This window comes from Gordonia malaquae NBRC 108250, from assembly GCF_000344135.1.
GTDB classification, from domain to species: Bacteria; Actinomycetota; Actinomycetes; order Mycobacteriales; family Mycobacteriaceae; genus Gordonia; species Gordonia malaquae.
Genome location: NZ_BAOP01000012.1, coordinates 1 through 115,343, shown reverse-complemented (window position 1 = coordinate 115,343; position 115,343 = coordinate 1). Strand labels below are relative to the sequence as shown.

The window sequence follows — 115,343 nt, the reverse complement described above, 5'->3', positions numbered from 1 at the left end:
ATCGGACCTCGTGCGAGGTCCCCGGAGAGAGAGTGTCGCCGTCGGAACTGACTGACCTTCGACCATCACAACGCCGCCCGAACTGTCGATGAATGTCCGCACGGCACCGAATACGGCGTCGTCGATCTCTACTTCCTTCACTGAACCGGATTCGTCGGCCGGATGCAGGCTCATGAGGTCGACCGTACATCGACCTTCCGACACTGAAGCAATGAAGGCCTCGCGACAAAAGACGAGTGAGACCCCGCACCGGCCGGTACGGGGTCTCACTCGCTATCCGCAGATCATTCGATCCACGGCGATGAAGTCAGCGGTCAGCGAAGTTTCAGCGCTTTTCCTTGATCTTGGCCTTCTTGCCGCGCAGGTCGCGGAGGTAGTACAGCTTGGCGCGACGGACGTCACCACGGCTGAGGACGTCGATCTTCGCGATGTTCGGGCTGTGAACCGGGAAAGTACGCTCCACACCGACACCGAACGACACCTTGCGGACGGTGAAGGTCTCACCGATGCCGCCGCCCTGACGACGGATCACGGCGCCCTTGAACACCTGGATGCGCTCCTTCGAGCCCTCGATGACCTTGACGTGAACGTCGAGGGTGTCGCCGGGGCCGAATTCGGGGATGTCGTCGCGCAGCGACTGCTTGTCGAGGAAGTCGAGGGTGTTCATTGTGGAGTCCATTCGTTCAGCAGGACAGAGGAACCTGGTGGCCCGCTCCGCAGCGAGTGCGAAAGGATCGACCGGTTCGTGCCCGAATCATTGGTCTTCGTGCGCTGCGCATCCGAGAGATCCTCGGCGTCGACAGGCAACCTGACACATTCTGCCAGATGACGACCGTTGAACGAAATCGACCCACGGTCACGACAGTCAGGGGTCGTCCGTCGAATCGGGCTCGTCGTCGACCGGTGGCGGCATGGGCGGTGCAAGGACGGCAGGCGTGACCAACCGCTGGTCCCCCAAGAGGAGTTCCCCCTCCGACGTCGACCGTAGATAGTCCGCAGGTTTCCGAGTCTGCTCGTCACGCGACCGAGTCGCTCCCGGCCCCATCGGCTGGGCCCCGCCGGGGGCGGGACGCGCCTGATTGCCTGCCGCCGGTCCCGGCTGAGTCGGAGGCGTCGCCGCAAGGGGCGGAACGACCCGTGTCACTGGCGAACCAGGCGACGAGACCGTTCCCGCCGGAACAGCCGGCGTCGAGGGGAGCGAGACTCTCAACGGCACAGAAGTGCCCAGAGTGACTGCAGATGGTCGCAGCGTCGATGTGACGCCGGGCGCGACACCGGCCGGGGACGCAGGCCCCGGACCGTCCCGAGGGCCCCCACGGGTGACGGTGGGATCAGGCGGCGCAGTTCCCGGTGGCACAGCCGGAGCGCGAGTCGGTGTCGGCGCCGCGTTCGGGGTCGCCTCTCGCGGCGAACTCGCGGGCGCCGGACCACCGCGCGGACCGCCCCCGTCCGCCACGACGCCGACAGGGCCGGGAGGGTACGACGGATCGGGCCCGGCGGGCCGGAGCGCAACCGGCTGATCACCCGCCGCGGCACTCGGCATTCCGAGTGTCGCAGTGGCGCTTGTCGCCGTCTCCGGCGCACCCGCCGGCATGATCTCCATACCCCGCGACACCGTCATGGGCTCGTTGTAGGTCCCGACCATCAGCGAGTTGACGGCGCCGACGACGGATCCCCGCAGACCCGGGATGCTCATGATCGGGGCCATCGCCGCGATCCTCCCCCGTACCCCTTCACTCGCCGCCAACACACCTGAGACATCGGAGAGGACTGAAGCCGCAGGTTCGAGCTCGGCGGCCGAGGTGCTGATCCGTGCGGCCAGCGATTGCCCGGCGTCGGAGGCGCCGTCCGTGGCTACGCCCAAGAGACCCGCCGCCGGCGCGAAGGCAGCACGTAGACCCACCGCGACGCTTTCGACTGCCGCCACGATCCTGGCGAGTTCGGCGGCGTCAGCGGCCGCCGAAGCGGAGCTCATCGTGTCGATGCGCGCGAGGGTCGTCGCGATGTCGGTCCACACAGTTCCCACACAAGGTCAGACGCACCACGCCGACGTTCGGTTCCGCGACACACCGATCGATGGGGAGAGTCAGCCTTCGTCGGGAAGGAGATCTGGCCGTCGACGTCTCGTGCGCTCCATCGACTGCTCGCGTCGCCACGCGGCGACCTTGCCGTGATCACCGGACAGCAGAACCGGCGGGACCTCGAGGTCACGCCACACTTTGGGACGGGTGTAGCTGGGCCCTTCGAGCAGCCCGTCGGAGAAGGAGTCCTCCTGATGCGACTGCGGATTTCCGAGGACTCCCGGCATCAGGCGAGTGGTCGCCTCGACCATCGCGAGGACGGCGACCTCGCCGCCGATCAGGACGAAGTCGCCGAGCGACACCTCTTCGACGCGGACACGGCGTTCCGCGTCGTCGAACACCCGCTGGTCGATGCCCTCGTATCGGCCGCACGCGAACACCAGATGCGTCTCTGCGCTCCACCGGTGCGCTGTCGCTTGAGTGAACGGCACACCTGCTGGTGTCGGCACCACGAGAAGTGCGTCGTCGGGGCACACAGCGTCGAGCGCCTCGCCCCAGACCTGCGGTTTCATGACCATGCCAGGCCCACCGCCGTACGGCGCGTCGTCGACGCTGTGGTGGACGTCGTACGTCCATCGCCGGAGGTCATGGACACCGAACTCGAGTAGTCCCGCGTCGACGGCTTTGCCGAGCAGAGCGGCCTTCAGCGGTTCGAGGTACTCGGGGAAGATGGTGACGACATCGATTCTCATGGTCGACTCGCCGTCAATCCCTCTCCGACACCGCGGTGTCGAGGTCGATCAGGCCTTCCGGCGGATCGATCTCGATGCGCTCGCGCGTGACGGTCGGGACCATCTGGCGTACGAACGGAACCAGAACCTCACGGCCGTCCTCCGTTCGAATCGCGAGTACGTCGCCTCCCGGCAGGTGCAGGATCGAGGTCAATGTGCCGACCGGATCGCCCGCGACGGTCGAGACGGCGACGCCTTCGAGTTCGTGGTCGTAGAACTCGTCGGGATCGTCTCCTGAGTCGACGTCAGCAGCATCGATCACGAACAGGGTTCCGCGCAGCGCGTCGGCTGCGGTTCGATCGGCGACACCTTTCAGGGATAGCAACAGCCGCCCGGAGTGATTCCGGGCGGCTGTCACCACGTATTCGGTGTCGCCTGCGCCCTTCGGCGCCCGCCCGACCAGGCGTGCGCCTACGGCGAAGCGCGTCTGTGGGTCGTCGGTGCGGACATCGACGACGAGTTCACCGCGAACGCCATGCGTCTTGACGACGCGACCGACGACGAGATCCATGTATGCGGACTCGTCAGCGGTCGGTGTCGACGATGTCGACACGCATGCCGCGGCCGCCGATTCCGGCGACCAGGGTGCGCAGAGCGGTGGCGGTGCGGCCGTTGCGGCCGATCACCTTGCCGAGGTCTTCGGGGCTCACGTGGACCTCGACCATGCGGCCACGACGGCCGGTGATCAGGTCGACGCGAACGTCGTCCGGGTTGGAGACGATCCCGCGGACCAGGTGCTCGACTGCGTCAGCGACGACAGTGCTCACGCGTCGGCCTTGTCCTCGCCTGCGTCAGCAGCTGCAGCCTCGGCCGGCGCCTCGTCGGCCTTCTTGGCCTTCTTCTTGGCGGTGGTGGCGGCAGCGACCGGCTCGTTCTCGGCAGCAGCGAGTGCAGCGTTGAACAGGTCCTGCTTGCTGGGCTTCGGCTCAGCGACCTTGAGGGTGCCCTCGGCGCCCGGCAGGCCCTTGAACTTCTGCCAGTCACCGGTGACCTTCAGGAGTGCTGCGACCGGCTCGGTCGGCTGTGCGCCGACGCTCAGCCAGTGCTGCGCGCGATCGGAGTCGATCTCGATCAGCGACGGCTCTTCCTTCGGGTGGTACTTGCCGATGGTCTCGATGACGCGACCGTTGCGACGGGTGCGAGCGTCAGCGACGACGATGCGGTACTGCGGGTTGCGGATCTTGCCGAGCCGCGTGAGCTTGATCTTGACAGCCATGGTTGGCTCTCCATTCGTCACAGCGCAATTCAGCGACCCACCACGTCGATGGGCCCGGTTTTGCGATCTCTTCTGGGGTGACCGCCGGTCGGCCGTGGCCGGCTCCGGCGAACCAGCTGTCCATTGTGCCAGATCCCGTGTCACGCACCCAAACCGGTGGCCAAGGTGCTTCTCCAGGTACCGTTTCAGACACACATCGACGGCCGACCGGGCTGCCGAACGACCGCCGGAGACTCGCCTCAACCATGCTGCATGCACTGTCGCTCGCGTTCGTCGACTCGGTCAACGTCCTCCTGATCGGCGTGCTCGTGACGCTCGCGATGATGCTCGCGCCAGGCAGCTACCGGCGTATCGTCCCCCTGCTGCTGATCGGCGACTGGCTCGGCGTGTTTGTGCTGTCAGTGTTGGTGATGCTGGTCTTCGACGGCCTGAAACCACTGGTTGACGCCGTGTTGAACTCGCCGACCTTCGGCATTCTGCTGATCCTGACCGGTGTGCTGACCGCATACTTGACGTGGCGTGGCGGCGATTCGTCCGGCCTGATGGAGAAGATCCTCACTCCCCTGCGATCGCCGTCGCCGCTGACTCTGGTGGTCGGTTTCGTCCTCGGCGTGGTGCAGTCGGCTACATCCGCCCCGTTTTACGCGGGTCTCGCGGTGCTGTCTGCCGCAGATTTCCCGACCGGCGAGCGCTACATCGGGGTGTTCCTGTACGCGACGGTGGCGTTGAGTCTGCCGTTCCTCACCGGCCTTGCACTCGTCACCGTCCGCGCACGCCCACACTGGTGGATCGGCCGTGTGTTCGCCTACGGTCGCCGGAACCAGGAGTCCGTGGCCCGCGCCGCCGGCTGGTTTGTGACCGTGCTGCTGATCGTGATCGGCATCGCGCAGATCGTGCAGCAAGCCTAGGGCGTGTCTCCTGATTCGCCGCTCGGGATCGGCGGATCAGGTGTGCGCCCCGCAAGGCGGAGGAGAGAGGGATACCGGTAGGTATCACGACCGACGACAACGCCGCGGGGAGTGCACCTGGCCGTCGAGACCGCGCGAAGCGAATTAGGAGACACGCCCTAGGCGGGTATCTTCTCGCCGCCGCAGACGATGTGGAGCGGACGGCGGAGGGTCGAGAGATCCTCTGCCGGATCGGAGTCGAGCACCAGGAAGTCGGCACGCGCACCGTGGACGATCCCCGGAGCGCCGAGCCAGTCGCGCGGAGCTGTTGATGCGGCGGCGAGAGCCTGGAGAGGGCTGAAACCGATGGTCGTCAGCGCCTCGACCTCGTCGACGATTCGACCGTGCTTGATGGTTCCGCCCGCATCGGTGCCTGCATAGATCCGGACACCGGCCTCGCGAGCCCGAGCGAAGACCTCGTGGCGACCAGCATGCAGGGACAGCATGTTCTGCTTGTACTTGGGGAAACGGTCGGCGCCCGCGGCGATCTCGGGGAAGGTCTCCAGCTGGATCAGCGTCGGAACCAGAGCGATGTCCCGTTCCACCAGTTGATCGATCAAGTCCTCATCCAGGCCGGTGCCGTGCTCGATGGAATCGAAGCCCGCGGCGATGATGTCCGGGAGCGCTTCGGCGCCGAAGACGTGCGCGGTGATGCGTGCGCCGTTGGCGTGCGCGGCCTCGACCGCGGCCACGAGCTGTTCCCGCGACCACAGCGGTGCGAGGTCGCCGACCTCGCGGTCGATCCAGTCGCCGACGAGCTTCACCCAGCCATCGCCCGCCCGCGCCTGTACGGCCACTTCGGCGGCCAGCTGGTCGGGATCGTCCAGCTCCACCCCGTAGTCGCGCAGGTACCGCTTGGGTCGGGCGATGTGTTTGCCCGAGCGAAGGAACCGCGGACCGTGGGCGTCGGCGTCGAGCGGATGGGTGTCCACGGGCGAGCCGACCTCACGAATCAGCATGGTGCCCGCGCGCAGGTCCTGCGCGGCGAGCTCGCGCGCGCGTTCGATGGTGACCCCGAGCCCGGGCGCGATCCCCACGTGGTTGTGAGCGTCTACCAGACCGGGAACGATCCAGCCGCGCGCGACCGCCACGTTGGCGCCCGCGATCGGTTCGGTCGACACGACGCCGTCGTGCATCCAGAACCGAATCGGTTCACCGGTGAACGGATCTGTGCCGTTGAACTCGAGGGGCGCATTCATGGGCTGCGTGAACCTACTTCTTCGGGAACTTCAGGTTGTTGAGATCGAAGCCCTCCAGGCCCGGGGGCAGTTCGTCGAGCCCGGGCGGCATGTTCGACAGATCGAGGCCGGGCGGCATCCCCATGCCCGGGGGCATGCCGGGGAAACCTCCACCGCGCATCGCCTTCGGCGGCGTGGGTCCGCGTCCGCCCTTGCCCTTGCGTCCCTTGGCGCCCTTCTTGCCCTTGCGCTGATTCTTGCGCATGCCGCCGCCCATCATGCGGCCGGACATCTGAGACATCATCTTGCGGGCCGCGAAGAAGCGGTCCACGAGCTGGTTCACGTCGGTGACGGTGACACCCGAACCCTTGGCGATGCGGATGCGGCGCGAGGCGTTGATGATCTTCGGGTTGTCACGCTCGGCGGGCGTCATGCCGCGGATGATCGCCTGAATCTTGTCGAGCTGCTTGTCGTCGACCTGAGACAGTGCGTCTTTCATGTCGCCGGCGCCGGGCAGCATGCCCAGGAGATTGCCGATCGGACCCATCTTCCGGATCATCAGCATCTGCTGGAGGAAGTCGTCGAGGGTGAGTTCACCCTGGCTGATCTTCTCCGCGGTGCGCTGCGCCTCAGCCTCGTCGAAGTGCTGTTCAGCCTGCTCGATGAGCGAGAGGACGTCGCCCATGCCGAGGATTCGGCTGGCCATGCGATCCGGGTGGAAGACGTCGAAGTCTTCGAGCTTCTCACCGGTCGACGCGAACATGATCGGGCGTCCGGTGATCTCACGAACGGAGAGCGCCGCACCGCCTCGGGCGTCGCCGTCGAGTTTGGTGAGGACCACGCCGGTGAAGTCGACGCCTTCGGCGAAGGCCTGCGCCGTGCTGACGGCATCCTGACCGATCATCGAGTCGAGCACGAACAGAACTTCGTCCGGGTTCGTGGCGTCGCGGATGTCGGACGCCTGGCGCATCAGCTCCGCGTCGATGCCGAGACGACCCGCGGTGTCGATGATGACCACGTCGTGCTGTTTGGTCTTGGCTTCCGCGACACCGGCCTGCGCCACCTGCACGGGGTCGCCGGAGCTGACGCCGAGCGTGCCTTCGCCGCCGACGGCGGTGCCGGGATGCGGAGCGAACACCGGCACACCGGCGCGCTCGCCCACGATCTGGAGCTGCTGGACGGCACCGGGACGCTGCAGGTCACAGGCGACGAGCATCGGGGTGTGGCCCTGGCCCGACAGCCATTTGGCCAGCTTGCCCGCGAGCGTCGTCTTACCGGCGCCCTGCAGGCCCGCCAGCATGATGACCGTCGGCGGAGTCTTCGCCAGCTGGACACGGCGGGTCTCCCCGCCGAGGATGGCGACGAGCTCCTCGTTGACGATCTTGACGATCTGCTGCGCGGGATTCAGCGCCGCGGACACCTCGGAGCCCTTGGCGCGCTCCTTCACGTTCGCGATGAACGTGCGGACCACTGGCAGCGAGACGTCGGCCTCGAGAAGTGCCAGACGGATCTCGCGTGCCGTCGCATCGATGTCGGAGTCGGTGAGACGACCCTTGCCGCGCAGGTCCTTCAGGGCGCCTGTCAACCGGTCGGAGAGGGATTCGAACATTCTTCTATCTTTCCATGCCGAGCCGAGCGGCCGCCTCCCGGATCAGATCAGCCACCGCTGCGGCGACCCACAAACGAGGTGTTCAACGACAGACGAGGCATACCTGCATGCTTCGTTTGTCGCTGAACACCTCGTTTGCGGCCCCGACTTACGATCGGCCCCCGCAGACCGCCAGGACCGCGGCGGCGACGCGTTCGCGGGTCGCGGGACTGTCGTCCGGCAGGACGACGCAGAACGTGTCGACCGCGGTGGCGCCCATGGTCGCGACCGTCGCCCAGACGACGTCGACACCACAACGATCGAGTTCCGCGCTCACCCGGGCGAGCAGGCCCTCGTCGTCCTGGGCTCGGAGTTCGAGGAGCTGACGCTCCTTCTCCGGGCTCCGGAGCCACGCGACGCGCGGGGGCGGCGTGATCCGAGCGGTCGGCACAGCAGCAGAGCCGACGCCGACCGCAGGCTTCCGATCCGCGATCCTCTTGGCCAGCGCGTCATGCACATCGAGGCTTCCGGACACTGCGGCGACGAGCCTTTGCCGAAGCAACTGCGCGTCCGGGGCGCTGCCGAACGTCGGCATCACCACAAACGAGTCCACTGCCGCACCGGCATGTGTGCGAACCGACGCCGAATGCGCCTGCAGCCCCGCCAGTGCGAGCACACCCGCCATCGTCGACAGCATTCCCGGCCCGTCGGGCGCGACCATCGTCACGACGGTCATGTTCGGCCCGTCCCCGGGCGCCGTGTGGACGCGGACGCCGCCCTGCTCGGCGAGAGCTCGGACATCGTCGGCGATGGGTTCGGGAGTCGGAACCGGCCGGCCGCCGAGATGATCGACCACCCGCTCCACCAGTCCCCCGATGAGCGACGCCTTCCATTCGTTCCAGACGCCCGGTCCGGTGGCCCGAGAGTCGGCCTCGGCCAGGGCGCCGAGAAGTTCGATGAGCACCCGATCACCTCCGACCTGGTCGGCGACCCATGCGATCGTCGCGGGCTCGGTGACGTCACGGCGCGTCACGACCGAGGGAAGCAGGAGGTGCAGCCGCACCATCTCGACGAGCAGATCCCGGTCGTCTGGCCACAGGCCCATTCGGTCGGCGATCGGGCCGATGAGCTCGGCTCCGACCACGCTGTGGTCCCCGCCGCGTCCCTTGCCGATGTCGTGGAAGAGCGCACCTAGGATCAGGAGGTCCGGACGCGACACGCTCGTTGTCAGGGCTCCGGCGTAGGCGGCGGTCTCCAACAGGTGACGGTCGACGGTCCACGTGTGGATCGCGTCCCGCGGAGGCAGGTCGCGGACGACAGGCCATTCGGGCACGATCCTCTCCCACAGCCCCGTGGCGTCGAGCGCCTCGACCGGTGCGATCAACTCGTGCCCCGATGCGAGCAGTACGAGCAGATCCGACAGATTCTCGCTCGACCACGGCTCGGGAATCGGGGAGGCGAAGTTCGCGAGACGCTCGAGGACGGCGCCGTTCATCGGCAGCTGATTCCGGGCGGACGCACTGGCGACACGCAAGACCAGTCCGGGGTCCGAACTGGGCGTGGCGGTCTTCGCCAGGACCACTTCGCCGTCGTGTTCGACGACTCCCTCGTCGAGCGGCTTGCGGATCGGATTCCGGCGAAAGCGCGACAGCCCACGTCGTCCCACCGCGTTGGTGGCGGTCCGGAAGCCTGTGTCGACGGCATACGAGGTGGTTCTGGCCGCCCGGCTGATTATTCGCGCCAGGTCGAACCTGTCTCCTGCGCCGAGTGCGGCGGCGATGTCGTCGGCGTCCTGCGCTCGCACCTGGTCGCGCGCTCGGCCCGCCACTACGTGCAGTTCGGTTCGAACCGCGAGGAGATCTCCGTACGCGGTCCGCAGCGGCGACTCCGCCCGGCCGGGGTCGAGACGACCGAGTCCGTCGGTGAGATGTGCGAATGCGAGGGCGTCGAGCAGTTGGACGTCGCGCAGTCCTCCCCTACCGTTCTTCAGATCCGGCTCGGCCCGGTGCGCGATCTCACCGGTCCGCTCCCACCGTGCCTTCGCGGCGTCGATCACCTCGGGCAGACGCATTCTCGCCTCGGCGCGCCACAGGTTCCGGACCGAGGAGATCAGCAACGCAGCGAGATCGGAGTCGCCTGCGATGAACCGGGCGTCGAGCAACCCGAGGGCTGCCGTCACATCTTCGCGCGCCACTTTCATGGCCTCGGGAACCGATCGGACACTGTGATCGAGTTTGATCCCGGCGTCCCAGATCGGATACCAGAGCCCGTCCGCGACGTCGGCGAGACGATCTCGGTGCCGGTCGTCGTGGACCAGGATCAGGTCCAGGTCGGAGTATCCGACCATCTCTCGGCGCCCGAGGCTGCCGACGGCGACAACGGCGAAGCCGCTCCCCTCGACGACGCCGAGTTCCGCTGCACGCGCGGCGATCCATTCCTCGGCCCGGTCTGCGAGAGCGTCCCGCAGAGCTTGCCCGTGGAGATCGCCGGCGCGCAGCAGCACTCGACGTGCCGCGGCGAACGACTCCGCACTAGATCGCGTCGGGTCCGCGTTCACCGGTGCGCACCCGGATGATCGACTCGACGGGAGTCACCCACACTTTGCCGTCGCCGATCTTGCCCGTCCGGGCCGCTTCGACGATGGTCTCGGTGACCTGATCGAGCACGTCGTCGTCGACGATGACCTCGACGCGGACCTTCGGCACGAAGTCGACGGCGTACTCGGCGCCGCGGTAGACCTCGGTGTGCCCCTTCTGACGTCCGTAGCCCTGGACTTCACTGACCGTCATGCCGACGATGCCGATCTGTTCCAGTGCGGCCTTCACGTCTTCCAAGGTGAACGGCTTGACGATTGCGGTGACCAGCTTCATGAATAGACCTTTCCCTGAGATTTCGAGCCTACGGCGCAACGTTCCGGCCGTGACGGCCTGTTCGGTCGACTACGTCGTCTCATATGCACTCTCCGCGTGCTCTGCAGAGTCGATTCCGACGAACTCCGCCTCGTCGTCCACGCGCCAGCCGAGCGGCTTGAGGGCGTAGCCGATCACGGCGGTGAGCACTGCAGTGAACAGTAGCGCCACAAGCGCCACAACGGTCTGGACGGCGATCTGCTTGAATCCGTTGCCGTAGAACAGTCCGGTGTCCTTGGCCAGCAGGCCGATGCCGATGGTTCCCCACAGGCCTGCCACCAGGTGGACGCCGACGACGTCGAGTGAATCGTCGAAGCCGAACTTGTACTTCAGGCCGATCGCTACCGCGGCGAGTGCACCTGCGACCAGGCCGAGAGCGATGGAGCCGACCGGGGTGAGCGCGGCGCATGCCGGGGTGATGGCGACCAGACCTGCGACGATGCCCGAAGCCGCGCCGACGCTGGTCGCGTGTCCGTCACGGAACCACTCGACGAGAAGCCATCCGATCATGGCGGCGGCTGTCGCGACGGTCGTGTTGACCCACACCAGTCCGGCAGTCGCGTCGGCGCCGAGTTCGGAACCGGCGTTGAATCCGAACCAGCCGAACCACAGGAGCGCAGCACCGAGCATCACGAACGGAATGTTGTGAGGACGGTAGGCGGTCTTGCCGAAGCCCTTGCGCTTACCGACGATCAACGCGAGCACCAGGCCCGCCATACCGGCGTTGATGTGGACGACTGTGCCGCCCGCGAAGTCGATCGGCGCGACGGTCGCTGCGCCGTCGGTGACTCCGAACATCTTCGCCGCGATACCGTCCTCGGCACCCGAGAGGATGCCGCCGCCCCACACCATGTGAGCGAGCGGGAAGTAAACGATCGTCGCGAACAACCCGCTGAAGACCAGCCAGGTGATGAACTTGACGCGTTCGGCGATGGCACCGCTGATCAGGGCGACGGTGATCACCGCGAATGTCAGCTGGAACGCCAGGAAGACGATGGCTGGGATGCCGTAGTCGCCCCAGACGACCACCTGAGTGGTGCCGCCGACTTCCTTGGACTGCATCAGCTGGTCGGATCCGAAGAGTTCGAACGGATTCGAGAAGATGCCGAGGATGTCTTTCGAACCCGTCAACGAGTTGCCGAACGACATCGAGAATCCCCACAGGACGTAGATGACAGTCACGACGCCGAGGGCGCCGAACGACATCATCATCATGTTGAGGACCGATTTGGCCCGGGTGAGTCCTCCGTAGAAGAACGCCAGGGCCGGGGTCATCAGGAGTACGAGTCCCGCACTCGCGATCACCCAGGCGGTGTTTCCGCTGTCGATGGTTCCGAACACTGTGTCCGGCAGTGCCACATTCACTGTTGCAGGCCTCCTCACCCGTCGTCTGTCGACGTGTGAGGTAACTGTGTCGCCCGCAGGTTGCCGCACAGCCGCGCTCGTGTTTCGTGCGCGTCACGTGCGGACGGTCCACGTTTCGGGCGGGTTACATCACACGGTGACGCGATCGCGAAGGACGTGCTTGACGATCTTTCCGCTCGGATTGCGCGGAAGCGCGTCCACCATGACGACCTCCCTGGGGATCTTGTAGCGCGCGAGGCGATCGGCGAGGAAGTCGCGGACCTCGTCGACGGTGACGTCGACGCCGTCCGTGGACACGCACGCCGCCACCACGGTCTCGCCCCATTCCTGGTGCGGACGACCGATGACCGCGACGTCCGCCACCCGCGGATGCCCGCGCAGGACTTCCTCCACCTCCTGTGAGTGGACGTTCTCGCCACCGACGATGATGACGTCCTTGAGCCGGTCCACGATGTACAGGTAGCCGTCGTCGTCGATGCGCGCGACGTCGCCCGTCCGGAACCACGGTCCCGCGAACGCGGCAGCAGTCGCTTCCGGGTTGTCGAGATAGCCGACCATGCGGGAGTCGGCGCGCAGCCAGATCTCGCCTGTCCCGCCTGCTGCCTGGTCCACGCCGCCGGCATCCACAACCCGCAGATCCACGCCGTACATCCCACCGCGACCGATCGATCCGGCTTTTGTGGTCTGTTCGTGCGGGTACAGAGCGGTGCCGACGGGGCCGGTCTCACTCATGCCGTAGACCTGGAAGAAGCGGTCGCTCCGGTAGGCCTCGATCAGTCGGCGGGCGGTGTGTTCGCCGAGCGATGCACCGCCGTACAGCCATGCGCGGACACTGGACAGGTTGTATTCCGCGAGGTCGAGGCGCCCTGCGTCAGCGAGTTGCACTGGCAACAGGTACGCGATCGGCGAGCCGAAGAACGCGGTGATCCGGTGCCGCTCCACAGTCGGGAGGAAGGCTGCGGGGTCGTACTCGCGCATCAGCACGGTGGTAGCAGTCAACGAGATCATCGTGAGCAGCCAATCGTTCAGCGGCGCGGCGTGCCAGATGGGCATCGCGAGAAGGAAACGCTCGTCAGGCGTGAAGCCGAGAGTGGTCGCGATCAGAGGAGCCACCGTCGACAGCCCCCGATGAGTGTGCACGCATCCCTTCGGCGAACTCGTGGTCCCGGACGTGTAGAGGATCTGTGCCGGCGTGTCCACATCCTCGTCGACGGGTCCGGAGACCGCGGTCGCAGCAGCGACGAGCGCATCGAAGTCGCCGAAGCCTGCAGCTGTCGAGTCGGTGGTCAGCCACGCGATGCCGGTTCCGAGTGTGGTCGACACCAGCGTCCCGTCGACCACTCCGAGACTCGCTCGGCTGTGCCCGATCGTGTACTCGACCTCGGGTGCGGCGAACTTGTGGTTCACCGGCACCAGGGTCGCTCCCGCGAACCAGGCGCCGAAAGCCGCGACCACGAACCCCGGTGTGTTGAAAGCCATAACGGCGACCCGATCCCCCGGGCGGACGCCCGCGTCGATGAAGACCGCGGCCGCACGCTTCGACCGGTCGAGGAGCTGCCCGAAAGTGATCTCGTGGTCGTCTGAGATCAGTGCCGGCTTGTCGGCCGCGATTCGCGCCGCGCGTTCGAGGACTGCTGTCAGATGCATGTCTCAGGCCCGTCCGGCGATCGCGGCCAGGTCGAGCTTGGAGTCGAGAACGCCGTACATCTGGCCCGGTTCGGCGATCCGACCTGCGACGAACGCGTCCGCGACGAACGACGGCGCCTGTCGGATGACGATCGATCCCTGAAGGGCAATCGCCAGCGACTCCGTCAGACGACGCGCGATGGCGGGCGCGTTCAACGGATCAGCGGCGGCCTGCGCCACGAGTTTGCGTGTGTTCTCGACATGCAGGTCGTACGCGCGGTGCTGACCGAGTGCGAGTTCGAACTCGGCGTCGAGCGCCTCGACCGACAGCGGATCACGCACCATCGCACGCAAGACGTCGAGCGCTATGACATTCCCCGACCCCTCCCACACTGCCATCACCGGCTGCTCGCGGAAGCGACGGGCCAGCGGGAACGCCTCGGTGTATCCGTTGCCGCCGAGACACTCGAGTGCCTCGTATGCGTGGTTCGGGCCTCGTTTGCACACCCAGTACTTGCCGACAGCGGTGGCGAGTCTCCGGAACGCCTGCGACTGCTCCGAGTCGTCGTCGTACGCGGACGCCAGACGCATCGCGGTCCACATCGCGGCCTCGGCCTCCACCTGAAGATCGGCGATCACCGCGGTCATCGCGGGCTGGTCGATCAGGGTCGCGCCGAACGCGGAGCGGTGGCGCACATGCCATGCGGCTTCCGCGACCGACTGCCGCATGCCCGCGGCACTGCCCAACGCGCAGTCGAGGCGAGTCTGGTTGACCATCTCGATGATCGTGCGCACGCCCGAACCCTCGTCACCGAGACGCCAGCCGACGGTGTCGGAGAACTCGATCTCACTCGACGCGTTCGACTTGTTTCCGAGCTTGTCTTTGAGGCGCTGGATGTTGAAGGTGTTGCGCGAGCCGTCCGGCAGCGTGCGCGGGACCACGAAGCAGGTCACCCCCGGCTCGGTCTTCGCCAGGACGAGGAACGCGTCAGACTGCGGCGCGGAGCAGAACCATTTGTGCCCGGTGATCCGGTAGGTCCCGTCCCCGTTGTCGACCGCGCGTGTGGTGTTGGCGCGAATGTCGGATCCACCCTGCTTCTCGGTCATCGCCATGCCGAAGATCGCGGAGCTCTTCGCCGGATCGGCCAGTGACGGATCGTAGTCGCGCGACAGGGTCCGCGGGATCCACTGATCCGCGAGCGTCTGATCCACGCGCAATGACGGGACCACCGCGTGCGTCATGCTCACCGGACACGCGTGGCCGGGCTCCACCTGCCCGAACTGCATGAACATCGCCGCGCGGGCGACGTGCGCCCCCTCGCGCGGATCGTCCCAGCAGCTCGTGTGCGCGCCGTGTGCGATGGCGTCGCCGATGATCCGGTGGTAGGCGGGATGGAACTCGATCTCGTCGACGCGATGTCCCCATCGGTCGTGAGTGTGGAGCTTCGGAGTGATCGTGTTGGCGAGTTCCGCGTCACGCTGGAAGTCCGCACGTCCGACGAGTGCACCCGCTTCGGTGAGCTCGTCGGTGGCCCAGGACGCGCCGTACGCCTCCACTGCTTCCACGAGCGGCAGGTCGGTCAGATACTCGTTGACGTCGACGCGGGGCGCGGCCTGGTTGAACACATCGTGGGTGGCGGTCATGGAGTCTCCTTCGGTGGTGCGCCGAGCGCACGTAGGCAGAATGCTCGGATGGTTCCGAGCAGTTGATCGGGGTCGGTGGCCAGCGGCGATGTGTCGGGATTGAGGGCCCCGACGAGCGCTTCGGAGATCGCGCCCATGACGGCAGAAGCGGTCACGCGCACGTCCTGGTCGACGAAGGCCGACGACGCCACGCCCGCAGCGATCACGGCCTCGCCCAGGTCGCGATACCACTGGCGCAGCCGGAGGCGTTCAGCGTCGACGGCGGGGATGACGGGCTCGAAGAGCAGCGACCACGCCATCCGCCGACCGCGCAGCGCACGGTCGGCGAAGGTGACGATCAGTGCGTCGAGTTGCGCGAGAGGGTCGCCGCCTGCGGCCTCGACCGCCGCTGCCACCTGGGCGAACTCGTACTCCGCCGCGGTGCGGAACACTTCGGCGAGCAGCGTCTCACGGTTGTCGAAGTACGAGTAGACCGATCCGACGCTCACGTCGGCGCCCTCGGCGATGGCCGCAACCGTCGCCCCGGAGAATCCGGCGTCTGCGACCAGACCGCGCGCGGCGGCGAGCATCGCTGCGCGCTTCTCCTGCGCCGCGCGACGCGTCGCCTCGGTCGGTCGGTATGCCACTGCCCACCCCTTCTGAATCTCAATTCAATTCTTCGTTCGGAAAGTATTGAACCATGATTCAGAAGTTGCTTTCAAGGGATCCGGCCCTCACACGACCCAGAACGCAAAGATCCCCACCCGGCACGGCCGGATGGGGATCTCGTCGAGGTGCGCTTACAGCAGTGCGTCGACGAATGCGCCGGGTTCGAAGGGAGCGAGATCGTCTGCGCCTTCTCCGAGACCGACGAGTTTCACCGGCACACCGAGCTCTTCCTGGATGCGGAAGACGATGCCGCCCTTGGCCGTTCCGTCGAGTTTGGTCAGCACCACGCCGGTCAGGTCGACGACCTCGGCGAACACCTTCGCCTGCATGAGTCCGTTCTGTCCAACGGTCGCATCGAGGACGAGCAGGACCTCGTCGACGGGAACCTTCTTCTCCACCACGCGCTTCACCTTCCCGAGCTCGTCCATGAGCCCGGTCTTGGTGTGCAGTCGACCGGCGGTGTCGATGAGGACGACGTCCACCCCGTCGTCGATACCCTTGCTGACGGCGTCGAACGCGACCGACGCCGGGTCGGCGCCTTCCTTGCCCCGGACGATGCCCGCACCGACGCGCTCGCCCCAGGTCTGCAGTTGGTCGGCGGCCGCGGCGCGGAAGGTGTCCGCGGCTCCGAGTGTCACGCGTCGTCCGTCTGCGACGAGCACTCGCGCGAGCTTCCCGGTGGTGGTGGTCTTGCCGACACCGTTCACGCCGACCACCAGCACCACTGCCGGTCCGTCGGCGTGCGGAAGCGCCTTCACCGAGCGATCAAGCTTCGGATGGAGCTGCTCGATGAGGATCCGACGAAGTGCCGAACGCGCGTCGTCGGCCGTGCGGACCTTGCCGGTCGCCAACTCCTCGCGCAGCCGTTCGACGACAGTGGCGGTAGCCGCAGTGCCGAGGTCGGCCATGACCAGGGTGTCTTCGATCTCTTCCCACGAGTCTTCATCGAGATCACCCGCACCGAGCAGGCCCAGGACGCTGGCGCCGATGGCGCCTTGCGAACGAGAGAGTCGTCCACGCAGACGGGACAGGCGTCCGGCCGTGGGTTCGATGTCGTCGAGGGCCGGCGCCGGAGCGTCTTCGACGATCGGCTCCGGTTCGGGCTCGGCCGCTTCTGGTTCGGCGGAAGCAGGCTCAGCGGCGGTCGACTCCGAGACCTCCGGCTGTGCCTCGACTTCCGGAGCGTCGACCGGCTCAGGCTCGGGCTCGGGCGCGGGTGCGGGCGCGTCAACGGTCGCCGTCCCGCCCTGACTGAAGTTGAAACCCGAGCCGGCCTGGTAGCCCCCCGATCGGTCCACTTGGCGTGTGGTGCCGTCGGTGACATCCATCTGTTCGGGCTTGTCGGAGATCGAGATCTGCCGCTTGCGGCTGATCAGATAGCCGGTCAGGCCGACCAGAGCGATCAGCAGGATCACTCCGACGATGATTCCGATGAGGACTTCTGTAGTCACGAAGACTGTGCCTTTCCTTGTGGCGATGAGCCTGCCGTGGCGAGGTCGACGCCGCGGAGTCGTTGGGAGATGACTTGGGTGATGCCGTCGCCGCGCATGCTGACGCCGTACAGGGCGTCGGCGATCTCCATCGTCGGTTTCTGGTGTGTGATGACGATGAGCTGCGATTTTTCGCGAAGCTGCTCGAACAGGCTGATGAGACGCCGGAGGTTCGCGTCGTCGAGGGCGGCCTCCACTTCGTCCATCACATAGAACGGTGACGGCCGGGCGCGGAAGATCGCGACGAGCATGGCGACCGCGGTCAACGACTTCTCGCCGCCGGAGAGCAGCGACAGCCGTTTGACTTTCTTGCCGGGCGGGCGCGCCTCCACCTCGACGCCGGTGGTCAACATGTCGGACGGATCGGTCAAGACGAGTCGGCCTTCGCCGCCGGGGAAGAGTGTCGCGAACACCTGGGTGAACTCGGCTTCGACGTCGGCGTACGCCTCGGTGAAGACCTGCAGGATTCTCGCGTCGACATCAGCCACCACGTCGAGGAGGTCGTCACGCGCCTTCTTGACGTCTTCGAGTTGTGTCGACAGGAACGAGTAGCGCTCCTCGAGCGCGGCGAACTCCTCGAGCGCGAGCGGGTTCACCTTGCCGAGTGTGGTGAGGTCCTTCTGCGCCCGCTTCGCGCGGATCTCCTGTGTCTTGCGGTCGTATGGCATCGGCGCCGGAGCGACCACCTGCTCGCCGCGGGCTTTGGCGTCCTCGTATTCGCGCATCTCTAGATCAGACGGCGGCATCGGAACGTCGGGACCGTATTCGGCGACGAGGTCGTCCGGTGCCATAGCGAACTGTTCGAGCACCTGTTCTTCGAGCTGCTCGATCCGCAGTTCGGCCTGCGCCTTGGCGATCTCGTCGCGGTGCACGGCGTCACGGAGTTGATTCATGGTGGCGGTGAGTTCGTCGACCAGTCGACGCAGTTCGTCGGTCTCCGTGGTCCGTGCGGCACGGACGGCCTCGAGTTCGTCACGTCCGCGGGCGGCGTCGGAGGCTGCGGTCGACACCGCATCGGCGAGCTTCCGTCCTGCGTCGACGACGACGTTCGCGACGCCCGCCGCGTACCGACGGCTGGCGTCCTGCCGCTTGAGTCGCTCACGGTTGGCTCGCTCGTTGACTGCCGCACGGCGCAGACTCTCGGCTTTGCCGCGTACCGATCCGAGACGCTCCTCGGCCGTCCGAAGGGTCAGTCGGGTCTCGACTTCCATCGATCGCGCGGACGCGACCTCTGCCGCGGCCGCCTCTCGCATTCCGCTGTCGAGGTCTCCCGCCGTCGGGTCGTCGTGCTCGTCGAGGGCCCGGGCGAGCCTCTCCTCGACCTCGGTGAGGGCCGCGAGATTGTCGGCTCTCCCCTCTTCGACGAAACGCCGCTGCCGGGTGAGTCGGTCGGCTTCATCACGAGCGGAACGGACGTCGGAACCGAGGCGGCCCAGTTGTTCGTATGCGGCGCCGACGTTGGCATCGGACTCATTCAGCGCTGCCAGTGCACCCTCAGCGGCCTCCCTGGCTTGAGCCTCGGCGGCCTGAGCCTCGCTCAGTTCGCCGAGCACGCGGTCGACGGTCGCCCGTGCCTTTGCGAGGTCGTCAGTCGCGGTGTCGACGGCCGACTGGACTTCGAGCGTCGACGGACGCTTGGACGAACCGCCTTCCACCGACGCTGCCGACACCCGGTCACCGTCTCCGGTGACGGCCACCAATCCGTGCTCGGCGGCCAGCCGCAGTCCGAGTGCCGCATCGTCGACGATCACGGTGCCGGCCAGAAGAATGTCGACGGCACCGCTGATCGTGTCCGGTGCGCTGACCACGTCACGCGCCCACACGACGCCTGCCGGCAGTTGCGGGCGGGTGGGCTCGGCCGTCTGCGGAAGGCCGCCGACTATCAGTGCCGCCCGTCCCCCGTCCCCGCCTCGGAGAGCGTCGAGCGCCCGCACCGCGGCGAGTCCGTCTACAGTGGCGATGGCGTCGGCGGCGGGCCCGAGGGCCAGCGAGACCGCGGTCTCGTATCCCGGTTCCACGGTCAGCAGGTCCGACAGCGGAGCGAGAAGTCCGTCACCAGCGTGTTCTTGGAGCCATGCGCCACCGTCGCCGCGTTCGAGGCCGACGGCGAGCGCTTCGATGCGTGCGGTGAGCGAGGCGATCGCCTGCTCGGCCTCGCGTTCGGTCTTCTGCAATGCGACGACGGTCGCGGAAGCAGTCTCGAGTGCGGCGACACATCGTTCGTGATGCTCGTCGAGACTCGCCTCGCGCGACTCCAGCTCCGCGGTCGCGGCGGCCTGCTCGTCGATGAGGGCCTGCGCGGCGTCGGCACGCTGGTGGGCGGCCTCGATGCCCTCGGCCAGACGCGACGTCTCAGCGTCCACCGACTCCACCTTGGTCCGTAGGTTCGCGGCCTGGCCTTCGAGACGGGCGAGGCCTTCACGGCGATCGGCGACTGCCTGCACCGCAGCCATGTGCGCCTTCTCAGCGGCCGATGCGGCCTGTTCTGCGGCCTGGAGTGCGGCGGTCGCGTACTCGAGGCGTTCTGCGCCCTCTTCGACGGCGAACGCGTGTTCCGCCTCGGTCATCGCCGCTTCTTCGGCCTGGCGCTCCAACGTCTCAGGGTCTGGGCCGGTGGGCGCGGACGCAGGTTGCGACAGGTGCGCCGCGCGTTCGGACGCGACCCGGCGGGTCCCGTCGACACGCTCGGCCAGCGTCGAAAGCTGGTGGTAGACGCGTCCGGCCTCGGTGGCCGCGGGCGTGATCTGCGCGAGGTGCTCCTGCGCCGCAGTCAGCGCGGCTGTCGCCTCGTCTAATTGGGCGGCCACCTCGTTCTGCCGTTCGCGGATCTCGTGTTCGAGGCTCGTGTGCTGCGCCATCTCCTCACGGCGGGTCACGAGGTCGTCAGCCGCCAGCCGCAGTCGAGCGTCACGCAGGTCTGCCTGCACCGTCGCCGCGCGGCGCGCCACCTCCGCTTGTCGTCCGAGGGGTTTGAGCTGTCGGCGCAGCTCTGCTGTCAGGTCCGTCAGGCGGGCGAGGTTCGCGGCCATCGCGTCGAGCTTGCGGACCGCCTTCTCTCTGCGCCGACGATGTTTGAGGACGCCCGCCGCCTCTTCGATGAACGCTCGGCGATCTTCCGGCTTCGATTCGAGAATCGCGGAGAGCCGACCCTGACCGACGATGACGTGCATCTCGCGGCCGATGCCGGAGTCGGAGAGGAGTTCCTGCACATCCATGAGACGACACGAGTTCCCGTTGATCTCGTACTCCCCCGCGCCGTCGCGGAACATGCGCCGCGTGACCGACACTTCGGAGTACTCGATCGGCAGCGCGCCGTCGGAGTTGTCGATGGTCAGCGTCACTTCCGCACGGCCGAGCGGTGCCCGACCGGACGTTCCGGCGAAGATGACGTCGGCCATCTTTCCGCCGCGCAACGCCTTCGCGCCCTGCTCACCCATCACCCAGGTGAGGGCGTCCACGACGTTCGACTTGCCCGACCCGTTCGGCCCCACCACACACGTGATGCCGGGCTCGAATCGCAGCGTCGTCGACGACGCGAACGATTTGAAGCCCTTGAGGGTGAGGCTCTTGAGGTGCACGGCTGTCCAGTTTACCCGTGCGACCTCAGCGTTCGACGAACGAGTGCAGGTCCGAGCGCGCCGCGAGGAAGTCCTCGACCACCAGATCCACGCGTCCGGGCGTCTCGCCGGACCGCAGTGCATTCAGCAGGGCGTCCAACTGCGGACGTGGCCCTTCGGCCACCACGTGGACCCGACCGTCGGCGTGATTGGACGCATAACCGACCAGGCCGAGCTCCAACGCTCGCGATCGAGTCCACCAGCGGAAACCGACGCCTTGGACGTTTCCGTGCACCCATGCCGACAGCCGTTCCATGTGTCAGTCCGTTTCGATCGCCAGCTCGACCTGCGCACCTGCCTTGATGGTGCGCCCCACGGTGCACACCTTGTCGACTGCGCGTTCGACGACCACGAGCAGCCGCTGAGCGGCCTCGGGATCGAGATCGGACAGGTCCACTTCGAGGGTCTCCGACAGCACCGGGTACACCTCGTTCTCGCGGTCGGCCTCGCCTGACACGCGGACGGTCGCGTCGTAGTCGTCGCCGAGGCGACGCGACAGCGGCTTGTCCGACGACATGCCGGTGCACGCCGCGAGAGCGATCTTCAACAGCTCGCCGGGCGTAAACACACCCTCGACGTCGGCGGAACCGATCAGCACCTCCGCACCGCGCGAGCTCTGGCCCGTGTACCGCCGGGTTCCGGTGCGCTGCACCCACAGATCAGTCATGTCGTGAAGACTCCTTCGTCGTTGTGTGGGTGGCAACACGAGCGGCGCGAAAATGCTTCCCCGTGTGCTCCTGCCTCGTCACCAGCGTAGTGACCGCCATGTTCACGTTGCCGACCGACGTCGCCGAATCCGGCCGCCGTTTAATGTTCACCGATTCCGCGAGTTCTGAGCGCCGAGCCGGCCGTGGGCCACACATCGGTGAACCTAAGACGGCGCACACCCCTGGTGGCCCATCAGGCCGCTCGTCACGGCGAGAAGCCTTCACCCACCACGCGGACGCCGATCGATGCTGACGCGGACCAGAAGACAACAGTCGCCCGGACCAGATGGAGACGGTCACGGGCGACTGTTTTGAAGCGAGCGACTAGGAGCCGCTGCCGAGGATGCTCAGCAGGCTCAGGACGTCGCCCATCGCCATGCCGGATTCCATTGCAGCGCTACCGAAGTCCAGTACCGAGCCGATGCTGCCGACGCCACTGGGCACGATCACCGGCAGCAAGGCGACGCCGACGTTGCCCGGCTCCAGCGACTTGATGCCGCCACAGGTGCCGAGGTAGATGTAGACGCCGTCAGCGGCACTGACCTCGCGCGACGCACTGTTCGGGCCGGGGCTGATCAGGTTGTTGCTGACGACCGGCCCGACCTTGCTGTTGGAGGTCGCAATGATCTTGAGAAGGTTGATGTAGTCCTTGTTGTTGAATGCGACGAACGCCTGCAGGGCCTCGGTTCCGTGGAGCAGGCTGGACGAGCAGGTGCTTTCGGCGAAGAGACCGCTGGAGACATTGGTGTTGGTGATCGTCAGCTTGACGTTCTTGTCGCCGGCGAACGCCCCCTGCTCAGCCTTGAGAGTCGGGGCCGCGTAGCGGGTGGCGGCGGCGGCCTCGCCAGGCGTGACGACGGCTGCGCCGGCGACCAGCGCCATCGACGCTGCGACGACGACGGCGACACGACGGAAATTACGGAACATTCGAACCCCCAGATCGGGTGAGATGAGACCCGTCGATCATAGTGAGGAAATCCTTCGCAAACCCCCGAGACCGGTTCCTGTGGCACAGATCGTCCATTGGCTCGTCATAACAGTGACACCCAGGGGCCGCCCGCCACGATCGTGTCCAGGCGGCCGGGATGGCTACCGTCGAACGTGTAGCCAGGTAAGCAATTCCAGCAATGCGCGCAGAGTCGTCCGAGCCTCCGGCCGTTCAGCTCTGGAGGCGATCACAATGACGATGAAACACTTCGTAACCATCAGATACGGCTGCTTTTCTCGTCATTGAAAATGAGCGAATCATGGCCGTGTACCGGAGCGACAGACAACTCTCGGAGTTTGGGGAGCACGTGCGCGGTTGGCGCATGGTGCTCGGATTGACCGCACAGCAGGAGGCTGAACGAGCGACACTCTACGCAAGATCGAGACCGGCGACCCCGGAGTGAACTTTCGCAGCGTCGCCCAGGTCCTTCGCGCGATCGGCATGCTGGACCAGGTAGTCGACGCGACCGATCCGCTCAGCACCGACATCGGTTGACTGCGCGCAGCCGATCGTCTGGCGAAGAAGCGCGCACACGGTGACCACCGTCGAAGTCCGGACCGGTCCGTGCCTTCGCCGACAGCGCCCCGACCGTTGGGAATGGCCGCCCTGTAGCCGGCAGGCAAGCCCGTCTCGGCCGCACAGGAAGTCAACTGGCATCAGTCACCGAACGAGGCGAACAGTCCAGTCATCAGCGCGTCGAGACTCTCCTCGAAATCCTCACCGGTGGACGGTTGCAGGTCCAATAAGACACTCGCGCGCAGGTTCGGCAGCGAGCCGCCGGAGACCGAACCCATGAGTTCGTCCATCCGGTCGTGCGACAGCGGCGTCCCCTCTGCGCGCTGCCGCAGATGCGAGAGCACACTGCCGAGCGTGAGGCTCCACAGCGCTCGATACGCTGCGAGCGCGGCGGCCCGATCACCGGTGATGTCGAATGCCGCACCGATCACCGCATCGGCCAGCAACAGAGCGCCGCGTCCGATCCGCTGGGGTCGGATGAGCGCTTCCGGCACCCACGGATGTGCGGTCAGCGTGGTGTAGAGGGTCGTCATCGCGAGCCGAATGCATGCATGCGGCTCATCTGGATACGTGATTGTCGCGAACGGGTCTGCGATCGCGTCGAGGGCCAGCGCGACCAGCGTCTCCTTGTCGCCCACGTGGCGGTACAGCGCCATGGTCGTCACACCCAAGTCGCCTGCCAAAGCCTTCATCGTGAGCTCGTCGACACCGGCTTCATCGAGCCGATGAAGCGCCCTTTCAACGATCTGGTCCCGCGTGATGCTCGGCGGACGACCCCGGCGGGGCGTGCTCTGACGCATGCCCGCATTCTGCCAGAGCCTCTTGCATTCACAGCACAAGTAAGTTTAGCCTAACTAATTATGTTACGTGCTACACAAACTACTGCGGTCCGGACCTCGCTTGTCCTCGCCGGCCTCTCTCAGTTCCTCGTCACCTTCGACGCCTCGGTCACCAACGTCGCGCTTCGAGCGATCCGGGACGACGTCCACTTCAGCCCGCAAGGGTTGTCGTGGGTCGTCAATGCGTACGCGATCGTCTTCGGAGGGCTGCTCCTCTTGTCCGGGCGACTCTCCGACAGGTTCGGAGCCAGATCACTGCTCAGGTTCGGATTCGCCCTGTTCACCATCGCGTCACTGGCCGCGTACCTGTGCAGTGAGCCGTGGCAGGTGATCGCCGTGCGGATCCTGCAGGGCGTTGGCGCCGCAGCCGTTGCACCCGCAGCGATCACTTCGGTGGCGCTGACCTTCCGCGAACCAACTGAACGCGCCAAAGGATTTGCAGCCATCGCGATCGGCGCGTCTCTCGGCGGTGCGGTGGGTGTCGTGCTCTCGGGCGTGCTGACCGACGCGTTCGGCTGGCGCACGGTGATCGCGTGCGGTGCACTGGTGTCGGCGGCGGGGCTCGCCCTGTCGTTCGCAGCACCCGGTCCGATCGCGAGTGCGGACCGCCGTACCGATTGGGCGGGCGGCGTGCTCGCCACCTCCGGACTCACAGTGCTGACCTACGGGATCGTCACCGCGACCGACAACGGCTGGGGCAGCGTTCGTACACTCGTCTGGTTCGCTCTGGCCGTCGTCCTGCTGGGCGCGTTCGTCGCGGCCGAGCGGCGAACCGCTGTCCCGCTTGTCGACTTCCGCGTTCTCGGTCGTCGCGACGTCCTCGTCCCGTGCTTGGTTTTCGCTTTCATCGTCGCGGGACAGTTCGGCGCCTTCTATTTCGTGTCTCTGTACCTGCAGATGGGGCTCGGCTATTCCGCCACGAAGACCGGACTCGTGTTCCTCCCCTTCTGCTTCGGCACCATCGCCGCGGTGCAGATCGCATCACGTCTCGTGCCGAGATTCGGTGCCCGCCGAGTGGTCGCCGGTGGCGCGGCGCTCGCGACTGTCGGGTTCCTCTTGTTCGCGCCTCTCCCCACTGACGGCCCGTTCATCACCGCGATCCTCATCCCGTCACTCGTGACCTCGGTCGGAATCGGAATGGTCTTCCTCCCGCTCCCGAACGTCGCTACTGCCGCCGTCGCACCGTCGGCCGCAGGCATGGTCTCCGGGCTGCTCAACACCTTCCGTCAGGTCGGCGGCGCACTCGGGCTCGCGATTCTGGTGACCGTCTCCGCTGCCGTGAACACCGGTGCCGACGTCCTCCCGGGTTACCGAAGCGCACTGTTCGTGAGCGCAGGCCTGGTCGGCGCGGCGTTTGTCATCGCGCTACTTCTGCCGGCAAAGGTGCGAACCGACTGATCTCCGGCAGACTCCATCACTTTGATCGTCGACGCGACGACCGTGCGTGGCGCTATCTTGCTCGAGGCGGCCGCTGGCACCGCGGGCAGAAGAACGAACTGCGGTTCATGAACTGCTCGCGGTGCATCAGCGTTTCGCAACGCCTGCACGGAAGTCCTTCTCGGCCGTACGCGTTCAACGACCGCTCGAAGTACCCCGACTGCCCGTTGACGTTCACGTAGAGATCGTCGAACGATGTGCCGCCGACTTTGATCGCCTCGCCCATCACGTCCGACGCCGCACTGAGCAGTTCGCCGAGTGCGGCCCTGGTGATGCCACGTGTACGTCGACGTCCGTGAAGCTGTGCGCGCCACAGCGATTCATCTGCGTAGATGTTGCCGATCCCGGAGACGACGGTCTGGTCCAGGATCGCGCGTTTGACCTCCGTGTCGCGCTTGCGGAGCACAGACACCACGCGGTCGGGATCGTAGGCGGGCTCGAACGGGTCCGGCGCGATGTGTGCCACCGACTCCGGGAGCGCCCGCTCCCCGACCGTCACCAGCTCGTCGACGTGCCAGCCGCCGAAGGTGCGCTGGTCGACGAACCTCAGTTGCCGACCGTCGTCGAGCTGGACGCGAATACGCAGGTGCACTGGATCGGGAGCATCGGCTTCGCTGATCAGCAGTTGACCGCTCATGCCGAGATGGACGACGACCGCCACTTCGTCGGTGGCGTCGGCTCCGGTGATCCACAGGTACTTGCCTCGCCGATCGACCGACTCGAACCGCTTGCCGCGCAACCGATTCTCCAGATCGGACGGTCCACCGACGTGGCGACGCGCAGCGCGCGGATGAGCCACCTCGACCGACGTCGCAGTTCGACCCGCGAGGTACGGAGCGAGGCCGGACCGAATCGTCTCGACCTCGGGAAGTTCAGGCACCCGTCAGTTCCCGGACGTCGACTGTCCGACAGTCGGATCGCCGTCGAGTTCGCGCCACGCGATCGCAGCGGCGTTCTGTTCGGCTTCCTTCTTGGTCCGTCCGACGCCTTCGCCGAGCGAACGACCGGCGACCACGGCCGTGGCGGTGAACTCCTTGTCGTGATCGGGTCCCGTCGACGTCACCTGATAATGCGGCTGCCCCGTCCCACGTTCGGCTGACAGCTCCTGCAGGGACGTCTTCCAGTCAAGACCGGCGCCGAGCTCTCCGGCGCGAGCGATGATCGGCTCGAACAGTCCCATGACCACACGCTTGGCGACCTCGATGCCGTGATCGAGGAAGATGGCGCCGAACAACGACTCGAGACCGTCCGCGAGGATGCTCGCCTTGTCCCGTCCGCCTGTCAGCTCCTCACCCCGACCGAGGTGGATGTGCGCTCCGAGCCCACCGTCGCCGAGACCACGGGCGATGTCTGCGAGTGCGTTCATGTTGACCACACTCGCGCGGATCTTCGCCAGTTCGCCTTCGGGACGATCGGGGAAACCTACGTAGAGCCGTTCGGTGACGACAACGCCGAGCACTGCGTCGCCGAGGAACTCGAGACGCTCGTTCGTCGGCAGCCCACCGTTCTCGTACGCGTACGAGCGGTGCGTCAACGCCAACGTGAGGATCTCGTCACTGATCGTGACCCCGAGAGCCTCGAGGAGCTCAGTCTGGTCGGTACGACGACTCACTCGGCGTCGTCCTTGAACGCAGCCAGCTTCGCCCAACGAGGATCGATGACGTCGTGTCCGTGGTCGGGCTCGGCGTCGGCGAGCTTCACACCGCACACCTGGCACAAGCCGGGACAGTCGGGCGTGCAGACCGGCGTCAAGGGAAGCTCCGTGCCGATGGCGTCGATGATCGTCTGCTCGAGGTTGATCTCCTCGTCGACGATGCGCTCGACGTCCTCGTCGTCGGACGTCTTGTCGGTCTCACTATCCGGATAGGCGAACAGCTCGGTCAGGTACACCGACACCGAATCCTCGATCGGATCGAGGCATCGACCGCACTGCCCGTCGAGCGGACCGTCGACAGTGCCGCTGACCAGCACACCCTCGGTGACCGACTCCAACCGCAGATCGAGGTGAACGTCCGCACCGGCGGGGATCCCGACCATCTGTGCACCGATTCGGTCGGGCGCCGCAACCGTGCGGTCGACCTCGACCATCGAACCTGCGCGACGGGGGACGCTCCGAACGTCGATTACGAAGGGATTGACACTCACGCAGTGATTTTAGCGCTTGTGTCGAATCGGATCGTCAGCCCGCCATCTCGTGCTCGTCGTAATCCTCGCGACGCGAGTCCTCGACGCTGCGCGGGTACTCGACGTAGTCGTGCATGCCCGCTCCGGTGCGAAGCTGCTGACGACCGCGGTTCACCGACCGCAGCGTGTTCGTCAACAGGTCCTCGAACCCGGCGAGCTTGTCGTCGACGTAGATGTCACAGTCTCCCCGAAGGCGGTCGGACTCTGCGTGCGCTGCATCGACGATCCGCTCGGCCTCGCTCTTGGCTGCGGCGACGACCTCCGAATCCGACACCAACCGCTGCTGCTCGGCGATCCCGTCCGCCACCGACTTGTGGTAACTGGCGTCGCCCGCCTCGACCACCCGTGCGGCTTCGGCGCGTGCGCGACCGGTGACCGCCTCGAACTCGCGGTTGGCGCTCGCCTCGAGGCGCTGAGCCTCCTCGTCTGCCGAGTCGATCGTCTGCTGGGCGTGCACCCCGGCCTCACTGACGAGTCGATCAGCCCTGGCCTGCGCCTCGGCGACGATCCGCTCGGCTTCTGCCTTCGCGTGAGCGAGCATCGCCTCCGAGTCGCTCTCGGCGCCGGTGATCAGCTTGTCCGACGTGTCGCGGGCGTTGCCGACGATGGTGTCGCGCTCGTCGAGCACGTCCTGGGCGTCGTCGAGCTCTCCGGGGAGCGCGTCGCGCAGGTCGTCGAGCAGCTCCAGGACGTCACCGCGGGGCACGAGGCAGCCGGCGGTCATCGGGACGGTGCGCGCCTCTTCGACGAGTGCGACGAGTTCGTCCAGCGCTTCGAATACGCGGTACACGGTTACTCCGATCCGGCACAAGGCCTTGATGTTCTTGTGGCCATTGTGCCGAATGTTGCGACTGTGACTCAGGAGGCGAGGTCGGCGTGTCGTGGCTCGTCAGATGGAGCGGGCACCGGCGAGCTTGTCGGCGAGCGCACGGTGGATGTGTGGAGCGAGGTAGGGCGTGACGTCGCCGCCGAGCTTGGCGACCTCCTTCACCAACGAGCTGGAGACGTGCGCAAAACGGGGGTCGGTGAGCATGAAGAAGGTCTCGGCATCGGCGAGTTCACGATTCATCTGCGCCATGGGCGTCTCGTATGCGAAGTCGGTCTCCGACCGCAGGCCCTTGACGATGGTCGGAAGATCGTCGTCGCGCACGAGATCCACCAACAACCCCGACCAGCTGCGGACTTCGACGTTCGGCAGATCGGCGCAGTCCTCACGGATCAGCTCGATCCGCTCGTCGATCGAGAACATCCCCTGCTTGTTGGGATTGACCACAACAGCGACGACTACTCGATCGAAACGGGCGGCGGTGCGCTCGACGACGAATCGGTGACCGAGAGTGAAGGGATCGTACGAACCGGGGCAGACAGCGGCGCTCATGCCGCCGAATCTACCGGGCGCAGGCTCGCCGACGGCATCATCGTGCCGCGAGATGCACCACCGAGTCGCCGTACTTCTTCGTCGAGACCTCGTCGAGCCCGTCCGGCCAGGTGATCAGATCCGTGCGAGCCCCGCGCTCCACCAGAACCCATGCGTCGTCGGCCAACGCCGGAAGCAACAAAGCCAAGACCGCGTCGACGTCGGCCGTCGTCACGTCGTACGGGGGATCGAGGAAGACGAGATCGAACGGCCCGGCGGCAGCCGAGAGGAATGATTCAACGGTTCGGTCGACGACCCGCGCCCGCCCACCGGCACGGCACGTGGCGATGTTGTCGCGGACGATCTTCGCCGCGCGACGGTCGGCCTCCACCAGCACCGCAGACGCCGCTCCCCGCGAGACCGCCTCGAGCCCGAGCGCACCGGTGCCTGCGTAGAGGTCGGCCACTCGCAGCCCGTCGAGGTCGAGACGCGCGCCGAGCATGGAGAACACGGCCTCGCGCACCCTGTCGGACGTGGGCCTGGTGGTGTCGGCGGGAACACTGAGTCGGCGGCCGCGGAACTCTCCGGCGATGATCCTGGTCATATCGGTTAACCATCGTATCGTCGTGGCATGCGTACGCGCGTCAACGCCTGGTCGCCGGCCCCGCCGACCACAGCAGACCCAGATCCTCATGCCGCTGCAGTTCATGCCGCTCAGATCCTCGATGGACGCCGCACTGTTGTCCTCACCGGCGCCGGGATCTCCACCCCGTCCGGAATCCCCGACTACCGAAGCCCCGGGTCGCCGGTCCGGAATCCGATGACGATCGGCCAGTTCCTCTCCTCCCCCGACTTCCGCAGGCACTACTGGGCGCGTAACCATCTCGGCTGGCGCCACATGGACGCCGCACGGCCGAACTCTGCCCATCATGCGATCGCCCGGATGCAGCGTGACGGATCCATGACGGGAGTGATCACCCAGAACGTCGACATGCTGCACCTCAAAGCCGGGAGCGTTCCGACTCTCGACCTTCACGGCTCGTACGGCCGAGTGATCTGCTTGGACTGCGGGAACCTGCTGTCGAGATACACGCTGGCAGACAGGCTCGACGCCGTGAATCCCGACTTCGCCGACAGGGTCCGCAGTCGTGGCGCGATCGAAGTGGCGCCCGATGCGGACGCCGTCCTGCACGACACCGCCGACTTCGTGATGGTCGACTGCGAGAACTGTGGCGGCGTCCTCAAGCCCGACATCGTCTACTTCGGAGAGACAGTCCCCCGGCCGGTCACCGATCGCGCATTCGCGATGGTCGACGCCGCCGAGGCGATGCTGGTGGCCGGGTCGTCCCTCACCGTCATGTCCGGACTCCGGTTTGTACGCCACGCCGCGCAGTCCGGGATTCCGGTGGTGATCGTGAACCGCGGAGGCACCCGCGGGGACCGTTTTGCGACACTCAAGATCGATCACCGATGCGAGGTGATTCTGCCGTCACTGACGGCCACCACGACGTTACTGTGATTTATCCCACAGCAAAGCTGTGAACTGCACAAAGGCCCGACATATCGGCGTCGCGTGGCCTGATCGGGTGACATCGCCAAGGCCCCTCGTTAGCCTCGGTCACGTCATGAACCCGGAACTCAGCGCGATCCAAATCAATGAGCGCGGCGGTGTCGCCTACCGGCGGCCCCGGGCCACCGACGGCCTGCGGATGTGGCAGATAGCCCGCGACTCGCAGGTCCTCGACGTGAACTCGAGCTACGCCTACGTCTTGTGGGCCGTCGATTTCGCCGACACGTCGATCATCGCCGAAGTCGACGGAAGGCCCGTCGGCTTCATCACCGGATATCGCAGGCCAGACGCCTCCGATGTCCTCATGGTGTGGCAGGTGGCGGTAGACGCCGATCAACGCGGCAAGCAGATCGCGGGCACGATGCTCCGCGAACTGTTCAGCCGATCAGGGGTCTCCGCGATCCACACCACGATCAGCCCCGACAACGACGCTTCTCAGCGCTTGTTCTCCGGGGTCGCCCGATCGCTGGGCTTGCAGTTCACACGCGAGCCCTTTCTCGAGGCCGAACTCTTCGGCGACTCGCACGAGCCGGAAGACCTGTACCGGCTCTCGCCGGCATGACGCCGACAAATCCGTAAGGAACCTAAACAAATGACGACGATGCACACAGCACGCGGCGACGACACTTTCACCAAGCACGAATCTCAAGTCCGCTCTTACTGCCGTGATTGGCCTGCCCTCTTCGACACCGCCGTCGGCTCTCGACTCGTAGACGTCGACGGACGCAGCTACCTCGACTTCTTCGCAGGCGCAGGCGCCCTGAACTACGGGCACAACAACCCGCTCCTCAAGTCCGCGCTGCTCGACTACATCGAGCGCGACGGCATCACACATGCACTCGACATGAACACGCGCGCCAAGGGTGCGTTCCTGTCGACGTTCGCGGAGAAGATCCTCAAGCCCCGCGGACTGGACTACGTGGTCCAGTTCCCCGGCCCGACCGGCACCAACGCCGTCGAGTCGGCGCTCAAGCTCGCCCGCAAGGTGACGGGGCGCGAAGCGATCGTCAACTTCACCAACGCCTTCCACGGCATGACGCTCGGCTCGCTGTCGGTCACTGGCAACGCGATGAAGCGCGCAGGCGCGGGCATCCCGCTCGTTCATTCCACCCCGATGCCGTTCGACAACTACATGGGTGGCGCCACTGAAGACTTCGCATGGTTCGAGCGAGTCCTCAACGACGAGGGCAGCGGACTGAACAAGCCTGCCGCCGTCATCGTCGAGACCGTCCAGGGCGAGGGCGGCGTGAACGTCGCACGCGCCGAGTGGCTGCGAGGCCTCGCCGACCTCTGCAAGCGCCAGGACATGCTCCTCATCGTCGACGACGTCCAGATGGGTTGTGGTCGTACCGGCGAGTTCTTCTCCTTCGAGGAAGCCGGCATCGTCCCCGACATCGTCACGCTGTCGAAGTCGATCGGCGGCTACGGACTGCCGATGGCGCTCACCCTGATCCGCCCCGAGCTCGACGTGTGGGAGCCCGGTGAGCACAACGGAACGTTCCGCGGCAACAACCCGGCGTTCGTCACGGCGAAGGCTGCGATCGATCACTACTGGTCGGACGACAAGCTGACGATCGCCACCAAAGCGAAGGGCATCGCGATCTCCGAGCATTTCGACGATCTGTGCGAGCGCTTCGACGGCCTCAGCCACCGTGGACGCGGCATGGTTCAAGGTCTCGTGTTCGCCGACGCACCGAAGGCAGATGAGGTGTGCGCCAAGGCATTCGAACGCGGACTGCTCGCCGAGACGTCCGGCCCGTCCAGTGAAGTCGTCAAGCTGCTTCCGGCGTTGACGATCACCGACGCCGAACTGAGCGAAGGTCTCACCATTCTGTCCGCAGCAGTCGAGGAGGTACTCGGATGATCGTCCGCACCACCGCTGAAATCACCGGCACCGACCGCGAAGTCGCCGACCCGAAGGGCAACTGGGTCTCCAAGCGCATCGTCCTCGGCGGCGACATGGTGGGGTTCTCGTTCCACGAGACGACCATCAAGGCCGGGTCGATCAACGAGTTCCATTACGCGAACCACGTGGAGGCCGTCTGGCTCATCGAGGGGTCGGGCACACTTCTCGATCGGGAGACCGGCAAGACGTACCCGCTCGGCCCCGGCAGCATGTATCTGCTGAACGGCAACGAGCGGCACACCGTGTCCGTTGACGAGCAGATGCGGATGCTGTGCGTGTTCAACCCGCCCGTCGTGGGCACCGAGGTGCACGACGAGAACGGCGTCTACCCGCTCGTCGAGGTGCCCGCGCCCGCGCCCGAAGGTGAGCTCGCGGGTCGTCAACGCGCTTAGGCGACGACGACGCTTCGACTCGCTCCGCGGGTCTTGAGCGAGCCTGCGAGTCGAAAGGCGCTCAACGAGCAGTAGTTTTCTGCTCCTTGAGCGAGCTTGCGAGTCGAAAGGTCAAGCAGGAACCAGATCGTCCGCGTGGATGATCGGACGTTGAAGGTCACCGGGCAACTCGTCCGTCGACCGTCCGATCATCCGCGCGACGTCGTCTGCGTCGTACGCCACCACTCCCCGACCTCGAACGGCGCCCGTGAGGTCGACGAGGTCGACGACGTCGCCGCTGGAGAAGTTCCCGTGCGCCTCGGTGACCCCGGCGGCCAGCAGTGAACGTCGCCGCAGGCACACAGCCTGAACGGCGCCGTCGTCGAGCACGAGTCGGCCATGCGACTCCGCCGCGTGACGCACCCAGAAGCGTCGCGCGGAAAGTCGTTCGGGCCGTGCGGCGAACACTGTTCCGACAGACGCGTCGCGAAGGGCGCCCGCCGCGTCGGCGGCGGATGCGAGGAGAACCGGTACACCCGAGTCCGAGGCCAGACGTGCGGCCGCCAACTTCGAGGCCATGCCGCCGGTTCCGAGGGCACCACCCGACCCGGCGATCACCCCGTCGAGGTCGTCGGGACCGTCCACCTGCTCGATGAGACGCGCGGGCAGTCCGTCAGGCCCTGGTTTGCGGGGGTCCCCCGTGTACAGGCCGTCGACGTCCGACAGCAGCACAAGCGCGTCGGCGGACACCAGGTGTGCCACGAGCGCGGCCAGACGGTCGTTGTCACCGAAGCGGATCTCGTTCGTCGCGACGGTGTCGTTCTCATTGACCACCGCCACCGCATGCAGTGACCGCAGGCGATCGAGCGTCCGCTGGGCGTTCGCATGGTGCGCACGGTTGGAGATGTCGTCCGCGGTGAGCAGCACCTGCCCCACCACGCGTTCGTATCGCGCGAACGACGTCCCCCAGGCATGCGCCAACGCGAGTTGGCCGACACTGGCAGCTGCCTGTTTGGTCGCGAGATCAGTCGGTCGTTTGCGCAGACCGAGCGGAGCGATGCCCGCCCCGATCGCTCCGGACGAGACGACGATCACGTCGGACCCCGCTCGCATCCGTGCTTCCAGAGCGTCGACGAGGACGTCCAGACGACCGCGGTCGAGACCACTCTCCAGATCGGTCAGGGCCGACGACCCGATCTTGACGACGATGCTCCGGGCCGCGGCGATCCCGGCCCGAACGTCACTCATCGTCGAGGTCGTCCGAATCCCAGCCGAGAGCCTGCTCGCTGTCTGCGTCGGAGTGCGCACGGCGAGCCTTCCTGGCGACCTTGCGCTCAGCGGCGCCGACACGGTCGTTCCGCTCGAGACGGATGTCGGTGCCACGACCGGTGATCGGGACAGCGTCTCCGGTCGGCGTGGTCGGCTCCCAGTCGAAGGTCATACCGGCGATCGTGACCGCCGCTCCCGGCTTGGCGCCGCGCTTGACCAAGGCGTCCTCGACACCGAGGCGATTGAGCCGGTCCGCGAGGTAGCCGACGGCCTCGTCGTTCTCGAACTGGGTCTGGATGATCCACCGCTCCGGGCGGGCGCCGCGGACGATGAAGCCGCCTTCGATCGACGGATCCGCCTCGAGGGTGAACTCGCCCTGGTCGACGGCCTTGGGCCGGATGATCGCACGGCGCGCAACGGGCTTGGCGTTCTTCGCCCGGTAGTCCGAGACCATCTCCGCCAGCGCGAACGTCAGCTCCGACAGCCCCTGGTGCGCCACAGCCGAGATCCGATAGACGGGCCAGCCGCGCTCGGCGATGTCGGCTTCGACGAGGTCCGCGAGCTCCGCCGCCTCGGGGATGTCGACCTTGTTCAGGACGACGATGCGCGGACGGCTCGCGAGGTCGCCGAGCGAATGGTCGGCGTCCAGGGCGGGTCGGTACGCGGCGAGTTCGGCTTCGAGCGCGTCGATGTCCGACAAAGGGTCGCGCCCCGGGTCGAGGGTCGCGCAGTCGACGACGTGCGCCAGGACGGCGCAGCGCTCGAGGTGCCGGAGGAACTCCAGACCGAGACCGCGTCCCTCCGACGCTCCGGGGATCAGACCGGGGACGTCGGCGACGGTGAACACGTCGGCGCCCGCGGTGACGACTCCGAGGTTCGGGGTGAGAGTGGTGAACGGGTAGTCCGCGATCTTCGGCTTCGCTGCGGACAGCACCGAGACCAGCGACGACTTGCCGGCCGACGGGAAGCCGACGAGGCCGACGTCGGCCACCGACTTCAGTTCGAGGATCAGCTCGCGTTCCTCGCCGGGCTCGCCCAGCAGAGCAAAACCAGGCGCCTTGCGCGCCTTCGACGCCAGAGCGGCGTTGCCCAGTCCGCCGCGGCCGCCCTGTGCGGCGATGAACTCGGTGCCCTCCCCGACCATGTCCGCGAGGATATTGCCTTTGTCGTCGAGTACGACGGTGCCGTCGGGGACCGGCAGCACGAGTTCGTCGCCGTTGGCGCCGCTGCGGTTGTCACCGTGACCGGGTCGGCCGTTGGTGCCGCGTGCGTGCGGTCGGAAGTGGAAGTCGAGGAGCGTGTGCACCTGAGGGTCGACGACGAGGCGGACGTCGCCGCCGTTGCCACCGTTACCGCCGTCGGGACCACCGAGCGGCTTGAACTTCTCGCGGTGCACAGACGAACATCCGTGTCCGCCGTTGCCTGCTACCACGTCGATCTTGACGCGGTCGACGAAACGCGACACGTTCGTCTCCTTCCTCACCGAATGACACAAGGCGGGTCAGGGTTCTGAAGTGACCCCAACCCGCCCTGTGTAGAGCTTTGTTACCAGAACACCTGGTGTCAGACCGAGGCCGACTCCGGGACGATGTTCACGGTCTTGCGGCCGCGCTTGGTACCGAACTGCACAGCGCCCGCCTCGAGAGCGAACAGCGTGTCGTCGCCACCGCGACCCACGTTGACGCCGGGGTGGAACTTGGTGCCGCGCTGGCGGATCAGGATCTCGCCTGCGCTGACCTGCTGGCCGCCGAAGCGCTTCACACCGAGTCGCTGGGCATTCGAATCGCGACCGTTGCGCGAGCTGGATGCACCCTTCTTATGTGCCATGGTTCATTCCTCCTGAAAGAAAAGTGCGTTGCTTACTTGATACCGGTGACCTTGAGGACCGTCAGGTTCTGACGGTGACCCTGGCGCTTGTGGTAGCCGGTCTTGTTCTTGAACTTGTGGATACGGATCTTCGGACCCTTGACGTGCTCGAGGATCTCGGCTGCGACCGACACCTTGGCGAGCTTGTCCGCATCGGTGGTGAGGTTCGCACCATCGACGACCAGCGCCACCGGCAGATCAACACTGCTGCCCTGAGCGGCGTCGATCTTCTCAACCTTCACAATGTCGCCTTCGGCGACCTTGTACTGCTTACCGCCGGTCTTGACGATCGCGTACGTAGCCATTCCCGCTGTCCTCTAACTTGTCTCATCGGGCCGAAGTCGCAGGCCATTCCTGCGCTCCAGCGAATCTGTGGTGCTGCACGCTCCGGGGATCCGTCCTCGGAGCATTTCCTCTCCAGCGCACGCGTCAGCGCGCGTCTGGGGGATGCGACCTGTCAAGGTTACGGTAGCGCTCCCTATCAGGTCAAACTCATCCCGTCGGCGTGTCAGTCGCCGCTCGGCGGAGGCCCCGCCGCACGTCGACCGGTACGCCTGCGTGGGGTCCGGGTGACCGACACGACAGGCTCGGAGGCCTGAGGCGCGACGGTGGTGACCGGCGTTTCCTCGCTGCTCACGGTGATCGCCTCCGGTGCGACCGCGGTGGGCGCCGACGGACGGCGGACCGCACGGCGACGACGCCTGACGACGCCGACGGCCGGAGCCGTGTCGGCGACAGGGGCCTCGTCGACGACGGGCGCAGCTTCCGGAGTCGCCTCGACAGCCGTCTCGGCCGCCACAACCTCGACGGCGGCCTCGGCCTTCTCTTCGACCGCAGCCGGAGCGACGTCCACCGGCTGATCGACGACGGCGTGGTCGTCGCCGTGATCGTGAGCGTGCTCGTCGTCGTGGTGAGCCATGGTCCGGAACAACGGATGCTCCGCAGCCGGCTTGTGCGGCGCCTTGGGCTGCTGCGTCGGCGCGGCCGATTCCGGCTTCATCTCCGGAGCGGCGTCGGCGCGGCCCTTCTTACGACGCGACCGTCGGCTGCTCGAATCGCCGCGCGACGCGTCGTCGGACGACGCCGGACGCACCTCGACCGGGTTGGCGTGAACGATCACTCCTCGACCGGCACACGCGGTGCAGGTGGTGGAGAACGCCTCGAGCAGACCGGTTCCGAGACGCTTGCGGGTCATCTGCACCAGCCCCAGGGACGTCACTTCCGACACCTGGTGACGCGTGCGGTCACGAGCCAGCGCCTCGGTGAGACGCCGCAGCACGAGATCGCGGTTCGACTCGAGGACCATGTCGATGAAGTCGACGATGATCATCCCGCCGATGTCGCGCAGACGCATCTGCCGGACGATCTCCTCGGCCGCCTCCAGGTTGTTCCTGGTGACGGTCTCCTCGAGGTTGCCGCCCGAACCGGTGAACTTGCCGGTGTTGACGTCGACGACGGTCATCGCCTCGGTGTGCTCGATGATCAGCGTGCCGCCCGAGGGCAACCACACCTTGCGGTCGAGCGCCTTCGCGAGTTGTTCGTCGATGCGGTGCACCGCGAACGAGTCCGGTGCGTCGGCATGCGCCTTGGTGAACTCCTCGACACGCTCGGACAGGTCGGCCGCGACGTCGTTGACGTACCCGGACACCAGGTTCCATGCCTTGTCGCCTTCGACGACGAGCTTGCTGAAGTCTTCATTGAAGAGGTCACGGACCACGCGGACCAGCAGGTCGGGCTCCTCATAGAGCGCACGAGGAGTGCCGGACGCCTTCTCCGAGTGCTCCGCGGCGGCTGCTTCGATGCCCTTCCACTGCGATTCCAGCCGCGCGACGTCGGCCGCGAGCTCCTCGGCGCTGACGCCTTCGGACGCGGTGCGAATGATCACGCCCGCCTCGTCGGGAACGAGCTTGGAGAGGATCTGCTTGAGACGCTTGCGCTCGGTGTCGGGCAGCTTGCGGCTGATACCGGTCGAGGTCCCGCCCGGCACGTACACCAGGTAGCGACCCGCCAGCGAGATCTGCGTCGTCAGGCGAGCGCCCTTGTGTCCGATCGGATCCTTGCTGACCTGGACCAGGACGTAGTCGCCGGGCTTGAGAGCCTGCTCGATCTTGCGCGACCGGCCGTCGAGGCCCGCCGCTTCCCAGTTGACTTCACCCGCGTACAGGACACCGTTGCGGCCACGACCGATGTCGACGAATGCCGCCTCCATCCCGGGCAGTACGTTCTGAACGCGGCCGAGGTAGATGTTGCCGACCATCGACTGCGACGTCTCGGTGGTGACGAAGTGCTCGACCAGAACGCCGTCTTCGAGCACTGCGACCTGCGTGTAGTCCTCGGTGGTGGCGTTGGCGCCGCGCTCGCGGATCACCATGACCCGCTCCACCGACTCACGGCGAGCGAGGAACTCCGACTCGGTCAGGATCGGCGGACGACGACGTCCCGCATCCCGTCCGTCACGCCGACGCTGGCGCTTGGCCTCCAGTCGAGTGGACCCGGAGATGCCCTGGACTTCGTCGCGGACCCGCTTGGTGCGCGGCTCACGCTCGTGGACGACGGTGTTCGGCGGGTCGTCGGACGACGTCGCCTCCTCACCCTCACCGGCACCGCGACGGCGGCGGCGACGACGGCGACGCTTGCTGGTGGGCGTCGTGTCATCGGAGGCGTCGTCGTCGGAGTCGGCCTCGGAGGTCTCCGTGTCGTCGGACGTGTCCGCGGACTCCGACTCGGTGTCTGCGGGAGCGTCAGGCGCGGCCTGCTCCTCGTCGTCGCCTGCACCGTCTGTGTCGGCGGCCTCCGCGTTGTCGTTCTGCTCGTCGGCGGGCTGATCGCCGCGTCCACGGCCACGTCCGCGGCGACCACGACGACGGCGGCGCGACCGCGACTCGCCGTCGGCATCGATCTCCTGGGCGGTGTCGGCATTCGTCGTGTCGTCGGCGGCGGACTCGTCGGCGTCCTCCGCGTCGCCGGTCGAAGTGTCGGCGACCGCCGGAGCGTCGCCCTTCTCCTCCGCCGGCTCGTCGATCGGCGGCTGTTCCGCGATCTCGGCGACCGGCGCATCAGCGGCGTCGTCGGAGTCTGCGGCCTTGGCCTTCTTGCCGGACTTCTTGGCGCTCTTCTTCTTCGCAGGCGCGGCCTCTGCGTCGTCGGCCTTCTTCGCAGCCTTGCGGGTCGACTTCTTCTCGTCGGACTTCTTGTCGTCAGACTTCTCATCGGCCGCCGGATCGTCAGCTGGACGGTCGTCGGCGACGGACTCTGCGTCGGCTTTCTTGGTCTTACGGGCGGCGGCCTTGCGTGCAGGCGACTTCTTGGCAGGCTTGTCGCCCGCAGGTGTGTCTGCCGACAGGAACAACGGAGCTCCGGCGTCGCCGGCGGCGGCGGGCGCGGTCGGCTCGACGACCTCGACTGCAGAGAACAGTGAGGCTGACGGCTCTGCCGCGGGAGCTGCGGAATCGCTGGAGGCGTCGGGCGCGGTGGCGCCCAGACGCTGTGCGACGGCGTACGCGTCGTCGCGTGAGATGGACGACTGCGCGGTGCGCGCCGTCACCCCCAACTCACCCAAGTGCGCGAGCACGTCCCGGCTGGTGGATTCCAGCATCCGGGCGAGTGCGTGCACGCGGAGTCGAAGGGGAAAATGTTCCGCCGTGAAATCCGCCTTGTCGGCGTTCACCGGCGACCCGTTGTCGGTCACGTGGTCTCCTCGAGACCCCCGGGCGCGTCGGGCGTGTGGACTTCTCACGACGCGGCCACGCGAGGGCCTTCCCAATGTGTGCCGGTCGATGCGACCGGGTGTTGTGTGGTCTTCGCGTCGTTCTCGACGCCTTGCTGTGGCGGTGCATCCGCCGAGCCCTCGGCGTCAAAGTGTGACGCCGTGAACTACAACAAGTATCCCACACGTGCCGGGCAGAACCCGCACAGCCTGGAAAAGTGCCCCCGCGCGCCGCAGCGCGAGGGTGTCAGATCAGGAGTTGAGCGACGGGAACCAGAGACCGATCTCACGTGCGGCAGACTCGGGCGAGTCGGAGCCGTGAACCAGGTTGAACTGGGTTTCGAGGCCGAAGTCGCCGCGGATGGTACCCGGTGTGGCCTTCTCGACGGGATCCGTTCCGCCCGCGAGCTGACGGAATGCCGCGATGGCGCGGGGGCCTTCCACGACGAGTGCGACCACGGGGCCGGAGGTGATGAATTCGAGCAGCGAACCGAAGAACGGGCGTTCGGCGTGCTCTGCGTAGTGCTCGCTGGCGATCTCGGTGGTGACGGTGCGCAGTTCGAGCGCGGCCAGGGTCAGGCCTTTGCGTTCGATGCGGGAGATCACTTCACCGATGACACCGCGCTGCACGCCGTCGGGCTTGATGAGGACGAGAGTCTGTTCAGTCACCAGCACACTGTAACGACCACTGGGCGGATACGCCGCGTCAGCTGGGACAGTACTCGGGCTCGACCGCGAAGAATCCGTAGCTGAACAGGCCCGACTTGGAGTGCGGCGTGACGATGATCTGGACGCAGGCGCCCGGCTTAGCCATCGCCGCGTCGAGCTCGGCGTCGATGATCTTGCCCATCGCACTGTTCGCCTCGCGGAAAGCGGGCGGCACCGGAAGACTGCGAACGAGCGCACCCGGCTGACGATCATCCATCCACTTGGTGGCACCACGCGTCGCGATGTAACCGAAGGAGCCCTCGGGCACGGGCATCGGCAGACCAGGCTTCACCATCGACGGGTCGAAGCCGTCCGACGGAGGCGTCGTCGGCGACGGAACAGTCGACGAGGGCCCCGCATGAGCGAGCGGCGCGATGAACACCGGGACCGCGACCGCAGCGATCAGTGCCGACACGAGATGAGACGAACGCATGCAATCCTTCCGGTCGATCTCGGAGTGATCGACGCTACTGCCTAGGAGTGTAACGGACGGATTCGCTCGATCGGACTACGCGCGTTGGCTGGGCAGCAGGCCTCGTTCGATACGCAGTGCCACGTCACGCCGGATGTAGGCGATGTACACCCACACACAGAGGAAGATCACTCCGATCACAGCGATCGACCAGTGAAACAGTCCGCCTGCGATGAGAGCCACCTGGAGCACCAGGATCGCCGGGAGTGCCCACGACCGCGCGCACATGCCCGACATCAGCACGTGAGCGAGGGACATCGCACCTAGGTACAGGCCCGAGCCCCACCCGAGACCACCGCCGATCTTGGCGATGATCGGGAACGCGAGCAGAATCACGATCACTTCGAGGATCAGCGTTCCGGCCATCACGCCGCGGAATCCCTTCCACGGATCGGTGGCGGGCGGGTTGACCGCCGGAGTGTTCTCGTCGGTCATGACGGGTCCTTCGCAAACAGTGTGCGACCGGCGCCCGCAGTGACGACCGATCCGGTGATGATGACGCCCGCACCGGAAACGGTCCCGGTCTCACCGTCCTCCGCGAGGGCGATCGCCGCCTCGACGGCGTCGGGCAAGAACGGTTCCACGCTCAGTCGTTCGTCTCCGAAGATGGGCAGCGCGAGGTCGTAGAGGGAGTCGGTGTCGAGGGCTCGCGGTGAACCGTTGTTGGTGAGGACGACGGCATCGAGCACCGGTTCCAGTTCGGTGAGCAGTCCGCGCGCGTCCTTGTCGCCGAGCACGCCGATCACGCCTACGAGGCGGCGGAAGTCGAACTCCGACACCAGTGCTTGGGCCAGTGCGCGTGCACCGTGTGGGTTGTGTGCGGCGTCGACGAAGACGCTCGGCGCGTTGCGCAGCCGTTCGAGCCGTCCGGGGGTCCGGACTTCGGCGAATGCTTCGCGCACGGTGTCGACGTCGAGTTGACGGTCGGCTCCAGCACCGAAGAACGCCTCGACTGCGGCCAGCGCGAGGGCGGCGTTCTGCGCCTGGTGGGCACCGTGCAGCGGGAGGAACACCTCGTCGTACACGCCGCCGAGACCTTGGATCCGCAGCAGCTGGCCGCCGACGGCGGTCGCCGAGTCGAGCACCGCGAATTCTGAGTTCTGCCGCGCGACGATGGTCCCGGCCTCCACACTCGCCCGCAGCAACACGTCGGCCACCTCGGGTTCCTGCGGTCCGATGACCGTGACCGGATCGCTCGGGACCACGGCGTCGGTCGGGCCGGGTTTGATGATCCCCGCCTTCTCCCCCGCGATGGCCGTGAGCGTGTCACCGAGGTAGTCGGCGTGGTCCATCGCGATCGGCGTGATCACCGCGACTTTGGAGTCGATCACGTTGGTGGCGTCCCAGCGTCCACCCATGCCCGTCTCGACGACGGCCACCTCGATCGGAGCCTCGGCGAATGCGGCGTAGGCCATCGCGGTGAGGACTTCGAACTTGCTCATGCGCGGGCCGCCCTGCGCGGTCGACGAGTCGTCGACCATCGTGATGAACGGCTCCAGTTCGCGGTAGGTGTCCACGTAGAGCCGCGGCGAGATCGGCGTGCCGTCGATCGCGATCCGCTCGGTCACCAGTTGCAGGTGCGGGCTGGTGATCCGACCGGTGCGGCGATGGAACGCCTGCAGCAGAGAGTCGATCATCCGCGTGACCGACGTCTTCCCGTTGGTTCCCGCGATGTGGATCGCCGGGTAGGCGTGCTGCGGGTTCCCGAGCAACTCGAGCAGCAGGTTGATCCGCGTGAGCGACGGCTCGATCTTGGTCTCGGGCCACCGGGTGTCGAGTTCGGCCTCGACCGCCGCGAGTTCGGCGAGGTCCTCCGGGCTGGGAGCCATCAGGCGCCCAGCGCCTCGAGCTTGGCCTTCAGACGCGCGATGTCCTCCTGTGCGAGGGCCTGGCGGGCCTTGATCTTGTCGACGACGGCGTCGGGCGCCTTGGACAGGAATTGCTCGTTGCCGAGCTTCCCGGTTGTGCCCGCGAGTTCCTTCTCGGCCGCGGCGAGGTCCTTCGCCGCGCGCTTGCGCTCGGCCTCGATGTCGACTGTCCCGGAGGTGTCGATCGCGACGGTGGCGGTGCCGCCCGAGAGGCGGACTTCAACGGTCGCTGTCGCCGCGAAGTCGTCACCCGCGGTCTCGAGCCGTGCGAGCGAGTCGAGTTGTCCGCGCAGGGTGTCCAATCCGAGTGCGTCGAGGCCGTCGACGGTGGCGGCGACTCGCTGTCCCGGGTTGAGCCCCTGATCGCTGCGGAACCGTCGCACTTCGGTGATGAGCTTCTGGAGGTCGTCGATCTGCTGTGCCGCGGTCGGGTCCGCGGGCGCCCCCGACGGTGTGGGCCATTCGGCGATCACGACGGACTCGCCGCCGGTCAGCGTGGTCCAGAGGACTTCGGTGACGAACGGCATCACCGGGTGCAGCGCACGCAGCAGCTTGTCGAGGATGGTCCCGAGGACAAGCGCGGTGGCGTCGGCGCGGGCGCCGCCTTCGGCGACCTGAACCTTCGACAGCTCGAGGTACCAGTCGCAGACCTCGTCCCACGCGAAGTGGTAGAGCGCCTCACAGGCCTTCGAGAACTCGTACGTCTCGAAGCCTGCGTCGACGTCGGCCAGCACCTGGTCGAGTCGGCCGAGGATCCAGCGGTCGGCGACGGTGAGGTCGTCTGCGGCCGGCAGATCACCCAGGCGTGCACCGTTCATCATGGCGAACTTGGTGGCGTTGAACAGTTTGGTGGCGAAGTTGCGTGAGCTCTGCGCATGCGACTCGCCGACCGAGATGTCGCTGCCCGGGTTCGCGCCGCGCGCGAGTGTGAAGCGCAGGGCGTCGGCGCCGAAGCGGTCGATCCAGTCGAGCGGGTCGATGCCGTTGCCCTTCGACTTGCTCATCTTCTGACCGCGTTCGTCACGGACGAGTCCGTGCAGGAAGACGTCGCGGAACGGAACTGCAGCGGTGCGCCCCTGCAGGCCGCCGAGGTCGAGGTTCGAGACGTAGGTTCCGAACATCATCATGCGGGCGACCCAGAAGAACAGGATGTCGTAGCCGGTGACCAGGACCGATGTCGGGTAGAACTTGTCGAGATCGGCAGTCTGCTCGGGCCAGCCCATCGTCGAGAACGGCCACAGTCCGGAGCTGAACCAGGTGTCGAGGACGTCGGGGTCCTGCTCCCAGCCTTCGGGTGCGGTCTCGTCGGGGCCGAAGCACTCGACTTCGCCGTTCGGGCCGTACCAGATCGGGATGCGGTGGCCCCACCAGAGCTGACGGGAGATGGTCCAGTCGTGCATGTCGTCGACCCAGTCGAACCAGCGCGGTTCCTGGCTCTTGGGGTGGATCACGGTGTCACCGTCACGGACTGCGTCACCCGCGGCCTTGGCCAGTGACGACACGTCGACCCACCACTGCATCGACAGGCGAGGTTCGATCGGCTCGCCGGCGCGTTCGGAATGGCCGACGCTGTGCGAGTACGGGCGCACCTCCTTGACGATGCGTCCCTGCTCGGCGAGGGCCTCCCGGACGGCGACGCGCGCCGCGAAACGGTCGAGACCGTCGAACTGCGTGCCGGTGCCCTCGACGACGGCGGTCTTGTCCATGATCGTGATCATCGGCAGGTTGTGGCGCTGCCCGATCGCGAAGTCGTTCGGGTCGTGGGCAGGGGTGATCTTGACTGCGCCGGAACCGAATTCAGGATCGACGTAGTCGTCGGCGATCACCGGGATCTTGCGGTCGAGGAACGGGTGGTCGAGCTCGACACCGATCAGTGCCTTGTACCGCTCGTCGTCGGGATGGACGGCGATCGCCGTGTCGCCGAGCATCGTCTCCATACGGGTGGTGGCGACGACGATGTGCGGCTCTGCGTCGTCGAGCGAACCGTAGCGGAATGAGACGAGCTCACCGTCGACGTCCTTGTACTTGACCTCGATGTCGGAGATGGCGGTCTGCTGTGCGGGCGACCAGTTGACCAGACGCTCGGCGCGGTAGATCAGACCGTCGTCGTAGAGCTTCTTGAAGATCGTCTGGACGGCGCGGGACAGACCCTCGTCCATGGTGAACCGGTCACGGTTCCAGTCGACGCCCTCGCCGAGTCGACGCATCTGGCCCTGGATCATGCCGCCCGATTCGGCCTTCCACTTCCAGACGCGCTCGATGAAGGCCTCGCGCCCGAGCTCCTCGCGGGAGGTGCCTTCGGCCGCCAGCTGCTTCTCGACGATGGTCTGTGTCGCGATGCCCGCATGATCCATGCCGGGCAGCCACAGCACCTCGAAACCCTGCATGCGCTTGCGGCGCGTCAGAGTGTCCATCAGGGTGTGGTCGAGTGCGTGGCCCATGTGCAGCGAGCCGGTCACATTCGGCGGAGGCAGGACGATCGAGTAGCCGGGCTTGTCGCTCGACGCGTCGGCTTCGAAGTATCCGGCGTCTACCCACCGCTCGTACAGGCCCGCTTCATGCTCGGAAGGGTCCCATGACTTGGGCAGGCTGGCGCTCTGGTCGGAGTTCGTCACGGTTCGATTCTAGAAGCGACACAGCTCGTGGGACGAACCGGCCCAGTCAGGCTCCCACTCGGAGTCGGTGCAGGTCTTCGGGCGCGTCGACGTTGGTGAGCCAGTTCGGGTCGCTGACACCGACCCGGCGCGTGCTGATCGCGTCCAACGCCGCCAGCATGCGCAGTTCTCCTGCGTCGACGAGGGCGGCCAGCGCGTCGGCCGCACTCGTCCGGTAGACCCCTGCCATCGGGTGGTCGCGCTGGGCGTCGTGGGCGATCACTGCGTCGGTCGACGGCGTGAGTCCGGCGAGCAGTTCGTCGACGAGATCGGCCTTCACGAGCGGCATGTCCGTGGCGCACACGAATGCGACGTCGGCCCCGGCCGCCGCGGCGGCTCGCAGGGCTGCCACAAGCCCTCCGAGCGGGCCGCTTCCGTCCTTCTCGTCGGTGACCCACTGCAGATCCGACTCGGCTGACAGTTCCCGATAGGCCTGCGACGCCTCCGGTGCGGCGACCAGGACCGGCGCGCACCGCTCCCCGATCGCCTCCGTGATCCGAGTGAGCATGGTGACTCCCTCGTACTCGAGTGCTGCCTTGTCCTGCCCCATGCGCCGCGACCGTCCCCCAGCGAGAACGATTCCGGCAACTGTGTTGTGCGTCATACCGACCACCGTAGCGGCGACGCCACCTTCCCGCCGCCGCTTGGCGTTTACGCATGATGCGTTGGCTCCCGCTAATTGTCTGACAATTAGCGGGAGCGGTCGCCTGCCGCGCGAGCGGACCTGTGGACAACGCAGGTGACGGATTCGACGATCCAGGTTCCAATCTGGCGATGTGGCCGACAGACGAACACGGGATCATCCAGCGTTCAACGCTCCTCGACATCGGAGTCACCGACGCCGAGGTCAAACGTGCATTGCGCTCCGGCGAGATCATCGCCCTGGACAGGGGCTTCTACCTACCGGCTGCACAATTGCCCACGTACGACATAGACGACGCTGTCTACCGGTACAAGGTTGTTGCCGCTGCGTCTCGGCAGTCGATGCCGCTCACACACGAATCGGCGGCCGCCGTCCACGGACTCGCGACCCTCAAGCCGGACCGCTCTGTGGTCCATTTCGGCACGAACCGCTCAAGCGGTGGGCGCCGAATGCACAGTCGCCACATCCACACCGGAGTGCCCGACGACGTCCTCGTCGTTGTCAGCGGTATCGCGGTCACGTCGATCGCGCGAACTGCTGCGGACGTCGCCGCGTGCGCCGACCTTGCTCGTGCCCTTGCCGTGATGGACAGCGCTCTTCGCCTCGGGGCGACGCTCGAAGAACTGCGTGCTGAGGCCGCGCGCCACCGCATCCGCGGGGCGGCCGTCGTCGACGCGGCCTTGCGCTACGCCGACGGCCGATCGGCGAACCCTGGAGAATCGTGGGGTCGCGCGCAGATGATCGAAGCCGGCCTTCCCGTCCCCGACCTGCAGTCTGAGTTCGAGCTCGCCGACGGGTCGTCGGCCTTCACCGACTACGACTGGGCTCGACGTCTGATCGCGGAGTTCGACGGTGTCCGGAAGTACGGTCGCGACTTGCGCCCGGGCCAGAGCGTCGAGGACGCCGTCGTGCGCGAGAAAGTCCGGGAGGACCGTCTCCGCGACCTGGGCTGCGACGTGGTCCGATTCATCTGGGCCGACCTCGAGAACCGCCTGATGGTCCCCCGCGTGACGCAGAAACTCCGGCGCCACGGACTCCTTTAGCCAATACGCATCAGGCGTCGGTTCCCGCTAATTGTCTGACAATTAGCGGGAACCAACGCCTGATGCGTGAAGGTTGGTGCCTGTCGGTCCGTCGGCCTTAGGCCGACTTCTCCTTCGGGCCTTCGTCCTTGCGCGGGACGACGGTCGGGAGAACGTTGTCGCGGACGGTCTCGCCGGTGACGACGACCTTGGCGACGTCGTCGCGGCTCGGGATGTCGTACATGACGGGAAGCAAGACTTCCTCCATGATCGCGCGGAGTCCACGAGCACCGGTGCCGCGGTGGATCGCCTGGTCGGCGATCGCCTCCAGGGCGTCCTGGCTGAACTCGAGTTCCACGTTGTCCATGTCGAAGAGCTTCGCGTACTGCTTGACCAGTGCGTTCTTCGGCTCGGACAGGATGGAGACGAGGGCCTCCTTGTCGAGGTTCCGAACCGACGCGATCATCGGGAGACGTCCGATGAACTCGGGGATCAGACCGAACTTGATCAGATCCTCAGGCATCACTTCCGCGAAGTGGTCGGTCGTGTCGACGTCGCGCTTGCTGGTGACCTCGTTGCCGAAGCCGATGCCGCGCTTGCCGATCCGCTCGGCCACGACCTTCTCCAGACCGGCGAAGGCTCCTGCGACGATGAACAGGACGTTCGTCGTGTCGAGCTGGATGAACTCCTGGTGCGGGTGCTTGCGTCCACCCTGCGGAGGCACGGACGCCTGCGTGCCCTCGAGGATCTTCAACAGCGCCTGCTGCACGCCCTCGCCCGACACGTCGCGCGTGATCGACGGGTTCTCGCTCTTGCGAGCGATCTTGTCGACCTCGTCGATGTAGATGATGCCGGTCTCGGCGCGCTTCACGTCGTAGTCGGCAGCCTGGATCAGCTTGAGCAGGATGTTCTCGACGTCCTCACCCACATAGCCGGCCTCGGTGAGTGCGGTCGCATCCGCGATCGCGAACGGCACGTTCAGCATCTTCGCGAGAGTCTGAGCGAGGTAGGTCTTGCCACAGCCCGTCGGACCGAGCATCAGGATGTTCGACTTGGCCAGCTCGACTGTCTCCACCGAGCCGCGCTTGTCGTTGACCTTCTTCTCGCCTGCCTGGATTCGCTTGTAGTGGTTGTAGACCGCGACGGCGAGCGTGCGCTTGGCCGTGTCCTGACCCACCACATAGTTGTCCAAGAAGTCGCGGATATCGGCGGGCTTCGGAAGCTCGTCGATCTTCACATCGCTGGTCTCGGCCAGCTCCTCCTCGATGATCTCGTTGCACAAGTCGATGCACTCATCGCAGATGTAGACCCCAGGCCCAGCAATCAGCTTCTTGACCTGCTTCTGGCTCTTACCGCAGAACGAGCACTTGAGAAGGTCCCCGCCGTCTCCCATTCGCGCCATGTGGCCGCACCTTCTTTCTCGTGACGCGCGTCACCATGAACGGTACTCGCGCAGACTGCGTTCGCCGGGGCGAACACGGTTTACTAGCGTGCCGACTTCTTGCGGTAGTCGAAGACCTCGTCGATGATCCCGTACTCCTTGGCCTCATCGGCCGTCAGGATGTTGTCGCGGTCGGTGTCCTTGCGGATCTTGTCGGTGTCCTGACCGGTGTGGTGGCTGAGGATCTCGTCGAGACGCTTGCGGATGCGCTCGATCTCGGCCGCCTGGATCTCCAGGTCGGAGACCTGGCCCTGGTAGGCGCCACCCGTGCGAGGCTGGTGGATCAGGACGGTTGCGTTCGGGAGAGCCGCGCGCTTGCCGGGGGTGCCGCCTGCGAGCAGGATCGCGGCGGCCGATGCGGCTTCGCCGAGGCAGACGGTGACGACGTCGCAGTGGACGTACTGCATCGTGTCGTAGATCGCGAGCATGTCCGGGACGCTGCCGCCGGGCGAGTTGATGTACATCGTGATGTCGCGGTCGGGATCCTGGCTCTCCAGGACCAGCAGCTGAGCCATCACGTCGTTGGCGACGGTCTGGTCGATCGGCGTGCCGACGAAGACGATGCGCTCTTCGAACAGCTTCGCGTACGGGTCGTACTGGCGCTGACCGTTCGGGGTGTTCTCGATGAACGACGGCAGGATGTAGCGGGCTTCGATGCTCTTCAGAGCGATCGCCGAATCCGAGATGCCTGCGCGGACATCAGCGGGAAGATCGTTGTACATGGTTTCTCCGTAGCCGGTGAAGGGATGTGAGGGAAGAAGGAGGCGCTCAGGCACCCGGTCGCGAGATGGTGGTCACCACGTGGTCGACGAAGCCGTACTCCTTGGCCTCTGCCGCGGTGAACCAGTTGTCGCGGTCGGCGTCGGCCTCGATCTTCTCGAGCGGCTGACCGGTGAACTCGGCGTTGAGTCGGTTCATCTCTCGCTTGGTGGCGGCGAACTGCTCGGCCTGGATCGCGATGTCGGCCGCGGTGCCGCCGATGCCCGCGGACGGCTGGTGCATCATGATGCGTGCGTGCGGGAGCGCGTGACGCTTGCCCTTGGTGCCCGCGGCGAGCAGGAACTGGCCCATCGACGCGGCCATCCCCATCCCGTAGGTCGCGACATCGCACGGTGCGAGCTGCATCGTGTCGAAGATCGCCATGCCCGCCGTGACGCTGCCGCCGGGCGAGTTGATGTACAGGTTGATGTCCTTCTCCGGGTCTTCCGCGGCGAGCAGCAGGATCTGCGCGCAGAGGCGGTTGGCGATGTCGTCGTCGACCTGAGTGCCGAGGAAGATGATGCGCTCGCGGAGGAGTCGCTCGAAAACCGAATCAGTCAGGTTCAGGCCGGCGACGCCCGAGCTCATCGAAGGCGTGTGGAGAGTGCTCACTGGTTGTACCTATCTGTCGAGAAACTGCGGCGTTGTCACCGAGATTAATCACTACCGGGGCCCCGAATGTTCCGGTGACACCCCGGATTCGCTCACAGCAGAACAAGGCGACGCCTCGTCCTGCGGGTTCATCTGTGGGAGAACACGACAGCCGGGACGGATACCGTCCCGGCTGTCGTGAACCCTCGTGATCGAGGCGAGAGGATCAGGCCTCTTCGTCGTCCTGAGCGTCCTCGTCGGCTCCGCCGAAGAACGCCTTGGTGTCGATGGCCTCACCGTTGGTGTCGGTCACCGTGACGTCACCGATGACCTCGGCGAGCGCCTTGTTGCGACGCACGTCGGCGTACAGGGCGCCGATCTGGTTCGCGTTCTGCAGCTGCTGGATGAACTCCTGCGGTGCGACGCCGTAGCGCTGGCTCTGCATGAGGATCTGCTGGGTCAGCTCGTCCTGGCCGACCTCGACCTCGGTCGCGTCCGCGATCGCGTCGAGCAGCAGCTGGGTCCGGACCGACTTCTCCGCGTCCGTACGGCTTTCGGCGTCCCACTCCTCGCGGGTCTTGCCCTGCGCTTCGAGGAAGCGGTCGACCTGAGCGTCGTCGTGACCGAGTGCGTGGACCAGCTGGTGCTGGACGCCCTCGACCTCGTCTGCGACGACCTTCTCGGGCAGCGGGAACTCGACGGTCTCGAGGAGCTGCTCGAGGACTGCGTCGCGGATCGCGCCGGCCTGCTCGTACTTCTTCGACTCGCCTGCGCGCTCACGCAGGCTCTCGCGCAGCTCGTCGACGGTGTCGAACTCGCTGGCGAGCTGTGCGAAGTCGTCGTCGACGGCGGGGAGCTCGCGCTCCTTGACCGAGTTGACGGTCACGGTGACCTCTGCCTCTTCGCCTGCGTGGTCGCCTGCAACGAGCTTGGTGGTGAAGGTGTTCTTCTCGCCGGCCTTCAGGCCTTCGAGGGCTTCTTCCAGGCCGTCGACCAGATCGCCGCTGCCGACCTCGTGCGAGAGGCCCTCGGTGGTGGCCTCGTCGACGGTCTCACCGTTGACGGTGGCGACCAGGTCGATCGACACGAAGTCGCCGTTGGTCGCGCCGCGCTCCACACCGACGAGGGTGCCGAAGCGTGCGCGGAGGTTGTCCAGCTCGGTCTCGACGTCAGCGTCGGCGACCTCGATGGCGTCGACCTGCACTGCGATCGTCGAGTACTCCGGCAGCGTGATCTCCGGGCGGATGTCGACCTCGGCGGTGAAGCGAACCGGCTGGCCGTCTTCGAGCTCTGCGACGTCGAGCTCGGGCTGGCTGATCGCCTTGATGTCGGCTTCGGCGATCGCCTGCGAGTACTTGTTCGGCAGTGCGTCGTTGACGACCTGCTCGAGGATCGACTGACGGCCGACGCGGGCTTCGATCAGCTTCGCGGGGGCCTTGCCCGGGCGGAAGCCGGGGATTCGGATCTGCTGCGCGAGCGACTTGTATGCCCGGTCGAAGTCAGCGGAGAGCTCCTCGAACGGAACTTCGACACTCAGCTTGACTCGGGTCGGGCTCAGCTGCTCGACGGTGCTCTTCACGACTTCGATGCTCCTTATAGATCCGTACGTCACGTATTCGTCGGGATGACAGGATTTGAACCTGCGACCCTCCGCTCCCAAAGCGGATGCGCTACCAAGCTGCGCCACATCCCGTGGACGTCCCGCAGTGCGGGCACGGCCAAACGCACATAGTACGGGCCGAGGGTGTCCCACCGCGAACCAGGGACCGGTTTTGTCCATCGCCGATGCCCTGGGGTACTGTTTCACCCGTCGCACCAAGCGTGCGGCACGCGGGTGTAGCTCAATGGTAGAGCCCTAGTCTTCCAAACTAGCTACGCGGGTTCGATTCCCGTCACCCGCTCAAAGATCCGTCGAGGGCCCGGCATCGTAAAGATGCCGGGCCTTTGTCGTTCCAGAGAGTGTCACCCATTGGAACGACGCCGCGTGGACGATGCCTGAGTTCCCCGCTAGTGTCAACCCGAATATTGGGCCAAAACGCACCAATCTGCCACGACTGACATGAAGGAAGTTCTGCATCATGACAACAACGCTCCTTGCGCTTCCCACTCGATTCCTCCGGACAGCCGGAGCATTTGCAGCGATCGGAGCTGTTGCTGCATTGACCGCATGCGGATCAGACGGTGAATCGACGACCGACTCCGCTTCAGAGACAGCAGCCGCAGAGACCACCGCGAACAGTTTTCTCGACTACGCGGCGGTGTGCGACGGCACCGCAATCACGAATGCGAAGGACTTCGCCAAGCCGTACCGGTTCCAACTCTTCGGCGACCCCGACGCGACAGGGGACCGGAAGAACATCGTCGGACTGCCCACGTCCAGCTGGTACGTGTCCCCCACCGATCCCTCGCCGACCAACGCCGTCGCGTGTTTCTCGTCTGTGGCATCTTCGGAGAAGAAGCTGATGTCGTGCCCATTCGACGTCAATGGCAAGAAGGTGACCATCGACCTCATCTCAACCGAGTTCAAGGTGACAATCCGGAATGCTCGGACCGGTGAGGTCGCCGGCGACGCTGGAACCGTCAAGAGCAAGGCAGCCGACAGCTGCCCCGTGATCACCACCGTCGTCGGCGGCGTCACGCGGGAGATCCTCGAGCCGGACCCGATCGAACTCACCCGGGTTCTGGACTCATTCGCGGCCAGATAAGCCGAGCACCACCGACTTTCCGCCGGTTGTGACGACATGTTCGTCACAACCGGCGGAATCGTCCGTTCGTCACTTGCAGGTGATGACGATCTCGAACTTCTTGCTCACCGGGCCAGCAGCGAGGTCCTTCAGATCCGCGCCGGTAGCGGTACCGGTAATCGTGTACTTGTCCCCATCAACCGCCACCTCCGCGGACCCGACCCCGGGCGCCACAGCGAGCGTCGAACCGTCGACGACCACAGCCAACGCGGTGACCGTGGGAGGGTTACCGTCCTTCATCGTGGCCGAGACGCCCTCCTGGCCGCCGATCGTCCCGCTCGCGATCGCGATGCCATCGCCCTGCTTGACGCACGTGACCGACTTCAGGTCGAGTCCCTCGAGATCCTTGCCTTCAACCTTGACGACTGCGGCCCCACCTGTCGATGCGTCTGAGCCGGTCTCGACGCCCGCTGTCGTCGTCGTGGGGTCGCTGCTGCTGTCGGAGTCCGAACTGCCACACCCGGCCAGGACCGCGGCGGCCGCGATCGCTACAAGTGCAGTTCCGATGATTCGTTTCATGGGGGTTCCTTTCATCAGGATGACAACGCCCCCACGCCTCTGAGAGACGCCTGAGAAAGAGGTTCTCACCTCGACGGCTAGCGCGGGGCGTTACCGAATTTCTCGCCCGATCCCCAAGACCCACACGAGCACTCCGACAACGAGCGCCCAGAACGCGGAGCCGATTCCCGCGATGCTGATTCCCGATGCTGCGATCACAAACGTCAGCGCCGCAGGGAAGCGACCGTCGACGTCGGAGAGCGCAGCGGCACAGGCGCCCGCGAAAGCTCCGAGCAGCGCGACGCCCGCCACTGCCTGGACCACACCGTCGGGGGCGGCGAGCACGATTGCGACCAGGCCCGCGGAACCGAGGCCGAGGACGACGTACGTGATGCCCGTCGTGAGTCCGGCAACCCAGCGTCGCTCATGATCCGGATCGGCTTCCGGGGCAGCGGCGAGGGCCGCGCTGATCGCCGACAGATTCACCGCGTGGCCGCCGAACGGCGCGGCGAGAATCGAACCGATACCGGTCACCGTCATCGCAGGCCTCCACGGAACCGCGTAGTCGTATCCGGCCATCACCGCAACACCCGGAAGATTCTGCGCCGCCATGGTCACGAGATAGAGGGGCAACGCGACCCCGGTGAGCGCACCGAGAGTGAATGACGGCGCGGTCAGGGTCAACGACGGAACCAGATCGGCCAGGCCGGGCGCGGTGCCGTCCCGCGCCACGGACACGGCGATGACCACCAGAGCGGCCACAAACGCCGCGGGCACGGCCCAGCGCGGCCGGATCTTCAAGACCACGAGCCAGACGATCAGAACAGGCACCACCGCCGCCGGATCATCGACCACCCCGTGAAGCGGCTTCACACACAGCGGGAGCAGGACGCCGGCGAGCATCGCCTGGGCAATAGGCGTCGGAATCCTGGTGACGAGATCGGCGAGTCGCGGCCACAGCCCAGTGACCACCAGAAGGACGCCGCAACACAGGAACGCGCCCACCGCAGCGGGCCACCCACCGGCCACGGCTCCGGTGCTCACGAGCAGCGCCGCGCCCGGCGTCGACCAGGCCGACGTGATCGGCATGCGGAAGCGCCACGAGAGCACGATCGTCGCCACCCCCATCGCCACACTCACTGCCAGGAGCCCCGACGCGGCTTGAGAAGCATCCGCACCCGCCGCGCGCAGACCGGCGAGGACCACCGCGAACGACGACGTGAAGCCGACGAGTGCACAGACCACGCCTGCGCCGATCGGAATGGCGATGGGCACTGAAGTCTCGACGTCGGAATGAGCCATCCGCCGATCGTTCCACAAACAGAACGTTCTGTAAACGGAACTTTCGATACGCTCAACGGCATGACCGACACCGACATCGGCAAGCGACTCCGCGAACTGCGCGCTGCTCGTGGACTCAGCCTCTCCGAACTCGCCCGCCGCGCCGAAGTCGGCAAGGCGACACTGTCGGAGATCGAGAGCGGCCGCCGCAACCCGACAATCGAGACGCTGTACGCGCTCTGCGCACCACTCGACGTCCCACTGACGGCGCTACTCGGCGAGTCACCGGGCGCGCACGGCGCGGCAGAGGGCGGAATGGTCACAGTCCTGCTGTCCACAAGGCGTCTACCTGCGTCAGCAGAACACCCAGACGGCGCAACCGTGGAGGTGTTCCGCCTCGAGTTCCCCGCCGGCGCACATCACGTCTCCCCCGCCCACGGGTCCGGTGTCCGCGAACAGCTCTGTGTTGTCACCGGCGTCGTGCGCGCGGGCACCGTCGACGAGGCCGCCGACGTCGCCGCAGGTCGATGCCACGCGTGGACCAGCGACCGCGAACACGTGTTCGCCACAGTCGACGGACCCGCCGAAGCCGTCGTGGTGATCACCAGTCCCGGCGGCGTTCCGTATGATCAGCGGTGATGCTACTGTGACAGGCTTCACCGGCAAATAACCCGCTAAACGGACTCCGAGTGCCTCCGGCGGCGTGTTATCGCTTGGCGAGGCTGCAACGGTTGTGTAACGATGACTCCTGAGCGTCCACGGGGGTGGCGTTTTTGTGACGACAAAACGAAGGTAGAAACGACGTGTTCAAGAAGAAGAGTGCGAGCCGCGCGGCTCGCCTGACCGCCATCGCAGTCAGCGTGGCGGCTCTGACCGCCGGCCTCCCCGCCGTCGCCGACGCAGCTCCGGTCACCGTGATCCCCGGCCTCCCGCCGGTGCAGCTGCCCGACCTCCCGAAGGCTCCGACCTTCCCGGGTGTGCCCCCGACTTCCAAGTCGAAGCCGAAGCCCAAGCCCACCACGCCGACCACTCCGGGTGTTCCCGCGATGCCGAACGTGAAGAGCGAGACCGGCTACGTCGCCCTCGCGGTCGACGGCGACCACCAAATCTACTGGTGGAAGAACGGCGAGTTCATCAAGAAGATGCCGATCTCGATGGGCACCGACAAGCACCCGACTCCCAATGGCGTGTACCACACCAAGGAGAAGTACCGCGACATGTACATGGACTCGTCCACGTACGGTGTCCCGATCGACTCCCCCGAGGGCTACCGCACGTACGTCGAGTACGCGACGCGCATGTCCTGGGACGGCATCTTCATCCACGCCGCACCGTGGTCGGTCGCCCAGCAGGGTGTCTCGAACGCCAGCCACGGTTGCATCAACGTGAGCACCGAGAACGGCAAGTGGGTGTTCGACAACGTCGGACGCGGCACTCCGATCGTGGTTCGCGGCACCATCGGCGGACAGTACACCGGCGACTAGTCCCGTAGACGTCGACAGGGCCCCTTCCGACTCGCAGTCGGTAGGGGCCCTGTCTCGTTGGTGACGACTTTACGCGGCGACAGCTGTCGCAGGCGCCTGGTGGCGGTACGACATCGTGGCCTCCACCTGCATCCAGGCCGCGAGCATCTCGCATCCCGTCACGTCCGGATCGGTGAGCGGCGCATGCCGGTACGGCTCGGCCGCATACGACACGTGGCGGCCTCCGGACCGATTCGTGATCGACCAGCGCCCGACCGGCAGCACCGACGGCAGGTATCCCCGGACTTCCCGGGCTGCGGTGGCGATGCGGTGAACGTCCCGCCTCCACTGACGTGGGGAGACCGACGTGCGCGCGGCGTTCTGCATCCGTCTGCCGATCACCGCGGAACCCATCGCCGTCATCCAACGGCGGACGTGCAGCATCGACAGTGAGTCGGTGAGGTCGGCGATGTCGCGGATCAGCGAGTCGTCCGTCGCATTGCAGATGACGTCGTCGGCCACACCGACCCAACACGCGGGCACGTCGCCCGGGAGCGGCGCTCCCGGCCCGGCGACTCCCCACCCGGTGCACCCGTCGACAGCGCCTCGCGGCTGATGCGGGTCAGCGACGAACCCGACTGCGGTCACCTTCGAGACGGGGTTCGACGATGCGGGGTGAGCGAGGAACGTGCGGATCACGGCCGCGCCCTGCGAGTAGCCGATCAGCATGATCGGTCCGTCGGTGTCACGGATCGAAGCGGCCAATGAGGCCACGCCGCATGCGACGCTGTCGACATACGCGATCCCGTGGCGCCCTGCCGTCGGACCGTAGCTGGCCGGATACGGCACCCATCGACTGACGAATCGGGAGTCGAGCTGGTCGGTCACCGCGGCGAGCATTCCGGTGACGTGCGTGCGGTTGTCGGCGGGGTACGACTCACCGGTGCCGCCGACGGCGAACACCGTGATCGGTTCGGTGGTTCTGTTCATGAAGACCACTCTGCACGTCGACTCTGACAAACGACGGTCGCTGCGACTGTGGGATTTCTGAGAAGTCACGACTGGCAGGACGGGCACCAGAACAGGTTGCGGCCCTCCATGTCCTCCCAGGCGATCGGTGTTCGACACAGTCGGCACTCCTCACCGGTGCGGCGGTAGACGTAGGTCCGCGGCCGGTCTACGGCGTACGCGGGGGCGCCGTGATCGTCGTCCGGTCGCACGACGTGGATCTTGCCGTGCCGGGCGCCGATCGGCATCAGGTGAAGCAGGTCGGCCCACATCTCGTCGAACTCGTCACGGCTGATCGACGTTCCCGGTCGGTGCGGGTCGACGCCTACCCGAAAGAGCACTTCCGCGCGGTAGATGTTCCCGACTCCCGCGATCACCTTCTGGTCCATCAGCAACGAGCCGATCGCACGTCGGGATCTGCTGATCGCCCGCCAGGCCTTGTCGGGATCGGCGTCGGACCGCAACGGGTCCGGCCCCAGCCGCGCCACGAGTGCGTCGAGATCGGCCGGCGTGTACAGCTCACACGCGTTCGGCCCGCGCAGGTCGGTGCCGATGTCGGAGCCTTCGATGCGCATCCGCACCTGCCCGGTGGGCACTCCCATCGGTGACGGCTCTTCGCTGAACGTGCCGTAGATGCCGAGGTGGACATGCACGATCAGCCCGGCGTCCAACCTGCCGACCGGGTCGGCCGAGTATCGGTGGACCAGGTGCTTTCCCCACGCCTCGGCACGACGAAACACCAGCCCGTCGAGCTGGGCCGCCTCGTGGGCGAACCGACCCTGCGGGCTGGTGACGCGGACACGCTGTCCGCCGAAATGTCGTTGCTGCCGGCGAGCGAGCCGATGCAGAGCGTGACCTTCGGGCATGGTGCCCGACGCCGATCAGCGAGGGGGCTCGGGCAGCTCCGGCGCGACGCCGGTCGTCTCGTACTCGGCGAGGATGTCGATACGACGCTGGTGACGCGCCTCGTCCGACCAGTCGGCGCCGATGAACGCGTCGACGATCGCAAGCGCCTCTTCGGTGCTGTGCATGCGGCCACCGATGCCGATGAGCTGCGCATTGTTGTGCTGACGCGCGAGCTGGGCGGTCTCCACGCTCCACGCGAGGGCGCAGCGCGCGCCCTTGACCTTGTTCGCGGCGATCTGCTCGCCGTTGCCGCTTCCGCCGAGAACGAATCCGAGGCTGCCCGGGTCGGCGACGACGCGCTCGGCGGCCGCGATGCAGAACGCCGGGTAGTCGTCGACCGCGTCGTACTCGTGAGCTCCGCAGTCGACCACGTCGTGGCCCGCGGCCTTCAGATGGTCAGAGATCTGGTTCTTGAGTTCAAATCCTGCATGGTCGGCTCCGAGGTAGATGCGCATGCCGCCACTATAGTTTGAGGGCGTGGACTCCGATGCGCCCATCCCCCGCTCCAGACTCGCCGACTCGCCGATCCCGTCGGTTCCCGGTGTGGACGACACGCGGCCCGCCGCGGTAACCCCGCCTCCCGGGCCGACGAGCGTCTGGCAGCAGCCTGCGTTGTACGCGGGTGCTCCGCGTCGTCATCCGTGGGAGATTCCGGTGCTTGTGCTCGCCGTGCTCCTGGCGGTCGGCGTCTACGCGGTCATCCTCGCCTTGATCTCCATCGGCCTCGTGACCGAGTATCTGCTGATTCCGCTCGCCCTGCCGTTCCTCATCTTCCTCGGCCGCGGGATCGGTTACGCGAGCATTCGAGCGAACGCAGTCCAGATCACGCCGACACAGTTTCCCGAGGCGTTCACGATGGTCGTCGAGGCTGCGGCGCGGTATGGAATGGAGTACGTCCCCGACGCGTATGTGATGTCCGGGAACGGGCAGATCAATGCGTTCGCGTCCGGCCACGGTTTTCGTCGGTTCGTCGTCGTGTACTCGGACCTGTTCGAGGTCGGCGGGCGGGCCCGCAGCCCCGAGGCCCTCGAGTTCGTGATCGGACACGAAGTCGGGCACATCGCGGCGGGCCACGTCTCCTACTGGCGTCAGCTGTTCAGCAGCGTGATCATGAACATCCCGATCCTCGGCTCACTGCTGTCACGCGCGCAGGAGTACACCGCCGACAACTACGGCTACTACACCCGGCCCGACGGCGCGGCGCCCGCGATCGGCGTCCTCGCATCGGGCAAGTACCTGCTCAGTGCGGTCGACTTCGACCAGTTCGCCGACCGCGCCACCCACGAGAAGGGGTTCTTCGTCGTCCTGGTGAACGCATTGAGCTCGCACCCCGTGCTCACCTGGCGCGCCGCCGCGCTCCGCGACCGAACGCGCAGCGGATCCATCCTGCTGCGGCCCCGAGCTTTCGTCAGAGGCACGGGCAGCGGCAACGTCGTCCCCGTTCCCGCTCCCCTGCCACCCGCGCAAGTCGCGCCAGGTTCGATGCCGAACAAGTTGTCGGAGACCAGGACCTATTGATCCGCGAGACTTCTCAAAATGGCGGATACTTGTCTAGATTTGCTTTCCAACGCTCGGCACCTCTTTCGGCTCGGGCGTCCCATTTACCGCACCCCGCCATATCCTCAGCAACCTCGAAAAGGACGTCCCGCAACTCGAGGTCGTCAGTCCACTGAGACGAGATCGCCGACGCACCGAGCTTCGCTCCAAGGATGTTGCCCACGATCGCCCCGGTGGAGTCCGAATCGCCGTCATGGTTCACAGCGATGGCCACACCATCGTCGAAATTGTCTGCCACCAACGCGCTGTAGATGGCGATAGCAAGAGCTTCTTCTCCGACCCAGCCTTCACCCAAGTTCTGGATCGCTTCCGCGACTGGCACACCGCCTTCTGCGAGTTCTAGCGCACGGTCTATGGCGGTAAGGGTCTCAGACGCCCCCTCGCATTGACGCAGAATTGCGAGAGCTGCCGAAACCGCCTCATCGATGGACGCACCGCCGATCAGTTGATGGACCGTCGCTGCAAGCACACCCGCCGGAAGATACCCACTGGGGTTTCCGTGCGTGAGTCTCGCTACATCGGCACCGTGTTCAAAGATTCGATCGACAGGTTCACCCATGGCGTAGCCGAACAATCCGACCGGAGCCGCCCTCATCACCCCACCACAGCCCTTGCTGTCATTCGTTGCGAACTCGCCAGGACCCGTCTTCGACTGCAGGGCGCTAAGACACGTCGCCCCCGGTGCCCTTCGGTCGTGAAGCTCTCGGTGATCGATCAGCCAACGCCCGGCGGCGTCTGGAAGCGTCAGCACCGGACGGATGCCCTGCGTCTCTAACCATCGCTGATACGCAAAGTCCACTGTTGCGAGACTTCCGAAACCACCACCGCCCGCGCGATCGAGTGCACGGGAACGTCCACGCAGGAGGCCCTCAGCAGTGAACAACGACATCTGAGTGTCGTCTGTCACCTTCCCGATACCGCCGTAGGCCTCGGCGTACTCGACTAAACCGCGCGGACCGAAGGTGGCCATGATCTGCTGGCGGGAACAGAACTCGATCGGTGCACCCAGAGCGTCTCCGACAGCTCCTCCGACAAGGCATCCGGCGATTCGGTCCTCCGCCACCGTCGCCGTGTCACTTCCGCCCTTCTCTGAGAGATACGGATGCCACCCGTGTTGACGCCACCGCTCGCCGCGACGCGCCGCTCTAACCTCTCGAAGGCTTGTGCCGACGAACTTTCGCTCGAGCACCTTGTCCGGTCTACCGGTGAATCGCCAGGCGGCACCGACGGGCTCCCAGGAGGTCGCCCTGAAGACCGCGCGGATCACGTCTTCGGCGAAGACAATTATCGGTAGGCCGTCTACACCTCGCGAGTCAGGTCCCGCGCGCCATGCTTCCCTGGCCCACGCATAGATCTGCTCGGTAGTCGCGTCAGGTGCCGCAGCCGCGTTCACTTTGATCAGTGCACAGGGCCGCGGCAGCGGAGGTGCCAGCGGCGCACCATAGGCCACTGAGAGTTCTTCCGTGCGGCACGCACCCTGCCCCGTGCTTACGTGACCACCCTGAGCGTTTGTCAACGACACCCTGGACAATTTCGCGAAGTCGATCAGACATTGTTCGATCGCGAACGCTTCATCGTCCGGATCATCGTCTCCAACGATTCCATGACGGAGAATCCAGTGCTCGACTCCAAAGCCATCTGCGAAGATACTCCGAATCCGCGCGCTCTTCACCGCCGTCTCAAGCTCCGAGATCATGGGCTCGATCGTTGTTATCGGGCTGCCAATCGCACCCCACACGTGCATATGGACCCGATTGCCCTGTCCCTTACCGATATAGAACGGAAGTCCGTCGCGCGGGTCGACGAGCGCGTACACATACACACCGAGCTGCCGAACGACGTCGTCCGGCAGCGGTCGAGGTACTGACGGTGAGGGGACCCCGACAGTCCGGAGCAACGAACTGACTAATGCAGAATCGCCCGGACCATCACCACACCCGGCGTTCCCGAGCACTGCCGACATCGCGTCGCCCTCGGTGAGGAACCGCTTGCCGCGATGCTCGAACAGCGACGCGATACAGACGGCCGATACGCCACCAGTATCCCCCTGTACCTCGCCGGAGGAAGATGTGATTTTTGACAGGTCCAGTTCGTACGCACGCATTCGACTCACAGATCCTCTCGGTGACCAGTGCGCACAGCATGCCACACGGCACAGACATATCCGGCGAGACTCGGAGTGGAAAGGCGCACCACCGCCAGGTCGAGGTCAGTCGAACTGCGGGTCTTCGTGGCGGGAGCGCTTGAGTTCGAAGAAGTGCGGGTACGACGCGAGTGCGACGACGCCGTCCCACACCCGACCGGCGTCCTCGCCGCGCGGGATGCGGGACAGGACGGGCCCGAAGAACGCGATGCCGTTGACGTGGATCGTGGGGGTGCCGACGTCGTCGCCGACTTTGTCCATGCCCGCATGGTGACTGGTACGGATGGCGGCGTCGAACTCCTCGCTGTGCGCGGCGTCCGCCAGATCGGCTTCCAGACCCGCCTCAGCGAGTGAGGTCGCGATCATCGCCGGGATGTCGCGGTTCCCGTTGTTATGAAGCTGGGTGCCCATCGCCGTGTACAGAGGTGCGAGGACGCCGTCACCGTGACGCGCCTGAGCCGCGGCGAGCACACGGACCGGCTGCCATGCGTCCTTCAGCATCTCGCGGTAGCCGTCGGGGATGTCCTTGCCCTCGTTCAAGACGGCCAGACTCATGATGTGGAAGTTCACGTCGAGCTCGCGGACCTGCGCGGCCTCGAGAATCCAGCGTGACGTGATCCAGCACCACGGGCAGAAGGGGTCGAACCAGAAGTCAACACGATCGTTATCAGCCATGCCTGCATTCAACCATCGCGGCACCGGTCGCATTCCCGTCCTCGTCTTCTACGATGGTCGCGTGAGCGCACCGAATCTGACACGTGACCAGGCGCAGCAGCGCGCAGCCCTTCTCGCCGTCGACGAGTACGTCGTCGACCTCGACCTGACCGACGGGTCCGGAGCCCCGGGCGAGGAACGGTTCACCTCCACCTCGACTGTCACCTTCCGTGCGACGGCGGGTGCGTCGACGTTCATCGACCTCGTCGCCCCGACCCTGGTCTCGGCCACGTTGAACGGCGTTGCGCTCGACGTCACCGACTTCGACGAGTCCGTCGGTCTGACACTCCCCGACCTCGCCGAGCAGAACACGCTGACCGTGGTCGCCGAGTGCGCGTACTCCAACACAGGTGAGGGACTGCACCGCTTCGTCGACCCGGCAGACGGCGCGGTGTACCTGTACTCGCAGTTCGAGACGGCCGACGCGAAGCGCATGTTCGCCTGCTTCGATCAGCCCGACCTGAAGGCCCGCTACACGACGACGGTCACGGCGCCTGCCGACTGGAAGGTGATCTCCAACGGGGCGCCGGACGGCGCACCCGCATCGACCGAATCGGGCGCACTCGTCCACCGGTTCGTCACCACCGAACTGATGAGCACCTACCTCGTCGCGCTGATCGCCGGACCGTACGCCACCTGGACCGACGAGTACACCGACGAGCACGGCACCATTCCGCTAGGTCTGTTCTGCCGTGCCTCACTCGCCGAGCACATGGACGCCGAGCGTCTGTTCACCGAGACCAAACAGGGCTTCGGGTTCTACCACCGAGTGTTCGGCGTTCCGTACGCATTCGGCAAGTACGACCAGCTCTTCGTCCCCGAGTTCAACGCGGGTGCGATGGAGAACGCGGGCGCCGTCACCTTCCTGGAGGACTACGTCTTCCGTTCACGTGTCACGCGTTACCTGTACGAGCGGCGCGCCGAGACCGTGCTGCACGAGATGGCGCACATGTGGTTCGGCGACCTCGTGACCATGACGTGGTGGGACGATCTGTGGCTCAACGAGTCGTTCGCGACGTTCGCTTCCGTCCTGTCCCAGGTGGAGGCCACCGAATACACCAACGCCTGGACCACGTTCGCCAACGTCGAGAAGTCGTGGGCGTACCGCCAGGACCAGCTGCCGTCGACCCATCCGATCGCCGCCAACATCCCCGACATCGCCGCCGTCGAGGTGAACTTCGACGGCATCACCTACGCGAAGGGCGCATCGGTCCTCAAGCAACTCGTGGCGTACGTGGGCCTCGAACCGTTCCTGGCTGGCCTGCGCGACTACTTCGCCGCCCACCGATTCGGCAACGCGACGTTCGCGGACCTGCTCGGCGCGCTCGAGAAGGCGTCGGGGCGCGACCTGTCGGACTGGGGAGACCAGTGGCTCAAGACCACCGGCATCAACGTGATGCGCCCCGACATCGAGGTCGACTCGGACGGTGTCATCACCTCGTTCGCCGTGCTGCAGGACGGCGCGGCTCCCGGCGCGGGCGAGACCCGCGTCCACCGCATGCGGATCGGCGTGTACGCCTCGGCGTCATCCGATCCCCGAGCGGAGTCGAGGGGCAAGCTCGTCCGCACCGAGTCGGTCGAACTCGACGTCGAAGGTCCGCGCACGGAGGTTCCCGAGCTCGTCGGCAAGCACCGCGGAGAGCTGATCCTCCTCAACGACGACGATCTGACGTACGCGTCCGTGCGTCTGGACCCGGAGTCGTTGGCAACCGCGACCGCCCGCATCGGCGACATCGACGACCCGATGCCTCGGACCCTGGTCTGGTCCGCGGCGTGGGAGATGACCCGCCAGGCGGAGATGTCCGCGCGCGACTTCGTCGAACTGGTGAGCCGCGGAATCGCCGCCGAATCGGAGGTCGGCGTGGTGCAGCGTGTGCTGCTGCAGGCGACGACGGCCCTGGAGTCGTACGCCGAGCCGGGTTGGGCCGCTTCCACCGGCTGGCCGCAGTTCGCCGACCGTCTCCTGGAACTCGCCCGCGGAGCGGAGGCCGGCTCGGATCATCAGCTGGCGTTTGTGAACACGCTGCTCGCCGGAGTGACGACCGATGACCAGCAGCAGTCCGTGCTCCAGGGTCTGCTCGCCGGAGACGATCCCGCGGCACACGGCCTGACCGGTCTCGTCGTCGACGACGAGTTCCGCTGGCGGCTGGTCAAGGCCCTCGCGACGCACGGCACGATCGGCCTCGACGAGATCAGCGCCGAAGCCGACCGCGACAACACCGCGGCCGGTGCGCGTCACGCGGCAGCCGCGCGCGCCGCGCTGCCGACCACCGAGGCCAAGGAGACCGCGTGGACCACCGCGTTCGACGACGACTCGATCGCCAACGTCACCGTCCGGTCGATCGTCGAAGGTCTGGCCCGTCCCGGCCAGGCTGAACTCCTCGCGCCGTACACGAACCGCTACTTCAGCGAGGTCGAAGGCCTGTGGGCACGACGCACGAGTGAAGTCGCACAGACTGTTGTCATCGGCCTCTACCCGAGCTGGGATCTCTCCGACTCGGCGCTGGCCGCAGCGGACGCGTTGCTCGCGACCGACCTGCCCGCGGCACTGCGGCGACTGATTCTGGAGGGCCGAGACTCGGCGGCGCGTGCGATGCGGGCCCGTTCATTCGATGCGGAGTCTGCCGACTGAGACCTGTGCCACAATGCGCCATATGGCGCAGACTGTCCAGGAATTGATTGCTGAACGAGCCGAGACCGCCGGTGTCGCAGTGCGTTTCACGCACGCCGACACCGGCGTTCTTGTCGAGTGGTCGTGGCCCGACTACATCGGCCGCGCGCGGCGGCACGCTGCTGCCGTGATCGGCCGCCTCGACCCGGCGCGGCCTCCGCACGTCGCCGCCCTCCTCGGAAACACACCCGACATGCTCGTGGCGTTGGCAGCCGCTGCAGCGGGCGGGTACGTACTGTGCGGCGTCAACAACACCAGGCGGGGCGCGGCGCTCGCGGGCGACGTCGCACGCTCGGACGCGCAGGTGCTACTCGTCGACGCCGAGCATCGACCGCTCCTCGACAGGCTCGACCTGCCTGGAGTCATCGTGATCGACGTCGATTCACGGTCGTGGTCCGCCGAAGTCGACTCTGCACGGGATCTGACACCGGTCCGAACTGTCGAGATGGCAGACCCGTTCATGATGATCTTCACCTCGGGCACCAGCGGTGAACCGAAAGCCGTCCTCGTGTCGCATCTGATGGTGTTGTTCGCGGGCAGCAACCTCGCGCAGCGTTTTGACCTGACTGGCGACGACGTGTTCTACCTGTCGATGCCGCTCTTCCATTCGAACGCCATCGCGGGCGGCTTCTCCCCCGCCCTCAACGCAGGTGGAACGCTTGTGCCGGCTCGGTTCTCGGCGACGCGTTTCGTCGACGACCTCCGCCGCTACGGCGTCACGTACATGAACTACGTCGGCAAGCCGCTGTCGTATGTGCTGGCAACCGCGCCTCGCCCGGACGACGCCGACAACCCGCTGCGCGTCGCCTTCGGAAACGAGGGCTCCGAACGCGACATCACCGAATTCGCCCGACGGTTCGGCACCCACGTCATGGACGCGTTCGGTTCGACCGAGAACGCCGTCATCATCACCCGCGACGAGACGACCCCTCCCGGTTCGATCGGTCGAGGTCTCGAAGGTGTCGCCGTGTACAACTCCGACACCGCACGCAGATGCGCGACGGCCGAGTTCGACGAGCACCACGTGTTGATCAACCCGGACGAGGCGATTGGCGAGCTCGTGAACACCACGGGCGCCGGATTCTTCTCCGGCTACTACAACAACGCCGAAGCGAACGCCGAACGGATGCGCGGCGGCATGTACTGGTCCGGTGATCTCGCCTACGAGGACGCCGACGGATATCTCTACCTCGCAGGCCGGACATCGGATTGGCTCCGAGTGGACGGCGAGAATCTCACCGCCGGGCCGATCGAACGGATCCTCATGCGGTTGGACGCGATCAGTCGCGTCGCCGTGTACCCGGCGTCCGACCCCGACTCGGTCGGCGACGAAGTGATGGCGGCGGTCGTCCTGCGCGACGACGCGGACCTGTCGCCCGAACAGTTCGGCCACTTTCTGGCCGAGCAGGACGACCTCTCGCCCAAGGCGTGGCCGCGGTACGTCCGAGTGGCCGCCGACCTGCCCTCCACCGCGACGAACAAGATCCTGAAGCGGTCACTCGTCGCTGAGGGCGTTGACGTCGGCGCCGACGTCCTCTGGTCCCGCGCCGCCCGTTCGCGGTCGTACTCGCGGTGCACGCCGTGATTCTGCTTGCGGCGTGGCACGCTTCGACACGCGGCCTCGGCCAACGCCTCGGACGCGGCTCAACGAGCAGTAGGAACGAGTAGAACAGCGAAGGACCCCGGCCGTCGGGCCGGGGTCCTTCGCGTAGAACAGGTCAGATCAGGGGCGGGCGACGGCGGTGGCCATCACGCGCAGCGCAGAGACGAGTCCGTCGACGAGCTCACCCTGCTTGAACGCCGAGAGAGCTGCCGAGACACCGAGTTCGGCGACACGATCGTTGACACGACCCGCGACGTCCGATCCCGACACCACAACAACGTCGCGCGAGTTCGGAGAGACGGCGAGGAGCGCGCCATTGTAGGGCTCGGGCGCCTTCGCGAGCGCGGCACGCGCACCTGCGACGACGTCGGAGCCGAGATCGCCGATGAAGACCGAGAAGCGCACGCGGGCCACTTCGCTGGTCTCCTTGAGCGTGTCGTCGAGCAGGATCAGGTCATCCTGGCTCAGCGGCGGGGTGCCGAAACCCTGGCCCGGGTAGAGGGCCGCGGACACGCGACCGCTGGACGTGACGGCCGAACCGATCGGGAGCGACGCCGGATCGACGTGCGCGATGTCACCACTTGCCACTTGCGGAACCTCCCTCGGTGTCGCCGGGCTCGGTGTGCCGGGCGAGAGTCATCGGATCGATGTCGGTCGCGGTGAACAACGCCGGTCCGCGGTCCCACCGCTGGTCGAGCGTGTATTCCTTGACCTCGGGACGCTTGACGCCCCAGGAGAAGGCCATCGCGACGACACAGAGAATCACTGAGAGCACGCACAGCGCGGTGACCGTCACACCGACGGGAACTATGAGCTGGTCCACACCCCACCCTTTCGACTCGCGCCTGGAGTTGAGCGCACACGACCCGCCAGGTGCAGGTCATCGTTGACTAATTTAGCTCACGGCTCCGACCGGTGTCGCGATAGGGCCTACGCAGCGTCGTAGACGACGGCCATCGACGTCGCAGACGACTCCTGTCATGGACAATGGGCGTCGTGAGCACCTTTTACGACGAGGTCGGCGGCCACGCGACGTTCGAGCGGATCACCGCGGCGTTCTATGCGGAGGTCGCGTCCGACGAGATTCTGCGCCCGATGTACCCCGAGGAGGACCTCGGACCGGCCGAGCGGCGCCTCCGCATGTTCCTCGAGCAGTACTGGGGCGGACCGCACACCTATTCGGACGAACGCGGTCACCCACGACTGCGCATGCGCCACGTCCCGTACAAGGTCGGCCCCCTCGAGCGTGACGCGTGGCTGCGGTGCATGCGGATCGCGATCGGAACCGTCGAATCGGACGTCCTCGACGACGACCATCGGGCCCGACTCCTCGCATACATGGAGATGGCGGCCGATTCGTTGATCAACAGCCCCATCTGACTGTGAAACAATCGCGTACGTGAGCGAACAGTACGTGAGCAATTCGGGACCGGCCGATGACTGGTGGCGGTCCGCCGTGGTCTATCAGGTGTATCCGCGATCGTTCTCGGACCTGAACGGTGACGGAGTCGGCGATCTCGCCGGCGTCATCGACAAGCTCGGCTACCTCGAGTTGTTGGGCGTCGACGCGATCTGGCTGTCGCCGATCATGCGGTCGCCCATGGCCGATCACGGCTACGACGTGTCAGACCCGCGGGACATCGACCCACTGTTCGGCGACCTCTCCGTGTTCGACCGGCTGGTGCGTGAGGCTCACGACCGCGACATCCGCGTCACCATGGACCTCGTCCCCAACCACACGAGCGATCAGCACGCATGGTTCACCGCTGCGCTGGCCGCCGGACCCGGCAGCCGTGAACGTGCGCGATACATCTTCCGCGACGGTCTCGGCGACGACGGGTCCCTCCCGCCGAACAACTGGACGAGCGTCTTCGGCGGCCCGGCCTGGAGTCGGATCACTGAACCCGACGGCACGCCGGGCCAGTGGTACATGCACCTGTTCGCACCGCAGCAGCCCGACCTGAACTGGGACAACCTAGAAGTCCTCGAGGATCTGCGCACAACGATGCGCTTCTGGCTCGACCGCGGCGTCGACGGCTTCCGGATCGACGTCTCCCACGGGATGGCCAAACCCGAAGGCCTCCCCGACATGGAACATCCGTCGGAGATTCTCAAGCACACCGACGACGACCCCCGCTTCAACCGCGAGGGTGTGCACGCGATCCACCGGGCGATCCACGCCGTGATGGACGACTATCCGGGCACGTTCAACGTCGGCGAGGTCTGGGTCGAGTCGAACGAGGCGTTCGCCAAGTACGTCCGCCCCGACGAGCTGCACCTCGGATTCAATTTCCGTCTCGCGACCGTCGACTTCGACGGCGACCAGATCCGTGAGGCCATCGCATCGTCGTTGGCGGCTACCGACCTCGTCGGCGCGACACCGACGTGGACGCTGTCGAATCACGACGTGCCGCGTGAGGTGTCGAGGTACGCGCCCGCCGGGGACACCGGGATCGGCGAACTGCGCGCGCGAGCGATGGCGCTTGTGGAACTCGCTCTGCCCGGCACCGTGTTCATCTACAACGGCGCCGAGCTCGGCCTCCCGAACGCCGACCTGCCCGACGACGCGCTCGTCGACCCGGTGTGGGAGAACTCGGGCCACACCGACCGCGGACGCGACGAGTGCCGCGTCCCCCTGCCGTGGGAGGGAACCGAGCCGCCGTTCGGCTTCAGTTCCAGCGCCGACACCTGGCTGCCGATTCCGGCGGAATGGGCGTCGCTGACTGTCGAAGCCCAACTGGAAGACATCTTCTCGACGCTGTCGCTCTACCGGCAAGCGCTTGAGCTGCGGTACAACCGGCCAGAGTTCTCCGGCGACACCGTCGAGTGGTACGGCGCCCCGGACGGCTGCATCGCGTTCCGTCGTCCCGGCGGACTGATCTGCGCGCTCAACGCCTCCGACGTCCCCGTCCCCCTGCCTCCGGGGCAGGTTCTCCTCGTCAGCACTCCCCTCGACGCGGGTCTCCTCCCGCCGAACACCGCTGCCTGGCTCGTCTGACACGTCTCTGCGTCTCGACTGCGCTCGACGAACGAAGGGAACGCTCGACGAACGAAGGGAACGCTCGACGAGCGTCGGAGTCGAGAAGACTTAGCCGACGTTGAGATTCAGCGACGAGCGTCGTTGGTAGACGGACCCGAAACGGGCGTCGATGCGAACCCACGCGCCTGATGCGCGGACACGGACCGGTTCGTCCGGCGCGATCGCGTCGAGCGGCGATTCGGAGGTGATCTCCCGGCCCGCGGCATCGCGGACGAATCCCATCGCCGTCAGCGCGAACACCGCTCTCATCGTGACGTCGACACTCAGATCGCCCTCGACGACGGACAGGACCTTCTGGTCGAGCAGTGACGAGGCGGGCCCGAGCGCTCCCGACTCGTCGCGCGCCACCCCTGCTCCGCGACGAGCGAGGTCGATGACGTCACGCGCAGGGACATCGTCCACCTGGACGAAACCGTTGGCGCCGGGAAGTGCGCCCTGCCAGGCGATCGTCGGCGGCGCACCCACACCGATCACCGCGTCGCCCGCGGCAAGGGCCGACGACATGACGACGGCGTCGGCGATCACGTCGCCCGGCTCGACGGAGCCGAAGATCGATCGGGTCGCCAGAACGTCGAAGCCGGTGCGGACCCAGAGTCCCACACGGGAGTCGGGACGAGAGTGAATGCGCAGCACGCCCGAATCGTCGACGCGTCGTGCACGAGACACGAATGCTGCGAGATCGGCCCGATCGGAGTCCCGGTGCGGCGTGACGCCGCGTGTGGACATCGTCACGACCGCTGGAAGGACGCGAGGTACGCCTTCTCCTCGGCCGTCATCCTCCGAGGACGCTGGGTGTCGATGTCGAACGACACGAGCTGGGTCGATGCGACGACGGCAGGCTTCGAGTCGAGGTCCGCTCCACGGGGCCGCACCTCGTACCCGACGGTGAAGTCCACCGCACGAAGTCGCTCGACATGCATGGTCACCGAGATCGGCGACTCGTCGTGCCTGATCTGTCCCTGGTACTTCACGTGCAGGTCGGCGACGAGGCAGCCCTTGCGCAACAGCACGGTCGGTTTGTCGTCGTAGAACAGCCACGGGATGCGGGCCTCTTCGAGCAGCGTCACCATGCGCGCATGGTTGATGTGCTGGTAGACGTCCATGTCCGACCATCGGACCGGTACCGAGACGACGTACCCGGAGTCGGTGCGTCGTCCACCGTCGTCGAACAATCGACGTTCGGCATCGGTCACTGCAATCGGGTCGGTCATTCCGGCGGCCCCCTTCATCGTCGGCGGCCGTCGGACCAGCCGCTCCTACCCGATCACACTACGCAACGCCCGAACCGCAACCGACAGCGTGGCGATGTCCCAACTGTCGGCCGCCGTGAGCTCCTCGAGAGTCCCTCTCGCGCGCTGCAGAAGGGCCGTGCGCGCGGACGACCATTCGGACATCTTCTGCTCCGATGTCTCGTCGGGTTCGCTCATCGCCAGAATCGATCCGGTGAGGCCGCGCAGCACGGCGAGCAGGTCGTCGTGCAACGCCACCCTGGCGAGCAGGTCCCACCGGTCACCGTGCGGCAACCCGTCGACCGCCGCGATCAGACGGTCGATCCCGAAGTGGTCGAGTACCGCGAACAACAGGTCGCCGACCTCGTCTGGATCACGGTCCTCGATCTCGGCGAGGTCGTGGACGTCGAGCAAGTGGACCCGGTACGGGACCTCGGCGACGACCCGGGCCAGCTCCGCGTCCACGCCCGCGGCGGTGTACTCGGAGGCGGTCGCCTCGACGGCGTCGGCGCTCGCGCGCCGCAGCCATTCCCCCAGCCTCGGGGCGAGCACCGACACGTCGTTGTACCGAGTGGCCTCGGCCGCGATGGCGAGCGGCTGCGGGCGGTGTGCCAGCAGCCACCGGGACGAGGTCGCCAACAGACGCCTCACTCGAGAGGTCATCGCGTCGCCGGTCGCGGCGGGGATCCGCCTGCCGCGGATCGAGCCGATCAGCGCGCTGAGCCCGAACACGTCGTTGGACACGACGAAGCCGCGAGCGCCCTCACCGGTGTCGGCTCCGGTCGACTCGGCGATCGTCAGCAGATGCGCGATGCCGCCGTCGTCGACGATCTGGTTCACCAGGCAGGTGGTGACGATCTCGCGACGAAGCCGGTGACCCGCGATCCCGTCGGCGAACCGGTCGCGGACAGGCTCCGGGAAGTACGCGGCGGCCATCGGAATGAACAGGTCGTTGTCCGGCAGGTTCGAGGCGAGCAGCCTGCCCTTGGTGAGCAGTTTGACGTGCGCCATCACCGTGGCCAGCTCGGGGCTGGTGAGGCCTCGACCGAGCTCACCCGCACGCCGCGCGCGGAGCTTGGTCGGCGTCGGCAACGCCTCCAGAGCCAGGTCGACGCCGGCCTCGGCCAGTTCGGTCAGGATTCGGGCATGCAGTTCGACATCATCGACAGCCGTACCGCGCGCGACGCCGAGTTCGGCGTTCTGCGCGATGTTGTCGGCGAGGACGAGCGCGGCGACGTCGTCGGTCATCGACTCGAGGAAGCTCACACGATCGTCCGCGTCGAGAGCCCCCGACGCGATCTGCGAGTCGAGCAGGACCTTGATGTTCACCTCGTGATCGGAGCAGTCGACGCCGGCGGAGTTGTCCAGTGCGTCACTGTTGATCCGAACTCCCGACAGGTCGGCCTCGATGCGTCCGTGTTCGGTGACGCCGAGGTTGCCGCCCTCGCCGACCACCTTCACACGAAGCTGCGAGCCGGTCACTCGGATCGGATCGTTGGCCTTGTCGCCGACCTCGGCGTCGGCTTCGTCCGACGCCTTGACATAGGTGCCGATACCGCCGTTGAACAGCAGATCGACGGGCGCCAGCAGCACACTGCGCAGCAGTTCCGGCGGAGACAATTCGGTCACATCGTCGGCCAGGCCGAGCGCCGACCGCATCGCAGGGCTGATCGGGATCGACTTCACGTCGCGCGGCCACACGCCGCCGCCCGCGGAGATCAGCGAGGTGTTGTAGTCGGCCCACGACGATCGTGGCAGCCGGAACAGTCGTTCACGCTCGACGTACGACGACGCCGCGTCGGGGTTCGGGTCGACGAAGACGTGGCGGTGATCGAACGCGGCGACCAGTCGCGTGTGCCGGGAGGCGAGCATGCCGTTGCCGAACACATCGCCGCTCATGTCGCCCACGCCGACTGCGGTGAAGTCTTGTGTCTGGACGTCGACGCCCATCTCCCAGAAGTGGCGCTTCACGCTCTCCCACGCACCGCGGGCGGTGATGCCCATCGCCTTGTGGTCGTATCCGACGGACCCGCCGGACGCGAATGCGTCACCGAGCCAGAAGTCGTAGTGTGCGGACACGCTGTTCGCGATGTCGGAGAACGACGCGGTGCCCTTGTCGGCCGCGACGACGAGGTACGGATCGTCGCCGTCGCGCCGCACGACGCGCGGCGGGTGCAGGACCGCACCGGTCGCGGTGTCGAGATCGTCGGTGAGCTGCAGGAGTGACGCGATGAACGCCCGGTAGCACTCGATTCCCTCGTCGCGGGTAGCCGGTCCCCGTCGCACGACGAATCCGCCCTTGGCGCCGACCGGCACGATCACGGCGTTCTTCACCGCCTGCGCCTTCACCAGACCGAGGATCTCGGTGCGGAAGTCCTCCAACCGGTCGGACCAGCGCAGGCCACCGCGCGAGACGTCACCGAACCGGAGATGCACGCCTTCGACGAGGGGCGAGTGCACGAAGATCTCGTACTTGGGGCGCGGCGCGGGCGCGTGCGCGAGATCACCGGTGCTGAGCTTCACTGCGATCGTCGGCCTGGTCCAGCCGTCGGCGTCGATGTAGAAGGTGGTGCGCAGAGTGGCCCGGACAGTCGCTGCGAGAGCTGACACCACTCGGTCGGCGTCGAGGCTGAGGATGCCTGCGATATGCCGGTCCAGGCGTTCGGACGCCTCGACGCGCCGCTGATCGTCTGCGGTGTCGGGGTCGAACGACGCCTCGAACAGGTCGACGAGGGCAGCCGTCGCGTCACGGTGCTCGCCCAGGACGGTCGCGATGTGCGCGAGGGTGTACCCGAATCCGCACTGGCCGAGGTAGCGGGCGTAGGTGCGGAGCATCGCGACCCACCGCGCCGACAGTCCTGCTCGAAGGACGAGTTCGCCGAGACCGTCGATGTCCGCTTCGCCGCGCCACATCCGGCGGAAGGCGTCCGCGACACGTTCGGGCAGGTCCGGGGTTTGTTCCACGTCGACGCCTGGAGCGGGCTGAACGGTGAACTCGTAGATCCAGACTCGGGAGCCGTCAGGTCGGTCGATGACGTGGGGATGCTCGTCGTCGACCGTGAGTCCGAGGCTCTGCAGCATCGGCAGCACGTCGGTGAGGGCGGCTTGGCGGTCGCAGAGATACAGCGTGAAGGTCCAGGCGCCGGAGTCCGGGGTCTCGACGGCGACATGGAGGTCACCCGGCTCCAGCCCTGCCGCGATCGGCAGGTCGGCGGCCGCATCGGCGGGGTCACGTTCGTCGCGATACCGCTCGGCGACGGTGCCGAGAAGTCGGAGCGACGCGTCGTCGGACACTCTGTCTCGGATGTGGTCGTCCCACGTCCGGACGGCGTCGGCCAGCTGCGCGCGGCACGATGCGCCCGCGGCGTCGGCGAGCGTGGTGGCCTCGCCGACGTGCATGAGCACTTGCAGCTGAGCCAGCGGCGAGTTCGAGATGCGGGTGGTGAAGTCGGTCTCATCGCCGCCGTGCGCCCGTTTGATGATGTCGATGACACGTGTGCGGACAGCCGTCGAGTAGGCCTCGCGGGGCATGAAGACCAGCGCGGTCACGGTGTGCCCGTCGAGTCCTGCGCGAACCTGGAACCGCGGGGTGCGACCTGCCTGCGCGTCGAGCAGTTCACCGATCCTCCCGGTGAGGTCGTCGGCGTCGCTCGCCATCAGTTCGACGAGTGGGAACGTCTGGAGGAGTTCGATGGCTGCGAGGCCGTCGTACGAGTCGTCGTCGAGCGCGAGGCCGTCGAGGACCGCGCGCACCTTGGCTCGGACACCCGGGATGTCGCGGACCGACTGATAGAGCCCGGTGGAGGTGATCAGGCCGACGAACTGGTGCTCCACATCGCCGACAGCGGCGCGGACGAGAACGGGGAACGTGCTGCGGAGCACTCCGGTCGGGAGCCATACCCGGTCGACGGCGACGCCGACGGCGGCCGGTGAGGGTCGTGGTGTGTCGGGGTCGCGCCATACGCCGAGTGCTTCCCCGGCTTCGGCGTCGAGGCCCGCCGCCCGGTATCCGAGTCCGACGAAGTTGGCGCGCGCGGCGAGCCATTCGAGCAGGCGGACGTCTTCGAGATCAGCGTCGGAATCAGCGAGTGCCGCAATCACTTCTGCGATGCGTTCTCGCATCATGATCGTGTCGTCACGGACCGACGCCGCCCGAGACAGCGCCGCGGTCACCGCGCGGACGAGTGCGTCGAGGTCGGCGTCAGGCGCTGAGGCGATCGCGACGTTGATCCACGATTCGGCGACGTCGCCGCCGGACGCCGCGAGACGCCCCTCCGCGTCGCGGGTGACGGTGAGCGCCGGGTGGTCGATTCGGATCACGGAGTGCCCGGCGGCTCCGACCACGGTGAGGATCGACTCGACGAGCAGAGGCACGTCGTCGACCACCACCTGCAGTTCGATCGTCCCGCCTGCGATACGGGTCGCGGCGACTCGGGCCTGTCCCGGCGGTCTGACCGCACCGACCGCCCGGTGCCGATCGAACTGACTGTCGACCTGGGCCTTCGCCAGGTCATGGACGTCCGCGCCATAGCGCTCCGCCAAGTCGGCCACTTCCTCCACGCCCTTCCTCTCGTGCTGCGACGAGCCTACGGGCGCAACCGTGTTACCCGCAGGTATCAGGCGGAATGGTCTGCGGGTCCGACGCACCGACCCCGCAGACGACACGAGCCGGTCCGGAACTTCACGTTCCGAACCGGCTCGTCGACGGTGTTGTCAGTCGCGCGTCAGCTTGCGGTGAGTCACCCGGTGCGGGCGTGCCGCGTCGGCACCCAGACGCTCCACCTTGTTCGCCTCGTAAGCCTCGAAGTTGCCCTCGAACCAGAACCACTGGCCTTCGTTGACGTTGCCCTCCCACGCCAGGATGTGAGTACAGGTCCGGTCAAGGAACCAGCGATCGTGCGAGATCACGACGGCGCAGCCGGGGAACTGCTGGAGAGCGTTCTCCAGCGAGCTCAGGGTCTCGACGTCGAGGTCGTTGGTCGGCTCATCGAGCAGGATCAGGTTTCCGCCCTCTTTGAGCGTCAGTGCGAGGTTGAGGCGGTTGCGCTCACCACCGGACAGCACCTCCGACGGCTTCTGCTGATCCGGGCCCTTGAAGCCGAAGGCGCTGACGTACGCACGCGACGGCATCTCGTTCTGACCGACCTCGATGAAGTCCAGCCCGTCGGAGACGACCTCCCACACCGACTTCTTCGGGTCGATGTTCGCGCGGTTCTGGTCGACGTAGCTCAGCTTGACGGTCTCGCCGACCTTCACGCTGCCCGAGTCGGGCTCCTCCAGGCCGACGATGGTCTTGAACAGGGTCGTCTTGCCGACACCGTTGGGACCGATGACGCCGACGATGCCGTTGCGCGGCAGCGTGAACGACAGGTCCTTGATGAGGACGCGGCCGTCGAAGCCCTTGTCGAGGTTGTCGACCTCGACGACGACGTTGCCCAGACGAGGCGGTGTCGGGATCTGGATCTCCTCGAAGTCGAGCTTGCGGTGCTTCTCGGCCTCGGCCGCCATCTCCTCGTAGCGGGCCAGACGGGCCTTGTTCTTGGTCTGGCGTGCCTTGGCACCCGACCGGACCCACTCGAGCTCCTCCTTGAGCCGCTTCTGCAGCTTCTGGTCCTTCTTGCCCTGGACTTCGAGCCGCTCGGCCTTCTTCTCGAGGTACGTCGAGTAGTTGCCCTCGTACGGGTGCAGCTTGCCGCGGTCGACCTCACAGATCCACTGCGCGACGTGATCGAGGAAGTAGCGGTCGTGCGTGACGGCCAGGACGGCGCCCGCGTAGCTCGCGAGGAACTGCTCCAGCCACAGGACCGACTCGGCGTCCAGGTGGTTGGTCGGCTCGTCCAGGAGCAGCAGGTCGGGCTTGCTCAGCAGCAGCTTGCACAGCGCCACGCGGCGGCGCTCACCGCCGGACAGATGAGTGACGGGCTGGTCTCCGGGCGGACAGCGCAGAGCGTCCATCGCCTGCTCGAGCTGCGAGTCGACGTCCCACGCGTCGGCGTGGTCGAGGTACTCCTGCAGCTTGCCCATCTCCTCCATGAGCTCGTCGGAGTAGTCGGTCGCCATGAGCTCGGCGATCTCGTTGAAGCGGTCGAGCTTGACCTTGACCTCGCCGAGGCCCTCCTCGACGTTCTCCTTGACGGTCTTCTCCTCGTTGAGCGCCGGCTCCTGCATGAGGATGCCGACTGTCGCCTCCGGGTCGAGGAACGCCTCGCCGTTCGACGGCTGGTCGAGTCCGGCCATGATCTTGAGGATCGACGACTTGCCCGCGCCGTTCGGTCCGACGACGCCGATCTTGGCGCCCGGGTAGAAGCTCATGGTGACGTTGTCGAGGATCACCTTGTCGCCGTGCGCCTTGCGCACCTGCTTCATCGTGTAAATGAATTCACCGGCCACCGGTTTCGACTCCTAGCATCAGGGTTACTGCGATTGCGGACATGCTCACGACACTTCGGCTGTCACAACAGGCCGGAAGAGTGGGCATGGTTCATCGGCCATCCTATCGGTCGTCACGGTGGCGTGATCAGCATGGGCGACACAGCAGCAGGTCAGGCGACGAACTCCTCCTCGAGTTCGGAGAGCTGGGCCGGTGACGGCTGCGCCGCCTTCACGGTGACAGCGTGACGACGTCGCTCCACGACGGTCGCCACCGCGACGAGAACCAACGCCGCGACAAGCCAGCCCGCCAGCTTGCCGAGCTCTCCAGCGATGCTCAGGTTCGGGAAGTAGGCGAGGTTCCGCGCCGCCTCGTTGAATCCCGCGCCGATCCAGAAGTTGTGCAGGACGCCGAAGAAGGCCGGTTGAAGAGCCGGCGCGAACACACCGCCACTTGTCGTGAAGTTGAGTCCGACGAAGATCGTGACCATGGCGAAGGTCGTGAACCGCCCGATCAGCGGATGCAGGCCGATCGCGAACAGCATCGTCGCGAGGGCGTAGGACACCGCAAGTCCGAACACTCCCCAGCCCGAGCCCGGCAGTGCGTCGAACGCCGACGCGACGGCGATGACCACGGCGGGGACGACGATTGCGGCTGCCGCTGCGAAGGCCAGGCGCACCCCGACCGAGCGTCCGCCGCCCGCGACGGCAATAGCGATGCCGGTGCCGTAAGAGCCGACCGTGAGAGCGACAAGAAGGAAGAACAGGCTCTGGCCGGACGGGTCGGTGGCCGGATCCGCGGGCACGACGTCGGTGATGACGAGTCGGGTCTGCGTGTGGGCACTGACCGAGGAGAAGATGCGCTCGGCGACCATCGCCGTCGGATCACTCGCAGCCGTGGAGACGAGAACTTCGTTGTAGTCGGCGCCGGGCACGAACGCCGCGACGATCTCTCGATTCTCGATGGCGGCGCGGGCCTCCCCGACGGTCGTGACGTAGTCCAGGTCGACGGCGTCGCCGAGTTTCGCCGACAACGCCTCCCCCACCGGCTGCGTGACTGCGGGCTGCCCGACGACATCGACACGCAGTCCATGCGGGTCCGGTTTATGGAAGCCGCCCAGGTAGCAGAGCGCCATGACGATGCCGATGAGAACAGGGACGAGAACGTGGGAGGCGATCGTCTTGACGGGCAGTGCCGGTGCCGGGCTGGCTGACATGAAGCGTTCGACCTTTCATTTCAGTGAAGTTGCAATATGCAACTTCGACTTAGTTGTAATATACAACCATGAATGAGGCCGGGCAAGAGAGCGTCGTCACCGTCGAGCGCGAACTGACAGCGCTCTCCCGCCGACTCCGAAACGGCGCGCGCGGCATCTACGCCGCAAACGGGCTGACTTTCACCGAGTACTCGCTCCTGCGCATGGTCGACGATCGACCCGGAATGAACGCCGCCGAACTGGCGAGCACTGCAATGATCGACAAGTCGACGGCGAGCAGACAGCTCGGCGCACTCCGTGATCGCGGTCTACTGGCGCGCGCGGCGGACGGTCGCAGCGCCCGAGGTCAGCGACTAGAACTGACTGACCTCGCACGAACGACCCTGAGCGACATCGCATCTGCCAGCGAAGCTGCGATCAGCGCCCGGCTGACGGACTGGCCCGCCGACGATGTGGCGACGTTCGCCGCGCTCCTGCACAGGTACAACTCGTCCTCAACTCAGGGAAATTCCTGAGCGATGTTTGCGTGCCAACCCTGATTTGTTCCCATGACGTGTGTCACACTGGGAACCGTCGCGCAAAGCCGGGTCGTTCACCCTGCAGGCCCGACGGACACACCGACGACACGGCGGACGAGGAGAGGGACGGCGATTTGAGTACGCGCCTGCGAATCAAGATCTGGCACCGGAAGCAGCGATACGCGATCCGGCGTCACCGTTCTCTTGATCGCATGTACCGCGTCGGCGTCGCCGTCGTCGGAAGCCTGCTCATCCTGGCCGGCCTCGTCATGATCCCGTTGCCGATCCCGGGTCCCGGCTGGGGATCGTTCTTCCTCGGACTCGGCGTGCTGTCGACCGAATTCGAATGGGCACACCGCGTGACGTCGTTCATCGTCGCGTCGCTCCGACGCGCGGGCACAATCGCGCAGCACACTTGGCAGCGGATCGACGCAGCCGTTCACCGTCGCGTCGAGCGGATCACCGGAGCCCGCCTCGTCCAGACCTGGCTCGAGCACCAGCGGTCGCTCCAGGTGCCCTACGCGTTCGCCTAGCGCTGTTCTGAGCTAGTCTCTCGCATCCTTCATCTCACGCAGCATCTTGTTGTACGCCTCCAGTTCGGCGTCTTCGTCGCGCTCCTCGCGGCGGTCGAATCGCCGGGCGACCTTGTCGTCCTGACGCCGCCACTGGATCAGCAGCGCCAACATGACCAACACGAGCGGGAACTCGCCGGTGGCCCACGCGATACCGCCGCCCACCTTCTGGTCTGCGGCGAGATCCAGCGCGAACGGCAGTTGCAGCCCCTTGTAGTACTGCTCGGCGATGATCCCCGTGGTCATCATCAATGCGACGCCGAAGAAGGCGTGGAACGGCAGTGCGCCGAGCACGATGCCGAGCTTCCCGACGTGACTGAGCTGCCGCGGCGCGGGGTCGATGCCGATGACGATCCAGTAGAACAGGTACCCGCTCAGCAGGAAGTGCAGATTCATCAGCAGGTGCGCCGAGTGGTTCTCGACGACGGCGACGAACAGCCCACCGAGGTAGAGGACGTAGAAGCTGCCGACGAACACCGTGACCGCGATGAGCGGGTGCGTGATAATCCGGGAGTACTTGCTGTGCAGCCCTGCGAGGATCCACTCACGGGGACCATCCGGGTTGCCGCGTCCCGCGGGCGGGATCGCGCGCAGGGCCAGTGTCACCGGACCACCCAGGACCATCAGCACCGGCACCAGCATCGACAGCATCATGTGGCTCATCATGTGACTGCTGAACAACGCGGGCGAATACCGTCCCATCCCCGACGACGTCGCGATGAGCAGGCCGAGGCAGCCTGCGATCCAGGCGATGGTCCTACCGATCGGCCAGGCGTCGCCTCGCTTGCGCAGGCGGTAGACACCGCGGAGATAGACGACCGCCGCGATGATCGCCGCGGTGCCGAAGATCAGGTCGAAGCGCCAGTCGAACGCCAGTCGCGCAAGCGTCGGAGCTCCGTCGACGTTGTAGCCGATCTTGAGTTCCATCGGTGTCACGTCGGCCGTCGACAGGACCGGAGGCGGCGTCCGTGACAGCCCCGCGCCGAATCCGAACGCCACTGCGAAGACGAGGGCTTCCACCGCGGCGAAGCGCACGAACAGCGACTTCCGAGGTTCGTCGGTCTCTTCCAACTCCCGCAACGTGACGGCCCGGTGCAGTCCACCGATGACGCCTGCCAGTACAAACGCGGCGAGCTTGCCGAGGACGATGAGTCCGTACGTGGTGGTGAACAGTTCGCCGATCGGCATGCGGACCAGCGCGTTGATGACGCCGCTGATGCCGACCGCGAAGAGGCACCAGAAGGCCACCCGCGAGTACCGGCGCAGCGCCAGAGTCCGCCATCGACCGTCACCGAACGCGTACGCGAGGACCGCGAGCAGACCGCCGAGCCACGCGGCCGCCGCAACGATGTGGATGATCAGGCTGTTGGTCGCGATGTCGTGCGAACCGCCCGACGACGAGTGCCCGGCCAACGCCGACGGCATCAGGGACAGGAATGCCAACGCAAGAACGACGAACGTCCACCCCCACGCGAGTGCAAGGCGCGCGACGATGGCGGCTGCGATCGCGAAGATCGCCGTCCACAGCCAGTACCGCGCTTCGGCCACCTGACCGTAGGCGTTCATGAGATTGTCGGGCTTGAGGGTCTCCCCCAACGAGTGTCCGCTCTGATTCGAGATCGTCAGCGGAACCAGCATGAGACCACAGACGGCCCAGGTCAGCATCGCTGCATACGCCCATCGGATCGCGCGGAACCCGCCTGCGTCCAAGATTCCCGACCGCTGGGGCGGAACGAAGAACGCTGCGAACATCGCGCACCCGAAGCCGATCGCCGCACTGATCTGGCCCACCACGGTGACCACCGGGATTCCGTAGGTCGTGAGGTTCCCCGCGTCGGGAAGTCCGGTCAGCTTCAGCGCCGTCGCCGCCGAAGCAGCAGTCACGAGGACACCCGCCACGGAGCCGAGCACCATCATCACCGCGATCAGGATCCGCCGGATTCCGGAGGGGTCCTTCAGCCGATCGTGGTCGATCATCGCGCCGTCGCTCTTGTCCGTACCGCTCGCAGGCGACGTCGTTGTCATGAGTCCATCGTAGGACCCGATATACTCAACCCTCGCCGCCACCTAGTGTGACGGTCGACGCCTCCGTAGCTCAGGGGATAGAGCAGCGGCCTTCTAATCCGCCGGTCATAGGTTCGAATCCTATCGGGGGCACCCATACAGTCGTATCGCGCGAGTGGTACCGCTGACGGTCATCGAGCCGTCATAGACGGTCCGCCGTCATGAGACGTACCACTGGCGCGACCTGCCCACAGTGAACGGCGTTTAAGGTTCCCCAAAACAGCGGCGGAAGCTCTCGTTTCCCGGACTTCTCACGAAATCGGGGAACCTTACGCGCAGACCAACACGCGCTCAACAAGATTCATCCGTTGCAACGACACCGGAAACTGCCCTCGAGCTCCGCGCGACTTCCTACTATCCAGCAATGCCCGAAACACCGAACAAGATCAATCCGGACTGGACAGCCAATCGAACTGTAGATGCGTGGGCGCGTTCCCACGGATTCGGCGATCCGATTGTGATGACAGACCAAAACCTGCGGGCGACAGCGCGCGAGCACGGCGGACGCCCCGTCGGTCTCTATCTCTGGGAGGGCGAGAAGCACGAGGTCTACATCGGGATCTCGAACGACTCCATCGTCAAACGCCTCCGTCGACACCTGGTCGACTACGGATTCGCCAACATCCAGAACTTCCGATACCTCGAGCATTCCGGCGACCGGCCCGAGCTCCGCGACATCGAACGAGAGTTCATCCACGAAGCGATCCGGTCTCGAAAGCTGACTGTGTTCAACACAGAGCACGCCTCGTCAGTCCTACACGACACCGCCTTCGACGAACTGATAGTCACCGAACGACAGATCGGGTGGCTCGCGGATCCGGCCGGCGTGAACCTCCACGCACCCGATTCACGGCGAAGCCCTGATCCGAATGAGATCAGCCGATCTCAGAAGAACTTCACTCGTCTCTTGGATCTCCCCGAGGCCGACGCGATCATCGATGCCGTCAGCATCTATCTCCGCACGGCGGTGCCGTTTCCCGCCGAGACCGAAGCGACGTACTGGGCGGTGTCGGCGTTGCCCGCGCTCCGAGTGTCGCCGGGATACACCCGCATCGTGACGGTGAACATGGGCATCCTCGAGATGCTGTGGATCAGCCGAGCGCCGAACGGCGATGTGATCGTCGATGTCGGAACCCACTACCAATTCCTCCCAGCTCGGGGAACCCGACGTCGACTGAAGAAGCACGGGGCAACGATGCAGGGAGTACTGCACACCAGAGGAGGCGCCGACGAAGAAGTACTACGCTTCGCGTCGATTCAAGCGTTCGTGAGTGCCCTCGGGGAATCGGAACCGATCCGACGGGCCGCGGCGCGGTTCGCACTCGATCGGATGCGTGCGGGCAAGCTGACACGGCACGCGCAGTCCCACAACTACCTGTTGGCGGAACAAGCCCTCAACCGCCTCCAGGATTGGTCAATCCTTGACGACGACGCATCCCGGCCGCAATCTCGGAGCCGACTGTGGTCGTGGATGAACCGACCTGACTAAGACCCAAGTGAGCGGCACGAGCAGCGGTCAATCTGATTCAGCGGATTCTCGCGAGTGGTACGGCTGAAGGCCCTCGCGCCGCCATGGACGGTCCGCCGTCATGAGACGTACCACTGGCGCGACCTGCCCACAGTGAACGGCGTTTAAGGTTCCCCAAAACAGCGGCGGAAGCTCTCGTTTCCCGGACTTCTCACGAAATCGGGGAACCTTACGCGCCGATCGTCTGGCATGGGCGGCCGCGGCACTCCGTGTGCCCACGGTTGGCGGTGCGAGCACCTGTCACTCTGAATCCAAGACCTCCGGTTCTCGGCCGATGGACTGAATCGCCGCCACCACTGCTGCTACCAACAACACGATGAGAATCCGGTCGCCGGCGCCTTCTCCACTCCCCGTCACGACCGCCACCACGCCTGCGATCGCGATGAGCGTCCACGAGAATGCGGTCAAGCCGTCAGATCTTGTCATTGTTCCCCCTTGTAGTTCTCACCTGCCTACAGCAGGCCCCCGCTGATCACTCTTGCACGACAACCCGCTGGACCTGATCGAACACACCGATCCCCACGGCGTCCGGCGACACTCAGCCGGCAGGCTTCAGCGCGATCGGACGCCCGCCGACGTCGGTAGGATCGATCACCAGTACGAAAACTACGAAAGGTCGGAACGTGCCACGTGCACCTCGCTTGGAACGTCTGGTCCTCCCAGAACTCGAAACGGGAGATGCGACCGACATCGCGCCGCACTCCGACGTCGAGTTGGCCATGTTCGACAACGTCGACCTCGCAGGCGAATCCGCCGTGGGCGTATCCCTCGTCGAGTGCGAGATCGTGGCGTCGAACCTCGACGACACCGACTTCACCGGAGCCCGGTTCGCAGACTCACGACTCACTCGGATCACCGCTCCCCGATTCACCCTCGCCCGAGCATTTCTCCGCAACGTTCACCTCGCCGACAGCCGGATCGGCGCGCTCGACCTCTTCGACGGCAAGGTCCGCTCGATGGTCGTCGAGAACTGCAAGATCGAGCTGGTCAACCTGCGTGGCTGCGACGTGCGCGACGTCGAGTTCCGCGGCTGCATCATCGGCGAACTCGACTTCGGCGGCGCGACGGTGGCTCGCGTGTCGTTCACCGCCTGCCGCGTCGAGACACTCGATGTGCATCAAGCTGAACTGACCGACGTCGACCTGCGCGGCTTGACCATCGGCAACGTGCATCACCTGGACGGCCTACGCGGTTCCACGATGGACACCGACCAGGCCGTCGGCCTCGTCAATCACTTCGCCGCGCACCTCGGTGTGACGCTGGACTGATCGCTGCGATCGGCGCGGCAGGTCAGCGGCGCGACTTCTGGAGCTTCTCCATCACCCAGAGCAGGATCACCGAGCCGAGGACCGCGGTGAACAGCGTGAACCACCAGCCGCCGGATTCGGTGTCGAACCAGAAGCTGAGCAGAAAACCGCCGATCAGGGCGCCGATGATGCCGATCACGATGTTCGCGAAGAATCCCGAACCGCTGCCGTGAACGATCTTCCCGGCGATGAAGCCGGCGATCGCACCGATCACGATGTACCCGATCCAGCCCACATTCATCAGCGTTGTCGAACGAGCCAGAATCTCTGATGCTGCAAGAACGTCCATGTCCATGACCTCCGATAGTGGTTGAGTCCCAACGCTATCGGCTGACGGGAGAGTTCGGAACCGTTACGAGCGCACCGTGACCTCGACGCCGTCCGGTGTTGGCGTGACCGTTACCGCCGTCAGGTCGGGCACAACGTGGTCGGGCTCGAACGCCACGGCGTCACCCACACCGATCACACGCATTCCGGCGGCCCGCGCAGCCGTGATGCCGGCACGCGAGTCCTCGAACACGATGCAATCCGCCGGGTCCACGCCGAGGATCCCCGCAGCCTTCAGGAAGCCCTCGGGGTCGGGCTTGCTCGCCGCGACATCGTCGGCCATGACCGCTATCGACGGCAACGAGAGTCCCGCGGCTGCCATTCGACCTGCCGCGAGTGGTTCGTTGGCCGAGGTTACGAGTGCGTGCGGCAGCCCGGCGAGCGACGCGAGGAACTCTGCGGCACCGGGGATCTCGACGATCCCCTCGGTCTCGGCGACCTCCCTCGCGAGCATGAGGTCGTTCTCGCGGACGTTCTCCTCCTGCGGCCGGTCAGGCAAGAACTCCGCCATCACATCGTGGCCTTGGCGGCCGTGCGCCCGATGCAGAACGTCCTCGACGTCCACGTCATGGTCAACAGCCCACTCACTCCAGATCCGATTCACCACGGGCGTCGAGTCGACGAGCGTCCCGTCCATGTCGAGCAGCAGGGCACGGGCGGAGAGTGTGACAGTCATGCTCGCCACGGTACGTCTCGACTTCGCGCGACGAGCAAAAACCCGCGCTCGACGGGCGGAGAACATTCGAGGGTCAGACGCGGTCGAGGTTTCGCTCGAAGGCCGCCCGCCCGGCGATCTGCGCGAGATGTCTGCGGACCAACAGGTCCGGGCCAAGGACACTGGCTCGAATCATCGCGCCCGCCAGTGCTGCGGGCCGACCGTTCACGACTCGACCGATGAGCTTCGACTCACGCACGATCGCGGTGACCCGTCCGCGTCGTACGCGCTCGAAAGTCCGGCAGGCGGAGTCGACGTCGGGGCCCGTGGCGATGCACGCGGCCAGAATCACAGCGTCCTCGATCGCCTGACAGCCGCCCTGCCCGAGGTGCGGGCGCATCGGGTGCGCGGCGTCGCCGATCAGCACCGTTCGTCCGTCTGCCCACCGCCCCGCGGTCGGGCGATCGTGAAGGTCGTTGCGCAGGAGATTCTGAGGCGCGGTCGCCGCGACCAGGTCCGGCAGCGGCGTCGCCCACCCGGCGACCAGGTCCTTGACGTGCGCAAGCTCGTCGTCGAAGAACGATCGCTCCGGCAGTTGCTGGGTCGCGAACCAGTACGTGCGGTCCTCACCGAGCGGGACCAGCCCGAACTGTGATCGGGGGCCGAGCACCTCTCCCGCCAGAACCGGATCGAAGCTCGCGTCGGCCACGCCGCGCCACGCGGTGTAACCGCAATAGGTTCGCGGCAGCGGACCGTCCACCGCGGTCGCCACCCGCGACGCGATCCCGTCCGCACCGATCACCACGTCGGAGTCAAGATCGGACGACGACTCGACGTCGACGCCGTATCGCACCGTCCCGGCAGGCAACCGGTCCGCGAGCACGGACAGGAGCACCGACCGTTCGATGACGACCAACGGTTCGCCGAGAGCGTCGACCAGGCGATCGGCCGCCGGGCGTCGAATCCAGCTTCCGTCGCGCCAACGAACTGCGCCCGCAGCAACCGCTCCCCCGGCCGCGCGAACTGCATCGCCCACGTCGATCCGGTCGAGCGCTGCCAAGGCGTTCGGCCAGATGGAGATGCCGCCTCTCGACTGCGCTCGAGGATCAGGAGACTGCGCTCGAGGCGCACGGGACTGCGCTCTAGGATCAGGATCCGGCGAGCGTTCGAGGACCGTCACGTCGTGACCGTCGCGGTGCAGGGCGACGGCTGCGGTGAGTCCCGCTATCCCGGCACCGACGACGATCACACGCACGGTCAGCGCCCGATGTAGACGCCGGGGCGCTTCTCGAGCATCGCGGCGACCGCCTCGCGGTGGTCCTCGGTCTGGTGAGCCAGCCCCTGCATCGCGGCGGACAGTTCGAGGAGCTGGTCGAGAGTCTGCTGGGACGATTCGCGCAACAGCTTCTTCGTCATGCGAACCGCGACAGGCGGATTCACCGCGACCCGCGCGGCGAGGGCCCTCGCCGTCGGCAGCAGCTCGTCGGGATCGACGACCTGCGACACCATTCCCCAGTCGAGTGCTGTCGCGGCGTCCACCCGATCACCGGTCAGAGCCATCTCCGCGGCGCGCGCCGGACCGATGATCCGGGGCAGGAACCACGCGCCGCCGTCGCCGGGAATGATGCCCAGCTTCACGAAGCTCTCCGCGAAGAACGCCGTCGACGACGCGACGCGGAGGTCGCACATCATCGCGAGGTCGCACCCAGCGCCCACGGCCGGACCGTTCACCGCAGCGATCACCGGCACTTCCAATGAGTACATGGCGCGCGGAATCCGCTGAATGCCCTCGCGATAGCCGATTCGTTGGGTGTGACCGGCCCCGCCGAAAAGCCCCTCACCGGCGGCCATCGCCTTCACATTGCCACCGGCCGAGAACGCCGAACCCGCGCCGGTCAGGATCACCGCGCGGATCGAATGGTCGTTGTTGGTCGCGGTGACCGCGTCGACGATCGCGTCGATGATCCCGACGTCGGAGATCGCATTGCGCAGGTCTGGAAGATTGAGAGTCCAGGTGACGACGTCGCCGTCACGCTCAATCAGCAGGTCATCGCTCACAGCAGCTCCAGGATCGTCGCGTTGGCCATGCCGCCCGCCTCACACATCGTCTGCAGGCCGTAGCGGATCCCGTTGTCGCGCATGTGGTGCACAAGGCGGGTCATGAGGATGGCCCCGGACCCGCCGAGCGGATGACCGACTGAGATGGCGCCGCCGAGCGGGTTCAGGACGGCGTCGGACGCGCCGGTCTCCTTCTGCCACGCGAGCGGCACCGGTGCGAACGCCTCATTCACCTCGAACGCGCCGATGTCGCCGATCGACAGGCCGGATCGCTTCAAGGCCTTCTCGGTCGCGGCGATCGGCGCGCTGAGCATGATCACCGGGTCGTCCCCGGCGAGGACCGTGGTGTGGATGCGGGCCAACGGCCTCCAACCGTGGTCCGCCGCGGTCTCCGACGACGTGACGAGCAGTGCGCCGGCACCGTCGGAGATCTGCGACGCATTGCCGGCCGTGATCACACCCTCGGGGTCGAACGGCGTCTTCAGGCCGCCCAGCTTCTCGGCTGTCGTGCCGCGACGGAGGCCTTCGTCGTGCGTCAGCCCGCCGATCGGCGCGAGCTGTGCGTCGAACGCTCCGGCGTCGATGGCCGCCGCGGTGCGTTCGTGGGAGCGGGCCGAGTACTCGTCGAGCACCTGGCGAGACAGATCCCAGCGCTTCGCCATCATCTCCGCGCCGAGACCCTGGTTGAATCCATCAACGCCGTAGCGGTCGAGGACCGACGCCGGGTAGGGCGCACCGTCGCCGCGGGCCGAGCCCATCGGAACCCGGGACATCGACTCCACGCCGCCCGCGATCGCGATGTCGTAGTGACCGGCGATCACGCCGGCGGCCGCGAACACGACCGCCTGCTGACCCGATCCGCATCGTCGGTCGACGACGGTCGCCGGAACCGACTCCGGCCATCCCGCGGCGAGAACACCCACTCGTCCGATGCTGCCCGCTTGATCACCCACCTGGCTGACGCAACCCCAGACGACGTCGTCGACGGTGGCTGGATCGAACCCGACTCGGTCGGCGAGCGCCCCGAGGACGTGTCCGGTCAGGTCACCGGGGTGGATCGTGGACAAGGAACCGTTTCTCTTGCCGATGGGGGTGCGAACCGCATCGACGATCACTGCATCGCGCATATGACCATCATCACTCACGGTTGATCGGGGCGTAACACGAAGGGGCACATCTGGAAACACGCGGTGGCGACCATCAACGCATGAACGATGCCACTCGCACCGTCGACACCGTGTGCGGTTACTGCGGCGTCGGCTGCGGTCTGACCCTCACCGTGGTCGACGGTGCAGTGACCGCGTCGAAGGGCACACCGGGGCATCCGGCCAATCGGGGAAGGCTCTGCACGAAGGGCTCGACCACCGTCGACATGCTCGCGGCTCCGGGCCGCCTGACCTCAGCGTTCGTTCGTCCGGATCGGTTGTCCGAACGGGCAGCGGTCACCACCGACGCCGCCGTGGCCGAGGCCGCCCGCAGGCTGTCCGCGATCCGCGACGAGCACGGTCCGGACTCGGTCGCCGTCTACGTGTCGGGCCAGATGTCGCTGGAGGCTCAGTACCTCTCGAACAAGCTGACCAAGGGATTCCTCGGGACCAATCAGATCGAGTCGAACTCGCGCCTGTGCATGGCGTCCGCGGGCACCGGATACAAGCAGTCCCTCGGCGCCGACGGGCCGCCGGGCAGCTATGACGACCTCGACCACGCCGATCTGTTCTTCGTGATCGGCGCGAACATGGCCGAGTGCCATCCGATCCTGTACCTGCGCATGATGGACCGAGTGAAGGCGGGCGCGAAGCTTGTCGTCGTCGACCCTCGCCGCACCGCGACCGCCGCCAAAGCCGACATCTATCTCCCGGTACGGCCGGGCACCGACCTCGCGCTGCTCAACGGCCTGCTCCGCCTCGTCGTCGACGCCGGCGGTGTGGATCAGGGTTTCATCGAAGCCAACACCGACGGCTGGGACACGATGGGCCCGCTGTTGGACGAGTACCCGCCGGAGCGGGTCGCCGAGGTCACCGGGCTCGCCGTGGACGATCTCCGCGCGGTGGCGCAGATGATCGTCGACGCCGACGAGTGGGTGAGCCTGTGGACGATGGGGCTCAACCAGTCCACACACGGCACCTGGCATACCAACGCGATCTGCAACCTTCATCTGGCGACGGGCGCGATCTGTCGCACCGGATCGGGGCCGTTCTCGTTGACCGGGCAGCCGAATGCGATGGGCGGCCGCGAGATGGGCTACATGGGTCCCGGTCTCCCAGGTCAGCGGACGGCGCTGCTCGAGCGTGACCGAGCCGAAGTCGAATCGGTCTGGGGACTCGATCCGGGAACCCTGCGGTCGGATCCGGGCGGCGGCACCATCGACATGTTCGAACGGATGGCTGCCGGCGAGATCCGCGCCGCGTGGATCATCTGCACCAATCCGGTCGCGTCGGTCGCCAACCGGCAGACCGTGATCGACGCCCTGGAACGTGCGGACCTCGTGATCGTGCAAGAGGTCTTCACCGGCACGGAGACGGCGGAGTACGCCGACATCATCCTCCCGGCAGCGCTCTGGACCGAGGCGGAGGGGGTCATGGTGAACTCTGAACGGAGCCTCACCTTGTGCGTCCCCGCTGTCCCTCCGCCTGGCGACGCGCGGCCCGACTGGCGTCTGATCTGCGACGTCGCAACCGCCATGGGGTTCGGAGACGATTTCGACTTCCCCGACACGGCAGCCGTGTTCGACGAGTTGAAGACCTTCCACAACCCGCGCACCGGATGGGACGTCCGGGGTGTCGACCACAGTCGACTCCGCGGCGGCCCCGTGCAATGGCCGGCTGCCCCGGGAGGGCCCGACCGCAACCCGATCCGGTACATCGACGGCGACGGTCTTCGCTTCGCGACCGCCAACGGGCGTGCGCAGTTCCTCGCCCGCCCCTACCTGCCGCCCGCGGAGCTTCCCGACGACGACTTCCCGCTGCTCATGACCACCGGGCGACTCGCACACCAATGGCACACGATGAGCAAGACCGGCCGAGTTCCCAAACTCAACCGACTCAATCCGTCGAGTTTCGTCCAACTGCATCCGGACACGGCGGCCGGTCTCGGCATCGCGGACGGCGACCGGGTTGAGGTCCGCTCTCGTCGCGGCGCCGTCCGCGTGCCGGCACAGATCTCGGCCGACATCTCCCCCGGCTGCTGCTTCGTGCCGATGCACTTCAACGACGCCGCCGGTCCCGATCTCGCCGTCAACGCCGTGACCAGCGACGCCGTCGACCAGGACTCCCTGCAGCCCGAGTTCAAAGCGTGCGCTGTCGTGCTGACCCGCATCGATCAACCGTTGGAGACGCCCCCTGTGACCGCTGAACCGCTCGACGCCCATCCGCTCGCCGGAGTGTTCGGAACCGTCGGGCGCCGTCCGGAGCCCGAGCCCGCCGAGCAGGCGTACCTGTCCGGCCTTGTACACGGTCTCACCGCCAATCCGCCCGTCGACGAGATCCCGACGATCCCCGCACAGTCGCCGCTGTCCGAGGACGTCCGGGCGTGGGCCGATGGTGTCCTCGCGGGCTTCTACTCGCGCACTCCCGCCGCGGCCGTCGCCCACAGAGCTCCGGCGCAGCCGTCGGTGACGGTTGTCTGGGCATCGCAGACCGGGACCGCCGAGGAGTACGCGATCGGCCTCGAGCCCACATTGGGCTCGGCGGGTGTCACCACCACGGTGCGCTGTGCCGATGCCGTCGACCTCGACGAACTTCACGGCACCGTGCTGTTCGTCGTGTCGACGACCGGCGACGGAGACCCACCGGACAATGGAGCGGCGCTGTGGACCCGGCTGTCGGCGGCCACCGAGTCGGACGTCGACGACCTGGCCTACGCCGTCATCGGCTTCGGCGACTCCTCGTACGCCGACTTCTGCGGTTTCGCCCGCAAACTCGACGGGCGGCTCGCTCATCTCGGAGCGACACGCATCGCGGCGCGTGTGTCCTGCGAGCCTGGGGACGACGCCGTCGCCGACGCCTGGATCGCAGCACTCCTTCCACAGCTCGCCTCTCCCCAACCGTCGAGCGCGGATCCTTCCGGCTCGTCGAGCACGGGCCTCTCCAGCTCGTCGAGCTCAGACCTTCCCGGCTCGTCGAGCGCAGTCGAGACGTATTCCCGCAAGAATCCGCTGACGACGTCCTTGGTGGCCAACGAGCTCTTGACCGGCGAGAGTTCGGCGAAAGAGGTGCGTCGTCTGGCGTTCGACCTGCCCGCCGGCACCCTCACGTACACGGCGGGCGACGCTCTCGGAGTGTGGCCGTCCAACTCGCCGTCCCTGGTCGACGAGTGGCTGACGGCGACGGGACTGGACGGCGACCTTCCCGTCGCCGTGGGTTCGGGCGAGACGCCGCTTCGGTCGGCGCTGTCCGAACAATTCGAGATCGCGCGGCTCACCCGCGACCTCCTGGTGTTCGTCAGCGATCGTCACGACGACCCGTTCTTGCAGACGCTCGTGGACGATCGGGAGGCGTTCAGCGACTGGTCCTGGGGACGGCAGTCGGTCGACCTGTTGGCGGCGTACCCGGTTGTCGCCGACGTCGAAGAGTGGCTGACTGTGCTCCGGCCCCTTCAACCCCGGCTGTACTCGATCTCATCGAGTCCCCGGAGCCGCGCCGACCGAGTGGAGATCACCGTGTCGGCTGTCAGATTCGCAGCGGCAGAGTCCGGCTCGACGCGTGGCGGGGTGTGCTCGACGTTCCTCGCCGACTCCAGCCCCGACACACCCGTCCGAGTGTTCGTCCAACCCAACGCCAAGTTCGGTCCGCCCGCCGACTCCGACGCTCCGGCGATCATGATCGGCCCGGGCACCGGTGTCGCGCCGTTCCGCGGCTTCCTGCACGATCGAGCCGCGTCGGGTGCGTCGGGCGACAACTGGTTGTTCTTCGGTGATCAGCACCGGGCCTCCGACTACCTGTATCGCGACGAGCTCGGCGAGCTCAGCGACACGGGCGTCCTCGACCGACTCGACGTGGCCTTCTCGCGGGATCAGGCCGAGAAGGTGTACGTCCAGGACCTGATGCGTGAGCACGCCGCCGAATTGTGGTCGTGGATCCGGCGGGGCGCCCACGTCTACGTGTGCGGAGACGCGTCGCGCATGGCGCGTGACGTCGACGACGCGCTGCGGGAGATCGTCGCCCAACAGGGTCGTCTCGCGCCGCACAGCGCCGACCAGTACGTGACTGCTCTCGCCGCCGATCACCGCTACGTCCGCGACGTGTACTGACCCCGTCCTCCTCACACACGGATCTGTAACACTGTGCGGAAGCGGTGACAATCGGGCAACGCCGGGCCCCATCAGCTGCAACACCCGATCCATAACGTCGTTGCCATGAACAGAACAGTCGCAGTCATCGGGCACGGAATGGTCGGTCACCGTTTCGTCGAAGCACTCCGCACACGCGACATCGACTCGCAGTGGCGGGTGGTCGTGATCGGCGAGGAGACCGACGCCGCCTACGACAGGGTCGGCCTCTCGTCGTATGTCGGCGCCTGGGATCGGAGCGCGCTGGCGTTGCCGGGCAACGACTACGCCGGAGACGACAACGTTCAGGTGGTGCTCGGTCGACGCGTCACCGGGATCGACCGCGATGCTCGCGTCGTCCGTCTCGACGACGGCCACACCGTCTCGTACGACGCGCTGGTCCTCGCTACCGGGTCGTACGCGTTCGTGCCGCCGGTGCCGGGTCACGACACCGTCGGCTGCCACGTCTACCGCACTCTCGACGATCTCGACGCCATCCGCGTCGACGCTGATGCGGCACTCGCGGCGAACCCCGACACGACGCCGGTCGGGCTTGTCGTCGGCGGTGGACTGCTCGGTCTGGAGGCCGCGAACGCGCTCCGCCAGATGGGCCTTCGACCGCACGTGGTCGAGGTGAATCCGCGACTGATGCCCCAACAGATCGACCCGGCGGGCGGCGAGCACCTCGCGCGGATGATCGGCGAGCTCGGCATCGACATCTCGCTGTCGTCCGGGACCAAGGCCATCACCCCCGGCGCTTCAGGCGTCGCGGTGACCCTGGCCGACGACACCGTCGTCGACGCGGCTCTGCTCGTCTTCGCGGCCGGTGTCCGCCCGCGCGACGAACTCGGACGAGACGCCGGACTCGCGATGGCCGAACGCGGCGGTGTGCTCACCGACCTTTCCGGCGTGACGAGCGATCCGGCGATCTACGCGATCGGCGAGGTCGCGGCCGTCGAAGGACGGTGTTACGGGCTGGTGGGCCCGGGCTATGCGACCGCAGAAGTCGTCGCCGACCGCCTCCTCGACGGCACCGCAGAGTTCCCCGGCGCCGACACCTCGACCAAGTTGAAGCTCCTCGGCGTGGACGTCGCCAGTTTCGGCGACGCGCATGGCGAGACCCCGGGCGCGCTGAACGTGGTGGTGAGCGATCCGATCAACGGCACGTACGCCAAGCTCGTCCTGTCCGACGACGCCTCCACTCTCCTCGGCGGTGTGTTGGTGGGCGACGCCGGCTCGTACGGCCTGCTCCGCCCGCTCGTCGGTTCGAGTCTGCCCGGCGACCCGGTTGCCCTCATCAGCCCGGCATCCGGCGACGCTCCCGCACTCGGTGTCGGCGCGCTCGGCGACGACGCCCAGATCTGCTCCTGCAACGACGTCTCCAAGGGGACCCTGTGCGCGGCGATCGAGAACGGCGCGTGCGACGTCGCCGAGCTCAAGAAGTGCACGGGCGCGGGCACGTCGTGCGGCTCGTGTGTCCCGCTGCTGTCGCAGATCCTGGCCGACTCCGGCGTCGAACAGTCGACGGCGCTGTGCGAGCACTTCAGCGCCTCTCGCGCGGAACTCTTCGAGCTCGTCCGCGCGAGTGGGATCCGCACGTTCACCGGCCTGGTCGAACGCTTCGGAACCGGAACCGGCTGCGACATCTGCAAACCGACCGTCGCGTCGATCCTCGCATCCACGAGCAGTGATCACATCCTCGACGGCGAGCAGGCGTCTCTACAGGACTCGAACGACCATTTCCTCGCCAACATCCAACGCAACGGCACGTACTCGGTGGTGCCTCGAGTTCCCGGCGGCGACATCAGCGCCGATCAGCTCATCTTGATCGGCGAGATCGCCCGTGACTTCGGGTTGTACACCAAGATCACCGGGGGCCAGCGCATCGACATGTTCGGCGCCACCGTCGACCAGCTTCCCGAGATCTGGAAGCGTCTCGTGGACGGCGGGATGGAGTCGGGGCAGGCGTACGGCAAGTCGTTGCGCACCGTGAAGAGCTGCGCCGGATCGGACTGGTGCCGGTACGGGCAGCAGGACTCGGTGCAGCTCGCCATCGACCTCGAACTGCGATACCGAGGACTCCGGTCGCCGCACAAGATCAAGATGGGCGTCTCCGGTTGTGCACGCGAGTGCGCGGAGGCACGCGGCAAGGACATCGGCGTCATCGCGACCGAGAGCGGCTGGAATCTGTACGTCGGCGGCAACGGCGGAATGACGCCGCGACACGCACAGCTCCTCGCGGGCGACCTCGACACCGAGACCTTGGTCCGCTACATCGACCGGTACCTCATGTACTACATCCGGACGGCCGACCGATTGCAGCGCACCGCGGCCTGGATGGAGACCGTCGACGGCGGCCTCGACCACGTCAAGGCCGTTGTCGTCGACGACAGCCTCGGCCTCGCAGCCGACTTCGAGGCGGACATGGCCCGCCACGTGTCCGGCTACCAGTGCGAGTGGAAGGGCGTCCTCGACGACCCCGACAAGCTGGCCCGCTTCACGTCCTTCGTCAACGCCCCAGGCGTTCCCGACCCCACCATCTCGTTCGGCGAGAGCCACGGCCGCAAGGTTCCGGTTCTCCTCGGACAGCCCACCGTCAGGAGTCCCCGATGAGCCTCGCCTTCGATCTGCACCGCTGGACCCGCGACTGGACTCCCGCCTGCGCATTCGACCGGCTCCAGCCGCTGCGCGGTGTCGCCGTCCTCCTCCCCGATCAGGTGCAGGTGGCTCTGTTCCGGCTCGCCGACGATTCACTGCGGGCGGTCGGCAACATCGACCCCATCGGGCAGGCCGCAGTACTGTCCCGTGGCATCGTCGGCGATCGGAACGGTTTCCCGGTCGTCGCATCACCGTTGAAGAAGCAGGCGTTCAGCCTGCTCGACGGCCGCTGCCTGGACGCGGACGGCGTTCGGGTGCCGGTGTTCGCGACCCGCGTCGGAATCGACGGCACGGTGTTCGTCGCCAACACGCCCGACGTCCGGTTCGGTCGGCGCCCGGAACCGGTCGTGAAATGACGGTCCTCCTGGTGGCGCACGGAACTCGCAACCCGCACGGGGTCGCCCTCATCGGAGACCTCGCCTGCGCGATGTGCGAACGCTTGGACGTCGACGTGTCGGTGGCGTTCGTCGACGTCCTCGGCCCCAGCCCGAGCGAGGCCCTCGCGCGCCTGAACCGTGAAACGACCGTGGTTCCCGCGTTCCTCGGCCGCGGGTACCACGTGCGCCGCGACATCCCCGAGCATCTGTCACGGCCCGGGCTCCCGCCGACGAGAGTCACCGACTCCCTCGGACCGTCGGACGAGGTGCTCGCCGCCCTCGTCGACCGGCTCGACGAGGCGGGCCGTCGCCGCGGCGACACCGTGGTCCTCGCGGCCGCGGGATCGTCGGACCCGATGGCGGTCGCCGACGTCGAGGAGGTCGCCGACCGCCTGTCGTCGCTGGTCGACGCTCCGGTGACCGTCGCGTTCGCCGCGCCGTCGCCGCGCGTCGCGCACATCCCGAGCGTCGCCGAGGCGGTGTCGAGGACTCGGGGCCGCGTCGCCGTCGCATCTCACCTGCTCGCGCCAGGACTGTTCCAGAGCAGGCTCGTCGAGTCGGGAGCCGACGTCGTCGCGCGGCCGCTCGGGCTCCATCCCCTCATCGTGGACCGCGCGTGCGCTCTCGCAGCGCGACCCGTCACTGTCTGATCACGTCGGCACACAGAACTGGTGACCAACGGCTGACGAGCAGCCGTTGGTCACCAGTCTTGTCTGTGCTCAGTCCACCGCGAGGCGGTAGCCGCGTTTGACCACGGTCCCGACGATCTCCCTGACGCCGAGCGCGTCCCGGAGCCGCCCGATGGCGACCTCGACGGCGTGCAGGTCGTCGCCCGCCGCGGGAAGCAAGGCCAGGAGGTCTTGTCGGGACACGACGTCTCCTGGCTGCTCGGCGAGAGCTTTCAACACGGTCAGACCGCTCGCGGACACCTCACGGACCTCACCGTTCACCACTGCGGCGGCGGCGTGCACACCGAGTCGATGGCCCGCCACCGCGATGTCGGGGCTGCCTGCGGGCAGATCTTCGGCGATCAGACGAGCGAGCGCGCCGAGCCGCATCCGGTCGGGCGCCACCGACGGTATGCCTGCCGCCTCCAGTGGCGCCGACGTCACCGGGCCGACGCTGTACGCGGTGACCGGGCCGGACAGCGCCGCGACCAACGCGTCTCGAACGCCGAGCTCGTCCGCCCGCAGCAGCATGGACGCCGCTGCGGGCGCCGACGTGAAGGCCACCGCGTCGACGCGTGCTCGGGCGACGTCGTCGACGAGGGCGTCGAACGCGGCGACGTCACTCGGTCCCTCCCATCTGTAGACGGGCACTCCGACGACGCTGGCACCGCGACCGACGAGCCCGGACAGGAATCCGGGATTGGGATCCCACGCGTCGATCGCCCCGTGGAGTTGGACGGCGACCCGCTTTCCGCCGAGGTCGTCACTGGTCAAGTGCGCGAGGACCTCGGCGGACGACTCCGACTCCGGCGACCACTCCTCCCGCAGCCCCGCTGCGCGCAGGGCCCCGGTGGCCTTCGGGCCCCGGGAGATCACACGAGCGCCGGCGAGCGCGGACAGCAGGTCGTCGGCCACACCCCACTCGTCGGCGGCCTCGATCCAGCCGCGGAAACCGATGCCGGTCGTCGCTATCAAGACGTCCGGCGGGTTCTCGATGAGGTCGGCTGTCGCTTCAGAGAGACCGCGGTCGTCGGCCAGCGGGACCATCGAAATGGCGGCGGCCGACACGACGCGCGCGCCGCGGCGAGTCAGCAGCGCCTCGAACTCTTCCGCGCGCCGAGCCGCAGTGATGGCAACGGAGAACCCCGCCAACGTGGGCGGGGTTCCCCGATCGGTACCGAGACTCATGAAGCAATCGTTCCAGATGTGGCCGGTTCCGACGCGAGTGCCTGCTCGTCGCCGCCGCTCGTCGCGGCAGGAGTGGCGACATAGGCGCGCCAGGTGACCAATGCGGCGATCAGGTAGAACACTGCGAAGACGGTGAACGCCCACACTCCGGATCCGGCGTCGCCGGACTGATACGACTGGCGGAGGACCAGGTTGATGCCGACTCCGCCGAGGCCGCCGACGGCGCCCGCGATTCCGATGACCGCACCCGACATGGACCGCGAGTAGTCCGAGCGCCCTGCCTCGTCGAGGGGCAGCGACCGCGAGGCCGCGTCGAACACCGACGGGATGATCTTGTACACCGAGCCGTTGCCCATGCCCGACAACACGAACAGGACGATGAAGGCGATCACGGAGACGGTGAGTGAACCGTTCCCCACGATCAGCAGCGCGGCAGCGCCGATCATGCCGACGAACACACCGAGGGTCACCACGCTTCCGCCGATGCGGTCGGCGAGCTTTCCGCCGTACACGCGGCTGATCGAACCGAGCAACGGCCCGATGAACGCGATCGACGCAGCGTGCAGTGCGGCATCACCCGCGGACTGGCCGTCGGCTTTGAAGTTGATGACCAACAACTGGGCGAACGCGAATGAGAAGCCGATGAACGAGCCGAACGTCCCGATGTACAGCAGGGCGATCACCCAGGTGTTCTTATCGGCGACCGCGGCTCGCATCGCCGACATGTCCACGCCGGGACCGTCCAGATTGTCCATGAAGAGCGCCGCGCCGATGCCCGCGACGACCAGCGCGACCAGGTAGAAGGCGCACACCCAATAGGGCTCGGTGTCGCCGACCAGCGCCAGGACCAGCAGTCCCAGCAGCTGCACGGCGGGCACACCCAGATTGCCGCCGCCCGCATTGAGACCGAGCGCCCAGCCTTTGAGCCGTTGGGGATAGAACGCGTTGATGTTGGTCATCGACGACGCGAAGTTGCCGCCGCCGAGGCCTGTCAAGGCCGCGCACACCAGGTACATCCAGAGTGGCTGACCGGGATTGGCGAGCAGGACGATCGTCGCCGAGACCGGAACCAGCAGCACCACTGCGGAGAAGATCGTCCAGTTCCGCCCGCCGAATCGGGTGGTGGCCATCGTGTACGGGAACCGCAGCACCGCACCGGTGAGCGTGGCGACGGCGCCGATCAGGAACTTGTCACCCGCGGAGATCCCGTAGACGTCGGACGGCATGAACAGCACCATCACCGACCACAGCGACCACACCGAGAAGCCGACGTGCTCGGCGACCACCGACCAGATGAGGTTCCGGCGCGCGATGTCCTTCCCGCCGGACTCCCACGCGGCGACGTCCTCCGCGTCCCAGTTCTCAATCGTGTGACTGCGTCTCACGTGTGCCTCCTCGTGCTGGAGTCGACGGCTTGGTCGTCGACTGTCGACTTCGAAACTAGGGAGACGATGTTGCATCCGACTGCGGGGTCGATCACCGGTACGTAATGAACACCTCGCAGGTCGAACATCGCGTGTGTGAGATCGCGGCCAGGAAGTTGGCAGGCCGCGCACCCGAATCCTGCCAGGAACGATTCCTACCTTGAATCACGTGGCGCACACCCGAGGCGCCCGAAGAGAAGCAAGAAACAATCTGCGAACAAGGAGACCATCACATGTCGAACACCACCGCACCCCGCCCCGGCAACCAGCAGCCGCACCGCCAGACCCAGCAGCAGCCGACGCGTCGTCGCCGGACGCGTCAGTGGGATCGCCGCAATCACCGCTGGACCTGGATCTGGCGCTGACAAGCACCACCTCAACCCCTGCGCGTGCGCCGGACTCCCCCTCGGGTCCGGCGCACGCGGCGCGTCCGCACCCACTTCGATCGAGAGAGACCACCCGAATGACAGCCCGCCGCGCACTCGCCCGCTTCGTCCCTCTGCTCCGCGGTCACCGCCGACTGCTCACGACGGCCGCCCTGCTGTTCATCATCGCGGCGAGTTGCGACGCCGTCGGCGTGTTCGTGCTCTCCGACGTCGTCGACAGCGCACTCGACTCCGATACGACAGCAGCGCTGATCCCCCTCGCGTGCATGTGGATCGCCTCGCTCGGCGACTATCTCGGCCAGGTGATCGCAGCGAAGGAGTCGGAGAAGATCGTCCTGACGCTCAGAGACACCGTCTTCGCTCACGTCCAGCGGCTCTCACCGGCTGCCCACCGGAGACGTGGCATCGGCGATCTGGTGGTCCGCCACTCCAGCGATCTCGAAGCCGTGGAGCACCTCATCGCGTCGGGCCTGCTCACGGGCGTGATCGCGGTCGTCAACATGGTCGCCCTGCTGGTCGCCGCCTTCTGGATGAACACCGTCGTCACCGTCGTCGCGGTGTGCGCAGTGCCGCCGATCGCCTTGCTGTCGGCATGGTACGGGCGCCGTCAGACGACCGAGACGTGGCGCGAACGCGACGCCGACTCTGCACTCACTGACACACTCCATTCGGCGCTGACCGGTCACGAGGTGACGGTTGCGTACAACCAGGAGGGCACCGAACAGACCGCGCTGCACCGTCGTGGACGGGACTGGATGACGGCCCGGGTGGCTCTGACGCGGGTGGAGGCCGGCTTCGGCGCGATGCTCGGATTCGCGCAGGTCCTCGTGTCGTTGAGCGTCGCGATCACCGGTGTGTGGCAGGTCCGTCAGGGCTCGATGAGCGTCGGCCAGTTGATGGCGCTGACCGGCTATGTCGCGATGCTGTACCCCAAGTTCCAGGAGTTGGCTGAGGTCCGATTGTCGTTGGCGTCGACGGGGGTCAGTGCGGCCCGGATCGCCGAACTGCTCGACGAGGAACCGCACGCACCGGATCGACCCGAGGCGCGTCCGCTCGCCATCCACGCGGGTCACGTTCATTTCCGCCAGGTCACGATGCAGCGGGGCGACAGGACGGTTCTGCGTCACGCCGACCTCACGCTGCCTGCCGGGAGGGTGACCGCGCTGGTCGGCCCCAGTGGCGCGGGCAAGTCGACGATGGCGGGAATCCTCGGCAGGCTCGAGACTCCCAGCCGAGGTTCAGTGCATATCGACGGCGTCGACATCGCTTCGACGACTGCGGCATCCGTCCGCGATCACGTCACTGTGCTGCCGCAGGTCCCGCTGATCAAACCCGGCACCGTCGCCGACAACATCGCCTACGGGCGACCCGGTGCGGCGCGGAACGATGTGATCGACGCCGCCGTCGCGGTGGGCGCCGACGACTTCATTCGTTCCCTGCCCGGCGGCTACGACGCCGTGCTGTCCGACGGCGGACTCGACCTGTCGGGCGGCCAGCGTCAACGCCTGTGCATCGCACGAGCACTGCTGCGAGACACCCGCATCCTCGTCCTGGACGAACCGACGTCTGCGCTGGACGACGAGGCGGTGGCCGGCCTGATGGGCGCGTTGACGACGTTGATCGAAGGCCGCACCACACTGCTCATCACACACGACCCCCGAATCCTGCGTCTCGCGGACCGAGTGGCGACGCTCCGAGACGGTAATGTCCTCGAACCGGAGACGTGCTGGTCAGTCGAGCGTGACAACGGCGAGCGCGTCGTGGGCGATGGTCCCGAAGAACAGGACACCGTCCCGCTCGACGACACTCGTTGCGAACGAGAAGTCGACGTCGTCGAGCCGGACCTCGCGCGCCACCGTGCCGTCGAAGGCGATTCCGAGGGCCCACAGGGTCTCCTCCGGCGCCGGTCCCACGCGTTCCGGGGCACGTGCGAGGACCTTGCGGGCCCGCAGAGGCAGTTTGAAGAGCGCTTCGAGGACGCTGTTGCGGGGTGACGCCAGGGCCACCCAGACGTGTCCGTCACTGCCGACCGACATGTTGTCCGGATAGCCGGGCAGATCGTCTGCGAACACGTCCCATTCCCCGGCGCGTGCGCCGTTGAGCCACAGCCTGGAGATCCGGGCCGCGCCGGTCTCGGCCACCAGCACAAACGTCTCGTCCGGCGACAGCACGACACCGTTGGCGAACTGAAGGCCACCGCGCAGCACGTCGACCGTTCCATCCGGATTGCGGCGCATCAGCCGTCCGGTGCCGGAATGCTCGATGAGGTCGGCCCGCCACCGATCGATCGTGAAGCGCTGACTGGACGATGAGAAGTACACCGACCCGTCCGACGCGGTGGCGGCGTTGCTCGCGAAGTGCAGCGGGCGACCGTCGACGGTGTCGACGAGCACCGACGCCCGTTGTCTCCCCGCGCCGAGGAGCAACAGACCACGATCGTGATCGCAGAGCACAACGGACCCGTCGGCCTGCACGTCGAGCCCGAGGAGTCGGCCCGCGGTGTCGGCGATCACCTCCACCGTGCCGGACTCGGCGTCAACGGCCAGCAGTCTTCCATCCGAGAGGCCGGTGCCGATGCGTCCGTCGGGCAACACGACGACGTCTTCGGGCGCGGATCCGGGCAGGTCGATGCGACGAAAAGTGCTCACGGCACCTTTCTTAGCAGGGATTGAGGCCGCCCGCTCGCGACTATGAACCTTGTTGCATAACATTCTGTTGCATACCGCACTGTTGCACTGCTAGCGTCATCGCATGGCATTGGAGCACGCCATCCTCGTCTCACTGACCGAGCGACCGGGGACCGGCTACGAGATCGGGCAGCAGTTCGTGCGGTCGATCGGGTACTTCTGGTCGGCCACACACCAGCAGATCTATCGCACCCTGAAGAAGCTGCACGCCGACGGCCTGGTGAGTTTCGAGGAGATCGAACAGGACGGCCGTCCGGACAAGAAGGTCTACACGATCTCTGACGCCGGACGCGACATGCTCGCCGAATGGGTCGTCACCCCCACCCCGTTCGCCCCGCTCCGCAGCGACCTCGGAGTGAAGCTTCGCGCCGCCGACATGGGTGATCTCACCGAATCGATCGCCCAGCTCGCCGCTCATCGTGACGAGGCAGCAGCGATGCTCGAGGTCTATTCCGGCTTCGAACGCGACTACTACCCCGATCCCGATGCACTTCACGGGCGCCGCCTCAATCAGTACCTCGTGCTCCGCGGCGGGATCCGCATGTGCCAGAGCACCCTCGACTGGTGCGATGAAGCGCTCGAGGGTCTGCAGCGAGAGCTCCGCCGAACCACCACCACAGCCACAGCCCGATAGTCAGCCCAGCCCGAAAGAGAAAGGTCGCGCCATGTCAGCCCAGACGGCCGAGCCCAACACCCACTATCCGCTCCTGTTCGAGCCCCTGCAGATCGGCGGCACCACGCTGAGGAACCGCATCGTCATGGGTTCCATGCACACCGGTCTCGAGGACCGCTTGTGGGACACTCCCAAGCTCGCGGCGTACTACGCCGAGCGCGCCCGCGGCGGCGTCGGCCTGATCATCACCGGCGGGTTCTCGCCGTCGCGAACCGGCCTCCTGCTTCCGTTCGCGGGCAAGATGACCAACCAGGCCGACGTTCTGCGCCACCGCGAGTTCACCAAGGCCGTGCATGCCGAGAACGGCAAGATCGCGCTCCAGTTGATTCACGCGGGACGGTACGGCTACACGCCGTTCAAGGTCGCCGCCGGCAGCGAACCGTCGCCAATCCACCCGTTCAAGCATTTCCAGATGACCGAGCAGGTCATCTGGCACGTGATCCGGTCATTCGGCCAGGGCGCCAAGCTCGCCCGCCGCGCGGGTTACGACGCGATCGAGATCATGGGCGGCGAGGGCTACCTGATCAACCAGTTCCTGTGCCCGCACACCAACGACCGCACCGACAAGTGGGGCGGCTCCACCGAGAACCGTCAGCGCTTCCTGCTGGAGATCATCAAGGAGATCCGCAAGCAGGTCCCGCGCGACTTCCCGATCATCCTGCGCCAGAGCGTCGCCGACTTCGTGAAGAACGGCCAGACGTTCGACGAGATCGCGCAACTCGCACGCAAGGCCGAGGAACTCGGTGTGGACGCCATCAACACCGACATCGGCTGGCACGAGGCCCAGGTCCCGACGATCGTCACGTCAGTTCCTCGCGGCGCGTTCGTGAAGTTCACCGAGCGCCTGCGCGACGTGGTGTCGATCCCGCTGATCGCGTCCAACCGCATCAACACGCCCGAGTTCGCCGAGGAGATCCTCGAAGGCGGCAAGGTCGACGCGATCTCGATGGCGCGCCCGTTGCTCGCCGATCCGGATTTCGCCAACAAAGCGGCGGATGGTCGCTCCGACGAGATCAACACGTGCATCGGCTGCAACCAGGCCTGCTTGGACCACGCGTTCGTCGGCAAGAAGGTCTCGTGCCTGCTGAATCCGCGGGCCGGCCGCGAGACGGTCCTGACGCTCGGCGCCACCAGGACCGCCAAGCGGGTCGCCGTCGTCGGCGCAGGCCCCGCCGGTCTGTCGGCGGCCGTCTCGGCAGCTCAGCGCGGACACCGCGTCGACCTCTACGAGGGCGGCGACACCATCGGCGGACAGTTCTCCATCGCGGCCCGCATTCCGGGCAAGGAGGAGTTCAACGAGACGATCCGATACTTCACCCGCCAGCTCGAGATCAACAACGTGAACGTCCACCTCGGCACCCGGGTGACCGCACAGGACATCATCGACGGCGGGTTCGACCAGGTTGTCGTCGCGACCGGGGTGGTCCCGCGCATCCCGGACATCGACGGCATCGATCACCCGATGGTCGTGTCGTACGCCGACGCCGTACTCGGTCACCGCGAGATCGGCAAGCGCGTCGCCGTGATCGGCGCGGGCGGCATCGGTTTCGACGTCACCGAGTTCCTGACCGTCGACGAGTCCCCCACTCTCAATTTGAAGGAGTGGGAGCAGGAGTGGGGCGTCACCGAAGACCTCGACACTCCCGGCTTCGTGACCAAGCCTCGCCCGCTGCCCGCAACGCGCCAGGTGTACCTGGTGCAGCGCAAGCCCGGCGGCCAGGGCAAGACCCTCGGCAAGACGTCCGGTTGGGTGCACCGTGCAACCGTCAAGATGAAGGGCGTCGAGCAGATCTCCGGCGCCAGCTACGACAAGATCGACGACGCCGGCCTGCACATCACCGTGCGCGACAAGGAGGGCAACGTGACAGGCCAGCGGGTCCTCGAGGTCGACAACGTCGTCGTCTGCGCGGGCCAGGAGTCGGTCCGCGACCTCGTCGATCCGTTGACCGAGGCCGGCGTGATCACCCACGTCATCGGTGGAGCCGATCTCGCGTCCGAGCTCGACGCCAAGCGAGCAATCCGTCAGGGAACGGAAGTCGCCGCGGGCATGCCGTGATCTGACACTTTCCGCCGATTGTGACCGAAATGCGGTCACAATCGGCGGAGAGTGCGCTGGTCTGACCGATCAGAAGTCGAACAGGTCGTGAATTCCGTCGGTCACTGCGTTCCCGATGTAGTTGCCGACCGTGTCCCCGAACGGCGCCGGAACGAATGTGCCGACGAAGCCACCGACGATGTCGCCCAGTTCGTCCGCGAGACATTCCGCGTCGCCGTTGATGAGACACGTCCCGTATTGGTATCCGTCTACGAACATGCCGATTGCACTCGTGACGTTGCCGACGACTGGAATGTTCCCGGTGATCGTGGTGAACGCCTCCCACGACTCCTCGTTGAATCCCTCCTCCCACGGAAACCCGGGCCAGGTGACAGGCGGATCGGTCGGGTCAGTGGGATCAGTCGGATCTGTGGGATCTGTGGGATCAGTCGGGTCGACCGGGTCCGTGGGTGTGGTCCCCGGCGCTGACGGCATCATCCTCGGCAGCGTAGAGATCGAGACCGGCGTCTCACCCACTCGATACACCGCGAGATAGTAATTGTTGACCTTCTCGCCGTGGGTATAGACGCCTCCGAGCCGGATCTCCTCGTAGACGTTGTCCCCAACAGCCAAGGGCTTTGCCGCAATCGGATGGTGAGGAGTGAGTCCGTCACACGAAGCCTCAACGCAGACCTGCCCCTCCGTCGCGATGAGCCAGTACTCCACTGCGACCTCTTCGCCGGTGATCGGGTCGACCATCGTCGACGGTGCAGGCGCGGTTCGAACCACCCGCAACCACGACGGAGACTCGCTGTAGTCCCACAGCGGGTTGTCTTCCAGACTCGACGGAAGAACCGGCTCGAAGGCGAGCGCACCGGTGGCTGCGTCGGTCAGCGTCGGCTCCGCCGACATGGTTGCGAACGCCGTAGCGACGGGCGTCGCGATCGGGTCGATCGCGGATCTCGCCTCCTGCGGCTGCCGCCGGGTGAACCACAGCAGGACCCACGACAACGCGTCGACCGTTCGCGGCGGCTTCTCGCCTGAGCCGGACGTCGGGGTCAGACCAAACACGCCGAGCCAACCTGGCATCGGTGCCGGCGCCGTCGACCCGAACGTGGGCCGCGGGAACGCCACCGACGGACCCGCAGAGGGCACTCGAACGGCCTCGAACGGCACAACCGCCGACGTCCGTCGGTCGGACACCACACCAGGCTGACCGACCGACGGCGACACCGCGGCGGGACGTCCACCAGCCGTTCTATCGGTCACGCCCTGATCGCCGTGCCGCAGGTGACCATCAACGTCGTGGACGATATTCGTCGAGGCGGCGGTGGCCTCGGGGACATCAGACGCCGCATCGGCGGAGCCGGTCGGACTCGAACGTTCCGCCTCGATCTCGGGTGCGGTCTCGATCGGAGCCGGCGTTGTCGGGGCGGTGTCGTCTGAAGACCCCGATTCCGATTCTGCAGGCGTACCGGAGTCAGACGATTCGGCTGCAGAATCGGGCTCAGTCACCTCGGCTGTCACGCTGGGTGACTGCGGCGGTTCATCCTCGGCCCACGCCTGGCCCTGGCTCAGGCAGATCGCCGCGCCGACTCCCGCTGCAGCGCCGATCGTGCGCAACTGCCAGGTCATCGCCGATCCGACGGATACATGTGAACGCATCTGACTCTCTCATTCGTGACGGCTTCTCGGTCACCGATGACCGTTCCTGAAGGTGGACTGGTTGCGCGACCACTCGTGTTCCACGACCGCTACGCGGCAGAGACACTCCGGTGAACTCCGGCATGAGCACGCTGCAATGCGGTCAGTTCGGGAGGAAGTCCGGCAGCAGATCGCCGACGCTTCCCCAGTCGGGTCCAGTCGACACCGAACCGGGATTGAACACCTGAGCATCGGCGTCGAGCTGAGCGGGAATCTCGTCTTCGGCCTCACCGTTCAAGTCGGCCCGACAGATCGAGAGCACTGTGTACTGGTCAGGCGACACCGGTAGCTGCTGGACCTCTTCGCTCCTCGTCGACGACGCAGGAACGTCGATCTGACCGCCACCGATCGCAGTCGGGATCAGTTCCTGATACACCGCATCCGCAGCCGCATTCTCCGCCGCGGCACCGGCGTAATCGCCCGAATTGTACTTCGCCATCATGGTGTTGGTATGCGAAGCGAGCTGTGCAGCCTTGTCCTTCTGCGACCGCGGAAAGACCGCGGCAGCGCAGTCGATCGGCACGGTGAACGGATTCGTGACCGTCACCGTGAGTGTCCCGCCCGACGTGTCGATTGTTGCAGGATGCCCGGACTTCGTCGCCCACGCGGACGCGTCACCCGCCCCGATGAGCGACGCTGCTCCGACCGTTGCCGCGACCGCGCCGACCACCGCGAGTCGTGTCGCTGCATGTGTAGATCTCATCGTCGAACTCCCTTCAGATGACCGCGTCTCGGTCCCATCGACCATGCGCTGAGCTGCAGCGGCGCGACAGATCACCGACTACTCGTTTACGACGCGATCACTACTCGACTACGTGCACTGAACGGAAACCGGGTCGTCTCAGTGCCCGGTGACCGTCGACTTGGCGCGAGCACGTGCTGCCAGCGCCCGTACCGTCGGCGCACGCACAGACAGGCGGTCGGCGATCTGCTGGACCGACTCGCCGGAAGCGAGCAACCACGTCACTTCGGACTCTCGTCGTGTCAGCCCGGCGGGACCGAGCGCCGCGCGGAGAGCCGGCGTGTCCAGTGGACCGCACCTGCCCTGCAGCGCAGAGAGGCACGTCAGGAGTGTGTCGGCCAGGCCTGCTCGTCCGGCTGACCGATGAGCAACGACCGCCTGTCCGAGCGCATCGACCGCGGAGGGGATGAACCCAAGATCGGCGAACTGGCCGGAGACGAGGACAAGCCCCTCTGCGTCGGACGCCGCCAACGCCGATGCGTGCCGCCGCTGAACCTCGACAGTGCGACCTTCACATGTTGCGGCTGCTTCAGTCAGCATCCGAGCTGCTTCGACGTCGCCCCACCGCACCGCGCAATGCAGCACCGCTACAGCGTCGGTCCACTGCTCAGCACGGATGCATGTCTGAGCGATGTCCCGAAGCACTGCCGAAGGAGCGATCAGCTCGCCCTCGGCGACGGCGGTGAACGCGGCGGCGAGTCGAGGGTTGATGCCGCCCCAGCCGTCGGCTGCGACTGTGCCACGCGTGCTCTGCTCAACGGCGCGCCGCGCTCCGTCAACGTCGCCAGTCTCCGCGCACACGAGCGCAACGAGCATGGCGACGCCCCGGCCCAGACCGGTCCGGTCGTACTCGCCGAGCGACTGCAACGATTCGGCGCATAGTCTGAGCGCCGGTTCGTGCTGGCCGCGGGCTATGTCGACTGCGGCTCTCGTCGCACAGGCGATCGCACGGGGGACGTGGTGCAGAAGCGTCGCCTCAAGGAGCTTGTCGGCGACGGCTGCTGCAGTCCCGACGTCGCCGTCCGCCAGCAGAGCTTGCACAATCGTCCTGCGCGCACCGGTGGCCAACACCGAGCCCAGCTGTCCGGCTTGGACGAGGGCGTCGCTCGCGAGGTGCACGGGTCGGCGTACTTCGCCGGATCGACGCAGGGATTCCGCTTCGACGTACTCCCCCAAACTTGTCCACAGCGGTGCGCCCGCCGCCAGCGCTTGCGCCCGCCGCGACCACCGGAGTGCTGCGGCCTGAGCTCCAGCATTGACGTGTGCGAGAGCCCGTACCGCAGCGAACGACGACAGTGCCGCCGCCGATTCGAGGCGTGGCTCGAATTTGTCGAGGACGGTCACCGCACCGGAGTGGTCACCGTCGCCCACCAGGAACGTCAGCGCCGCACTGATCGCGTAGCCGCCGAGCTCGTCTGCGTCGAGCGAGTCCGGATCGACACCGTCGAGGGTCTGGTGTGCCAGCGCCGACCGCCCCATCCCGGACTGGGCTCGCGCCAACTGCAGGAGCGCACCGAGGCCTCCGCCTGCGGTCACCGCTGCGCGCGCACAGCGCTCGGCCATCGGGAAGTCACCCATCATGAACGCAAGAGCCGCGCTCTCGGCGAGATCACCCGCACTGATCGGCATGGTGTAGTCCAGGCACAGTCGCGCTCGGTGGACTCGGCCGATCGGGCCTCCGTCGACGGCGTTCATCGCGTCCGCCAGCCGGGAAGCACGCACCCGCCGCTCAAGCAGTCCCATGGTCGCTCGACGGATCGCAGTGTAGATGAGATGCCCCGGCACTACTGCGTCGTCCAACGGAAGAACCAATCCTCCTTCGGCGTCGCTGATTCCATCCGCGAGACCGAGATGATCGACCACAGCTCGAGGCAGCGGTTCACACAGGCTCAGCAGGTCGATCAACTCGCGTTCCGCATCGTTCGCTCGTTCGAGGCGATCAGCGCCGAGATCGAGGAGGTCCGGGGACCCGCCGAAAGCTCCGTCCAAGGCGATGACGCCGTCCTCGACTGTCAATGAGCCACCGTCGAATGCGCTGTCCACGCAGGCGATCAGCAGGAACGGATTGCCCGCGGTGGTCCGATGAAGGCGTACCGCGTCGTCGACCGAGAGTCGCCCGTCGACTCGATGCTCCACCATCTCCGCGACGGTGTTGAGCTCGAGCGGTGTCATCGCCACCTCGACGACACCTGCTGCTCCAAGCGCACGTCCCAGCACCGGGCCCGCAGCGTCGCGTGCGGTCAGCAGTCCCGCGCAGGCGACCGACGTGAACAGCCGCGCGATCACCGCTTCTGACGACGGGTCCAGATACTCGGCCCCTTCGACGACGACGATCTCACCGGACCTGACACGTGCCCGGAGCGTTTCGACGGTCGCCGCGGTGTCACCGAGTCGCTCGGTCTCAACTACGGACGCCACAGCCGCAAGCGGAGTCTGCACCATCCCGGGCGTCGCGATGATCCACAGCGGCCGCCTGCCGATCGATGTGGCGAAGTGCCTCGCCAGAGCGGTCTTCCCGATACCGGCGGGGCCGCTCAGCAGCACACCGTGACCGCTAGACCACGCACGTCGGACGACATCGAACTGTTCCGTCCGCCGGTACTCCCACGTCATGTCTGCAGCTCCTGCCATGCTGCCACGAGAGCGTGCCGATCCTGCACACCGAGTTTCGCCGACGCGCGCAGCACGTGGCCCTCGACTGTCCGCACCGACAGGGACACGCGTTCGGCAATCTGCTGGTTGCTCAACGCTTCGGCGGCCAACCCCACGATCTCCCGTTCACGTCGAGTCAACACCGGCGCCGCGATTGCACGCTGGGCAGGCGACGTCAATCCGCCCACTGTTCGAACGAGGTTCTGGGCGGCCGATCGGGCTGCCGCAGCTCGCCGCGCATCGCCGTTGACCTGGTGCGCTGCCACGGCATGAGCGAACGCGTCTGCGGCTACGGGGAGGTGACCGAGGCGTTCATATCGACTGGCCGCTTCGCACAGTCCGGCGCCGTCGGTGTCGGACAACGCTGTGCAGTAGTCGATGAGAGCATCGACCTGCGCCGCCGGTTCGACGCTGTCGGCGACCAGAGAGATGATCGTCTCGAGTCGCTGGATCCGAGGATCGCCCGGCGTCACGAACCGCGCGGCCAGTTCCAACAGGTCGACGGCGATCGTCGGCGTGTGCTCGACGATCGTGGCTCCGGCGTCGAGGAGTGCATCGACGGCATCCGACATCTCGTCGGCCGTGGCCGCCGCCCACGCGCGGACTATCGTTGCGTCCCGGACTCTCACCACGGCATACGGGTCGACCGTGTCGTCCAGCACGTCGACAGTGGCTTCGACCTCTGGGCTCGGTTGGCCCGTCGACATGCGATCGATCAACTTCATCAGCCGGGCGGGCGCTCCGTCAAGCGCCGGACCAGCCACGAACGGCGCACTGTCGCGCAGTTCGTCCTTCGCTTGAGCGAATCGACCCGCGGATACGTGGGCTGACGCGCACACGTAGTCGGCTGCGGCGCAGGCGTGGTCGCTGCGCCACCAACTCTCGCGCCTCGCGTTCTCTGCACGCTCGCACGCCCGGCCTGCGCCCGCCACGACAGTCTCGAGGTGGACGTCGATCATCGCGAGGTCGAAGACCAGCAACCCGTTGTCGTCAGCCTCTGGCGATGCTGCGTCGAGCAGTCGTCGCGCGTCGTCGTATCTCCCGACCATCATCGCGGTCTCGGCAAGGAGGAAGGCGAACCAGACTCCGCTCAGACGGTCGCGATCGATCCAGCGAAGTGCACTGCCCACGACACCTCCGTCCGTCGTGTCGTGCTTCGTGATGAACTCCTTCGCACCGCGAGCACGCCGGGTCCCGTACGCGGCGTAGAAGTCCACGATTCCACGCCACGCCGGCGACTGGTCCGACTTCCAGGTCTCCAGCATCTCCATGATCCGGGGGACGTCGTTCAGATCGGTCAATGCCCACGTGTAGAGCGCCGCCAACGCCGAATTCTCCGGTGCCGCTCCTCTTGGCGCGGCAACGTCGCACACCATCGTCGGGTCCCCGAGGCGAAGAACGCTGCGCGCCAGCTCAACCGTCCGGACCGGGCCCACGCCGGCATGCGACTGCGCGGTCAGGAGCCCAGTCACCGCCTGTTCGAGTGCCGTCGGGTCGGCTGGGGAACCGGCCATGCGGGCCACTCGGACCGACCGCGCCAGTTCCTCAGCGACCAATGAACGTCGCAGCGCGGGCGTGCCGTTCGCGACCGCGTCGGCGAGAAAGGGCACGGACAGCCGCACCCGGTCGCCTTCGACGACGATGACGCCGCCACGTTCGGCCTCGAGAAGCGTGTCCATGCCGCAGTAGTCGATCATCGGACTCAGCGGCAGCTGGTCGAGGAGCCGACCACCGATCTCCGGTCCGGCAGCGGCAAAAGCCTCCACCACTTCGCGTTCACGCTCGGAGAGCTCGGCTACCGCCGCCTCGAGTTCTTCGATCAGCGCAGGCGGCGGAGTCGGACGAGTGGCCAGAATCGCGACGCCGTTCACCGTCCGCCATTGTCCGTCGGACGCCGCGACGAGTTCGACAAGCACTCCAGGTTCACCCCGCGACCACCGCGTGAATGAATCGACGTCGCGGCTCGTCACAGGTGCCCTGACGGCGAACTCGAGATACTCCCGGACCTCGACCTCGCTCATCGGAGACAGCTCGTACCGCGGCAAGTGTCCGTCCTTCCACAGTGACCGCATGGCGGCCCGCGCACGGCGGCCGCGCGATGTCGTGTAGGCGACGTACATGGGGATTCCGTCATGCACCGCGAGCGAATGGACGATCGACGCCGCGTCGTCGTCGAGAAGATGCGCATCGTCCACGATCAGGGCTCGGGCCCGGCCGTCGCCGAACTCACGGGCGACCGCCCAGCGGAGCGACTGCGACGAATCCGCAGGCGGTGCGGTCCGAAGCCCCGGAAGATGCCCGAAGACCAACTCAGCCGTGCGTCGGACACCGCTGACTGCGACGACAGGGCCACCGATCCGGTCGCGCAGACTTTCGAGAACCGTCGTCTTTCCGACTCCCGCTGCACCGGTGAGAACACAGCCTGTGACCACGACGTCGGGAATTGCCGCACGCTGCCACGCCTGGCCGGCTCGAAATGCGTGGTCGGTGATCACCCTTGCAGTGTGGTCTGCAGCAGCGACTCTCGGTCACCGATACATCGGGTTCCACACAAATCGGTTGAACGGTCGACACCATCCTCGGGTCGGCGGTCACGACGTCGACCACGACGATGCGACGGTTACGATCGGTCCATGCCAGTACCTCCCTCTGCCTCCGCCCGCGCCGTCGTCACCGGCGCATCATCCGGAATCGGCATGGCGCTCGCCAGGGCCCTCGCCGCCCGCGGTCACTCGGTGATCCTGGTGGCTCGACGCGGCGAGATCCTCGAAGAGCTGGCCACCGAACTGCGTTCTCGTTTTGCGGTGGAGGCCGAGGTGCGCGCCGTGGATCTGTCGGATCTGGACGCGGTCGGCGTGCTCTGCGACGAACTCTCGAACCGCCAGGTCTCGGTTCTGTGCAACAACGCGGGAATCGCGACGTTCGGTCCGATCGCCGAACTCGACGCCGCATACGAGCGCGCCCAGGTCCGGTTGAACGCCGTCGCCGTGCACGACCTGACCTTGGCTGTCCTGCCGCAGATGATCGAACGAAACACCGGCGGCATCCTCATGGTCGGCTCGGCGGCCGGCAACATGCCGATTCCGAACAACGCCACGTACGCCGCGACGAAAGCCTTCGTCAACACGTTCAGCGAATCATTGCGCGGTGAACTCAAGGGCACGGGTGTGCACGTGACGCTGCTTGCGCCCGGGCCCGTCCGTACCCAGACGCCCGCTCCCGAGGATCAGTCGATCGTCGACAAGATGGTCCCCGACTTCCTCTGGCACTCGTCGGAGAAGGTCGCCGAGATGAGCTTGGACGCCCTCGCCCGCAACAAGATGCGCGTCGTTCCAGGCACCCTGTCGAAGGCGATGTCCGTAGCAGGCGGGTACTCCCCGCGAGCGATCGTCGCGCCGATCGTCGGCGGCTTCTACGGCAAGCTCGGCGAGGGCGATTAGCGTTCGGCGACTACAGTCGACACCGTGCAAGACAAACTCGTATGGATCGACTGTGAAATGACCGGCCTCGATCTGGGCTCGGACAAGCTCATCGAGATCGCCGCACTCGTCACCGACAGTGACCTGAACATCCTCGGAGAAGGCGTCGACGTGGTGATCCACGCCGACGACGAGGCGCTCGCGAACATGCCCGACGTCGTCACCGAGATGCACGCGAAGTCGGGGCTCACCGAGGAGGTCCGCGCGTCGACCGTCACCCTCGCCGAGGCCGAGGAGATGGTTCTGGCGTACCTCCGCCAACACGTGAGCGCGACCGGCACCGTTCCGCTCGCGGGCAACTCGATCGCGACCGACCGCGGTTTCATCACGCGGGACATGCCTCGCCTCGACTCGTTCCTCCATTACCGGATGGTCGACGTGAGCTCGATCAAGGAGCTGACCCGTCGTTGGTTCCCCGCGATCTACTTCGGCCAGCCGCCGAAGGGTCTGGCGCACCGTGCGCTCGCGGACATCCGCGAGTCGATTCTGGAGCTGCGCTACTACCGTGCGGCGGCGTTCGTGCCCGCCCCCGGCCCCGACTCGAAGGCACTCGAGAAGATCGTCTCGGACCTCGGCCCCGCCTGACGCCTGGAAACACGCTGGTCAGAAACCGATTGGCCATGATCGGTGGAAACCGGCTAGAGTATGACCCTGGCTCGGCCAACAGTGTGTGAACACTGGGAATCCGCGCCGATGGTGGCTGTAGTTCAGTTGGTAGAGCACCAGGTTGTGATCCTGGCTGTCGCGGGTTCGAGTCCCGTCAGCCACCCCGAACAGAACGCCCGACCGGAATTTCCGGTCGGGCGTTCTTTCGTTCACGCCGTTGGCCCGAGCTGTGGAACAGTTCAGTGGATGACCCGTACGGACGAGCCCGCGTCGGACAACCGGCGTGTATGGCCGGCACTGCTTCGCCCGTTGGGCGCGATGATCGTCCTCCTGGCCGGCTACTTCGCCCTCCCCAGCGAGCCGTCGCCGGGTGCGCTCGTCATCGGATGTCTCGCCGTCGTGGCCGTGTGCACATGGGAGGTGCGGCACTTCATCCGTTCGACTCGACCTGTCGAGACGGCGATCGAGATGCTCGCCGCAGGCTTCTCGTTGTACCTCATCGTCTTCTCGGCGTCGTACTTCTTGATGAGCGTGCATTCGCCCGGCGCCTTCGCCGAACCCCTCACCCGGGTCGACGCGATCTACTACTGCCTCACCGTATTCACGACCACCGGGTTCGGCGACATCGTGCCGATCACCCAGGGTGCTCGGATCGTCACCAGTCTGCAGATGGCCAGTTCCCTGATCCTTCTCGGCCTCGGCGTCCGGTTCGTGACCGTCATGGTCAAGGAACGGCTCGCCGAGCGAGGCCACGAGCACCGTGCGTGACACTCACTCCAATGTCCACGGCTCCTGAGGGAGCACGTCGCCGGTCTCCAGGAGCGTCTTGAGGTTCGCGAGCACGGCGGGCCACCCCTGACTGATGTCGCGCAGGTCGTTCGCGCTCTGCAGGTTGGTGTGCGTGACAGTGAGTTTGACGATGTCGCGCCCCTGCTCGATGTCGAATGCGACGACGCTGATCTCTGCGTCGGGATCATCCGCGACGGCGGGATCACCGAAACCGAACACCAGCCTCGTGGGCCGATCGGTCTCGATCACGCGACCCGTCACATCGACGGTGCCGGAACCGTCGATGCGGACGTGATCGACGCGGCTGCCCACCTGCCAGTCGGACGTCTGCGCGTGACCCCAGTACCGAGCCGTGATCGCCGGGTCGGTGAGCGCCTCCCAGACCTGGTCCGGAGTGGCCCGGATGTAGGTGGTGTAGACGTAGTCGGGAACTGAACCCGCTTGCTCCGTGGTCATGAAACTCTCCTCTGCGTGTCGTTTGACGGAGGCGAGGACCGCCAGCGTCGGCTCTTCGAACTTCCAGATCCAGCGCTGCTGGATCTCGTGGATGGGTACGGCGTTCAGGTAGTGCAGCTTGCGGCGACCGTCTCGGATCGATGTGACCAGCCCTGCCTCGTCGAGCA

General features: G+C 66.5%; 100 protein-coding genes, 4 tRNA genes and 1 pseudogene (1 of these 105 running past the window's edge). 33 read left to right on the top strand and 72 right to left on the bottom strand.

All coding sequences use genetic code 11. From position 1 onward, the window contains the following. The 7 genes from GM1_RS21565 to rpsP all read right to left on the bottom strand — a co-directional run. Positions 1-174, bottom strand: partial view of a hypothetical protein gene (locus GM1_RS21565; RefSeq protein WP_052005366.1) — the start only. The gene continues 414 nt to the left of window position 1, outside the view; the window shows 174 of its 588 coding nt (coding positions 1-174); the start codon lies at positions 172-174; its stop codon lies beyond the left edge, outside the window. A gap of 151 nt (positions 175-325) precedes the next feature. Next, complete coding sequence (gene rplS, locus GM1_RS09830; RefSeq protein ID WP_008378400.1) at positions 326-667, bottom strand: 50S ribosomal protein L19; 342 nt, start codon at positions 665-667, stop codon at positions 326-328. 198 nt (positions 668-865) lie between these two features. After that, entirely contained in the window at positions 866-2,017 is a 1,152-nt protein-coding gene (locus GM1_RS09825) for a hypothetical protein (protein WP_157435925.1), read from the bottom strand. 69 nt (positions 2,018-2,086) lie between these two features. Further along, the gene (trmD, locus tag GM1_RS09820; protein ID WP_008378399.1) at positions 2,087-2,773 is read right to left on the bottom strand and encodes a tRNA (guanosine(37)-N1)-methyltransferase TrmD; all 687 of its coding nucleotides are present in this window, start codon (positions 2,771-2,773) and stop codon (positions 2,087-2,089) included. A gap of 13 nt (positions 2,774-2,786) precedes the next feature. Next, on the bottom strand, positions 2,787-3,323 hold the full coding sequence (gene rimM, locus GM1_RS09815) for a ribosome maturation factor RimM (RefSeq protein WP_008378398.1): 537 nt from the start codon (positions 3,321-3,323) through the stop codon (positions 2,787-2,789). A gap of 13 nt (positions 3,324-3,336) precedes the next feature. Then, positions 3,337-3,579 (bottom strand): RNA-binding protein, encoded by a 243-nt coding sequence (locus GM1_RS09810; RefSeq protein ID WP_008378397.1) that lies wholly within the window; start codon positions 3,577-3,579, stop codon positions 3,337-3,339. Next, positions 3,576-4,028: a 30S ribosomal protein S16 gene (gene rpsP, locus GM1_RS09805; RefSeq protein WP_008378396.1), complete on the bottom strand. Its 453-nt coding sequence runs from the start codon at positions 4,026-4,028 to the stop codon at positions 3,576-3,578. The genes GM1_RS09810 and rpsP overlap by 4 nt, the downstream gene beginning before the upstream one ends. A 245-nt stretch (positions 4,029-4,273) precedes the next feature. Here rpsP and GM1_RS09800 point away from each other — a divergent pair, with 245 nt between their 5' ends. Further along, positions 4,274-4,936 carry a hypothetical protein gene (locus GM1_RS09800; protein ID WP_008378395.1) on the top strand — a complete coding sequence of 221 codons (663 nt, stop codon included), beginning with the start codon at positions 4,274-4,276 and terminating at the stop codon, positions 4,934-4,936. A gap of 158 nt (positions 4,937-5,094) precedes the next feature. Here GM1_RS09800 and GM1_RS09795 read toward each other — a convergent pair whose 3' ends face one another. From GM1_RS09795 to GM1_RS09730, 14 genes are all read right to left on the bottom strand, one after another. Continuing rightward, positions 5,095-6,174: an amidohydrolase family protein gene (locus GM1_RS09795; protein ID WP_008378394.1), complete on the bottom strand. Its 1,080-nt coding sequence runs from the start codon at positions 6,172-6,174 to the stop codon at positions 5,095-5,097. Positions 6,175-6,187: 13 nt separating this feature from the next. Further along, on the bottom strand, positions 6,188-7,762 hold the full coding sequence (gene ffh / locus GM1_RS09790) for a signal recognition particle protein (RefSeq protein WP_008378393.1): 1,575 nt from the start codon (positions 7,760-7,762) through the stop codon (positions 6,188-6,190). A gap of 148 nt (positions 7,763-7,910) precedes the next feature. Next, positions 7,911-10,298 carry a [protein-PII] uridylyltransferase gene (locus tag GM1_RS09785; protein WP_075051949.1) on the bottom strand — a complete coding sequence of 796 codons (2,388 nt, stop codon included), beginning with the start codon at positions 10,296-10,298 and terminating at the stop codon, positions 7,911-7,913. Continuing rightward, positions 10,273-10,611, bottom strand: coding sequence for a P-II family nitrogen regulator (locus GM1_RS09780; RefSeq protein ID WP_008378391.1), 339 nt, complete (start codon positions 10,609-10,611; stop codon positions 10,273-10,275). The genes GM1_RS09785 and GM1_RS09780 overlap by 26 nt, the downstream gene beginning before the upstream one ends. A 69-nt stretch (positions 10,612-10,680) precedes the next feature. Further along, complete coding sequence (locus tag GM1_RS09775; protein WP_008378390.1) at positions 10,681-12,015, bottom strand: ammonium transporter; 1,335 nt, start codon at positions 12,013-12,015, stop codon at positions 10,681-10,683. Positions 12,016-12,144: 129 nt separating this feature from the next. Then, positions 12,145-13,662, bottom strand: coding sequence for a class I adenylate-forming enzyme family protein (locus tag GM1_RS09770; protein ID WP_008378389.1), 1,518 nt, complete (start codon positions 13,660-13,662; stop codon positions 12,145-12,147). A 3-nt stretch (positions 13,663-13,665) separates the two neighbouring features. Next, a complete protein-coding gene (locus tag GM1_RS09765) occupies positions 13,666-15,285 on the bottom strand; it encodes an acyl-CoA dehydrogenase family protein (protein WP_008378388.1) in 1,620 nt (539 codons plus the stop codon). Beyond that, the gene (locus GM1_RS09760; RefSeq protein ID WP_008378387.1) at positions 15,282-15,911 is read right to left on the bottom strand and encodes a TetR/AcrR family transcriptional regulator; all 630 of its coding nucleotides are present in this window, start codon (positions 15,909-15,911) and stop codon (positions 15,282-15,284) included. Before GM1_RS09760 ends, GM1_RS09765 begins: the two co-directional genes overlap by 4 nt. A 153-nt stretch (positions 15,912-16,064) precedes the next feature. Then, positions 16,065-17,384 (bottom strand): signal recognition particle-docking protein FtsY, encoded by a 1,320-nt coding sequence (gene ftsY / locus GM1_RS09755; RefSeq protein ID WP_008378386.1) that lies wholly within the window; start codon positions 17,382-17,384, stop codon positions 16,065-16,067. After that, a complete protein-coding gene (gene smc / locus GM1_RS09750) occupies positions 17,381-21,001 on the bottom strand; it encodes a chromosome segregation protein SMC (RefSeq protein WP_008378385.1) in 3,621 nt (1,206 codons plus the stop codon). The genes ftsY and smc overlap by 4 nt, the downstream gene beginning before the upstream one ends. A gap of 25 nt (positions 21,002-21,026) precedes the next feature. Beyond that, positions 21,027-21,296 carry an acylphosphatase gene (locus tag GM1_RS09745; protein ID WP_008378384.1) on the bottom strand — a complete coding sequence of 90 codons (270 nt, stop codon included), beginning with the start codon at positions 21,294-21,296 and terminating at the stop codon, positions 21,027-21,029. 3 nt (positions 21,297-21,299) lie between these two features. Then, entirely contained in the window at positions 21,300-21,707 is a 408-nt protein-coding gene (locus GM1_RS09740) for an OsmC family protein (RefSeq protein ID WP_008378383.1), read from the bottom strand. 364 nt (positions 21,708-22,071) lie between these two features. After that, positions 22,072-22,674: a hypothetical protein gene (locus tag GM1_RS09735; RefSeq protein WP_008378382.1), complete on the bottom strand. Its 603-nt coding sequence runs from the start codon at positions 22,672-22,674 to the stop codon at positions 22,072-22,074. Between the two features lie 717 nt (positions 22,675-23,391). Then, entirely contained in the window at positions 23,392-24,051 is a 660-nt protein-coding gene (locus GM1_RS09730; RefSeq protein ID WP_040519796.1) for a TetR/AcrR family transcriptional regulator, read from the bottom strand. Between the two features lie 60 nt (positions 24,052-24,111). Between GM1_RS09730 and GM1_RS09725 the strand changes: the two genes are divergently transcribed. Further along, the gene (locus GM1_RS09725) at positions 24,112-25,488 is read left to right on the top strand and encodes an MFS transporter (RefSeq protein WP_008378380.1); all 1,377 of its coding nucleotides are present in this window, start codon (positions 24,112-24,114) and stop codon (positions 25,486-25,488) included. A gap of 52 nt (positions 25,489-25,540) precedes the next feature. Here the strand turns inward: GM1_RS09725 and mutM are convergent, their stop codons facing one another. The 6 genes from mutM to rsmD all read right to left on the bottom strand — a co-directional run bounded on the left by mutM (position 25,541) and on the right by rsmD (position 29,672). Continuing rightward, the gene (mutM, locus tag GM1_RS09720) at positions 25,541-26,407 is read right to left on the bottom strand and encodes a bifunctional DNA-formamidopyrimidine glycosylase/DNA-(apurinic or apyrimidinic site) lyase (RefSeq protein WP_008378379.1); all 867 of its coding nucleotides are present in this window, start codon (positions 26,405-26,407) and stop codon (positions 25,541-25,543) included. Positions 26,408-26,410: 3 nt separating this feature from the next. After that, entirely contained in the window at positions 26,411-27,139 is a 729-nt protein-coding gene (gene rnc, locus GM1_RS09715) for a ribonuclease III (protein WP_008378378.1), read from the bottom strand. After that, positions 27,136-27,672, bottom strand: a complete 537-nt coding sequence (locus tag GM1_RS09710; protein ID WP_008378377.1) for a YceD family protein — start codon at positions 27,670-27,672, stop codon at positions 27,136-27,138. The genes rnc and GM1_RS09710 overlap by 4 nt, the downstream gene beginning before the upstream one ends. A gap of 34 nt (positions 27,673-27,706) precedes the next feature. Then, positions 27,707-28,501: a DivIVA domain-containing protein gene (locus GM1_RS09705; protein WP_008378376.1), complete on the bottom strand. Its 795-nt coding sequence runs from the start codon at positions 28,499-28,501 to the stop codon at positions 27,707-27,709. 99 nt (positions 28,502-28,600) lie between these two features. Beyond that, on the bottom strand, positions 28,601-29,089 hold the full coding sequence (gene coaD, locus GM1_RS09700) for a pantetheine-phosphate adenylyltransferase (RefSeq protein WP_008378375.1): 489 nt from the start codon (positions 29,087-29,089) through the stop codon (positions 28,601-28,603). A 37-nt stretch (positions 29,090-29,126) separates the two neighbouring features. Next, a complete protein-coding gene (gene rsmD, locus GM1_RS09695) occupies positions 29,127-29,672 on the bottom strand; it encodes a 16S rRNA (guanine(966)-N(2))-methyltransferase RsmD (protein ID WP_008378374.1) in 546 nt (181 codons plus the stop codon). 27 nt (positions 29,673-29,699) lie between these two features. Between rsmD and GM1_RS09690 the strand changes: the two genes are divergently transcribed. The 4 genes from GM1_RS09690 (at position 29,700) to GM1_RS09675 (ending at position 32,936) form a co-directional block, all read left to right on the top strand. Next, on the top strand, positions 29,700-30,587 hold the full coding sequence (locus GM1_RS09690) for a Sir2 family NAD-dependent protein deacetylase (protein ID WP_008378373.1): 888 nt from the start codon (positions 29,700-29,702) through the stop codon (positions 30,585-30,587). A 106-nt stretch (positions 30,588-30,693) separates the two neighbouring features. Continuing rightward, a complete protein-coding gene (gene ectA, locus GM1_RS09685) occupies positions 30,694-31,200 on the top strand; it encodes a diaminobutyrate acetyltransferase (protein WP_008378372.1) in 507 nt (168 codons plus the stop codon). 30 nt (positions 31,201-31,230) lie between these two features. Continuing rightward, positions 31,231-32,502, top strand: a complete 1,272-nt coding sequence (ectB, locus tag GM1_RS09680; RefSeq protein ID WP_008378371.1) for a diaminobutyrate--2-oxoglutarate transaminase — start codon at positions 31,231-31,233, stop codon at positions 32,500-32,502. Next, entirely contained in the window at positions 32,499-32,936 is a 438-nt protein-coding gene (locus GM1_RS09675) for an ectoine synthase (protein ID WP_008378370.1), read from the top strand. Before ectB ends, GM1_RS09675 begins: the two co-directional genes overlap by 4 nt. A 111-nt stretch (positions 32,937-33,047) precedes the next feature. On the opposite strand, the gene proB is transcribed toward GM1_RS09675, so the two are convergent. The 11 genes from proB to mobA all read right to left on the bottom strand — a co-directional run bounded on the left by proB (position 33,048) and on the right by mobA (position 46,062). Further along, complete coding sequence (gene proB / locus GM1_RS09670; protein ID WP_008378369.1) at positions 33,048-34,163, bottom strand: glutamate 5-kinase; 1,116 nt, start codon at positions 34,161-34,163, stop codon at positions 33,048-33,050. Beyond that, a complete protein-coding gene (obgE, locus tag GM1_RS09665; RefSeq protein ID WP_008378368.1) occupies positions 34,156-35,649 on the bottom strand; it encodes a GTPase ObgE in 1,494 nt (497 codons plus the stop codon). Before obgE ends, proB begins: the two co-directional genes overlap by 8 nt. Before the next feature lie 98 nt (positions 35,650-35,747). Continuing rightward, entirely contained in the window at positions 35,748-36,011 is a 264-nt protein-coding gene (gene rpmA, locus GM1_RS09660) for a 50S ribosomal protein L27 (protein ID WP_008378367.1), read from the bottom strand. 32 nt (positions 36,012-36,043) lie between these two features. Beyond that, on the bottom strand, positions 36,044-36,355 hold the full coding sequence (rplU, locus tag GM1_RS09655) for a 50S ribosomal protein L21 (protein ID WP_008378366.1): 312 nt from the start codon (positions 36,353-36,355) through the stop codon (positions 36,044-36,046). A gap of 203 nt (positions 36,356-36,558) precedes the next feature. Beyond that, the gene (locus GM1_RS09650) at positions 36,559-39,738 is read right to left on the bottom strand and encodes an Rne/Rng family ribonuclease (protein ID WP_008378365.1); all 3,180 of its coding nucleotides are present in this window, start codon (positions 39,736-39,738) and stop codon (positions 36,559-36,561) included. Positions 39,739-40,008: 270 nt separating this feature from the next. Beyond that, positions 40,009-40,425, bottom strand: a complete 417-nt coding sequence (gene ndk / locus GM1_RS09645) for a nucleoside-diphosphate kinase (RefSeq protein ID WP_040519809.1) — start codon at positions 40,423-40,425, stop codon at positions 40,009-40,011. A 37-nt stretch (positions 40,426-40,462) separates the two neighbouring features. After that, a complete protein-coding gene (locus GM1_RS09640; RefSeq protein ID WP_008378363.1) occupies positions 40,463-40,897 on the bottom strand; it encodes a hypothetical protein in 435 nt (144 codons plus the stop codon). Between the two features lie 75 nt (positions 40,898-40,972). Beyond that, positions 40,973-41,371: a DUF4233 domain-containing protein gene (locus tag GM1_RS09635; protein WP_008378362.1), complete on the bottom strand. Its 399-nt coding sequence runs from the start codon at positions 41,369-41,371 to the stop codon at positions 40,973-40,975. Next, on the bottom strand, positions 41,368-42,765 hold the full coding sequence (folC, locus tag GM1_RS09630) for a bifunctional tetrahydrofolate synthase/dihydrofolate synthase (protein WP_008378361.1): 1,398 nt from the start codon (positions 42,763-42,765) through the stop codon (positions 41,368-41,370). The genes GM1_RS09635 and folC overlap by 4 nt, the downstream gene beginning before the upstream one ends. Then, entirely contained in the window at positions 42,765-45,419 is a 2,655-nt protein-coding gene (locus GM1_RS09625; protein WP_008378360.1) for a valine--tRNA ligase, read from the bottom strand. The genes folC and GM1_RS09625 overlap by 1 nt, the downstream gene beginning before the upstream one ends. 46 nt (positions 45,420-45,465) lie before the next feature. Then, a complete protein-coding gene (gene mobA, locus GM1_RS09620) occupies positions 45,466-46,062 on the bottom strand; it encodes a molybdenum cofactor guanylyltransferase (protein WP_040519795.1) in 597 nt (198 codons plus the stop codon). 122 nt (positions 46,063-46,184) lie between these two features. On the opposite strand from mobA, the gene GM1_RS09615 reads away from it, so the two are divergent. Then, positions 46,185-47,144 carry a type IV toxin-antitoxin system AbiEi family antitoxin domain-containing protein gene (locus GM1_RS09615; protein WP_008378358.1) on the top strand — a complete coding sequence of 320 codons (960 nt, stop codon included), beginning with the start codon at positions 46,185-46,187 and terminating at the stop codon, positions 47,142-47,144. 97 nt (positions 47,145-47,241) lie between these two features. Here the strand turns inward: GM1_RS09615 and clpX are convergent, their stop codons facing one another. The 5 genes from clpX to GM1_RS09590 form a co-directional block, all read right to left on the bottom strand. Continuing rightward, positions 47,242-48,525, bottom strand: coding sequence for an ATP-dependent Clp protease ATP-binding subunit ClpX (gene clpX, locus GM1_RS09610; protein ID WP_008378357.1), 1,284 nt, complete (start codon positions 48,523-48,525; stop codon positions 47,242-47,244). Positions 48,526-48,608: 83 nt separating this feature from the next. Beyond that, on the bottom strand, positions 48,609-49,286 hold the full coding sequence (locus GM1_RS09605; RefSeq protein ID WP_008378356.1) for an ATP-dependent Clp protease proteolytic subunit: 678 nt from the start codon (positions 49,284-49,286) through the stop codon (positions 48,609-48,611). Positions 49,287-49,332: 46 nt separating this feature from the next. Further along, positions 49,333-49,911, bottom strand: a complete 579-nt coding sequence (locus GM1_RS09600; protein WP_040519807.1) for an ATP-dependent Clp protease proteolytic subunit — start codon at positions 49,909-49,911, stop codon at positions 49,333-49,335. A gap of 229 nt (positions 49,912-50,140) precedes the next feature. Then, the gene (gene tig, locus GM1_RS09595) at positions 50,141-51,493 is read right to left on the bottom strand and encodes a trigger factor (RefSeq protein WP_008378354.1); all 1,353 of its coding nucleotides are present in this window, start codon (positions 51,491-51,493) and stop codon (positions 50,141-50,143) included. A gap of 40 nt (positions 51,494-51,533) precedes the next feature. Beyond that, positions 51,534-51,607 (bottom strand) — tRNA-Pro (locus GM1_RS09590). Positions 51,608-51,744: 137 nt separating this feature from the next. Between GM1_RS09590 and GM1_RS09585 the strand changes: the two genes are divergently transcribed. Further along, a tRNA-Gly gene (locus tag GM1_RS09585) sits at positions 51,745-51,815 on the top strand. Between the two features lie 177 nt (positions 51,816-51,992). Beyond that, the gene (locus tag GM1_RS09580) at positions 51,993-52,619 is read left to right on the top strand and encodes a hypothetical protein (RefSeq protein WP_008378353.1); all 627 of its coding nucleotides are present in this window, start codon (positions 51,993-51,995) and stop codon (positions 52,617-52,619) included. A gap of 69 nt (positions 52,620-52,688) precedes the next feature. Here the strand turns inward: GM1_RS09580 and GM1_RS09575 are convergent, their stop codons facing one another. Together GM1_RS09575 and GM1_RS09570 are read right to left on the bottom strand one after the other, a co-directional pair. Next, positions 52,689-53,177 carry a lipoprotein LpqH gene (locus GM1_RS09575; RefSeq protein ID WP_008378352.1) on the bottom strand — a complete coding sequence of 163 codons (489 nt, stop codon included), beginning with the start codon at positions 53,175-53,177 and terminating at the stop codon, positions 52,689-52,691. 90 nt (positions 53,178-53,267) lie between these two features. Beyond that, on the bottom strand, positions 53,268-54,458 hold the full coding sequence (locus GM1_RS09570; RefSeq protein ID WP_008378351.1) for a benzoate/H(+) symporter BenE family transporter: 1,191 nt from the start codon (positions 54,456-54,458) through the stop codon (positions 53,268-53,270). Between the two features lie 60 nt (positions 54,459-54,518). On the opposite strand from GM1_RS09570, the gene GM1_RS09565 reads away from it, so the two are divergent. Both GM1_RS09565 and GM1_RS09560 read left to right on the top strand, forming a co-directional pair. Continuing rightward, positions 54,519-55,076, top strand: a complete 558-nt coding sequence (locus tag GM1_RS09565; RefSeq protein ID WP_008378350.1) for a helix-turn-helix domain-containing protein — start codon at positions 54,519-54,521, stop codon at positions 55,074-55,076. A 164-nt stretch (positions 55,077-55,240) separates the two neighbouring features. Beyond that, positions 55,241-55,921 (top strand): L,D-transpeptidase, encoded by a 681-nt coding sequence (locus tag GM1_RS09560; RefSeq protein WP_008378349.1) that lies wholly within the window; start codon positions 55,241-55,243, stop codon positions 55,919-55,921. A 69-nt stretch (positions 55,922-55,990) separates the two neighbouring features. Here the strand turns inward: GM1_RS09560 and GM1_RS09555 are convergent, their stop codons facing one another. The 3 genes from GM1_RS09555 to GM1_RS09545 all read right to left on the bottom strand — a co-directional run bounded on the left by GM1_RS09555 (position 55,991) and on the right by GM1_RS09545 (position 58,269). After that, positions 55,991-56,890, bottom strand: coding sequence for a PE-PPE domain-containing protein (locus tag GM1_RS09555; protein ID WP_008378348.1), 900 nt, complete (start codon positions 56,888-56,890; stop codon positions 55,991-55,993). Positions 56,891-56,955: 65 nt separating this feature from the next. Beyond that, positions 56,956-57,774: an Fpg/Nei family DNA glycosylase gene (locus tag GM1_RS09550; RefSeq protein WP_008378347.1), complete on the bottom strand. Its 819-nt coding sequence runs from the start codon at positions 57,772-57,774 to the stop codon at positions 56,956-56,958. Between the two features lie 15 nt (positions 57,775-57,789). Further along, the gene (locus GM1_RS09545) at positions 57,790-58,269 is read right to left on the bottom strand and encodes a ribose-5-phosphate isomerase (RefSeq protein WP_008378346.1); all 480 of its coding nucleotides are present in this window, start codon (positions 58,267-58,269) and stop codon (positions 57,790-57,792) included. A 22-nt stretch (positions 58,270-58,291) separates the two neighbouring features. Between GM1_RS09545 and GM1_RS09540 the strand changes: the two genes are divergently transcribed. Then, the gene (locus tag GM1_RS09540; RefSeq protein WP_008378345.1) at positions 58,292-59,332 is read left to right on the top strand and encodes a M48 family metallopeptidase; all 1,041 of its coding nucleotides are present in this window, start codon (positions 58,292-58,294) and stop codon (positions 59,330-59,332) included. A gap of 13 nt (positions 59,333-59,345) precedes the next feature. Here the strand turns inward: GM1_RS09540 and GM1_RS21905 are convergent, their stop codons facing one another. Then, on the bottom strand, positions 59,346-61,475 hold the full coding sequence (locus tag GM1_RS21905) for an ADP-ribosylglycohydrolase family protein (RefSeq protein WP_008378344.1): 2,130 nt from the start codon (positions 61,473-61,475) through the stop codon (positions 59,346-59,348). A 105-nt stretch (positions 61,476-61,580) separates the two neighbouring features. Then, the gene (locus GM1_RS09530) at positions 61,581-62,189 is read right to left on the bottom strand and encodes a mycothiol-dependent nitroreductase Rv2466c family protein (protein ID WP_008378343.1); all 609 of its coding nucleotides are present in this window, start codon (positions 62,187-62,189) and stop codon (positions 61,581-61,583) included. Positions 62,190-62,250: 61 nt separating this feature from the next. Between GM1_RS09530 and pepN the strand changes: the two genes are divergently transcribed. Next, entirely contained in the window at positions 62,251-64,860 is a 2,610-nt protein-coding gene (pepN, locus tag GM1_RS09525) for an aminopeptidase N (RefSeq protein WP_008378342.1), read from the top strand. Between the two features lie 22 nt (positions 64,861-64,882). Next, positions 64,883-66,484 carry a fatty-acid--CoA ligase FadD1 gene (gene fadD1 / locus GM1_RS09520; protein WP_040519794.1) on the top strand — a complete coding sequence of 534 codons (1,602 nt, stop codon included), beginning with the start codon at positions 64,883-64,885 and terminating at the stop codon, positions 66,482-66,484. A gap of 138 nt (positions 66,485-66,622) precedes the next feature. Here fadD1 and GM1_RS09515 read toward each other — a convergent pair whose 3' ends face one another. After that, entirely contained in the window at positions 66,623-67,090 is a 468-nt protein-coding gene (locus GM1_RS09515) for a DUF5130 family protein (protein WP_008378340.1), read from the bottom strand. Then, on the bottom strand, positions 67,077-67,325 hold the full coding sequence (ctaJ, locus tag GM1_RS09510; protein WP_008378339.1) for an aa3-type cytochrome oxidase subunit CtaJ: 249 nt from the start codon (positions 67,323-67,325) through the stop codon (positions 67,077-67,079). The genes GM1_RS09515 and ctaJ overlap by 14 nt, the downstream gene beginning before the upstream one ends. 164 nt (positions 67,326-67,489) lie before the next feature. Here ctaJ and GM1_RS09505 point away from each other — a divergent pair, with 164 nt between their 5' ends. After that, positions 67,490-67,882: a globin gene (locus GM1_RS09505; protein WP_008378338.1), complete on the top strand. Its 393-nt coding sequence runs from the start codon at positions 67,490-67,492 to the stop codon at positions 67,880-67,882. A gap of 19 nt (positions 67,883-67,901) precedes the next feature. Beyond that, positions 67,902-69,500, top strand: coding sequence for a glycoside hydrolase family 13 protein (locus GM1_RS09500; protein ID WP_008378337.1), 1,599 nt, complete (start codon positions 67,902-67,904; stop codon positions 69,498-69,500). Positions 69,501-69,590: 90 nt separating this feature from the next. Here GM1_RS09500 and GM1_RS09495 read toward each other — a convergent pair whose 3' ends face one another. The 5 genes from GM1_RS09495 to GM1_RS09475 form a co-directional block, all read right to left on the bottom strand. Next, positions 69,591-70,268 (bottom strand): DUF8185 domain-containing protein, encoded by a 678-nt coding sequence (locus tag GM1_RS09495; RefSeq protein ID WP_008378336.1) that lies wholly within the window; start codon positions 70,266-70,268, stop codon positions 69,591-69,593. A 2-nt stretch (positions 70,269-70,270) separates the two neighbouring features. Beyond that, the gene (locus GM1_RS09490; protein WP_008378335.1) at positions 70,271-70,753 is read right to left on the bottom strand and encodes an acyl-CoA thioesterase; all 483 of its coding nucleotides are present in this window, start codon (positions 70,751-70,753) and stop codon (positions 70,271-70,273) included. A gap of 45 nt (positions 70,754-70,798) precedes the next feature. Continuing rightward, positions 70,799-75,331: an NAD-glutamate dehydrogenase gene (locus tag GM1_RS09485; protein ID WP_008378334.1), complete on the bottom strand. Its 4,533-nt coding sequence runs from the start codon at positions 75,329-75,331 to the stop codon at positions 70,799-70,801. A gap of 153 nt (positions 75,332-75,484) precedes the next feature. Beyond that, positions 75,485-77,161, bottom strand: coding sequence for an energy-dependent translational throttle protein EttA (gene ettA / locus GM1_RS09480; RefSeq protein ID WP_008378333.1), 1,677 nt, complete (start codon positions 77,159-77,161; stop codon positions 75,485-75,487). 152 nt (positions 77,162-77,313) lie between these two features. Continuing rightward, on the bottom strand, positions 77,314-78,357 hold the full coding sequence (locus tag GM1_RS09475; protein WP_008378332.1) for an ABC-2 transporter permease: 1,044 nt from the start codon (positions 78,355-78,357) through the stop codon (positions 77,314-77,316). Between the two features lie 68 nt (positions 78,358-78,425). Between GM1_RS09475 and GM1_RS09470 the strand changes: the two genes are divergently transcribed. Both GM1_RS09470 and GM1_RS09465 read left to right on the top strand, forming a co-directional pair. Continuing rightward, on the top strand, positions 78,426-78,872 hold the full coding sequence (locus GM1_RS09470) for a MarR family winged helix-turn-helix transcriptional regulator (RefSeq protein ID WP_008378331.1): 447 nt from the start codon (positions 78,426-78,428) through the stop codon (positions 78,870-78,872). Positions 78,873-79,087: 215 nt separating this feature from the next. Next, positions 79,088-79,408: a PGPGW domain-containing protein gene (locus tag GM1_RS09465; RefSeq protein WP_008378330.1), complete on the top strand. Its 321-nt coding sequence runs from the start codon at positions 79,088-79,090 to the stop codon at positions 79,406-79,408. Between the two features lie 12 nt (positions 79,409-79,420). Here GM1_RS09465 and GM1_RS09460 read toward each other — a convergent pair whose 3' ends face one another. Then, on the bottom strand, positions 79,421-81,472 hold the full coding sequence (locus GM1_RS09460; protein ID WP_008378329.1) for a bifunctional copper resistance protein CopD/cytochrome c oxidase assembly protein: 2,052 nt from the start codon (positions 81,470-81,472) through the stop codon (positions 79,421-79,423). 59 nt (positions 81,473-81,531) lie between these two features. Here GM1_RS09460 and GM1_RS09455 point away from each other — a divergent pair. Next, positions 81,532-81,604 (top strand) — tRNA-Arg (locus GM1_RS09455). 367 nt (positions 81,605-81,971) lie between these two features. After that, a complete protein-coding gene (locus GM1_RS09450) occupies positions 81,972-83,000 on the top strand; it encodes a GIY-YIG nuclease family protein (RefSeq protein WP_157435923.1) in 1,029 nt (342 codons plus the stop codon). Between the two features lie 279 nt (positions 83,001-83,279). Here the strand turns inward: GM1_RS09450 and GM1_RS22280 are convergent, their stop codons facing one another. Continuing rightward, on the bottom strand, positions 83,280-83,465 hold the full coding sequence (locus GM1_RS22280; protein WP_008378327.1) for a hypothetical protein: 186 nt from the start codon (positions 83,463-83,465) through the stop codon (positions 83,280-83,282). A 197-nt stretch (positions 83,466-83,662) separates the two neighbouring features. Here GM1_RS22280 and GM1_RS09445 point away from each other — a divergent pair, with 197 nt between their 5' ends. After that, a complete protein-coding gene (locus GM1_RS09445; RefSeq protein WP_008378326.1) occupies positions 83,663-84,307 on the top strand; it encodes a pentapeptide repeat-containing protein in 645 nt (214 codons plus the stop codon). Positions 84,308-84,329: 22 nt separating this feature from the next. On the opposite strand, the gene GM1_RS09440 is transcribed toward GM1_RS09445, so the two are convergent. From GM1_RS09440 to GM1_RS09420, 5 genes are all read right to left on the bottom strand, one after another. After that, positions 84,330-84,635 carry a GlsB/YeaQ/YmgE family stress response membrane protein gene (locus GM1_RS09440; protein ID WP_040519803.1) on the bottom strand — a complete coding sequence of 102 codons (306 nt, stop codon included), beginning with the start codon at positions 84,633-84,635 and terminating at the stop codon, positions 84,330-84,332. Positions 84,636-84,698: 63 nt separating this feature from the next. Continuing rightward, the gene (locus GM1_RS09435; RefSeq protein ID WP_008378324.1) at positions 84,699-85,349 is read right to left on the bottom strand and encodes an HAD-IA family hydrolase; all 651 of its coding nucleotides are present in this window, start codon (positions 85,347-85,349) and stop codon (positions 84,699-84,701) included. 73 nt (positions 85,350-85,422) lie between these two features. Then, positions 85,423-86,589: an FAD-dependent oxidoreductase gene (locus tag GM1_RS09430; RefSeq protein WP_040519791.1), complete on the bottom strand. Its 1,167-nt coding sequence runs from the start codon at positions 86,587-86,589 to the stop codon at positions 85,423-85,425. Continuing rightward, positions 86,586-87,386 (bottom strand): crotonase/enoyl-CoA hydratase family protein, encoded by an 801-nt coding sequence (locus GM1_RS09425; RefSeq protein WP_008378322.1) that lies wholly within the window; start codon positions 87,384-87,386, stop codon positions 86,586-86,588. Before GM1_RS09425 ends, GM1_RS09430 begins: the two co-directional genes overlap by 4 nt. Beyond that, complete coding sequence (locus tag GM1_RS09420) at positions 87,383-88,513, bottom strand: thiolase family protein (protein WP_008378321.1); 1,131 nt, start codon at positions 88,511-88,513, stop codon at positions 87,383-87,385. Before GM1_RS09420 ends, GM1_RS09425 begins: the two co-directional genes overlap by 4 nt. An 80-nt stretch (positions 88,514-88,593) precedes the next feature. Between GM1_RS09420 and GM1_RS09415 the strand changes: the two genes are divergently transcribed. The 4 genes from GM1_RS09415 (at position 88,594) to GM1_RS09400 (ending at position 96,337) form a co-directional block, all read left to right on the top strand. Further along, complete coding sequence (locus GM1_RS09415; protein ID WP_008378320.1) at positions 88,594-92,634, top strand: bifunctional nitrate reductase/sulfite reductase flavoprotein subunit alpha; 4,041 nt, start codon at positions 88,594-88,596, stop codon at positions 92,632-92,634. A gap of 105 nt (positions 92,635-92,739) precedes the next feature. Further along, positions 92,740-95,265 (top strand): nitrite reductase large subunit NirB, encoded by a 2,526-nt coding sequence (gene nirB / locus GM1_RS09410; protein ID WP_008378319.1) that lies wholly within the window; start codon positions 92,740-92,742, stop codon positions 95,263-95,265. After that, positions 95,262-95,666 (top strand): nitrite reductase small subunit NirD, encoded by a 405-nt coding sequence (gene nirD / locus GM1_RS09405; RefSeq protein WP_008378318.1) that lies wholly within the window; start codon positions 95,262-95,264, stop codon positions 95,664-95,666. Before nirB ends, nirD begins: the two co-directional genes overlap by 4 nt. Positions 95,667-95,677: 11 nt before the next feature. Continuing rightward, positions 95,678-96,337 (top strand): sirohydrochlorin chelatase, encoded by a 660-nt coding sequence (locus tag GM1_RS09400; protein ID WP_306302650.1) that lies wholly within the window; start codon positions 95,678-95,680, stop codon positions 96,335-96,337. 69 nt (positions 96,338-96,406) lie between these two features. Here the strand turns inward: GM1_RS09400 and GM1_RS09395 are convergent, their stop codons facing one another. Then, positions 96,407-97,543 (bottom strand): uroporphyrinogen-III synthase, encoded by a 1,137-nt coding sequence (locus GM1_RS09395; RefSeq protein ID WP_008378316.1) that lies wholly within the window; start codon positions 97,541-97,543, stop codon positions 96,407-96,409. Beyond that, positions 97,540-98,928: an MFS transporter gene (locus tag GM1_RS09390; RefSeq protein WP_008378315.1), complete on the bottom strand. Its 1,389-nt coding sequence runs from the start codon at positions 98,926-98,928 to the stop codon at positions 97,540-97,542. Before GM1_RS09390 ends, GM1_RS09395 begins: the two co-directional genes overlap by 4 nt. A gap of 272 nt (positions 98,929-99,200) precedes the next feature. On the opposite strand from GM1_RS09390, the gene GM1_RS23125 reads away from it, so the two are divergent. Together GM1_RS23125 and GM1_RS09385 are read left to right on the top strand one after the other, a co-directional pair. Next, complete coding sequence (locus GM1_RS23125; RefSeq protein WP_263053695.1) at positions 99,201-99,332, top strand: hypothetical protein; 132 nt, start codon at positions 99,201-99,203, stop codon at positions 99,330-99,332. A 98-nt stretch (positions 99,333-99,430) separates the two neighbouring features. Beyond that, positions 99,431-101,347: an ABC transporter ATP-binding protein gene (locus GM1_RS09385; protein ID WP_008378314.1), complete on the top strand. Its 1,917-nt coding sequence runs from the start codon at positions 99,431-99,433 to the stop codon at positions 101,345-101,347. 9 nt (positions 101,348-101,356) lie between these two features. Here the strand turns inward: GM1_RS09385 and GM1_RS21900 are convergent. Continuing rightward, positions 101,357-102,064: pseudogene (locus tag GM1_RS21900) on the bottom strand (SMP-30/gluconolactonase/LRE family protein); the annotation flags it as partial. Between the two features lie 40 nt (positions 102,065-102,104). On the opposite strand from GM1_RS21900, the gene GM1_RS09380 reads away from it, so the two are divergent. Then, on the top strand, positions 102,105-102,674 hold the full coding sequence (locus tag GM1_RS09380) for a PadR family transcriptional regulator (RefSeq protein WP_008378312.1): 570 nt from the start codon (positions 102,105-102,107) through the stop codon (positions 102,672-102,674). A gap of 31 nt (positions 102,675-102,705) precedes the next feature. Then, positions 102,706-104,769 (top strand): NADPH-dependent 2,4-dienoyl-CoA reductase, encoded by a 2,064-nt coding sequence (locus tag GM1_RS09375; protein ID WP_008378311.1) that lies wholly within the window; start codon positions 102,706-102,708, stop codon positions 104,767-104,769. Between the two features lie 69 nt (positions 104,770-104,838). Here GM1_RS09375 and GM1_RS09370 read toward each other — a convergent pair whose 3' ends face one another. From GM1_RS09370 to GM1_RS09355, 4 genes are all read right to left on the bottom strand, one after another. After that, a complete protein-coding gene (locus GM1_RS09370; RefSeq protein WP_040519790.1) occupies positions 104,839-106,413 on the bottom strand; it encodes a hypothetical protein in 1,575 nt (524 codons plus the stop codon). 142 nt (positions 106,414-106,555) lie between these two features. Beyond that, positions 106,556-107,155: a hypothetical protein gene (locus GM1_RS09365; protein WP_157435921.1), complete on the bottom strand. Its 600-nt coding sequence runs from the start codon at positions 107,153-107,155 to the stop codon at positions 106,556-106,558. Between the two features lie 138 nt (positions 107,156-107,293). Next, positions 107,294-109,825 (bottom strand): AAA family ATPase, encoded by a 2,532-nt coding sequence (locus GM1_RS09360; RefSeq protein ID WP_040519789.1) that lies wholly within the window; start codon positions 109,823-109,825, stop codon positions 107,294-107,296. Continuing rightward, complete coding sequence (locus GM1_RS09355) at positions 109,804-112,341, bottom strand: helix-turn-helix domain-containing protein (protein ID WP_008378307.1); 2,538 nt, start codon at positions 112,339-112,341, stop codon at positions 109,804-109,806. The genes GM1_RS09360 and GM1_RS09355 overlap by 22 nt, the downstream gene beginning before the upstream one ends. Before the next feature lie 138 nt (positions 112,342-112,479). On the opposite strand from GM1_RS09355, the gene cmrA reads away from it, so the two are divergent. The 4 genes from cmrA (at position 112,480) to GM1_RS09335 (ending at position 114,699) form a co-directional block, all read left to right on the top strand. After that, positions 112,480-113,286: a mycolate reductase gene (cmrA, locus tag GM1_RS09350; protein WP_008378306.1), complete on the top strand. Its 807-nt coding sequence runs from the start codon at positions 112,480-112,482 to the stop codon at positions 113,284-113,286. A gap of 24 nt (positions 113,287-113,310) precedes the next feature. Continuing rightward, positions 113,311-113,910 carry an oligoribonuclease gene (gene orn, locus GM1_RS09345; protein WP_040519788.1) on the top strand — a complete coding sequence of 200 codons (600 nt, stop codon included), beginning with the start codon at positions 113,311-113,313 and terminating at the stop codon, positions 113,908-113,910. Positions 113,911-114,021: 111 nt separating this feature from the next. Beyond that, positions 114,022-114,094 (top strand) — tRNA-His (locus tag GM1_RS09340). Positions 114,095-114,177: 83 nt separating this feature from the next. After that, positions 114,178-114,699 carry a potassium channel family protein gene (locus tag GM1_RS09335; RefSeq protein ID WP_008378304.1) on the top strand — a complete coding sequence of 174 codons (522 nt, stop codon included), beginning with the start codon at positions 114,178-114,180 and terminating at the stop codon, positions 114,697-114,699. A gap of 3 nt (positions 114,700-114,702) precedes the next feature. Here the strand turns inward: GM1_RS09335 and GM1_RS09330 are convergent. Then, positions 114,703-115,343 (bottom strand): SRPBCC family protein (locus GM1_RS09330; protein ID WP_008378303.1); only part of this gene is annotated, 641 nt, incomplete at its 5' end.

Coding starts and splice junctions, on each gene's coding strand:
- rplS (WP_008378400.1), bottom strand. CDS start 667: ATGAACACCCTCGACTTCCTCGACAAGCAGTCGCTGCGCGACGACATC.
- trmD (WP_008378399.1), bottom strand. CDS start 2,773: ATGAGAATCGATGTCGTCACCATCTTCCCCGAGTACCTCGAACCGCTG.
- rimM (WP_008378398.1), bottom strand. CDS start 3,323: ATGGATCTCGTCGTCGGTCGCGTCGTCAAGACGCATGGCGTTCGCGGT.
- rpsP (WP_008378396.1), bottom strand. CDS start 4,028: ATGGCTGTCAAGATCAAGCTCACGCGGCTCGGCAAGATCCGCAACCCG.
- GM1_RS09800 (WP_008378395.1), top strand. CDS start 4,274: ATGCTGCATGCACTGTCGCTCGCGTTCGTCGACTCGGTCAACGTCCTC.
- GM1_RS09795 (WP_008378394.1), bottom strand. CDS start 6,174: ATGAATGCGCCCCTCGAGTTCAACGGCACAGATCCGTTCACCGGTGAA.
- ffh (WP_008378393.1), bottom strand. CDS start 7,762: ATGTTCGAATCCCTCTCCGACCGGTTGACAGGCGCCCTGAAGGACCTG.
- GM1_RS09780 (WP_008378391.1), bottom strand. CDS start 10,611: ATGAAGCTGGTCACCGCAATCGTCAAGCCGTTCACCTTGGAAGACGTG.
- GM1_RS09770 (WP_008378389.1), bottom strand. CDS start 13,662: ATGCATCTGACAGCAGTCCTCGAACGCGCGGCGCGAATCGCGGCCGAC.
- GM1_RS09765 (WP_008378388.1), bottom strand. CDS start 15,285: ATGACCGCCACCCACGATGTGTTCAACCAGGCCGCGCCCCGCGTCGAC.
- GM1_RS09745 (WP_008378384.1), bottom strand. CDS start 21,296: ATGGAACGGCTGTCGGCATGGGTGCACGGAAACGTCCAAGGCGTCGGT.
- GM1_RS09740 (WP_008378383.1), bottom strand. CDS start 21,707: ATGACTGATCTGTGGGTGCAGCGCACCGGAACCCGGCGGTACACGGGC.
- GM1_RS09735 (WP_008378382.1), bottom strand. CDS start 22,674: ATGTTCCGTAATTTCCGTCGTGTCGCCGTCGTCGTCGCAGCGTCGATG.
- GM1_RS09730 (WP_040519796.1), bottom strand. CDS start 24,051: ATGCGTCAGAGCACGCCCCGCCGGGGTCGTCCGCCGAGCATCACGCGG.
- GM1_RS09725 (WP_008378380.1), top strand. CDS start 24,112: ATGTTACGTGCTACACAAACTACTGCGGTCCGGACCTCGCTTGTCCTC.
- coaD (WP_008378375.1), bottom strand. CDS start 29,089: ATGAGCGCCGCTGTCTGCCCCGGTTCGTACGATCCCTTCACTCTCGGT.
- rsmD (WP_008378374.1), bottom strand. CDS start 29,672: ATGACCAGGATCATCGCCGGAGAGTTCCGCGGCCGCCGACTCAGTGTT.
- GM1_RS09690 (WP_008378373.1), top strand. CDS start 29,700: ATGCGTACGCGCGTCAACGCCTGGTCGCCGGCCCCGCCGACCACAGCA.
- ectA (WP_008378372.1), top strand. CDS start 30,694: ATGAACCCGGAACTCAGCGCGATCCAAATCAATGAGCGCGGCGGTGTC.
- ectB (WP_008378371.1), top strand. CDS start 31,231: ATGACGACGATGCACACAGCACGCGGCGACGACACTTTCACCAAGCAC.
- GM1_RS09675 (WP_008378370.1), top strand. CDS start 32,499: ATGATCGTCCGCACCACCGCTGAAATCACCGGCACCGACCGCGAAGTC.
- proB (WP_008378369.1), bottom strand. CDS start 34,163: ATGAGTGACGTTCGGGCCGGGATCGCCGCGGCCCGGAGCATCGTCGTC.
- rpmA (WP_008378367.1), bottom strand. CDS start 36,011: ATGGCACATAAGAAGGGTGCATCCAGCTCGCGCAACGGTCGCGATTCG.
- rplU (WP_008378366.1), bottom strand. CDS start 36,355: ATGGCTACGTACGCGATCGTCAAGACCGGCGGTAAGCAGTACAAGGTC.
- GM1_RS09640 (WP_008378363.1), bottom strand. CDS start 40,897: ATGCGTTCGTCTCATCTCGTGTCGGCACTGATCGCTGCGGTCGCGGTC.
- GM1_RS09635 (WP_008378362.1), bottom strand. CDS start 41,371: ATGACCGACGAGAACACTCCGGCGGTCAACCCGCCCGCCACCGATCCG.
- folC (WP_008378361.1), bottom strand. CDS start 42,765: ATGGCTCCCAGCCCGGAGGACCTCGCCGAACTCGCGGCGGTCGAGGCC.
- mobA (WP_040519795.1), bottom strand. CDS start 46,062: ATGACGCACAACACAGTTGCCGGAATCGTTCTCGCTGGGGGACGGTCG.
- clpX (WP_008378357.1), bottom strand. CDS start 48,525: ATGGCGCGAATGGGAGACGGCGGGGACCTTCTCAAGTGCTCGTTCTGC.
- GM1_RS09605 (WP_008378356.1), bottom strand. CDS start 49,286: ATGTACAACGATCTTCCCGCTGATGTCCGCGCAGGCATCTCGGATTCG.
- GM1_RS09600 (WP_040519807.1), bottom strand. CDS start 49,911: ATGAGCTCGGGCGTCGCCGGCCTGAACCTGACTGATTCGGTTTTCGAG.
- GM1_RS09580 (WP_008378353.1), top strand. CDS start 51,993: ATGACAACAACGCTCCTTGCGCTTCCCACTCGATTCCTCCGGACAGCC.
- GM1_RS09575 (WP_008378352.1), bottom strand. CDS start 53,177: ATGAAACGAATCATCGGAACTGCACTTGTAGCGATCGCGGCCGCCGCG.
- GM1_RS09570 (WP_008378351.1), bottom strand. CDS start 54,458: ATGGCTCATTCCGACGTCGAGACTTCAGTGCCCATCGCCATTCCGATC.
- GM1_RS09565 (WP_008378350.1), top strand. CDS start 54,519: ATGACCGACACCGACATCGGCAAGCGACTCCGCGAACTGCGCGCTGCT.
- GM1_RS09555 (WP_008378348.1), bottom strand. CDS start 56,890: ATGAACAGAACCACCGAACCGATCACGGTGTTCGCCGTCGGCGGCACC.
- GM1_RS09550 (WP_008378347.1), bottom strand. CDS start 57,774: ATGCCCGAAGGTCACGCTCTGCATCGGCTCGCTCGCCGGCAGCAACGA.
- GM1_RS09545 (WP_008378346.1), bottom strand. CDS start 58,269: ATGCGCATCTACCTCGGAGCCGACCATGCAGGATTTGAACTCAAGAAC.
- GM1_RS21905 (WP_008378344.1), bottom strand. CDS start 61,475: ATGCGTGCGTACGAACTGGACCTGTCAAAAATCACATCTTCCTCCGGC.
- GM1_RS09530 (WP_008378343.1), bottom strand. CDS start 62,189: ATGGCTGATAACGATCGTGTTGACTTCTGGTTCGACCCCTTCTGCCCG.
- fadD1 (WP_040519794.1), top strand. CDS start 64,883: ATGGCGCAGACTGTCCAGGAATTGATTGCTGAACGAGCCGAGACCGCC.
- GM1_RS09505 (WP_008378338.1), top strand. CDS start 67,490: ATGGGCGTCGTGAGCACCTTTTACGACGAGGTCGGCGGCCACGCGACG.
- GM1_RS09495 (WP_008378336.1), bottom strand. CDS start 70,268: ATGTCCACACGCGGCGTCACGCCGCACCGGGACTCCGATCGGGCCGAT.
- GM1_RS09490 (WP_008378335.1), bottom strand. CDS start 70,753: ATGACCGACCCGATTGCAGTGACCGATGCCGAACGTCGATTGTTCGAC.
- GM1_RS09475 (WP_008378332.1), bottom strand. CDS start 78,357: ATGTCAGCCAGCCCGGCACCGGCACTGCCCGTCAAGACGATCGCCTCC.
- GM1_RS09470 (WP_008378331.1), top strand. CDS start 78,426: ATGAATGAGGCCGGGCAAGAGAGCGTCGTCACCGTCGAGCGCGAACTG.
- GM1_RS09465 (WP_008378330.1), top strand. CDS start 79,088: ATGTACCGCGTCGGCGTCGCCGTCGTCGGAAGCCTGCTCATCCTGGCC.
- GM1_RS09460 (WP_008378329.1), bottom strand. CDS start 81,472: ATGACAACGACGTCGCCTGCGAGCGGTACGGACAAGAGCGACGGCGCG.
- GM1_RS09450 (WP_157435923.1), top strand. CDS start 81,972: ATGACAGACCAAAACCTGCGGGCGACAGCGCGCGAGCACGGCGGACGC.
- GM1_RS22280 (WP_008378327.1), bottom strand. CDS start 83,465: ATGACAAGATCTGACGGCTTGACCGCATTCTCGTGGACGCTCATCGCG.
- GM1_RS09440 (WP_040519803.1), bottom strand. CDS start 84,635: ATGGACGTTCTTGCAGCATCAGAGATTCTGGCTCGTTCGACAACGCTG.
- GM1_RS09435 (WP_008378324.1), bottom strand. CDS start 85,349: ATGACTGTCACACTCTCCGCCCGTGCCCTGCTGCTCGACATGGACGGG.
- GM1_RS09420 (WP_008378321.1), bottom strand. CDS start 88,513: ATGCGCGATGCAGTGATCGTCGATGCGGTTCGCACCCCCATCGGCAAG.
- GM1_RS09415 (WP_008378320.1), top strand. CDS start 88,594: ATGAACGATGCCACTCGCACCGTCGACACCGTGTGCGGTTACTGCGGC.
- nirB (WP_008378319.1), top strand. CDS start 92,740: ATGAACAGAACAGTCGCAGTCATCGGGCACGGAATGGTCGGTCACCGT.
- nirD (WP_008378318.1), top strand. CDS start 95,262: ATGAGCCTCGCCTTCGATCTGCACCGCTGGACCCGCGACTGGACTCCC.
- GM1_RS09395 (WP_008378316.1), bottom strand. CDS start 97,543: ATGAGTCTCGGTACCGATCGGGGAACCCCGCCCACGTTGGCGGGGTTC.
- GM1_RS23125 (WP_263053695.1), top strand. CDS start 99,201: ATGTCGAACACCACCGCACCCCGCCCCGGCAACCAGCAGCCGCACCGC.
- GM1_RS09385 (WP_008378314.1), top strand. CDS start 99,431: ATGACAGCCCGCCGCGCACTCGCCCGCTTCGTCCCTCTGCTCCGCGGT.
- GM1_RS09380 (WP_008378312.1), top strand. CDS start 102,105: ATGGCATTGGAGCACGCCATCCTCGTCTCACTGACCGAGCGACCGGGG.
- GM1_RS09375 (WP_008378311.1), top strand. CDS start 102,706: ATGTCAGCCCAGACGGCCGAGCCCAACACCCACTATCCGCTCCTGTTC.
- GM1_RS09370 (WP_040519790.1), bottom strand. CDS start 106,413: ATGCGTTCACATGTATCCGTCGGATCGGCGATGACCTGGCAGTTGCGC.
- GM1_RS09365 (WP_157435921.1), bottom strand. CDS start 107,155: ATGAGATCTACACATGCAGCGACACGACTCGCGGTGGTCGGCGCGGTC.
- GM1_RS09360 (WP_040519789.1), bottom strand. CDS start 109,825: ATGGCAGGAGCTGCAGACATGACGTGGGAGTACCGGCGGACGGAACAG.
- cmrA (WP_008378306.1), top strand. CDS start 112,480: ATGCCAGTACCTCCCTCTGCCTCCGCCCGCGCCGTCGTCACCGGCGCA.
- GM1_RS09335 (WP_008378304.1), top strand. CDS start 114,178: ATGACCCGTACGGACGAGCCCGCGTCGGACAACCGGCGTGTATGGCCG.